This is a genomic window from Arcobacter sp. F2176, from assembly GCF_004116465.1.
Classification (GTDB): domain Bacteria; phylum Campylobacterota; class Campylobacteria; order Campylobacterales; family Arcobacteraceae; genus Arcobacter; species Arcobacter siniprincipis.
Genome location: NZ_PDJV01000001.1, coordinates 230,687 through 346,029, shown reverse-complemented (window position 1 = coordinate 346,029; position 115,343 = coordinate 230,687). Strand labels below are relative to the sequence as shown.

The 115,343-nt window shown below is 27.5% G+C and carries 109 protein-coding genes (2 of these 109 running past the window's edge); 71 read left to right on the top strand and 38 right to left on the bottom strand.

The window, feature by feature from the left end:
• The 3 genes in view from CRU95_RS01585 to CRU95_RS01575 are tightly spaced (at most 1 nt apart) and all read left to right on the top strand, a layout consistent with a single transcriptional unit that may run on beyond the window.
• Nucleotides 1-572: the 3' portion of an ABC transporter ATP-binding protein gene (locus CRU95_RS01585; RefSeq protein WP_129099397.1), read on the top strand. The gene continues 127 nt to the left of window position 1, outside the view; the window shows 572 of its 699 coding nt (coding positions 128-699); the start codon falls outside the window, past its left edge; the stop codon is at nucleotides 570-572.
• Nucleotides 569-1,528, top strand: coding sequence for an iron ABC transporter permease (locus CRU95_RS01580; protein WP_129099396.1), 960 nt, complete (start codon nucleotides 569-571; stop codon nucleotides 1,526-1,528). Before CRU95_RS01585 ends, CRU95_RS01580 begins: the two co-directional genes overlap by 4 nt.
• A gap of 1 nt (nucleotide 1,529) precedes the next feature.
• Nucleotides 1,530-2,789: a cobyrinate a,c-diamide synthase gene (locus tag CRU95_RS01575; RefSeq protein WP_129099395.1), complete on the top strand. Its 1,260-nt coding sequence runs from the start codon at nucleotides 1,530-1,532 to the stop codon at nucleotides 2,787-2,789.
• On the opposite strand, the gene cbiB is transcribed toward CRU95_RS01575, so the two are convergent.
• Together cbiB and CRU95_RS01565 are read right to left on the bottom strand one after the other, a co-directional pair.
• A complete protein-coding gene (gene cbiB / locus CRU95_RS01570) occupies nucleotides 2,758-3,642 on the bottom strand; it encodes an adenosylcobinamide-phosphate synthase CbiB (protein WP_129099394.1) in 885 nt (294 codons plus the stop codon). The two genes, CRU95_RS01575 and cbiB, sit on opposite strands and share 32 nt — an antisense overlap.
• On the bottom strand, nucleotides 3,630-4,664 hold the full coding sequence (locus CRU95_RS01565) for an aminotransferase class I/II-fold pyridoxal phosphate-dependent enzyme (RefSeq protein ID WP_129099393.1): 1,035 nt from the start codon (nucleotides 4,662-4,664) through the stop codon (nucleotides 3,630-3,632). The genes cbiB and CRU95_RS01565 overlap by 13 nt, the downstream gene beginning before the upstream one ends.
• 66 nt (nucleotides 4,665-4,730) lie before the next feature.
• On the opposite strand from CRU95_RS01565, the gene bluB reads away from it, so the two are divergent.
• The 8 genes from bluB to CRU95_RS01525 are packed head-to-tail and all read left to right on the top strand — an operon-like array spanning nucleotide 4,731 to nucleotide 11,416.
• Nucleotides 4,731-5,354, top strand: a complete 624-nt coding sequence (gene bluB, locus CRU95_RS01560; RefSeq protein WP_129099392.1) for a 5,6-dimethylbenzimidazole synthase — start codon at nucleotides 4,731-4,733, stop codon at nucleotides 5,352-5,354.
• Entirely contained in the window at nucleotides 5,354-6,136 is a 783-nt protein-coding gene (locus CRU95_RS01555; RefSeq protein WP_164969701.1) for a phosphotransferase, read from the top strand. Before bluB ends, CRU95_RS01555 begins: the two co-directional genes overlap by 1 nt.
• Before the next feature lie 8 nt (nucleotides 6,137-6,144).
• Complete coding sequence (locus CRU95_RS01550; protein WP_129099390.1) at nucleotides 6,145-7,203, top strand: nicotinate-nucleotide--dimethylbenzimidazole phosphoribosyltransferase; 1,059 nt, start codon at nucleotides 6,145-6,147, stop codon at nucleotides 7,201-7,203.
• Between the two features lie 4 nt (nucleotides 7,204-7,207).
• Nucleotides 7,208-7,807: a MarC family protein gene (locus CRU95_RS01545; protein ID WP_129099389.1), complete on the top strand. Its 600-nt coding sequence runs from the start codon at nucleotides 7,208-7,210 to the stop codon at nucleotides 7,805-7,807.
• Entirely contained in the window at nucleotides 7,807-8,301 is a 495-nt protein-coding gene (locus CRU95_RS01540; RefSeq protein WP_129099388.1) for a bifunctional adenosylcobinamide kinase/adenosylcobinamide-phosphate guanylyltransferase, read from the top strand. The genes CRU95_RS01545 and CRU95_RS01540 overlap by 1 nt, the downstream gene beginning before the upstream one ends.
• Nucleotides 8,302-9,288, top strand: a complete 987-nt coding sequence (locus CRU95_RS01535; protein WP_129099387.1) for a hypothetical protein — start codon at nucleotides 8,302-8,304, stop codon at nucleotides 9,286-9,288.
• Nucleotides 9,289-10,683 carry a cobyric acid synthase gene (locus CRU95_RS01530; RefSeq protein ID WP_129099386.1) on the top strand — a complete coding sequence of 465 codons (1,395 nt, stop codon included), beginning with the start codon at nucleotides 9,289-9,291 and terminating at the stop codon, nucleotides 10,681-10,683. It begins immediately after the preceding gene.
• The gene (locus CRU95_RS01525) at nucleotides 10,676-11,416 is read left to right on the top strand and encodes an adenosylcobinamide-GDP ribazoletransferase (RefSeq protein WP_129099385.1); all 741 of its coding nucleotides are present in this window, start codon (nucleotides 10,676-10,678) and stop codon (nucleotides 11,414-11,416) included. Before CRU95_RS01530 ends, CRU95_RS01525 begins: the two co-directional genes overlap by 8 nt.
• Before the next feature lie 43 nt (nucleotides 11,417-11,459).
• Here CRU95_RS01525 and CRU95_RS01520 read toward each other — a convergent pair whose 3' ends face one another.
• Nucleotides 11,460-11,672 (bottom strand): hypothetical protein, encoded by a 213-nt coding sequence (locus CRU95_RS01520; protein WP_129099384.1) that lies wholly within the window; start codon nucleotides 11,670-11,672, stop codon nucleotides 11,460-11,462.
• Between the two features lie 31 nt (nucleotides 11,673-11,703).
• Here CRU95_RS01520 and CRU95_RS01515 point away from each other — a divergent pair, with 31 nt between their 5' ends.
• From CRU95_RS01515 to CRU95_RS01500, 4 genes are all read left to right on the top strand, one after another.
• Complete coding sequence (locus CRU95_RS01515; protein WP_129099383.1) at nucleotides 11,704-12,675, top strand: SLAC1 anion channel family protein; 972 nt, start codon at nucleotides 11,704-11,706, stop codon at nucleotides 12,673-12,675.
• Nucleotides 12,676-12,722: 47 nt separating this feature from the next.
• On the top strand, nucleotides 12,723-13,742 hold the full coding sequence (locus CRU95_RS01510; protein ID WP_129099382.1) for an aldo/keto reductase: 1,020 nt from the start codon (nucleotides 12,723-12,725) through the stop codon (nucleotides 13,740-13,742).
• Between the two features lie 135 nt (nucleotides 13,743-13,877).
• Nucleotides 13,878-16,421, top strand: a complete 2,544-nt coding sequence (locus CRU95_RS01505; protein WP_129099381.1) for a methyl-accepting chemotaxis protein — start codon at nucleotides 13,878-13,880, stop codon at nucleotides 16,419-16,421.
• A 233-nt stretch (nucleotides 16,422-16,654) separates the two neighbouring features.
• Nucleotides 16,655-16,858: a hypothetical protein gene (locus CRU95_RS01500; protein WP_129099380.1), complete on the top strand. Its 204-nt coding sequence runs from the start codon at nucleotides 16,655-16,657 to the stop codon at nucleotides 16,856-16,858.
• Between the two features lie 90 nt (nucleotides 16,859-16,948).
• On the opposite strand, the gene CRU95_RS01495 is transcribed toward CRU95_RS01500, so the two are convergent.
• Complete coding sequence (locus tag CRU95_RS01495; RefSeq protein ID WP_129099379.1) at nucleotides 16,949-18,097, bottom strand: iron-containing alcohol dehydrogenase; 1,149 nt, start codon at nucleotides 18,095-18,097, stop codon at nucleotides 16,949-16,951.
• A 153-nt stretch (nucleotides 18,098-18,250) separates the two neighbouring features.
• Here CRU95_RS01495 and CRU95_RS01490 point away from each other — a divergent pair, with 153 nt between their 5' ends.
• From CRU95_RS01490 to CRU95_RS01460, 7 genes are all read left to right on the top strand, one after another.
• Nucleotides 18,251-19,966 carry a cation:proton antiporter gene (locus CRU95_RS01490; RefSeq protein ID WP_129099378.1) on the top strand — a complete coding sequence of 572 codons (1,716 nt, stop codon included), beginning with the start codon at nucleotides 18,251-18,253 and terminating at the stop codon, nucleotides 19,964-19,966.
• 27 nt (nucleotides 19,967-19,993) lie between these two features.
• Nucleotides 19,994-20,362 carry a YbgC/FadM family acyl-CoA thioesterase gene (locus CRU95_RS01485; RefSeq protein WP_129099377.1) on the top strand — a complete coding sequence of 123 codons (369 nt, stop codon included), beginning with the start codon at nucleotides 19,994-19,996 and terminating at the stop codon, nucleotides 20,360-20,362.
• On the top strand, nucleotides 20,355-20,834 hold the full coding sequence (locus CRU95_RS01480; RefSeq protein ID WP_164969700.1) for a phospholipase D-like domain-containing protein: 480 nt from the start codon (nucleotides 20,355-20,357) through the stop codon (nucleotides 20,832-20,834). The genes CRU95_RS01485 and CRU95_RS01480 overlap by 8 nt, the downstream gene beginning before the upstream one ends.
• Nucleotides 20,835-20,905: 71 nt before the next feature.
• Nucleotides 20,906-22,153 (top strand): M48 family metallopeptidase, encoded by a 1,248-nt coding sequence (locus CRU95_RS01475; RefSeq protein ID WP_129099375.1) that lies wholly within the window; start codon nucleotides 20,906-20,908, stop codon nucleotides 22,151-22,153.
• Nucleotides 22,146-23,396: a DNA recombination protein RmuC gene (locus CRU95_RS01470; RefSeq protein WP_129099374.1), complete on the top strand. Its 1,251-nt coding sequence runs from the start codon at nucleotides 22,146-22,148 to the stop codon at nucleotides 23,394-23,396. The genes CRU95_RS01475 and CRU95_RS01470 overlap by 8 nt, the downstream gene beginning before the upstream one ends.
• Nucleotides 23,397-24,521, top strand: coding sequence for an SO_0444 family Cu/Zn efflux transporter (locus CRU95_RS01465; protein WP_129099373.1), 1,125 nt, complete (start codon nucleotides 23,397-23,399; stop codon nucleotides 24,519-24,521).
• 9 nt (nucleotides 24,522-24,530) lie between these two features.
• On the top strand, nucleotides 24,531-25,070 hold the full coding sequence (locus CRU95_RS01460; protein WP_129099372.1) for a hypothetical protein: 540 nt from the start codon (nucleotides 24,531-24,533) through the stop codon (nucleotides 25,068-25,070).
• A gap of 2 nt (nucleotides 25,071-25,072) precedes the next feature.
• On the opposite strand, the gene CRU95_RS01455 is transcribed toward CRU95_RS01460, so the two are convergent.
• Both CRU95_RS01455 and CRU95_RS01450 read right to left on the bottom strand, forming a co-directional pair.
• Nucleotides 25,073-25,594: a hypothetical protein gene (locus tag CRU95_RS01455; protein ID WP_129099371.1), complete on the bottom strand. Its 522-nt coding sequence runs from the start codon at nucleotides 25,592-25,594 to the stop codon at nucleotides 25,073-25,075.
• A complete protein-coding gene (locus CRU95_RS01450) occupies nucleotides 25,594-26,814 on the bottom strand; it encodes a molybdopterin molybdotransferase MoeA (protein WP_129099370.1) in 1,221 nt (406 codons plus the stop codon). Before CRU95_RS01450 ends, CRU95_RS01455 begins: the two co-directional genes overlap by 1 nt.
• 303 nt (nucleotides 26,815-27,117) lie before the next feature.
• On the opposite strand from CRU95_RS01450, the gene soxC reads away from it, so the two are divergent.
• From soxC to CRU95_RS01380, 14 genes are all read left to right on the top strand, one after another.
• Nucleotides 27,118-28,440, top strand: a complete 1,323-nt coding sequence (gene soxC / locus CRU95_RS01445) for a sulfite dehydrogenase (protein ID WP_129099369.1) — start codon at nucleotides 27,118-27,120, stop codon at nucleotides 28,438-28,440.
• Complete coding sequence (locus tag CRU95_RS01440) at nucleotides 28,421-29,509, top strand: c-type cytochrome (protein WP_129099368.1); 1,089 nt, start codon at nucleotides 28,421-28,423, stop codon at nucleotides 29,507-29,509. Before soxC ends, CRU95_RS01440 begins: the two co-directional genes overlap by 20 nt.
• Nucleotides 29,510-29,520: 11 nt before the next feature.
• The gene (gene soxX, locus CRU95_RS01435; protein ID WP_129099367.1) at nucleotides 29,521-29,877 is read left to right on the top strand and encodes a sulfur oxidation c-type cytochrome SoxX; all 357 of its coding nucleotides are present in this window, start codon (nucleotides 29,521-29,523) and stop codon (nucleotides 29,875-29,877) included.
• A gap of 18 nt (nucleotides 29,878-29,895) precedes the next feature.
• Nucleotides 29,896-30,348, top strand: a complete 453-nt coding sequence (soxY, locus tag CRU95_RS01430) for a thiosulfate oxidation carrier protein SoxY (RefSeq protein WP_129099366.1) — start codon at nucleotides 29,896-29,898, stop codon at nucleotides 30,346-30,348.
• Between the two features lie 60 nt (nucleotides 30,349-30,408).
• Nucleotides 30,409-30,708 carry a thiosulfate oxidation carrier complex protein SoxZ gene (gene soxZ / locus CRU95_RS01425; RefSeq protein ID WP_129099365.1) on the top strand — a complete coding sequence of 100 codons (300 nt, stop codon included), beginning with the start codon at nucleotides 30,409-30,411 and terminating at the stop codon, nucleotides 30,706-30,708.
• Between the two features lie 45 nt (nucleotides 30,709-30,753).
• Nucleotides 30,754-31,680: a sulfur oxidation c-type cytochrome SoxA gene (soxA, locus tag CRU95_RS01420; RefSeq protein ID WP_129099364.1), complete on the top strand. Its 927-nt coding sequence runs from the start codon at nucleotides 30,754-30,756 to the stop codon at nucleotides 31,678-31,680.
• Between the two features lie 12 nt (nucleotides 31,681-31,692).
• Nucleotides 31,693-32,124: a hypothetical protein gene (locus tag CRU95_RS01415; protein ID WP_129099363.1), complete on the top strand. Its 432-nt coding sequence runs from the start codon at nucleotides 31,693-31,695 to the stop codon at nucleotides 32,122-32,124.
• A gap of 76 nt (nucleotides 32,125-32,200) precedes the next feature.
• Nucleotides 32,201-32,842, top strand: a complete 642-nt coding sequence (locus CRU95_RS01410; RefSeq protein WP_129099362.1) for a rhodanese-like domain-containing protein — start codon at nucleotides 32,201-32,203, stop codon at nucleotides 32,840-32,842.
• 20 nt (nucleotides 32,843-32,862) lie between these two features.
• On the top strand, nucleotides 32,863-34,632 hold the full coding sequence (gene soxB / locus CRU95_RS01405) for a thiosulfohydrolase SoxB (RefSeq protein ID WP_129099361.1): 1,770 nt from the start codon (nucleotides 32,863-32,865) through the stop codon (nucleotides 34,630-34,632).
• A 90-nt stretch (nucleotides 34,633-34,722) separates the two neighbouring features.
• Entirely contained in the window at nucleotides 34,723-35,130 is a 408-nt protein-coding gene (locus tag CRU95_RS01400) for a thioredoxin family protein (protein ID WP_129099360.1), read from the top strand.
• A complete protein-coding gene (locus tag CRU95_RS01395) occupies nucleotides 35,127-35,576 on the top strand; it encodes an MOSC domain-containing protein (protein ID WP_129099359.1) in 450 nt (149 codons plus the stop codon). Before CRU95_RS01400 ends, CRU95_RS01395 begins: the two co-directional genes overlap by 4 nt.
• A 1-nt stretch (nucleotide 35,577) precedes the next feature.
• Nucleotides 35,578-36,015 (top strand): DsrE family protein, encoded by a 438-nt coding sequence (locus CRU95_RS01390; RefSeq protein WP_129099358.1) that lies wholly within the window; start codon nucleotides 35,578-35,580, stop codon nucleotides 36,013-36,015.
• A gap of 23 nt (nucleotides 36,016-36,038) precedes the next feature.
• Nucleotides 36,039-36,827, top strand: a complete 789-nt coding sequence (locus tag CRU95_RS01385; protein WP_129099357.1) for an alpha/beta hydrolase — start codon at nucleotides 36,039-36,041, stop codon at nucleotides 36,825-36,827.
• Complete coding sequence (locus tag CRU95_RS01380) at nucleotides 36,827-37,987, top strand: HD-GYP domain-containing protein (protein WP_129099356.1); 1,161 nt, start codon at nucleotides 36,827-36,829, stop codon at nucleotides 37,985-37,987. Before CRU95_RS01385 ends, CRU95_RS01380 begins: the two co-directional genes overlap by 1 nt.
• 23 nt (nucleotides 37,988-38,010) lie before the next feature.
• Here the strand turns inward: CRU95_RS01380 and CRU95_RS01375 are convergent, their stop codons facing one another.
• Nucleotides 38,011-38,859, bottom strand: coding sequence for a universal stress protein (locus CRU95_RS01375; RefSeq protein ID WP_164969699.1), 849 nt, complete (start codon nucleotides 38,857-38,859; stop codon nucleotides 38,011-38,013).
• Between the two features lie 135 nt (nucleotides 38,860-38,994).
• Here CRU95_RS01375 and CRU95_RS01370 point away from each other — a divergent pair, with 135 nt between their 5' ends.
• The 11 genes from CRU95_RS01370 (at nucleotide 38,995) to CRU95_RS01320 (ending at nucleotide 52,872) form a co-directional block, all read left to right on the top strand.
• Complete coding sequence (locus CRU95_RS01370) at nucleotides 38,995-39,876, top strand: DMT family transporter (protein ID WP_129099354.1); 882 nt, start codon at nucleotides 38,995-38,997, stop codon at nucleotides 39,874-39,876.
• Between the two features lie 176 nt (nucleotides 39,877-40,052).
• Complete coding sequence (locus CRU95_RS01365) at nucleotides 40,053-40,292, top strand: hypothetical protein (protein ID WP_129099353.1); 240 nt, start codon at nucleotides 40,053-40,055, stop codon at nucleotides 40,290-40,292.
• Nucleotides 40,285-40,947 (top strand): hypothetical protein, encoded by a 663-nt coding sequence (locus tag CRU95_RS01360; protein WP_129099352.1) that lies wholly within the window; start codon nucleotides 40,285-40,287, stop codon nucleotides 40,945-40,947. Before CRU95_RS01365 ends, CRU95_RS01360 begins: the two co-directional genes overlap by 8 nt.
• 24 nt (nucleotides 40,948-40,971) lie before the next feature.
• Entirely contained in the window at nucleotides 40,972-42,093 is a 1,122-nt protein-coding gene (locus CRU95_RS01355) for a branched-chain amino acid ABC transporter substrate-binding protein (protein WP_129099351.1), read from the top strand.
• An 18-nt stretch (nucleotides 42,094-42,111) separates the two neighbouring features.
• Nucleotides 42,112-43,014: a branched-chain amino acid ABC transporter permease gene (locus CRU95_RS01350; RefSeq protein ID WP_129099350.1), complete on the top strand. Its 903-nt coding sequence runs from the start codon at nucleotides 42,112-42,114 to the stop codon at nucleotides 43,012-43,014.
• The gene (locus tag CRU95_RS01345) at nucleotides 43,014-43,970 is read left to right on the top strand and encodes a branched-chain amino acid ABC transporter permease (protein ID WP_129099349.1); all 957 of its coding nucleotides are present in this window, start codon (nucleotides 43,014-43,016) and stop codon (nucleotides 43,968-43,970) included. The genes CRU95_RS01350 and CRU95_RS01345 overlap by 1 nt, the downstream gene beginning before the upstream one ends.
• Nucleotides 43,970-44,749 (top strand): ABC transporter ATP-binding protein, encoded by a 780-nt coding sequence (locus CRU95_RS01340; RefSeq protein ID WP_129099348.1) that lies wholly within the window; start codon nucleotides 43,970-43,972, stop codon nucleotides 44,747-44,749. Before CRU95_RS01345 ends, CRU95_RS01340 begins: the two co-directional genes overlap by 1 nt.
• Nucleotides 44,749-45,471 (top strand): ABC transporter ATP-binding protein, encoded by a 723-nt coding sequence (locus tag CRU95_RS01335; protein ID WP_129099347.1) that lies wholly within the window; start codon nucleotides 44,749-44,751, stop codon nucleotides 45,469-45,471. The genes CRU95_RS01340 and CRU95_RS01335 overlap by 1 nt, the downstream gene beginning before the upstream one ends.
• Before the next feature lie 158 nt (nucleotides 45,472-45,629).
• Nucleotides 45,630-49,196, top strand: a complete 3,567-nt coding sequence (locus CRU95_RS01330; RefSeq protein WP_129099346.1) for a bifunctional proline dehydrogenase/L-glutamate gamma-semialdehyde dehydrogenase — start codon at nucleotides 45,630-45,632, stop codon at nucleotides 49,194-49,196.
• Between the two features lie 96 nt (nucleotides 49,197-49,292).
• Nucleotides 49,293-50,990, top strand: coding sequence for an FMN-binding glutamate synthase family protein (locus CRU95_RS01325; protein ID WP_129099345.1), 1,698 nt, complete (start codon nucleotides 49,293-49,295; stop codon nucleotides 50,988-50,990).
• Nucleotides 50,991-51,003: 13 nt separating this feature from the next.
• Complete coding sequence (locus CRU95_RS01320) at nucleotides 51,004-52,872, top strand: methyl-accepting chemotaxis protein (RefSeq protein WP_129099344.1); 1,869 nt, start codon at nucleotides 51,004-51,006, stop codon at nucleotides 52,870-52,872.
• Between the two features lie 44 nt (nucleotides 52,873-52,916).
• Here the strand turns inward: CRU95_RS01320 and CRU95_RS01315 are convergent, their stop codons facing one another.
• Nucleotides 52,917-53,105 carry a hypothetical protein gene (locus CRU95_RS01315; RefSeq protein ID WP_129099343.1) on the bottom strand — a complete coding sequence of 63 codons (189 nt, stop codon included), beginning with the start codon at nucleotides 53,103-53,105 and terminating at the stop codon, nucleotides 52,917-52,919.
• Nucleotides 53,106-53,253: 148 nt separating this feature from the next.
• Here CRU95_RS01315 and CRU95_RS01310 point away from each other — a divergent pair, with 148 nt between their 5' ends.
• A complete protein-coding gene (locus CRU95_RS01310) occupies nucleotides 53,254-54,006 on the top strand; it encodes an ATP-binding protein (protein WP_129099342.1) in 753 nt (250 codons plus the stop codon).
• On the opposite strand, the gene trxC is transcribed toward CRU95_RS01310, so the two are convergent.
• The gene (trxC, locus tag CRU95_RS01305; RefSeq protein ID WP_258238585.1) at nucleotides 54,003-54,434 is read right to left on the bottom strand and encodes a thioredoxin TrxC; all 432 of its coding nucleotides are present in this window, start codon (nucleotides 54,432-54,434) and stop codon (nucleotides 54,003-54,005) included. The two genes, CRU95_RS01310 and trxC, sit on opposite strands and share 4 nt — an antisense overlap.
• A 4-nt stretch (nucleotides 54,435-54,438) precedes the next feature.
• The gene (locus CRU95_RS01300; protein ID WP_129099341.1) at nucleotides 54,439-54,687 is read right to left on the bottom strand and encodes a hypothetical protein; all 249 of its coding nucleotides are present in this window, start codon (nucleotides 54,685-54,687) and stop codon (nucleotides 54,439-54,441) included.
• Between the two features lie 179 nt (nucleotides 54,688-54,866).
• On the opposite strand from CRU95_RS01300, the gene CRU95_RS01295 reads away from it, so the two are divergent.
• From CRU95_RS01295 to CRU95_RS01285, 3 genes are read left to right on the top strand one after another with little or no spacing between them, the layout of a single operon-like run.
• Nucleotides 54,867-55,889 (top strand): GGDEF domain-containing protein, encoded by a 1,023-nt coding sequence (locus CRU95_RS01295; RefSeq protein WP_258238584.1) that lies wholly within the window; start codon nucleotides 54,867-54,869, stop codon nucleotides 55,887-55,889.
• A 9-nt stretch (nucleotides 55,890-55,898) separates the two neighbouring features.
• Entirely contained in the window at nucleotides 55,899-56,456 is a 558-nt protein-coding gene (locus CRU95_RS01290; protein WP_129099339.1) for a phosphatidylcholine/phosphatidylserine synthase, read from the top strand.
• Complete coding sequence (locus CRU95_RS01285) at nucleotides 56,456-57,373, top strand: exopolyphosphatase (RefSeq protein WP_129099338.1); 918 nt, start codon at nucleotides 56,456-56,458, stop codon at nucleotides 57,371-57,373. Before CRU95_RS01290 ends, CRU95_RS01285 begins: the two co-directional genes overlap by 1 nt.
• Here the strand turns inward: CRU95_RS01285 and CRU95_RS01280 are convergent.
• Nucleotides 57,362-58,171 carry a hypothetical protein gene (locus tag CRU95_RS01280; protein WP_129099337.1) on the bottom strand — a complete coding sequence of 270 codons (810 nt, stop codon included), beginning with the start codon at nucleotides 58,169-58,171 and terminating at the stop codon, nucleotides 57,362-57,364. The two genes, CRU95_RS01285 and CRU95_RS01280, sit on opposite strands and share 12 nt — an antisense overlap.
• Before the next feature lie 147 nt (nucleotides 58,172-58,318).
• Here CRU95_RS01280 and CRU95_RS01275 point away from each other — a divergent pair, with 147 nt between their 5' ends.
• The 18 genes from CRU95_RS01275 to cheB all read left to right on the top strand — a co-directional run bounded on the left by CRU95_RS01275 (nucleotide 58,319) and on the right by cheB (nucleotide 80,034).
• Entirely contained in the window at nucleotides 58,319-60,013 is a 1,695-nt protein-coding gene (locus CRU95_RS01275) for an acetolactate synthase large subunit (RefSeq protein WP_129099336.1), read from the top strand.
• Complete coding sequence (gene ilvN, locus CRU95_RS01270; protein WP_013135582.1) at nucleotides 60,006-60,503, top strand: acetolactate synthase small subunit; 498 nt, start codon at nucleotides 60,006-60,008, stop codon at nucleotides 60,501-60,503. Before CRU95_RS01275 ends, ilvN begins: the two co-directional genes overlap by 8 nt.
• A gap of 39 nt (nucleotides 60,504-60,542) precedes the next feature.
• Complete coding sequence (gene lpxD, locus CRU95_RS01265; RefSeq protein WP_129099335.1) at nucleotides 60,543-61,484, top strand: UDP-3-O-(3-hydroxymyristoyl)glucosamine N-acyltransferase; 942 nt, start codon at nucleotides 60,543-60,545, stop codon at nucleotides 61,482-61,484.
• On the top strand, nucleotides 61,438-63,639 hold the full coding sequence (locus tag CRU95_RS01260; protein WP_375153680.1) for a DNA translocase FtsK 4TM domain-containing protein: 2,202 nt from the start codon (nucleotides 61,438-61,440) through the stop codon (nucleotides 63,637-63,639). Before lpxD ends, CRU95_RS01260 begins: the two co-directional genes overlap by 47 nt.
• Before the next feature lie 84 nt (nucleotides 63,640-63,723).
• Entirely contained in the window at nucleotides 63,724-64,266 is a 543-nt protein-coding gene (gene hpf, locus CRU95_RS01255; protein WP_129099334.1) for a ribosome hibernation-promoting factor, HPF/YfiA family, read from the top strand.
• 93 nt (nucleotides 64,267-64,359) lie between these two features.
• Nucleotides 64,360-65,802 (top strand): ribosome biogenesis GTPase Der, encoded by a 1,443-nt coding sequence (gene der, locus CRU95_RS01250; protein ID WP_129099333.1) that lies wholly within the window; start codon nucleotides 64,360-64,362, stop codon nucleotides 65,800-65,802.
• Between the two features lie 16 nt (nucleotides 65,803-65,818).
• Nucleotides 65,819-67,402 (top strand): SulP family inorganic anion transporter, encoded by a 1,584-nt coding sequence (locus tag CRU95_RS01245; RefSeq protein ID WP_129099332.1) that lies wholly within the window; start codon nucleotides 65,819-65,821, stop codon nucleotides 67,400-67,402.
• Nucleotides 67,395-68,027: a uroporphyrinogen-III synthase gene (locus CRU95_RS01240; RefSeq protein WP_129099331.1), complete on the top strand. Its 633-nt coding sequence runs from the start codon at nucleotides 67,395-67,397 to the stop codon at nucleotides 68,025-68,027. The genes CRU95_RS01245 and CRU95_RS01240 overlap by 8 nt, the downstream gene beginning before the upstream one ends.
• Before the next feature lie 240 nt (nucleotides 68,028-68,267).
• Nucleotides 68,268-69,536, top strand: coding sequence for a phosphoribosylamine--glycine ligase (gene purD / locus CRU95_RS01235; protein ID WP_129099330.1), 1,269 nt, complete (start codon nucleotides 68,268-68,270; stop codon nucleotides 69,534-69,536).
• Between the two features lie 4 nt (nucleotides 69,537-69,540).
• Nucleotides 69,541-69,984 carry an RDD family protein gene (locus CRU95_RS01230; RefSeq protein ID WP_129099329.1) on the top strand — a complete coding sequence of 148 codons (444 nt, stop codon included), beginning with the start codon at nucleotides 69,541-69,543 and terminating at the stop codon, nucleotides 69,982-69,984.
• Nucleotides 69,977-72,070, top strand: a complete 2,094-nt coding sequence (locus tag CRU95_RS01225; RefSeq protein ID WP_129099328.1) for an LPS-assembly protein LptD — start codon at nucleotides 69,977-69,979, stop codon at nucleotides 72,068-72,070. The genes CRU95_RS01230 and CRU95_RS01225 overlap by 8 nt, the downstream gene beginning before the upstream one ends.
• On the top strand, nucleotides 72,071-72,742 hold the full coding sequence (locus tag CRU95_RS01220) for a phosphoribosyltransferase (protein WP_129099327.1): 672 nt from the start codon (nucleotides 72,071-72,073) through the stop codon (nucleotides 72,740-72,742).
• A 2-nt stretch (nucleotides 72,743-72,744) separates the two neighbouring features.
• Nucleotides 72,745-74,922 carry a polyribonucleotide nucleotidyltransferase gene (locus tag CRU95_RS01215; protein WP_129099326.1) on the top strand — a complete coding sequence of 726 codons (2,178 nt, stop codon included), beginning with the start codon at nucleotides 72,745-72,747 and terminating at the stop codon, nucleotides 74,920-74,922.
• Between the two features lie 70 nt (nucleotides 74,923-74,992).
• Nucleotides 74,993-75,361: a response regulator gene (locus CRU95_RS01210; RefSeq protein WP_013135570.1), complete on the top strand. Its 369-nt coding sequence runs from the start codon at nucleotides 74,993-74,995 to the stop codon at nucleotides 75,359-75,361.
• A gap of 12 nt (nucleotides 75,362-75,373) precedes the next feature.
• Nucleotides 75,374-77,422 carry a chemotaxis protein CheA gene (locus tag CRU95_RS01205; protein ID WP_129099325.1) on the top strand — a complete coding sequence of 683 codons (2,049 nt, stop codon included), beginning with the start codon at nucleotides 75,374-75,376 and terminating at the stop codon, nucleotides 77,420-77,422.
• Between the two features lie 2 nt (nucleotides 77,423-77,424).
• Nucleotides 77,425-78,267, top strand: a complete 843-nt coding sequence (locus CRU95_RS01200; RefSeq protein ID WP_129099324.1) for a protein-glutamate O-methyltransferase CheR — start codon at nucleotides 77,425-77,427, stop codon at nucleotides 78,265-78,267.
• Nucleotides 78,264-78,941 (top strand): chemotaxis protein CheD, encoded by a 678-nt coding sequence (locus tag CRU95_RS01195; RefSeq protein ID WP_129099323.1) that lies wholly within the window; start codon nucleotides 78,264-78,266, stop codon nucleotides 78,939-78,941. The genes CRU95_RS01200 and CRU95_RS01195 overlap by 4 nt, the downstream gene beginning before the upstream one ends.
• A gap of 10 nt (nucleotides 78,942-78,951) precedes the next feature.
• Nucleotides 78,952-80,034, top strand: a complete 1,083-nt coding sequence (cheB, locus tag CRU95_RS01190) for a chemotaxis-specific protein-glutamate methyltransferase CheB (RefSeq protein WP_129099322.1) — start codon at nucleotides 78,952-78,954, stop codon at nucleotides 80,032-80,034.
• 90 nt (nucleotides 80,035-80,124) lie between these two features.
• Here the strand turns inward: cheB and CRU95_RS01185 are convergent, their stop codons facing one another.
• A complete protein-coding gene (locus tag CRU95_RS01185) occupies nucleotides 80,125-80,523 on the bottom strand; it encodes a hypothetical protein (RefSeq protein WP_129099321.1) in 399 nt (132 codons plus the stop codon).
• Nucleotides 80,524-80,535: 12 nt separating this feature from the next.
• On the bottom strand, nucleotides 80,536-81,594 hold the full coding sequence (locus CRU95_RS01180) for a hypothetical protein (RefSeq protein ID WP_129099320.1): 1,059 nt from the start codon (nucleotides 81,592-81,594) through the stop codon (nucleotides 80,536-80,538).
• Nucleotides 81,595-81,725: 131 nt separating this feature from the next.
• Between CRU95_RS01180 and CRU95_RS01175 the strand changes: the two genes are divergently transcribed.
• Both CRU95_RS01175 and CRU95_RS16550 read left to right on the top strand, forming a co-directional pair.
• On the top strand, nucleotides 81,726-82,415 hold the full coding sequence (locus CRU95_RS01175; protein WP_129099319.1) for a hypothetical protein: 690 nt from the start codon (nucleotides 81,726-81,728) through the stop codon (nucleotides 82,413-82,415).
• A gap of 108 nt (nucleotides 82,416-82,523) precedes the next feature.
• A complete protein-coding gene (locus CRU95_RS16550; protein ID WP_164969698.1) occupies nucleotides 82,524-82,673 on the top strand; it encodes a hypothetical protein in 150 nt (49 codons plus the stop codon).
• Here CRU95_RS16550 and CRU95_RS16970 read toward each other — a convergent pair.
• From CRU95_RS16970 to CRU95_RS01060, 25 genes are all read right to left on the bottom strand, one after another.
• The gene (locus CRU95_RS16970; protein ID WP_375153679.1) at nucleotides 82,670-82,903 is read right to left on the bottom strand and encodes a hypothetical protein; all 234 of its coding nucleotides are present in this window, start codon (nucleotides 82,901-82,903) and stop codon (nucleotides 82,670-82,672) included. The genes CRU95_RS16550 and CRU95_RS16970 overlap by 4 nt on opposite strands.
• Before the next feature lie 29 nt (nucleotides 82,904-82,932).
• Nucleotides 82,933-83,958: a leucine-rich repeat domain-containing protein gene (locus CRU95_RS01170; protein WP_164969697.1), complete on the bottom strand. Its 1,026-nt coding sequence runs from the start codon at nucleotides 83,956-83,958 to the stop codon at nucleotides 82,933-82,935.
• Entirely contained in the window at nucleotides 83,955-85,790 is a 1,836-nt protein-coding gene (locus CRU95_RS01165; RefSeq protein ID WP_129099317.1) for a hypothetical protein, read from the bottom strand. Before CRU95_RS01165 ends, CRU95_RS01170 begins: the two co-directional genes overlap by 4 nt.
• Nucleotides 85,791-85,817: 27 nt before the next feature.
• Nucleotides 85,818-88,346: a type VI secretion system Vgr family protein gene (locus CRU95_RS01160; RefSeq protein WP_129099316.1), complete on the bottom strand. Its 2,529-nt coding sequence runs from the start codon at nucleotides 88,344-88,346 to the stop codon at nucleotides 85,818-85,820.
• A gap of 9 nt (nucleotides 88,347-88,355) precedes the next feature.
• Nucleotides 88,356-91,013, bottom strand: coding sequence for a phospholipase effector Tle1 domain-containing protein (locus CRU95_RS01155; protein WP_129099315.1), 2,658 nt, complete (start codon nucleotides 91,011-91,013; stop codon nucleotides 88,356-88,358).
• The gene (locus CRU95_RS01150) at nucleotides 91,006-92,109 is read right to left on the bottom strand and encodes a tetratricopeptide repeat protein (protein WP_129099314.1); all 1,104 of its coding nucleotides are present in this window, start codon (nucleotides 92,107-92,109) and stop codon (nucleotides 91,006-91,008) included. Before CRU95_RS01150 ends, CRU95_RS01155 begins: the two co-directional genes overlap by 8 nt.
• Nucleotide 92,110: 1 nt before the next feature.
• Nucleotides 92,111-95,035 (bottom strand): type VI secretion system Vgr family protein, encoded by a 2,925-nt coding sequence (locus tag CRU95_RS01145; protein ID WP_129099313.1) that lies wholly within the window; start codon nucleotides 95,033-95,035, stop codon nucleotides 92,111-92,113.
• A 124-nt stretch (nucleotides 95,036-95,159) separates the two neighbouring features.
• Nucleotides 95,160-95,684, bottom strand: a complete 525-nt coding sequence (locus tag CRU95_RS01140; RefSeq protein WP_129099312.1) for an Hcp family type VI secretion system effector — start codon at nucleotides 95,682-95,684, stop codon at nucleotides 95,160-95,162.
• 48 nt (nucleotides 95,685-95,732) lie between these two features.
• Entirely contained in the window at nucleotides 95,733-96,611 is an 879-nt protein-coding gene (locus CRU95_RS01135) for a serine/threonine-protein kinase (RefSeq protein WP_129099311.1), read from the bottom strand.
• Nucleotides 96,608-97,285 (bottom strand): PP2C family serine/threonine-protein phosphatase, encoded by a 678-nt coding sequence (locus tag CRU95_RS01130; RefSeq protein ID WP_129099310.1) that lies wholly within the window; start codon nucleotides 97,283-97,285, stop codon nucleotides 96,608-96,610. Before CRU95_RS01130 ends, CRU95_RS01135 begins: the two co-directional genes overlap by 4 nt.
• Nucleotides 97,285-100,752 (bottom strand): type VI secretion system membrane subunit TssM, encoded by a 3,468-nt coding sequence (tssM, locus tag CRU95_RS01125; protein WP_129099309.1) that lies wholly within the window; start codon nucleotides 100,750-100,752, stop codon nucleotides 97,285-97,287. Before tssM ends, CRU95_RS01130 begins: the two co-directional genes overlap by 1 nt.
• Nucleotides 100,749-101,558: a type IVB secretion system protein IcmH/DotU gene (gene icmH / locus CRU95_RS01120; protein ID WP_129099308.1), complete on the bottom strand. Its 810-nt coding sequence runs from the start codon at nucleotides 101,556-101,558 to the stop codon at nucleotides 100,749-100,751. The genes tssM and icmH overlap by 4 nt, the downstream gene beginning before the upstream one ends.
• A gap of 74 nt (nucleotides 101,559-101,632) precedes the next feature.
• A complete protein-coding gene (gene tssK, locus CRU95_RS01115) occupies nucleotides 101,633-102,964 on the bottom strand; it encodes a type VI secretion system baseplate subunit TssK (protein WP_129099307.1) in 1,332 nt (443 codons plus the stop codon).
• Nucleotides 102,964-103,413 (bottom strand): type VI secretion system lipoprotein TssJ, encoded by a 450-nt coding sequence (gene tssJ, locus CRU95_RS01110; RefSeq protein WP_129099306.1) that lies wholly within the window; start codon nucleotides 103,411-103,413, stop codon nucleotides 102,964-102,966. Before tssJ ends, tssK begins: the two co-directional genes overlap by 1 nt.
• Before the next feature lie 10 nt (nucleotides 103,414-103,423).
• Entirely contained in the window at nucleotides 103,424-104,683 is a 1,260-nt protein-coding gene (gene tagH, locus CRU95_RS01105) for a type VI secretion system-associated FHA domain protein TagH (RefSeq protein ID WP_129099305.1), read from the bottom strand.
• Nucleotides 104,684-104,686: 3 nt separating this feature from the next.
• A complete protein-coding gene (locus tag CRU95_RS16755) occupies nucleotides 104,687-104,818 on the bottom strand; it encodes a hypothetical protein (protein ID WP_258238581.1) in 132 nt (43 codons plus the stop codon).
• Nucleotides 104,819-104,830: 12 nt separating this feature from the next.
• Nucleotides 104,831-107,365 carry a type VI secretion system ATPase TssH gene (gene tssH / locus CRU95_RS01100; RefSeq protein ID WP_129099304.1) on the bottom strand — a complete coding sequence of 845 codons (2,535 nt, stop codon included), beginning with the start codon at nucleotides 107,363-107,365 and terminating at the stop codon, nucleotides 104,831-104,833.
• Nucleotides 107,366-107,367: 2 nt separating this feature from the next.
• On the bottom strand, nucleotides 107,368-108,357 hold the full coding sequence (tssG, locus tag CRU95_RS01095; protein ID WP_129099303.1) for a type VI secretion system baseplate subunit TssG: 990 nt from the start codon (nucleotides 108,355-108,357) through the stop codon (nucleotides 107,368-107,370).
• A 9-nt stretch (nucleotides 108,358-108,366) separates the two neighbouring features.
• Complete coding sequence (gene tssF / locus CRU95_RS01090; RefSeq protein ID WP_129099302.1) at nucleotides 108,367-110,139, bottom strand: type VI secretion system baseplate subunit TssF; 1,773 nt, start codon at nucleotides 110,137-110,139, stop codon at nucleotides 108,367-108,369.
• On the bottom strand, nucleotides 110,129-110,545 hold the full coding sequence (tssE, locus tag CRU95_RS01085) for a type VI secretion system baseplate subunit TssE (protein WP_129099301.1): 417 nt from the start codon (nucleotides 110,543-110,545) through the stop codon (nucleotides 110,129-110,131). Before tssE ends, tssF begins: the two co-directional genes overlap by 11 nt.
• A 1-nt stretch (nucleotide 110,546) precedes the next feature.
• Entirely contained in the window at nucleotides 110,547-112,022 is a 1,476-nt protein-coding gene (gene tssC, locus CRU95_RS01080) for a type VI secretion system contractile sheath large subunit (RefSeq protein WP_129099300.1), read from the bottom strand.
• Between the two features lie 9 nt (nucleotides 112,023-112,031).
• Nucleotides 112,032-112,520, bottom strand: a complete 489-nt coding sequence (gene tssB / locus CRU95_RS01075; RefSeq protein WP_129099299.1) for a type VI secretion system contractile sheath small subunit — start codon at nucleotides 112,518-112,520, stop codon at nucleotides 112,032-112,034.
• Between the two features lie 11 nt (nucleotides 112,521-112,531).
• The gene (gene tssA, locus CRU95_RS01070; protein WP_164969696.1) at nucleotides 112,532-114,010 is read right to left on the bottom strand and encodes a type VI secretion system protein TssA; all 1,479 of its coding nucleotides are present in this window, start codon (nucleotides 114,008-114,010) and stop codon (nucleotides 112,532-112,534) included.
• Nucleotides 114,011-114,253: 243 nt separating this feature from the next.
• Nucleotides 114,254-115,309 carry a tyrosine-type recombinase/integrase gene (locus CRU95_RS01065; RefSeq protein ID WP_129099297.1) on the bottom strand — a complete coding sequence of 352 codons (1,056 nt, stop codon included), beginning with the start codon at nucleotides 115,307-115,309 and terminating at the stop codon, nucleotides 114,254-114,256.
• Nucleotides 115,310-115,313: 4 nt separating this feature from the next.
• Nucleotides 115,314-115,343, bottom strand: partial view of a hypothetical protein gene (locus CRU95_RS01060; RefSeq protein ID WP_129099296.1) — the final stretch only. 246 nt of this gene lie beyond the right edge of the window; only the last 30 of its 276 coding nucleotides appear in the window; the start codon falls outside the window, past its right edge; the stop codon is at nucleotides 115,314-115,316.

Here is a 115,343-nt window from a genome sequence, read left to right as displayed (position 1 = left end):
CTAACCTAATAGAAAATAATAGTGTAAAAATATTTAATCAAAATCTTGAAAATATAAGTGATAAACAAAGAGCAACTCTAATAAATTATATTCCACCAAAATTTGAGATATTTGATGCGTATATAACCTTACGAGAATTTTTAGAACTATCTTGTATAGCTTATGTAGATAATGAAAAGATTGATAAGGTTATTGAACTATTAAATTTAAAAAAATTAGAAAATAAACATTGTACAACTTTTAGTTCAGGAGAAAAACAACTTTTATTATTGGGCTCTAGTATTATGCATGATGCTCAAATTACAATCTTTGATGAACTAACAGCAAACTTAGATATAAGTAGGATAAAAGAGGTATTTGATATCTTTAAATCTGATTTTTTGAAACAAAAAATTATTATAACTCATAATTTAGATTTAGCCCATGCTTTAAAATACAAGATTTTATATATGGATTCAGGAAAGATTGAGTTTTTTGGAGAAAATGACGAATTTTTTTCAAATGAAAATTTAGAAAAATTTTATAATAATTCAATTATAAAAATTAACGAGCACTTGGTAGTTAATCTATGAAAAAACTACTTTTCCTATTAGCCTTAGTCATTTTATTAATAGCTCCATTTTTAGGGGAGATAACTCTAAATATAAATGATATATTTAATAATAATACTATGACTAACCAAGTTTTTTGGGACTTGAGAGTTTCTAGGGTTTTATTGGCATTTTTTGTTGGTGGAATATTAGCTTTAGGTGGTTTGATTTTTCAAATAGTATTTAAAAACTCACTTATCACTCCTTATACTCTAGGAATAGCAAGTGGAACGACACTTTTTACAGCTATTTCGATTGTATTCTTTCCAGCTGTTATTATGTCTATTTCCTCAGCTTTTGGTTCACTTCTGACGATTATAATTTTGTATTTTATATCAAAAAGAATAAATAAAAATTCCATATCGGTTTCTACAAATTCTATTTTACTTATTGGTATTGCTTTATCATATTTCTATTCATCGGCTTTGATGTTAGTTTTTTATATGAGTAATTTACAACAAAATTATTCTATTGTTCGGTTTACTTTAGGGAGTTTAGATACTGTTGGATTTACAAGTGTTACAACATTGTTACTTGTAAGTGTAATTTTATATGGTATTATTTATTGGAAAAAATCAGAAATAAAACTTTTGCTTATATCAAATGATACAGCTTTTTTAAAAGGTTTAAATGTACATAAGTTAAATCTTCTTTTACTAATAGTTATATCTTTAAGTGTGGGAATAAGTATAAGTTTTGTTGGACCAATAGGTTTTGTTGGTTTGGTTATTCCCCATATTATTAAATTGATTTATAAAAAGAGTGCAGATAAGCTTATTTTTCCAGTATTTTTTTATGGTGGAGTTTTTTTAGTAGCTTCTGATTTGATTGCAAGAAACTTAAATACGGCTTCAACTTTACCTATTGGAGTTGTGACTGCTTTTATTGGAGCTCCATTTTTTGTATATTTATTGATAAAAAGAAATAAAAGGCAATAAGATGAAAGCTTTATGTATTAGTGCAAGTGCTTCAAACCAAGGCAAGACAGTCTTAACGACAGCTTTATTATATCACTTCAAAGAATCAGTTCGACCTTTTAAGATGGGACCTGATTTTATAGATCCTCAATTTCATAAAATAGTTTGTCAAACTCCTAGTATAAACCTTGATAGATATATGATGAGCAAAGATGAAATAAAATGGATTTTTGAAAAATATAGTGATAAAAGAATCTCTATTTGTGAAGGTGTTATGGGATTTTATGATGGACATGATAAAAAGAGTAGTGCCTATGATATTTCAAGACTTCTAAAAATTCCTACAATTATTTTACTTGATGGAAGTGGAAGTTATATAACCGTAAGTGCCCTTTTACAAGGATTAAAAACCTATAAAAAACACAATACAATAAAAGCTGTAATTTTAAATAAAATCTCTTCACAATCCCACTATGAACTAATAAAAAAGATAATAGAAAAAGATTTTAAAGATATTGTTGTTTTAGGTTGGATAAAAAAAGGTTTGGAATCCTTAGATGAGACTCATTTAGGACTTGATTTAAAAGATTTAGGAAAGATAGAAAAAATAAGCCAAGATGTTTTAGAACATATTGATATGAAAAGATTAGAAAAGATATCAAAAGTACATAAAAAGTTCAAATCTAATTATCCCTTTGAAAAGATACCAAAACAGAATAAAAAATTAGCCATAGTTCATGATATAAACTTCTCTTTTTTGTATCATGATAATTTAGTTTTTTTTAAAGAGATTTTTGAAGAAGTAGTTATCGTAGATTCTACAAAAGATGAGATTATTCCAAGTGATGTAGATATAGTTTATATCTGTGGTGGTTATATTGAGACTGACACAGCCTTTGAAAGGGTTAAAAACTCGCATAATTTTAAATCCTCACTTATAAAACATGCCCAAGAAAAACCCATATATGCTGAGTGTGCTGGACTTTTATATTTGGGAGTTGCTGTTGATGATAAACCTATGAGTTCTATTCTAGATGTAAGTTTTACAAAAGAGAAAAGGTTTCAAAGGATGGGATACTATTTCAATGAAGATGGTGTAAAAGGTCATGCTTTTCACTATACAAAACCCCTTGATGAAAATAGTGGTTTTGATAGATTGTCTAAATCAAAAGCACTTATTGGGAAATATGGTTCTTGGGAGAAAGAGAAAGTATTTGGTACATATTTGCACTGTATGTTTAGAGGAAATACTAAACTAATAAAAAAAAGATTATTGCCATAAGTAAAAGTAGTGAATCAAATTTTGATTTAAAATTAAGTGCATTTAGAACATCTTCTTTTAATATCTCTTCTCTTCCTTCACCAAAATAAGCTTTCTCTTTTACTTTCCCAAAATAAGAAGTTGGACCTCCTACTTTTACTTTTAAAGCTAAAGCCATAGCAGAAATAGGATGCCCAGCATTTGGACTATCATGGAGTTTACCATATGAATAAAAGTTTTTTAAAGCATTAAATGAGTTGAAAAATAAAGCTATCAAAACAGCTGTTATTCGTGAGGGTATATAATTTACTACATCATCAAGTTTTGCAGAAAACTTGCCAAAATTTTCATATCTTTCATTTTTATAACCAACCATAGAATCAAGGGTATTTATAGCCTTATATATAAAGCCCCCAACAAGTCCAAAAAGCAAGATATAAAACATGGGAGCTATTACTCCATCACTTAAATTTTCGGCATATGTCTCAACCGCAGCTTTATTTATATCACTTTCACTCATATCCTTTGTATCTCTACTAACTAACATAGAAATAGCGTGTTTAGGGTCAGTTGAGTGGACAACTTCTTTTACACTATCATAAAGCATTTTAGATGAGATTGCAAAAGAACATAAAAATCCTTGGACTAAAATATTATCAAAAAGACTTAGAAAATATGTGATAATAAAAACTATACTAAGCAAGGAAAGTGTCAAAGTAACACCTCTTATAATAGAGTCTTTATAAAAGTTTTTTTCAAACCATTTTATATAATTACCCATAAAAATAATTGGATGTTTGAAGAACTTTATTTTTTCTAATTCTCCAAAAATATAATCAAAAAAATAAGCTACTAAAACAGTTATAAAATGCATCTAAACTCTCTTTTCAAAGCTTTTATAAACTTTTGCATGGCTGTTTTATCTTTTATAGCAACTCTTACAAAAGAGTTATTTAGAAAATCAAAGTTAGAACAATCTCTTATCATGATTTTGTAAGAAATTAATTTATCTTGTAGTGTTTGAGCATCACAGTCTTGAAGCTTTAGTAATAAATAATTTGCTTGGCTTTTATATATCTTTTTTATGAAATCAAATCTTTCCAAGTGTTTGATAGTATATTTTTTATTTTCTTCTGTGATTTTGATAGTTTCACTTATGAAGTCTCTGTTTTTAATAGCATTTTGCAAATAAATAGAGTCAAAATGTGATAACTTCCATAAAGGCTCTTTATCTTTTATTTTTTTGATATTTTTAGCATTTGATATAAGTGTACCAACTCTTATACTTGCACTACTATATATCTTTGTCATAGATTTTAAAATATATAGCTTATCATAGTTTTTTAATTTTCTTATGATGGATTTTTTATTTGTAAAGTCTAAAAAACTTTCATCTACAAAAATAGTGCAGTTTTTTTCAAGCCAAGAGTTAAATAGTTTGTCCAAATCATAATATTCTCCATCAGGAGTTGAGGGGTTTACAAAGATAACTAAAGAGTTCTTTTTTACTTTTTTGTTTATCTGTTCAAATCTATTTATCAAATCAATTTTGAATCCAAAAGTTTGTGCTGCTTTTTTGTACTCTAAGTAAGCAGGAGAATATATTGTACAGTGCTTTAAATCGATATATCTAAAGAATGAAAAAATTGCGCTACTTCCACCATTGAAAAGTTCTATTTCATCAGCTTTTACACTATATTTTTTTGCTATTATTTTATATAGTTTTTCATATGTTGGATAGTTTGAAATATCTAAATTATTTAGGTCTGTTTTTATCTTTGGTTTTAGAAAATTGATATTTGAAGATAGGTCTATTATTTCTTTTGATTTTGAGCCTATTTTTTTGCTAAAAGCTAAAATATCACCACCATGACTAAATTGATTATTTGATTTCAAAAGTTCTCTTTTTTATGCAATGGTACTATAAAGTTTATATATAACAAATAAGAGGAAAAAAGAGTTATGAGAGAGTTTACATCTGCTGATATAGCATGTTTAGATGAGATTATAAAAGCTAGAAGAGATGTGAGAGGAAATAGATTTTTAGATAAAAAAATAGATGATGAAACCCTCGATAAACTTCTTCAAGCTGCTTGCGATGCTCCCTCCGTTGGTTTCTCACAACCTTGGAAATTTGTGATAGTAAAAGATGCTAAAAAAAGAGATGAGATATATCAAGACTTCCTAAAAGAAAATGAAAAAGCAAAAGAGATTTTTAAAGATAAAGAACTCTATAGTAAACTAAAACTTGAAGGTATAAAAGAGTCTTACTTAAATATCGCAGTTTTATATGAAAAAAGTGATAAAAGAGTCTTAGGGCAAACAAGCCAAAAAAAGATGGGTGAGTATAGTGTAGTTTGTGCTATCCAAAACTTTTGGTTGATGGCAAGGGCTCATAATATTGGTGTTGGTTGGGTAAGTATTTTAAAACCAAAAAGAGTAAAAAAGATTTTAAATATAGAAAAAAATCATAAGCTAATAGCTTATTTGACAGTTGGTTATGTGGATGGGTTTTTAGATGAACCAGAACTTTTAACCCTAGAGTGGGAAAAAAGAAAATCAATGAAAGATATCAAGGTCATATAGTGGGAGTAAAAACTAAACTTTTTTATGAAGATATAAAACCTTTTTTTGATATAAAATCTTTACAAGAGACAAAAAATGGTGAAAGTCATACTGTCTATATTTTGGATAATGATTATATTTTAAAGATATATGAAGAAGAAAATCTTTTTAATATCGATGCTGAAATCGAACTTTTAAACTACACAAGAAATCTTTGTGTGCCAAAAGTCATAAAAGATAATATTTTCATAAAAGGAAAAAGAGGTCTTGTTTTTTCTAAAGCAAAGGGTGAGAGTGTAGTGGAGTTTGTAAAATCAACTCATTTGGAGCAAATAGGGCAATTTTTAAGCTCTTTTCACAAAATGACAAAAAATAAAAAACATAATAATCTCTCTGCTTTTGGTAAGTCGCAATTAAGAGTATTGATAGAAAAAACTGGAAACAAAGCATTTCAAGAGGAGTTTGATTCTTTAAAAATAGAGCTTAAAAATGATGGTATTATTCATGGAGATCTCTTTTTAGATAATGCAACTTTTTGTGAAGATAAACTAACTTGTGTCTTTGATTTTAGTGATGCTTGTGAGGGCGACTTTATCTTTGATTTGGCAGTTGTAGCTTTATCTTGGTGTAGCAATAAAGAAGAGATAAATATACTTTTAAATGCTTATAATAAAGAGATAAAACTAGATGATTTTATTGTCTATTTAAGATATGCTTCACTTTATTATTGTGTTAAAAGGCATTTGACTAATAGAGATTATGATAACATTATTTTCAAAAATAAATTTATAGATTTGATATAGGAAAGAACTTGGTAAAAAATATTATAGGTAAGATTGATTTTGCAGAATTTTTAAGGGGCAAAAAGGCTACTTTTATGTTAAGCCTTAGCAATACACAAACGGTAAATATAGCTGGTCTAACACAAGCTGGAATCCCAGGAAAGATACATTTGACTCCTACACTTGATAGTGAGTTTTTATGTACAGGGGAACTTCGAAGTTTAAGTGAGATAGCAACAACACCAAGTGGAGTACCAACTCCTGCTCTTATTACAAGAGCTGTACATCTTTTAAAGCCATATTCAAATATAGAACTTCTAGATTTAGGACTTGAAGTATCTCCACAAGTTGATTATTTCAAAACACACTCTTTTGGAATATCTCCCTCAAAATCAATCGCTCTTGATGCAAAAATAGATGCACTTGATATTTTTCAAAAGGGATTAGCTTTTGGTCAAACTTATGAGTGCCAAGATGACTATATAATTTTAGGTGAAAGTGTTCCAAGTGGTACTACAACAGCTAGAGCTACTTGCCAAGCTTTGGATTATGATTGTAAAGAGTTCTTTTCAAGTTCTTTTAAAGACTCTCCTACAACAATAAGAGATGAAACAGTTAAAAATGCGTTATCTTATGTAAGAAGTGACGATGATATCTTTGCAAAACTTGGACGAGTGTCAGACAATATGCAAATATTTAATGCTGGTTTTATTTTAGGATTAAATAATAAAATAAAGGTAGTCCTAGCAGGTGGAACTCAGATGGCTTCAGTACTTCTAATAGTAAACTCAATTTTAAGAACCATGGGTGGAGAATTTGAAACTTCAAACTTAGCAATATGCACTACAAAATGGGTTCAAGAAGATGAAAAAAGTGATATAAAAGCACTATTGGAACTACTTGATTTTAAAATTGATGCTTATTATGTGGATTTTGATTTCTCACTTTCATCTCATCCTGCTTTAAAATTATATGATGAAGGTGAAGCAAAAGAGGGTGTTGGTGCAGGAGCAGCTTTAATGTATGGGCTTTTAAATGGTTTGTCAAAAGCTGATATAACCAAACAAGTTGAAAGCTTTTTAGGATAATAGTATGGATATTTTTATAGCAACATTTTTAAAAATGTTTTTTATTATGACACCATTTTTTGTATTGTCTGTTTTTTTAACCGTAGCAAATGAGGCAACAGCAAAAGAGAGAAAAGCTTTAGCTATCAAAGTTACAATTTCAGTGATTATTATGAGTTTGATTTTACTTTTTTTTGGAAAACATATATTTGCAGTTTTTGGTATAACTTTAGATGCTTTTAGAATAGGTGCTGGTGCCTTATTATTTTTATCAGCAGTTGATTTAATAAAAGGTAATAAAGATAGTGGCAAAGTAGGGACTAAAGATATCTCTCAGCTTGCAGTAGTACCCTTAGCAATTCCTGTTACAATAGGACCAGGAACTATTGGTATCTTACTTGTGATGGGTGCAACTTTTGATAGCACATCATCAATGATAATGGGAAGTTTAGCATTGATAAGTGCTGTTTTAGTTATAGGAATTATGCTTTATACCTCAAGTATCATTGAAAATATCATTGGGAAACAAGGTTTATTAGTAATATCAAAAATCACAGGTCTATTTTTATCAGCACTTGCAGCACAGATTGTATTTACTGGTATCAAAAACTTCTTAGGACTATAATGAAGATACTATATTACGGCGGACAAAAATCAGGAAAAAGTAAACTTGCAGAAGCAAAAGCAATAGAACTCTCAAAAAATAAAAAGCCATATTATATAGCAACCTATGATAATAGTTATGGTGATAAAGAGATGCAAAACAAGGTTTTAAAACATCAAAATCAAAGAAAAGATAAGTTTGAAACCATAGAAGAGAAATTTGATTTATCAAAAGTCATCAAAGATGATAATACTTATTTGATAGATTGTATCTCCATGTGGCTTTTAAATGGACTTGAAAAAGAAGAAGAAAAACTTTTAGAAGAAATAGAAAAACTAGCATCAATAAATGCAAATATAGTTTTTGTACTAAATGACGTAAGTAGTGGTGTTATACCTTTTGAAAAAGTTAGCCGTAAATATGTAGACCTAAGTGGAATCATAGGACAAAAGTTAGCAAGTATCTGTGATGAAGTTTATGAAGTGAAACTTGGACTTGCTCAAAGGTTGAAATAAGTGAAAAATGTTTTTTTGCCAAGAGAATTTGAATCAGGTCATGAATTATGTTTTTTTATTCATGATATATTGGCAAATGTTTTAGTGTATGGAGAAAAAGAAAATATTTTTAATTATGAATTTGCTTTAAAAGAAGAAATTGCTAATAATCTTACAGATGATGAAGATATTTTAAGTTTTTTATCTAAATATAAATTATATGAAGAGCGAAATAAAGTATTAAAAACTTTTATTTTACCAGCACTTTTATCTGATACATTACATTGTATTTATGAAGCTTTGATTTCATCAAAAAAAGCAAAACTAAATGTTACATATATGTTGATAAGGAAGCCAATCCAAGAAACTCTATATTTGTTAGAATCAATAGTTATTGATGAATTTACATTTGGAGAAAGTATGTCTGAAAATCCTTTAAAGTTAAGACCGAGTAATGCAGGTGGAATTGAAGGACATCAAAAAAGAATAAATACTGTACTTAATAAACTTGGACTATCTGATTTATTTTCTTCTTTATATCTTACAAATTTAAGATACAACAAAAAATGTGATGATAATTTTGATGGTATTTGTAATCATGCTATGCATTTGTTTACAGAACATGAGGCAATAAGAACAGAAAAATTAAATGTAAACTTTATTTTTTCGGGTTGGGATTCTAAATTAACTCAATGGGCTTATTTATATAGTAGATTACCTTATCTTATGTTGTATTTATATTATATAGTAGAATATATAATGGAAGAGATTTGTCCAACGGAGAAGTCGTATATTGAAGAAATGGAATTGAGAGTTTTTGCTCATTTTATCCTTTGGTTTGAAAATTTAAATAAAGATTACTATACAGATGAAATATTAAAAGTAGTAGAATTTGCAAAAAATAAAATAAATGATTTTTGTATGAAGAATTTAAAAAGACCTTTTGATAAATTAATTATTAATAATATCTCAAATAATAGCATATCTGACTACAAGGATAATAATTAGATGAATAATATCTCTATTTTTGGAACATCAAGTGATGCAGGCAAATCAACTATTACTTTTGTAATAGCTAAGATTTTACAAGACTTAGGAGTAAAAGTTGCTCCTTTTAAAGCTCAAAATGTATCAAACAATGCTTATGTTTGTGATGATGGAAGTGAGATTGCTGTGGCTCAGTATTTTCAAGCTCAGGTTTTGGGTGTACCTACTTCTTATCATCTTAATCCTGTCCTATTAAAATCAGGTAGAGGAAGTAATGCTTCTGTAATAGTTGAGGGGCAAGTCTTAGCTAGCAAGGATGTGCTTACTTATTATAAAGATTTAGACCTTTTAAAGCCTGCTGTTGATAGATGTTTTTCTTATCTTGATGAAAAGTATGATTGTCTTGTTTGTGAGGGAGCGGGAAGTCCTGTGGAACTTAATCTTATGGATAAAGACTTATCAAATATTTATATTGCCACAAAATACAATACAAAAATCATACTTGTAGCAGATATTGAAAAGGGTGGAGTTTTTGCTTCTATTTATGGGGTTTATAATCTTCTTCCAAAAGAGTTACAAAAAAATGTAATAGGTGTGATTGTAAATAAGTTTCGTGGGGATTTATCCCTTTTTGATGAGGGCATAAAAATCATAGAAAATGATTTTAAAATACCAGTTCTTGGAGTGCTTCCTTATGTGCCATTTAATCTAGGTTTTGAAGATTCACAAAGTTTGAAAAATTATGCTCAAAATAGCAAAGATAGTATTATAAGAGTAGGGGTTATTTCATATCCTTATATGAGCAATTACAATGACTTCGAACCTTTGATTGCTGATAGTAATATAAACTTAGAGTTTATAGAAAACAATATCTCCCTTGATAAGTTTGATATGATAATACTACCAGGTTCAAAATTAGTGATAAAAGACCTAAAATGGCTTAAATCAAATGGTTTATTTAAAAAGATAAAAGAGTATAAAAAAACTATTTTAGGACTTTGTGGTGGTTATGAGATGATGTTTAAAACACTTGATGATAAGTATGCATTGGAAAATAGTGAAGCTTGTATAGAAGAGGGTTTTGGTTTTATTGATGATGAGATAATCTTTGAAAAAGAGAAAGTTCTTAAAAAAGCTAGTTATAAAATCTTTGATTGTGAAATTGAAGGTTTTGAAATACACCACGGAGTTTCAAAAAAATATGAAATATCATATGAAACAGATAATATAAAAGGTACTTTTATCCATGCTATTTTTGACAATGATAATATTAGATCAAAACTATTTAAAACTATAAATAGTGATTATAAAGAGTTTGATTTTAAAGTATATAAAAAAGATACAATTGATAGTTTTATTTCAAATATGAGAAATAGACTTGATGTAAATAAAATATTGGAAAATATAAATGAATAATTTTATCTTAGGTTTTAAATTTGCTCTTAGCTATTTTACAATACTTCCTGTGAAGTTTAAAGAAGATGATGACTTATCAAAAAAAGAGATTTTATCTTTTATGCTTTTTTCTTTTCCTCTAATTGGATTAATACTTGGTTTTATTACTCTTGTTTTATACCATTTTTTATCTGATTTATCTTGGTTTGGAGCTATTATATGTGCTGTGTTTTATATGATTCTTTATGGATTTATTCATACAGAAGCTATCATAGATGTGGTAGATGCTATTTATGCAAAACATAGTGGGAAAGATGCCTATGAAGTTATCAAAGAACCAACTATTGGTGCCATGGGAGTTTTGTATGCTTTTGCTTTTTTTACTTTAAAAATTGCTGGGATTGTATATCTGTTTTTAAATGGCTATCTTCTAGAGTTCGTATCAATTATAGTCATAAGTAGATTGATGCTTTTGTTTGTGATTAAAAACTTTGAATTTAAATCTTCATTTGTAAATCAACTTAAAAACTCACTCTCTACAAATATTTTTTTTGTAGCACTTTTAGTTTTTACTTTGACAAATATTATACTCGTGGGATTTAAAACTTTATCTCTTACTCTTTTTGCTTTTATTTTTTCATATTTAATTGCGCTATTTATAAGAAAAAATGTAGGTTTTTTAAATGGTGATGCATTAGGTACAATTTTAGAGCTATCTGAACTTTTTTTAATAATCATTCTTATTATTAAATGACTATTTGTAATAACCTTGTAATAATCTTATAATTATATTATAATTATTTGTTATTTGGTTTTATTAAGGACTTAATAGATTTTGGAAGATGAGCGAAAGGGATTGTTTTATTTTGTGTAAGTTTTTCTTTTTCAAAACAAGATAATTCAACATTCATATTAGCTTTATTTAGAAGTAAAACTTTGTATTTTATACCTTCTATATTATAAGTTATATCTTTATTTCGAAAATCTATAATCTCTTTTTTCTTTGCCATAATCATTCCTTAAAAAGAAGGGTAGCTAAAAATGGATAATGAAACTATAAAATTTGTTCCAAACAGATTGAAGTCTTTTCCTGTAACAATGTTTGCCATTATTATGGGTTTATCGGGACTAAGTTTAGTTTATAGCAAAGCAAATGAAGTTTTAGGAATAAACAAAATATTTTATGAAATATTTTCATTTTTTACAATTATAATTTTTTTTATAATATTAATTATATATTTTATAAAAATGATGAAATATGATGAAGAAGTTAAAGCAGAATTTTCACATCCCACTAGAATAAACTTTTTTACAGCTATTTCTATATCTTTTATTCTTGTATCTATGTTATTTAAACCTTTTAATATTCAAGTTTCACATAGTTTATTTACTATTGGAACAGTTTTACAACTATTTTTTACATTTTATACTTTCAAGTTTTGGATAAATACACCTTTAAATATAAAACACTCAAGTCCAGCTTGGTTTATCCCTATTATTGGAAATTTAGTAATTCCTATTGCAGGAATTGATTTTCTTAGTGAAAATGTTTTAATGTATTTTTTCTCTATTGGGATTTTTTTCTGGATAATCATGTTTTCTATAATACTAAATAGAATCATTTTTCATGACAAATTTACTCAGAAGTTTATGCCAACACTTTTTATACTTATAGCTCCTCCTAGTGTAGGATTTTTAGCCTATTATAAATTGACTAGTAGTTTAGATGTCTTTTCTATTGTATTATTCAATTTAGGACTATTTTTTACTTTATTACTTTTTTTTATGTATAAAAATTTTTTAAAAATAAAGTTTTTTATCTCATGGTGGGCATTTACTTTTCCTCTTGCTTCTATGACAATTTCTACATTGTTACTTTATTCTATAAACAAAGAGATTATTTATTATTATTTATCATATTTTTTCATTGTTTGTACTACTTGTGTTGTAGGCATTGTAGCGATAAATACTATCAAAGATATTGTTAAAAATGAGATATGTATAATGGAATAGTAATTTTAATGGTAATATAATAGTTTAAAATTTTAAAAGGTATTACTATGAATTATAAATACATTGGAAAAACAGGACTTAGAGTAACTGATATTTGTTTAGGAACTATGACTTTTGGTACAACTACTAATAAAGAAGAAGCTTTTAAAATCATGGATAAAGCTTATGAAAGTGGAATAAACTTTTTTGATACAGCAGAAATATATCCTGTGCCACCAACCGCTGATTTAGGTGGATTAACTGAAGAGATAGTAGGGGAATGGTTAAAAACAAAACCTAGGGATTCTGTTATCTTAGCTTCAAAAGTTGCAGGAGCAGCTTCTGGTTGGTTTGTCCCACCTACAAGACATGGTTTAACAGCAATTGATTCTTTTCATATTAAAAAAGCTATAGAAGGAAGTTTAAAAAGACTTCAAACTGATTATATAGATCTTTATCAAATGCATTGGCCAGATACTATTGTACCTATTGAAGAGTCTTTAAAAGCTTTTGATGAGTTAGTTAAAGAAGGAAAAGTAAGATATATAGGAACTTCTAATGATAGTGCTTACGGCTTAACAAAAGCAAATGAAGCTTCAAAATATAACAATATAGCAAGATTTGAATCTATTCAAAATAACTTTTCACTTCTCAATCCAAGATTTTTAGATGAACTAAGTACGATTTGTAGAAAAGAACAAATTTCATTACTTCCTTATTCTCCAATGGCTGGTGGGGTTTTAAGTGGAAAATATAATGCAGGATTTTATCCTGAAGGAGCTAGATTTTCTTCTTATATTCAAAATAAAAGTAAAAGAGTGCAAGCTATGGCAAATAGATTTGTAAATGACAAAACTATGGCTGCAACTGCCAAATATATGGATTTAGCGAAAAAACTTGGTATAAGTCCAGTAACACTTGCAGTTGCTTGGTCAAAACAACATGATTTTGTCGCTTCAACTATTATAGGTGCAAGAGAACTAGTACAATTAGATGATTCCTTAAAAGCATTAGATATTGTTTTAGATAATAATACTTTAGAAGAAATCAAAACAATTCAAAGTGATATTTTATATCCAATGGGATAATAATATAAGAGATTATTATTGAAAAAAACTTAAAAAGAATTTAAAAAATTAAAATTATTAGTTAGTATTATAAGTAATAATTATTATTAAAAAGTGTACAATCCAAATAAATAATTTTTTAAAGGAAGTATAATAATGAATAAGTTGACAATTTCAAAAAAATTCTTATTTATGACGATTGGATTAGCTATTATTATGATTAGTATTAGTTTCTTCATCTTGAATATAAAGAAAAACTCTATAAAAGATGATGTACTTAATACGACCATAAGTGATTTGAGACAAACCTCTGATTTAAAAATTGAAGGAAAGTTAGAAGTTGGTATTTCAAATGCGATATCAATAGCAAATGATTCTATGATTCAACAGTCACTTATTGATAATAATCGAGAATTAGCAATAAGTGCCTTATCAAGTCTATCAAAAAAGATGAAAGAATCAACACCTTTTAAAAATATAAAGGTACATATTCATACAAAAGATAATAAATCTTTTGTAAGATCTTGGGTTCCAAATAAATTTGGAGACGACTTATCTTCTTTTAGAGATAGTGTTGTCGAAGTAAATAAAAATAAAAAAGTTGTAAATACTTTAGAAGTAGGGAAAGCTGGTCTAAGCATAAGATCTGTTGTTCCTATTTTTACAAAAGATAATGAACATGTTGGTTCATTAGAATTTATGCAGGGTATTAACTCTGTTGCAAAAGCTTTTGATAAAAATGGTGATGCTTTCATTTTACTTATGGACTCAAAATTAGCAGTTGCAGATACTTCGAAATTACAAAAAATAAGTAATTACATAGTTTCTCAAAAATTCTTAAATGAAGAATTTTATAAAGATTCTAAAAATATAGATTTTAACAAACTTCTTAAAAATGGTTATTATGATGACTCAAAGTATTTTTATACTTTTAGTCAAATAAAGGATTTCAAAGGCAAAGATTTAGGAATAGCTTTACTTGGTAGAAAACATGATGTAGTTAATGTATCAATAGATGGAGCTTCTGATATTATTTGGCAAGCTTTACTTTTATTGTTTATTTCTTTATTTTTATCAATGATAGGAAGTTATTTTACTTTAAAATATACTGTTCTTTCTCCTATAAGTAATTTAAAAAATTCTATTGATAGTTTAGTTAATCATACTACAAATGAAACAACAAGAATAGAAGTTAAATCAAATGATGAAATTGGAAGTGTTGTAACTAGTTTCAATAACTACTTAGACGATTTAGATAGGGGTAATAAACTTGATATTAAAGTAATTGATGAAACTAATTTAATCATCGAAAAAGTTAATAAAGGTTTATTAAATGAAAGAGTATTAACAAAAGCTCACTCAACATCAGTTAATAAGCTTGTAGATGAAGTAAACTCAATGATTGGTGTATTTCAAACTAATTTATTGATGGTTTCTGATGTTTTGATTAATCTTTCACATGCTAATTATGATTCACAAATACCAGATGTAAAACTAACAGGAACTCTTAGTTCTATTTTTGATGGAATAAAAGTAACTCAATCAACAATCAATGAAGTAATGTGTTTAATTGATAATGCAAATAATAAATTAACATCAAGTGCTTTTGAATTATCAAGTGCATCAAGTAAACTTAGTACTTCTTCAAATGAACAAGCAGCTTCTTTAGAAGAAACAGCAGCTGCTATTCAAGAGATATCTTCAACTATTCAAAGTAGTAGTGAAACAGCAACTAAAATGTCACAATATACAAAAAATGTAAGTGAATCAAATGAGAATGGGAAACAACTTGCTTTTAAAACAGCTGCAGCAATGGAAGAGTTAAGTTCTAAAGTAAGTGCGATTAATGAATCAATTTCTATAATTGATCAAATAGCTTTTCAAACAAATATTTTAAGTCTAAATGCAGCAGTAGAAGCAGCAACTGCGGGTGAGGCTGGAAAAGGTTTTGCAGTAGTTGCACAAGAGGTTAGAAACTTAGCTTCTAGAAGTGCAGAAGCAGCAAAAGAGATAAAAACTTTAGTGGAAGATGCAACTTTAAAAGCAAGTCAAAGTAAAGATATTTCAAATCAGATGATTACTGGTTATAATCAATTAAATGAGAGCATAACTTATACAATAGAACTTATTGAAGATGTAGCAACTGCAACAAAAGAGCAAGAATCAGCTATGAGTCAAATAAGTGATACTGTTAACTCTTTAGATCAAGCAACACAACAAAATGCAGCTTTAGCAACATCAATAAATGAGATGTCAAAAGTGACATCAGACCTTGCTTCACAATTGCAAAATGCTATAAATAGAACTAGCTTTGACAAAAATGCTAGCAAAAGAATATGTGATGAAAACCTTATATTTGATGTAAATAAATTAAAATCTGACCATTTGGTATTTAAAAATATTAATTTTTCAGAGTGCAGAAAAGGTAATAATTTTAAAGTTAAAACCCATCATGAATGTAATCTTGGAAAATGGATTGATGAACATGAAGATACTACTTTTAATCAGACAAAAGATTGGGCTAATTTAAAAGAAGCTCATAAACATGTTCATGAACTTGTACAAAAAACAGTAGACTTATATGCTAAAGGTGCATCTAATGATGAGATTTTTGAAGTAACTGAATCAGTAGAAAATAATATTAATATAGTATTTGAATCTCTTAATACTATAAGAGAAGAAAATTGTAAAAACAATTAGACTTAAAAAATAATATTTAACCTTTTTGATTATTATAAGTTTTATAAAATCAAAAAAGGTTAAATTATGTAAAAAATATAATACTTTATACATAACTTCTACTTATTTGCTATATTATTAACAGAATATAAATATAAAAATCAAAATATATCTTGAAAATTAATTAAAAAATTTGCTTTCTTTTTGTTATTGTATTAAAATTAAATAGTAAAAAATCAAAAAAGGAGTTATTCATGTTAGACAAAAAAATCTTAGAATTTTTAGACTGTGACATTTATAAATACAGCTACGCAAAAGAATGTTTCCAAATCAGTAATTACTTTAAAACTGATATTAATTCACTTATGGATGAAGTAAAAAAAATCATTAATGTACTACACGAAAATAGCATTAAATATAAAATCTTAAAAGACAACACTATAAAGTTAGACTTATAGTCTATTCTGACTCAAATAAATTATAAACTCAATTTAATTAAAAGTATTTAGGTGAAAATTTTGGAAAGGAATATTATCCCTTCCCCTTTTTTATAATGCAGTAGACATTATTTTATTTAATGCTTCTTTTGTATAAATATCGCCAAGGCCAAAATGTTCTGCACTTTTATTAGTGTTTTCTATGATTTTCTCTAAATCAGATTCTTTAATATTTAGTTGACTTAATTTGGTAGGAGTTCCAATTTTATTAAACCAATTTTCTAAGGCTTCGATGCCTTCAATTGCAGTTGATAAACCAAAAATTTCTTTTGCAAATCTAGTAAATTGGTTTTCATTTCTTTTATAATACCATTTCATCCATGCTGGCATAACAACAGACAATCCTGCTCCATGAGGCACATTATGAAGTGCAGATAAAGTATGCTCAATCATGTGATTAGGAAAGGTATATCCAGCTGTTCCTAAAAATGTAGTACCATTTAGTGCATTAGTTGCTGCCCATGCAAATTCACCTCTTATTTTATCATCCTTTGGATTATCTATTAAAATTTCTGTTGTTTCTATAACTGTTTTAATTATAGATTCTATTTGTCTATTTAAAAAAGTTGGTTGAGCACTTGCAGTAAAATATCCTTCTATACTATGAGCTATGATATCAGCTGCTGAATATACTAAGTATTCTTTTGAAATTGATTGCATAAGTAATGGATTTATAACTGATACTTTTGGGTAAACATGTGAAGAAAAAATTGAATACTTTTCTTTTGTCTCTTCATTTGTAATCACAGCAAAACAGTTCATTTCACTACCCGTTGCTGCTAATGTCATAATATCAAATACAGGTAAAGCCTTTTTAATAACTTCTTTTTTTATAAAAAAATCCCAAACATCTCCATCATAAAAAGTTCCTGCGGCGATTGCTTTAGCACTATCAAGAACAGAGCCTCCACCAATAGCTAAAATACCATCAATAGAACTTTCTTTAGTAATTTTTATACCTTCATTTACTTTTGATAAAGTGGGGTTACTAATAATCCCACCAAAATCAATATACTCAATACCATTTTCTTTCAAACTATTTACAACAGTGTCATACAAAGCATCTTTTTTTATTCTTTGACTTCCATAACATATAAGTACTTTTTTAACATCTTTTGAATTAATATATTCACCAATTTTTTTTTCTTTATCTTTTCCAAATTCTACTTGAGTTGGATTACAATAACTAAAGTCTTCCATAAAATCTCCTATAAAAAATTATATTCTTATTATATCATGACTAAAATATATGTATATAATAAGAATATATTTTAAAGTTGAAGAAACTTTATTTATAATACAATACCTAAATATTAAATAAGAAAAAAAATAAAAATTTTAATAAGGAAATTAATGTCAAATGGTCATTTATTAAGCTCTCTTCTATATCTTTTTACTATAGTTGCAATTTTAGTAACTCTATCCAAAAGACTAGGGCTTGGTAGTATTTTAGGTCTATTAATAGCTGGTATAATTGTTGGACCATTTTCTCCTGGACCAATTTTGACAAAAGAAGTAGGATCTGTTCGTAATATCGCAGAATTTGGTGTAGTACTTTTACTTTTTGTTATTGGATTAGAGATGCAACCTAAAAAACTTTGGAGTATGAGAAAAGAGGTTTTTGGATTAGGAAGCGCACAAATATTATTTTCAGGATTTTTCATATTTTTATATGCCGTATCTTATGCAAAATCTTGGCAAGTAGCTTTACTTATCGCTCCTACTTTTGCTCTTTCATCAACAGCCTTTGTAATGCAAATATTGCAAGATAAAGGGATAACTCATACCCCAGAGGGACAAACTAGCTTTTCTATTTTATTAATGCAAGATTTAGCAGTAGTTCCTCTTTTAGCCTTAGTTCCAATTGTAGCAATAAATCAAGTATCATCAAGTGAGTCAATTTGGATAGAAGTATTGATTGCGATTGGCTCAATTGTTGCTTTAACTTTATTTGGTAAATATGTTGTACCAAAATTATTAGATTATTTGGCAAAACATCAAAATAAAGATGCTTTTTTCTTTTTTGTGATAACAGCTGTAGTATTTGCAGCTTGGGCTATGGAACATTCTGGTCTTTCTATGTCACTTGGGGCATTTATTATGGGTATGATTTTATCAAATTCTAAATATCATTATCAAATCAGAGCATATGTAGAGCCTTATAAAGGGTTACTTATGGCTATGTTTTTTGTTGCTGTTGGTATGTCTATAGATTTAGAAGCTATGGTTGATAAACCTTTAATTTTACTACAACATTTAGTTGTTATTATGTCAATAAAGATTGTAGCACTTTTTGCTTTTATGGTTTTTATGGGATATAAAAAATCAACTGCGATATCAGTATCCTTTCTCTTAGCACAAAGTGGAGAGTTTGGCTTTGTAGTATTTGGTGCAATGAAAGCAGTTGGAGGTATAAGCGATGAACTTTTTGTAGCAAGTATTACAATTATCTCTATTAGTATGCTTTTAACTCCTCTTCTTGTAAATTTAAGTGAAAAACTTGCACTTAAATTTGATACATCTCCTATAAAAATAAAATCAGCATATGTGCCTAAAACAGAGTGGGAAGGTGTGATTATCGCAGGATATGGAGAAGTTGGAAGATTAACTGCTACTATGCTTGATTATGCAAATATACCTTTTGTAGCTTTTGATATAGATGCAAAAAGAGTTGAAATAGGTGAGAAAGAGGGAAGAGCTGTATATTATGGGGAGTTGAGTGATTTAGACTTTATTACAAGGATAGGCTTAGAAAATGCAAAAGCAGTTATTCTTACAATCGAAAATCACCATACAACAGTAAAAATTATTTCGCATATTAGAAATGAATATCCATATTTACGTATACTTTCAAGAACAAAAAGTATGAAAACAAGAGACTTATTAGTCAAACATGGAGTATCTTGGGCAATGCCAGTATCTTCTGAAGGTGCGCTAAGACTAGGAGCAGAGACTTTACTAGGACTTGGAAGAACAAGAGAAGATGTAATTGATATCTTAACTTACTTTAGAAAAAATGATTACGAAACAATCAAAGAACTCCATGAAAAAGATGAAAAAAGTAAGTAGTAATTTGAATATAAAAAGGGAATAAAATTGAAAATACGAGTATATTATGAAGATACGGATTGTGGTGGGGTTGTTTATCACTCAAATTATTTAAGCTTTTGTGAAAGAGCTAGAAGTGAGTTGTTTTTTCAAAAGGGATTAACTCCCCATCAAGAGAGTGAGTTTTTTGTAGTGAAATCACTTGAAGCAAACTATATAAGTCCAGCAGTTTTTGGAGATGAACTTTTTATTAAGACTAAACTTATTGAAAAAAAAGCTGCATCATTAACTTTACATCAAGAGATAATTAGAGATGAAAAAGTTATATTTGAAATGGATGTAAAAGTTGTCTATTTGAAAAATAAAAAGCCATCAAAAATACCAGATGAAATGTTTGAAGTATTTAAAAATGAGTAAGATTTTTTTAGTTTTATTTCTTCTTTTTTCTTCTAGTTTTGCTAGTAGTAAAATTTATTTTTTGCCTAAAGATGCAAAGATATCAAGTGAAAAAATTATCTCATTAATAGATAATTCTAAGAGTTCGATAGATATCTCTATGTATAATTTGTCGTATAAAAAGCTTATAAATGGCTTAAGTAAAGCTTCAAAAAGAGGAGTTATTATAAACTTGTATCTAGATAAATCTAAATTTAAGAAAAGTGATAAAATCAATAAATTAATAAAAAATAGTGGTATTAAATACAAAGTATTAGAGAAAAAGAATCATTTAAAGCTGGCATTGTTTGATAAAAGTACAGCAGTTTTTGGAAGTGCAAACTGGACAAAAGAGTCTTTTCAAGATAATTTTGAGATTATTTATATGACAGATGAACATAAAGATATAAAACAAATAAAAGAGATATTTAATAGCTTGGAAAAAAATTATTAACTACTATATTTTTTTTACTACTATGCAAGTTACAAGTAGATAAAATATCTAAAATTATAAAAGGATATTTTGTGTTAGGAACTTTTGTTATTGCTTATTGTTTTTATTTTTTATTTAATATTTATACTTCATTTATGCAAGTTGGATTTGTACAAAATGCAAAGAATCTGAAACCTGTAATACTTTCAGATGATAAATATAAAACAGCAGCAAACTATACTATTGAAAAAGAAAGAGTTGCAATTCTTTCTACTTTATATGACTTTGTCATCTTCTTTTTATGGATAAAATTTGGATTAGGATTTTTAGATTCAATCATCACTACTCAAGAACTTTGGTTGAAGGCCATTATTTTTGTAGATGCGTTTATTATCATAAATTGGATTTTAGGCTTGCCATTTGACTTATATTCAACATTTAAATTAAATAAAAAATATGGTTTTTCTAATATGACAGCAAAATTATATATTATGGATACGCTTAAAACAGGTGTTTTATTTTTAGTTTTTGGATCTATTGTTATTGCTGCGATTTCTTTTATAATCCAATCTTTTCCTATGTGGTGGATTTGGGGTTTTATTTTTATTTTTGCAGTAATTATTTTAATAAATATGCTTTATCCAGTGATTAGAGATAAGATGTTTGATAAATTTGAACCTTTGAAAGATAAAGAACTAGAAGAAAAAATCAATAACCTTCTAAATGAAGTAGGATTTAAAAGTTCTGGTGTATTTTCAGTTGATGCAAGTAAAAGAGACAATCGACTAAATGCTTATTTTGGAGGTTTGGGAAGTACTAAAAGGGTAGTTTTATTTGATACCTTGATTGAAAAACTTTCTCATAATGAATTATTGGCAGTTTTAGGTCACGAATTAGGACACTTTAAAAATGGTGATATTTTGAAAAATATTGGAATTATGGGCTTTATTATGTTTATATTTTTTACAATATTTGGAAATCTTGGAGATGAAATCTTTTTAGGGCTTAATATTTCAAATGAACCATATGCGATTATTACAGTATTCTTGATGTTTTCACCTATATTTTCGTTTTTCCTTATGCCTTTGATGTCTTTGATTTCTAGACATAATGAATATGCAGCTGATGAGTTTGGTTCAAATCTTCAAACAAAAGAGGATTTAGTAAGTGCTTTATTAAAACTTGCAAATGAGAATAAGTCATTTCCCTTATCTCATCCTATATATATTTTCTTTTATTATTCTCATCCACCATTGGTAGAGAGATTTAAAGAGTTGGGTTATGATGTACATTCAGAAGCTGAAAATGCATTGAAAGATGAATTTAATTTAAATGTCTAATGAAATTCTAATCTTTTTGACTGTAGTTTTTATATCAATACTAATCACATACATTGTTGTGCGATTAGTTTATGAGAAAAAATTATCAACTTTAGTTTATGAAAAAGAGTCTATACAAAAAGAGATACTTCAAAGACTAGAGTATGAAAAGATTAGATATGAAGAGTCTAAAAAGGCTATGAATAGTGAGTTTAAAATAAGAGTAGAGTCTTATGATGAAAAACTTCAGCTTTTAGAGGACTCTAAAAAACAAATGAAGTTAGAGTTTGAATCTTTGGCAAATAAACTTTTTGAAGAGAACTCAAAAAAGTCATCACTAAATCTAAATCAAGTACTAAATCCTTTTAAAGAGCAACTTAATAGTTTTGGGAAGAGGGTAAATGATATTTATAATGATGAAACACAACAAAGAGTTACATTATTAACAGAGATTAAAAATCTAAAAGATTTAAATAATCAGATATCTCAAGATGCAGTTAATCTAACCAAAGCATTAAAAGGTGAGAATAAAACCCAAGGTGACTGGGGTGAGATGATTTTATCTAAGATTTTAGAACAAACAGGGCTTAGAGAAGGAGTAGAGTACTCGACACAAGGAAGTTTTACAAATGTTGAGGGAAAAAGGCTAAGACCAGATGTAATAGTGCATCTTCCTCAGGATAAAGATGTAATAATTGACTCAAAGGTCTCACTTCTTGCATATACAAATTATGTGGAGAGTGAGGAGGAAATAGAAAAAGAGAAATATGCAAAAGATTTGACAAAATCTATTTATGCTCATATAAAAGGACTAAGTTCTAAAAACTATGATGAAATAAGTGATTTGAAAACTTTAGACTTTGTTTTGCTTTTTATTCCTATTGAGGGGGCTTTTATGTTAGCAGCTTCTAAAGATAGCAATCTTTTTAAAGTAGCATTTGAAAGTAATATTATGCTTGTTTCTCCTTCAACTTTGTTTGTGACTTTACGAACAATAGAGAATATTTGGAGATATGAGCATCAAAATGAAAATGCTTTGATAATCTCAAAAAAAGCAGCTGATTTATATGATAAATTTGCCTCTTTTGTAAAAGATATAGAAAATATAGGTATACATATCGATAGAAGTAAAAAATCTTATGATGAAGCTATCAATAAGTTAAGTGTTGGAAGAGGAAATCTTCTAAGAAGGGCTCAAGAGTTTGAGGAGCTGGGTGTAAAAGCTAAGAAAACTATTGATGAAAGTAAACTGTTAGGTGAATAAATGGACTTAATATTAGAATTTACAACAAATTTTTTAAAACTATTAGATGCAATGAGTATCTATGTAATAGTTGGACTTTTTATAGCAGGGATTTTAAAACAATTAATCCCTGATGATTTTATATCTTCTCATTTGGGTAAAAACTCAACCATGTCAGTTATAAAAGCAACAATTTTTGGAATACCATTACCTGTTTGTTCTTGTTCTGTTATTCCTTTGGCACAAGGATTAAAAAAAGAGGGTGCAAGTAAGGGCTCAATTCAGAGTTTCTTAATCTCAACTCCAATAACTGGTGTTGATTCTATATTAGCTACTTTTTCTTTTTTTGGTATTGTATTTACTATTTTTAGAGTTGTCTCTTCTGTAGTTATCGCCATAATTGTAGGACTTATACAAAACTTTTTTGAGAAAAAAGAGGAAGCGGTTGATGAGAAACCAAAATTTCAAGCTTTTACTCCAAACTCAAGTTTTGCAGTTAATCCTACCTTTAAAGCACAAGAAACTACTAAAAAAGAAGATTCTTGTTGTAGTGGTTCTAGTTGTTGTGATAGCTCATCAAAAACTAAAGAAGGTTTTTCTATAAAAAAGGCTTTGGCTTATGGTTATGGAACTCTTTTTTCTGATATGGCAAAATCCTTATTAATAGGACTTATTTTAGGGGCACTTTTTACAACATTTATTCCTCAAGAGTATGCAAAATTTCTGTTTGATAACCAAATATTAACTTATTTTGTTATTTTAGTTTTTGCTATTCCTTTATATACTTGTGCAACAGCATCTTTACCAATTGCAGCTGCACTTATGCTTCAAGGAATGAGTGCAGGGGCTGTGTTTATATTTTTAACAGCAGGACCTGCTACTAGTGCTGTTACTATGAGTATTGTATATAAAATGTTAGGTAGAAGATCATTGATAATTTATGTAAGTGTTATTGCTATATTATCATTAGTCTTTGGATTTGCCTTTGATTTTTATTTTGAACACTTGGAATTACTATCTATTTCTAGTGATATGGATGAGACAAGCCTTTTGAAATCTTTAGCTTCTTTATTTATGTTAATACTAATAGTCTATCATCTATATAGAATCAAGTTTCCTAAAAAAGGAGCAACATGTTGCTCATAGTAAAATAATATGATATATGACAAGGGCTTAGATGTAAATAGAAGATTTACACAAAATATGAAAATATATACAAAAAAAATAGCAAATAAGAACGATAGAGAGGTTATGATTGTATCTGTGGCTATTTTGGAAGATACCTTGGATAAATTGCTCAAAGTTAAATTAGCACAAGTATCAGCAAAAGCTGAACTACCTCAAATGTCTTATTCCTCAAAAGTTGATTTGTGTTATAAAATGGAATTAATAAAAAGTGCCTTAAGAAGAACTTTACAAATTTTTGGAAATCTGGTTGAAAACTTTACAAAAGAAGAAGAGAATAATGCATATGGGAATTTAGAAGTTCAAACAAATATTTTAGAACTTTGTAAAATAAATGATAATGATATTTTTAATTTGATACTTAAATTAATAAATTCTGACCCAAGTGTTGAAGAAAAATATGAAAAAGTGGATGATTTGGTTGAATATATAGGTTGGAGTGGTACAGTTAAATTTATTTGTTCGATTATCAATGCTTCTTTAATAGAAGCATTGATAGAGTTGGAGTAGAGTTATTTTTTAGTCATCCCAAATGATTTGTAATAAACAAAGGCTTTATTAGAGTTTTTCAAAAAACCCCATTGTCTATAATTTTTTTCATCAATTGATTTAAAAGTTACTAGATTATTATTCTTAAACTCTTTATTTATAATGTTAGAGCATTTATTGTTCATATTTGGTAAAGTAGTTACTTTATCTTCTATTAGATTATTTAAAAGTGCTTTATCATTATTTGGTATTTCAAATATTGCACAAGAAGAATATTCACCTTCTATATTTAAAAAAGAAGTGTATTTTTTGATTACTTTTATCTCTTTACTAAATGTTATATTTGAGAATTTATTTAGATTATTAATATAATAACTTTCTCTTGGAAAAAAAACTTCATAAGCTATTACAATATATGATATCCATATTAAAGAAAGTGCATATTTCATATAAGGTTTATAGTTCCAGTATTTGATTGTTGACATAATAGGAAGTATTATTAAAAATACTATTCCCATTAAGATGATTATTAAGTGTTCAAACATTAGTTCAACTCATTTAATAATAATATATCAACAAAATCACCAGCTTTTATGTCATCACTATCTTTAGCTTGTATAAGTAAAGCAGGGCTTCCTAAAAGATTTGTCAATATTGCACTTGTTCCTTGTTTTTTACCTTCAAAGTCAATAGTATATTCACCATTTTCATATTTAACATTACAAGCTGTAAACACAGTCTTTTTTATTTTTACAGGAAAGTCTTGATTTATTCTGGCTTTTACTATAGGAAGTTCTTTTTTAGAACCTTCATATTTATAAATCATAGGAAGTAGATACAAAATAGCACATACTGTTGAGCTATATGCAAATCCTGGAAGGGAGATAATTATCTTATTGTCTTTTTTAGCTATTAATATTGGACCTCCTGGTTTAATAGTTACTCCATGGAATAAAACTTCAGCTCCAAGTTTCTCTTTTACAACATCTTGTACAAAGTCATAATCACCTTTTGATACACCACCAGTGGTAACAACTATATCCGAGTTATTTAAAGCTGTTTTCATCATTTGGGTAATTGAATCCATATCATCTTTAATTGTTCCCATTTGAATAGTTTTTGCACCAGCTCTTTTAGCTAAGGCTTCAACGGTAAGATGATTTGAACTTCTTATTTGTGATATATTTGTTTGAACTTCTCCAATATCTAGTATTTCACTTCCTGTACTTGCAATACTTACTACCACTTGAGAATAAACACTTACTTGTGATATATTAAGTGAAGCTATTACTCCAATCTCTGCAAAACCTATTTGAGTACCTTTTTTTAATAAAACTTCATTTTCTTTATAATTTTCACCAATATCTCTTACTGCAAAACCTTTGGGTACTTTTTGATTGATTCTTATAGAATTATTTATTACTTCAATATTTTCAACTGGTAAAAGAGTATCTGCACCTTCTGGCATCAAAGAGCCAGTAAATGTTTTTATGCAAGTTCCATTTTCAACTTTTGATTCAATAACACTTCCTGCTGGGTTATCATCTGTTATTTTGATAGTGCTTAATTTTTGATCTTCACTTTTGATGGCATAACCGTCCATTCCAGATGTAACAAAAGCTGGTGAGTTTTCACTTGCAATGATGTCTTCTGCTAGTATTCTTCCTAATGAGTTTGTTAAAAATAACTTTTCCTTAATTTTTTCTTCTAAAAAAACATTATTTAAGATATTTAATGAATCTTCATAATTTATTATATTTTTCATTTATCCCTCCAAATTTTGAGAAGAAATAGTAGCATAATGAAGAAAAAAAACAACTTTATAAGTCAACAAATAGTTGTTTTTAAGCCCGAACATAGCATTAGCATAGCATATTACATTTTTTTATGAAATTCCACAAAAATAATTGACATAGCAATAAAAATGAGCAATAATATGAGAAGTATTATATAACTAAAAGTTATATAATTATTATTTATGATATGTATAAGGTTAGGTAATTTTATTTATAAATTTTGTTTATAGATAATTATTATTTATACTTGATAATTATATTAAGGAGTATGAATGACAACTAAGACTGACAGTTTAGAAAAAATTCCATTTGAAAAAGATGATAAAATAAGTAGAAGGAATTTTTTTAAAAAAACTGCTATATATTCTGCTAGTGCAATTACTGCTGCTAATATTTTGGCTCCAGTTAAACTTAAAGCTGATGATTTGAATATAGTTAATCAAGTGGAGTGGGGAACAAAATTAGGGGATAGACTTGATAAAAATCTTTATGGTTTTCCTTCACCATATGAACATAATAATATTAGAAGAATTCATGATTTATTATCTTCAGGTGATAGGTATGCAACAGTTTCAATGTCACCATTGCATCAACAAGAAGGAATAATCACTCCAAACGGTTTATTTTTTTGTAGAAGTCATAGTGGTATTGCACAAGTTGATCCAAGTAAATATAGACTTATGCTCCATGGTCTTCTTGAAAAACCATTGGTTTTAACTTTAGAGCAATTAAAAAGATATCCAAGTGAGTCAAGAATATATTTTATTGAGTGTCCTGCCAATGGTTCTACTGGATGGAGAGGACCACAATTTAATAATTTACAATTTGTAAAAGGTATGATGAGTAGTGCCGAATGGACAGGGGTAAGATTATCTGTTATATTAGAAGATTTAGGTTTAAAACCCGAAGCACAATGGATGTTAGCTGAAGGAAGTGATGATTCTGAGATGGCAAGAAGTATTCCTATTGAAAAAGTTTTAGATGATGCAATGATTGTTTGGGGGCAAAATGGTGAGCCTTTAAGACCAGAGCAGGGTTATCCTGTGAGATTATTAGTTCCAGGTTGGGAAGGAAATCTAAATGTAAAATGGTTAAAAAGACTTAAGTTCGATAGTAAACCATGGCACTCAAAAGAAGAAACTTCAAAATATACAATGTTACAACCAAGTGGTAAGGCAATTGAATTTTTCTGGCCAATGGAAGTAAATTCAATAATAACTTCTCCATGTCCTGAGGTTCCTTGGACTGATTTAAAAATAGGTGATAAAGTAGAAATTACTGGTATCGCTTGGTCTGGAAGAGGGACCATTAAAACTGTTGACATTTCTTTAGATGGAGGTAAAAACTGGGTAGAAGCTTATTTTAAAGGATTGATACTCCCTAAGTCTTGGACAAGATTTTCTTATATTATAACTTGGGATGGAAATCCGAAAGTTTTACTAAGTAGGGCAATTGATGATTCTGGACATATTCAACCTTCTATTGATAAATTAGTATCAAAAGTTGGGGTTGAAGGAATTTATCATAGAAATCCTATCGTAGGTTGGGAAGTTACATCAAAAGGAGTAGTTAATAATGTTCACATTAGAAGTTAAAAAAACATTAATAGGCTTAAGTTTAGCAACTGCAGTAATTTTAACAGGATGTGTAGAATTAGATACTCCAAGTTCTGATTCTACTACTTTAAAAAAGAATGTTGATGGTGCAGTTATTTATCCAGTTGTTAATAATAAATATACTCAATATCATGTAAATCCTCAAGATGAAAGTGGATTTTCTAAATATGGAAGAACTCCAAGTGCAAATGAAATAAAAGCATGGAATGTTGATATTAAACCGGATAATAAAGATTTACCCGAAGGTGAGGGTTCAGTTTCTCAAGGTGAAGAGCTTTATGATTCTCAATGTGCTGTTTGTCATGGTGATTTTGGTGTGGGTGGAAAAGGTTATCCTCCATTACAAGGTGGAATGGGAACTTTAAAATACCAACTAGGATTAACGGGTAATGAAGCTCCACGAAAAACTATTGGTTCTTATTGGCCATATGCTAGTACACTATTTTGGTATATAAAAACGGCTATGCCCTTTCCAGCACCAAAAAGTTTAAGTAATGATGAAGTTTATGCTATCACTGCTTATTTATTATCAGTTAATGATATTAAAGTTAGTGGAAAAGAAATGGATGATGAATTTATTTTAGGTAAACATAACTTTAATGGTATTAAAATGAACAATACGGATGGCTTTTATCCTGTTAGTCCAGACAGACATGACTTAAAAGAGCAAAGACCCCCTTTAGCACAAGGGGAGAGATGTATGTCAAACTGTATACAACCAGAACCTGTTCATATAAAACAAAATATTACAGGCTTTGTTCCACCAATTTCTACAGAAAAGTCTTTACCTGAAGAAAAAGGAAAAGAAAAATCTGTGGCACAAACTGTTTATGAAACTTCTTGTAGTACTTGTCATAGTAATGAAGCTATAGGTGCTCCATTACTTGGAGACAAAGAAGCTTGGACAAATGTTATGAAAAAAGGTATGGAAGCTGTTTATAAAAATGCTATCAATGGAATAAATTCAATGCCTCCAAAAGGTGGTACTGACTTATCTGATGAAAAGTTTAAAGCAGTTGTTGACTATATGGTTAACTCAAGTAAATAAAAGGAGAATAGATGAAATTAATTAGAAATTTTTTAATGGCATCAGCTGTTACTGGTATACTTGCTTCAAGTGTACTTGCTAATGCTGATTTAGTAGCACAAGGTGAAAAAATCTTTAATACTAAGAATTTAGGAAATTGTTTAGCCTGTCATGCTGTTAATGGTAAAAATATTGATGGACCAGGGAGTATGGGGCCGAAATTGACTGGATTATCTTATTGGGATGATAAAACACTTTACGATACAGTATTTGACATTTATAGTGCAAGGGGATTAACAAATACATCAATGCCAGCATTTGGAAAAGCTGGGTGGTTAAGTGATACTCAAATAAAAGCAGTAGTTGCTTATTTAAAAACAATTAATTAGTATTTAAAAGGAAATAACATGAATAGAAGAAATTTTTTAAGTTTAGGATTTGGTGCCGTTGCTGTAGCTTCTTTCGCACCAAGTACATTAAGTGCAGTTGATTTTAGAAAAACGCTACCTAAAGCATGGACTGCTGTTAAATTAGATGAGGGGATTAAAGAAGTTTTTGGAACAAGTTCAACTACTGAAGGAAAAGTTAAACTTAAAGCTCCTGATATTGCAGAAAATGGGGCGGTAATTCCTGTAACAGTTTCTTCAAAACTAGCTGGTTCAAAAGTTGCAATATTTCAAGATGCAAATCCTGAAACAACAGTTGCTGTATTTACTGTACCAGAAGGTGGTATTATTGACTATTCAATTAGAATAAAATTAGCTAAAACAGGAACTGTTAAAGCTGTTGTAGAATCTGGTGGAAAATTATATTCTGCTTCTAAAGAAGTTAAAGTAACTATTGGTGGATGTGGTGGGTGATTTTATTCCAACTACACAAATAATAAATAAAAAAATATAAAAAGATTCAAAGGAATTAAAATGGCTAAAACTAGAATAAAAGCAAAAGAGAAAAACGGTATAGTTACTGTAAAAGCTATGGCTAAACATGAAATGTTAAGTTATATAGAAGCAAAAAATGCTAAAAAAGAGGTGAATTTTATTACTAATATTACAGCAACTTCAAATGGAAAAGTTGTATATGAAGTATCAACAAGTCAATTTTTATCTAAAAATCCATATGTTAAATTTATGTTTAAAGGTAAAGCAGGGGATGATTTGACTTTTACATGGATTGATTTAAAAGGTAAAACACAAACTGATACAGTTGAGATTAAATAATAACTACTCTTCTGAGTAGTTATCAAAAATGACAAGGAGATATAAATGTTATTAAAAATTGCAAAAACTACAGCTTTAGTTGCTTTAACTGTTGGTACATTTCAAAGTACTTTAAGTGCAACAAGTTTTTCTGCACAAGCTGAGAAAGATAGAATAGAATTAGTTAAATATTTTGAAACTAAATTTAAAGATCCATTACAAAATAGAGCAGAATTCTTTCCTTATGCAACTGATGATGAGCTGGAACATGGAATTGCAAAAAATTTGAAGTTTCAAGATTTTGCAAAAGGAAATTACTCTTATAATATCGATGGAAAAGCTCAATATGAAGACTTAAGAGAAATGCCACCTTATGATTATGATATAGATGCAGGTGAAGTATTGTGGAATAAGGCATTTGCAAATGGTAAATCATTTTCAACATGTTTTGGAACTCCTGATGCTTTATCTAAATATCCATATTTTGATGATGCAAGAAATCAAGTTGTTACACTAACACAAGCTGTTAATGAATGTCTAACTTCAAATGGTGAAAAAGCATGGAATACAAAAAAAGGTGATATGGCTAAACTTCAGGCTTATATGGCAAAATCGGCTCAAGATGAAGATAAAATTATTGATGTAAAAATTGATAGCCAAGCTGCAGCTGATGCATATGAAAGAGGTAAAGAATATTATTATACACAAAGAGGTTACTTAAAACTTAATTGTGCTGAATGTCATGTGACTGGATCAGGTAAAAGAGTTAGAAATGAAAAGTTATCTCCATTTTTAGGACAAGTTACTCATTTCCCAGTTTATAGATTAAAATGGAAAGGCGTAGGAACTTTAGAGCGAAGAATGTCTGGATGTATTAAAGATCAAGGACAAGTTCCACCAGGTGATACAAGTAAAGATATGAAAGAGTTGCTATTCTTTATGTCATACATGTCAAATGGTATGAAATTAGATGGTCCAGATATAAGAAAGTAGGAGGTATTTACTATGAAAAAATTAACAACATTAATTGTAATGGCAAGTATTGCTGCAATATTAGGCGGTTGTACATCTGAACCAAGTATTGCAACAGCTACAAAAATAGACTTAAACAGTGTTTGTAGTGTTGAAAAAAGTGGAATTGAGAGTGTTATTAAAACAGCTGCTACTTATAATCCTATTGCACAAGCAAATGGCTTAGAATTTAGAAGATTAGATGTTAATAATAGTGCTTTAATTACTTCAGTAGAAGAAGCAATTAAAACAGGTGCAAAAGAAGTTAATCCTAAAGATTTTAAAGGAAAACCTTCTAAAACTGTATTAGATACAAATTTTGCAGCAGAGAGAGCTTGTAGATTTGCAATCGTTCCTTTAATGGAATCAGTTGAAGCTAAATCAACTTGGAGAAAAGCTGTTCCAGGTGATGGACTTAAATATTAATTCTCAAATAAATTAAGTCAAGTTTTTCTTGACTTTTTTTAGTATTCTCATTTAATTAATAACAAAGGAATGTAGTATGACAATTTTAAAAAAAATAACTATTGCTACACTAGTTTCAACTATGTGTATAAGTTCGGTATTTGCAGAAAGTGTTGTGCCTATTTCAAAGGGTGTAAAATCTATTGAGATGAATTTAAATGGTGAAAAATTTACTCTAATGAGAAATCAAACTGTTGGAAATAAAATTACATCACTTTATAATAGAACAGATAATGGAGTGCCTCAACCGATGATTTTATCAGAAGGGGTAGAGACTTTGGGAGAGTTAGAACTTATTGATTATATGAAAAAAGCACAAACTGATAAAAGTATTGCAATTATTGATACAAGAACTCCAGGATGGTTTGTAAGATTAAGAATACCAGGAGCTGTAAATGTTCCATATACAAATTTTAATGAAAAAGAAAGTGCAATTGAGATGATGGAAGATGAAATGGGAGTTGTTCAAAAAGATAATGGGACACTTGATTTTTCAAATGCAAAAACTTTGGCTTTATATTGTAATGGATATTGGTGTGGACAAACTCCTGCAATGGTAAATAATGCAAAATATTCATTATTGAAAATGGGCTATCCAGCTTCAAAAATCAAATACTATAGAGGTGGAATGCAAGCATGGACTTCTTTAGGATTCACTGTAATTGGTGATGGTAAATAAATATATAAAGGGTGGGGTATATGAGTAAGCTAAGTAGAAGAGAATTTGTTTATATGATGGCAGTATTAGGTGCTGCTCCTGTATTTGCTAATTCTCACACAAGAATGACAAATACAAATAAGTTAGAAGATTATTATAAGTTAAAACCATTTGGGAATACTAGACTTCTTCATTTGACAGATTGTCATGCACAATTAGTACCTGTATATTTTAGAGAACCAAGTGTAAATCTTGGTTTTTTTGATAATTTAGGTAAACCACCACATATAGTAGGTGAAAAATTTTTAGATTACTATGGAATAAAAGATAATCCAAGATTAGAATATGCTTACACATGTGTTAATTTTGAAAAACATGCGAAAGCTATGGGAAGAACAGGTGGTTTTGCTCAAATAAAAACTGTTGTTGACTTTTTGAAAAATAGTTTTGGGGCTGATAAAACTCTTTTATTAGATGGTGGCGATACTTGGCAAGGTTCATGGACAGCTTTACAAACAAGAGGTAAAGATATGGTTGGTGCTATGAATTTACTTGGTGTTGATATTGCTGTTGGGCATTGGGAGTTTACTTATACTGCTAAAGAAGTATTAGAAAATGTAAAACTTCTAAATGCAGAGTTCCTTGCTCAAAATGTAAAAGTAAAAGAAGATGCTTTATTTAATGGTACGGCAGAAGCTTATGATGAAGATAAAGGTTATGCTTTTAAACCATATACAATCAAAGAGATTAATGGTTCAAGAGTTGCTATTATTGGACAAGCTTTTCCTTATACAACGATTGCAAATCCTCAAAGATTTATTCCTGATTGGACTTTTTCTATTAATAAAGATGGAATGCAAGAGTTAGTTAATGAAATAAAAGAGAGCGAAAAACCAGATGCAGTAATTGTATTATCTCATAATGGTTATGATACAGACAGAAAAATGGCACAAGTTTGTACAGGGATTGACTTTATTATGGGTGGACATACTCATGATGGTGTTCCTGAAGCTGTTCCTGTTAAAAATAAAGAAGGTACAACTTATGTTTGTAACGCAGGAAGTAATGGTAAGTTCTTAAATGTTTTAGATTTAGATATTCAAAATGGTAAAATTAAAGATTTCAAATTTACTTTATTACCTATTTTTTCTGATTTGATTCCAGAAGATAAACAGATGAAAAAATATATCGAAGATGTAAGAGCTCCATTTAAAAAAGAGTTAACTAGAGAAATTGCAACTACTGATGAAACTCTATTTAGAAGAGGAAATTTTAATGGTTCTTGGGATCAAATTATTTGTGATGCATTAGTTGATGTAAAAGATGCTGAGATAGCACTATCTCCTGGATTTAGATGGGGAACATCTGTTATGCCTGGTCAAGCAATTACTTTTGATGATTTAGCTACTCAAACTGCTATGACTTATCCTGAAACTTATAGAAGAGGAATCACAGGAAAAGATATTAAAGCTATTTTAGAAGATGTTGCTGATAACTTGTTTAATCCAGATCCATTCTATCAACAAGGTGGTGATATGGTAAGAACAGGTGGAATCTCTTATAAAATCAATCCTACAGCCCAAATGGGTAATAGAATTTCAGATATTACACTTACAAGAAATGGTGAAAAACTTCAAGCAGGTAAAGAGTACCAAGTTGCTGGTTGGTCAACTGTTGGTGCTAAATCACCAGGTGAGCCAGTATGGGAAACAGTTGAAACATATTTAAATAGTGTAAAACATGTGAAAAACTTAAAAATTGATACTCCCGATATCATAGGAATAAAAGGCAATCCTGGAATTGTTTCATAAAAATTGAAAAAGTACAGTTAAACTGTACTTTTCTCAATTTAAAATAGAGTTATTGAACTCTATTTTAAATTAAGAAATTAGGAAGTTCCAATGATACTTAGACTTTTGATATTTTTTATTTTTTTATTCACTTCAAATTTATTAGCAGAAAATATATCCAAAAATAATTATGATGAAAATAAGATTTTAAAAGAAGTAAAAAAATCGGATAAAAAAATACTTGTATTTATTTCAAGGGATGATTGCCCATATTGTGAAATAATGAAAGAAAAAGTTTTTCCAACAGTAGAAGTTAAAAATATAATAGATAATAATTTCATATTTTTAGAAGTTAATATTGACCATGCTTCTTTACCTTTTGGATTAGATAAAAATTTTCAAGGAATGACTCCTACTTTTTATTTTATCTCAAAGAATAAAAAAATACTAAATAGATATTTAGGTGCTTGGACAAAAAAAGATTTTATATTTATTTTAAATGAGAATATTAAAAAATGAAGAAAATAGGGAAAGTAATTGGTACTTTTAGTGCAACAAAAGAATCAAAAAGTAGTACTCCAAGACCGAAAGTGGAAAGTTTAAATCTTATAAAAGATTTTGGTATTGAAAATGATAAGTTTGCACAAAAAGATTTGGATAAAACCGTTATGATTTTGGGATTAAATAGTTATGAAATATCATTTCAAAATGGTGTTAATTTAAAGTTTGGTAGTTTAGGCGAAAATATCATTTTTGATTTTAATCCACATATTTTACCCATAGGAACAGTTTTGCAAATAGGGGAGTGTCAAATCCAAATAATGCAAAAATGTACGATGTGTGATCATTTGAGTATTTTCCACAAACGATTACCCAAAATTGTAAAAGATTGTAGAGGATTGTATTGTAAAATATTAAAAAATGGTACAATTAAAATAGACTTTGATGTATATATAAAGGAGTAATATGAAAAAAATTATTTTAGTAGTTTTATTAACTGTTTTTTCTTATGCAAATTCAACTTTTAGCGATCCTCAACCTACTTTTGATAAGCCTAGAAAAGTAGTATTTCAAATATATAATTCTGATTTGGTTGTTGTTAATAATAATTTAAATGGAATTTATAATATTTTAAAAGAGTATCCAAGTGATACTGTAAAAATAGCAGTAGTTGTATATGGAAATGGAATGAGGGCATTAAAAAAGGATTATGATAAAAAAACATTGATAAGAATATCATCATTGATGGAATATGATGTAGAGTTTATAGGTTGTAAAAATACTATGGAAAGTATGCATTGGAAAGAAGATGATTTTATTGATGATGTAAGTTATGTTCAAGCTGGAATAGTAGAGTTGATTGAAAGAAAAATTGCTGGATATGTTGGAGTTCTAGCATACTAATAAAATAAAAGGGGGATAGAAAAATGAAGAATAAAGTTTTTATATTTATAAGTTTGATTTTTTTAACTTTAAATTTATATGGACAAAAAGTAAGTCATGAAGAGTGCTTAGAAAAAGGTGATAATTATATATTTGCAGGTGGAGAGTGTATTCAATATTTTAAAAGTAATGGTGATAGAGGTGGTTATTTAAATATAATTGTTCATGGTACTTGGCCAGATGGTACAAATACATTAGGTAGATATTCTACTTTTGCTGAAACTCTTACTTTAAATACAGATATTACAACAGTTGCTGTTGCTCTTCCTGGGTATTCAGAATCTTCTACAAATAATTTTACAGCATTAGCCCATGAAGGTGTTAAAAATTTAGCTGCAAAAGAAGAATATATAAAGTTTTTGGGTGAGTTAATAAGTGAATTAAAAGATAGATTTGAAGCCAAAACAATAACCTACATTGGTCACAGTGCTGGAGCAATGATGGGAGCAACTCTTACAGGTATTGAACCAAAATTGATAAATAATGCTGTTTTAGTTGGTGGAAGATATGATATTCATGAAGAAGATAAATCTCCTGGGTTGATTTCGATGGTTGATGTTATCAATAAAGTTAGTAAAAAAACTAAGTTTATATTGATTTATGGAGAAAATGATAAGATCTCACCTCCTGAAATTACAAAAAATTTTTATAAACTAGCTATAAAAAAAGGTCTTGATGCGAAACTTGTAGAAGTAAAAAAAGGAGTGCATTTAGACTTAGATATGACGGATACTTCTCTGGAAGCTATTACAAAACTTCTTGAAGAAGAATAATGGATAAAAAAAGAGAAATTAGTTTTAATCTTAATAATTTTTTATTGGCAGTATCTTTTAGTTTAGATTATTTGAGAAAAGATAAGTACTCAAATAGTTTAAACTATTCAAAAAGAATTGCATATATTGCTTTAAATATAGCAAAAGAATTAGAGTTCACTCCTGAAGAGATGAGTGATTTATGTTCTTTTTCTTTGGTTCATTCAATAGGTTTACTTAATATTTCACATGTATCAAAAGAGTATTGTGAATCTTCTAATAAAATTGCAATAAAATTGCCTTTTTTAGATGAAAAAAAAGAAGATATTTTAAAATATCAAAATGAATATTATGACGGAAGTGGTTTTTTTGGATTAAAAGCTCAAGAAATACCACTATTTTCACAAATTTTATCTATTGCTATTGCTATTGAAAATAGATTTAATCTTTCAACTATTAAAGTTCAAGATAGAAATAATGTTTTAAATTTCATTGAGAATAGTAAAAATGAACTTTTTTCTGAAGAGTTAGCAGAAATATTTTTAAAAATATCTCAAAAAACTAGTTTTTGGCTTGATTTACAAAATGAAAATGAAATATTATTTTTTATCTTTACTAATTTACATGATTTTACAACTATTTTAACGTATGAAGAGTTATTTAAAATCACTTCTTCTTTTTATTTGATAGATAATATAGATTCCAAATTGCTCATTAATTTGGAAAAAATGCTTGATTTTTATAATTTTGAATATAAAGATAAATTTACACTACTTATTGCTGCATCTTTATGTAATATTGGAAAACTATGTGTGCCTTCTTCAATTATTAAGAAAAAAGCCAAGTTGGAAGTTTGGGAATATGAAGAGATAAAATCTTATCCATACTATACAAAAAAAGTATTATCAAATATTATGGGCTTTTCAGAGATAGCTTCTTGGGCATCTAAAGTGCAAGAAAAACCAAATGGAAAAGGTTATCCATTTGGTTTAAAAGGTAAAGATTTAAGTTTAAAAGATAGACTGCTAGAAGTAATTGTTAGTTTTTCTGCTTTAACTTCTAATAAAACTTATAGAAATGCATATAATAAAGAAGAAGCAATAGAAATATTGAAAAATAGTGCAAAAAAAGATGATAGTTATGATTTGTCTATTATTGAAGATTTAAAAAAAGTTTTATAAAGAAGGAATTAAAACCTTCTTTATTAATGTGCCATAAATATTGGAATATCACTATTTTTTAACATATATTTAGTTGTTCCCCCAAACATTAATTCTTTTAAGCCTCTATGTCCAAATGCACCTGCAACTATCAAATCAAATTTACCATCTTTTGCATATTTTAAAAGTGCTTGTCCTGGTGTTTTTGTAGTTTTAACAATTTCATAACTTGTATCAATACCATGATCTTCTAAATAGTTTTGTAATTTTGAAACTTGATTTAAATCTTTTCCATACTTCTTAGATGAAATTATATGTACTTTTTTTGCATTTTTTAATAAAGGTATAGACTCAGATACTGCTCTTGCAGCTTCTGGTGAATTATTCCAACCAATTAATATCTTTTCAGCACTAAATTTTTTCATCTTTCTTGGGAACATTAAAGCAGGTTTCCCACTTTTTGTAACAGCTGTTTCAAATGTAGCTGTTATTCTAGATTCATGTGGAGTTGAAACTATTACTAAATCACAATATTTAGACTCTTCTTCCACTAATTTACTCCTAAATCCTTCTCCTGTTATAATAGTAGCTGTTGCTGCATTCTTTTTAGATTTTGATGAAGATGAACTTCCAACTTTTTTAATTTCTTCTTTAAAAATAGTTTCATGTTCATTTATCTCTTCTTTTAATCTATCTTTTGTCATTGCATTTAACTCTTTTAGTACAGTATCTGGTAAACTATTATCAAACTTCATTATTTGACTTGGTCTTGCTTGAGATTTAAAGATTTCCAAATGAGCATTAAAGTATTTTCCTATTAGTAATGCTCCATGAATTCTAGATCTAAGTTCTCCACCTCCCCCAAGAGGGAAAAATATTCTTTTATATTCCATCATCATTCCTTTTGTATATTTTTACATATAGATTCTAACACAAATACATCAAAATTAAAAGTGCAGAATTTAATTATATTAAATTTTCTGTTTGTATTTAAGATATATTATATTAATAGATGTTAGAATTGGTAAATGTATAAAAATAATTTAACTTCAGCATACAAATATGCACTTATTTCTGTTTTTTTATGGTCAACTGTTGCAACAGCATTTAAAGTATCCTTATCTTATTTAACCCCAGAAGCACTTGTGTTATATGCATCAACTACATCATTAATTGTACTTTTTGTTATATTAGTTATTGAAAAAAAATTACCTTTAGTTATTGTTCATATAAAAAATAATTCTTTATTAATAGTTGTTTTAGGTACAATTAATCCTTTTTTATATTATTTAGTACTATTTAAAGCTTATGATCTCTTACCTGCACAAGAAGCACAATCTATAAATTATACATGGGCTTTAATGTTATCTTTATTATCAGTTCCTTTTTTAAAACATAAATTAAGTAAATATGACATAATTGCTGGAATAATTTGTTATTTTGGTGTTTTAATAATTGCTACAAAAGGTGCACCTTTTAGTTTAAATTTCTCAAATATCGAGGGATTGATACTAGCACTTGCCAGTACTGTTCTTTGGTCTTTGTATTGGATATTTAATACAAAATCTAAATCTGACTCTACAGTAAGTTTATTTTGTAACTTTTTATTTTCTTTTCCACTGATAATTATTTATTTTATTTATACTCAACCTTTAACATTACCTGATATTTCAGGCTTATTAAGTGCAATTTATGTAGGACTATTTGAAATGGGAATTACATTTTTATTTTGGTTAAAAGCTATGCAAAGTACTATAAATACTTCTAAAATTGCGAATTTAATTTTTATTTCACCATTTTTGTCTTTAATCTTTATTTACTTTATATTAGGGGAGCCAATTTTGTTATCTACAATAGTAGGATTAATATTAATAATTTTTGGTCTTATTTTTCAACAAAAACTCAAATAATTCTCTCTAAAATAGCATTAACATAGCAATTCTCATTATTATTTAAAATTGTATAAAAAATATACAGTTTTTAGTGAAATCTTAAGTTTAATTTAATTTTTCGCATGCAATAATTTATAACTATAATTTAGTAGTACCTTTTATACTACTAAAAAAGAAATATAAAAAGAGAAAAGATGGCTAAGCAAAAAAACAATAGAACAATAATAAAGAATGTAATAAATAAACATACTAATAGCTCAAAAAAAGAGATTTCACAACTAACAATTAAGATTGATAAAAAATTGGATCAAGCCTTAGTTGTTTTATCAACTCAACTTAGCATATCAAAAAACAGACTTATTGAAGATATTTTATATGAAAGTGGTATTTTAGAAGAAGTGGATGAAAATTTTGTAGGAATAAAAAATGACTAATTTTCCTTTACAAGTTGATGTTATAAATGCTGTTATAAGTGGTATTTACATTGCTAAAAAGAACTATTCATTTTGGACAGCAGATGAGTTATATTTATCTTATGCACCACCAAAGTTTTTATCAATTCATGTTTCTCAAGAAATTGCTAAATTAGAAAATGCACCAGAAATTTATATAGATGCAACAGTTGCAGATATATTAAGGTGTTCATTACCAAAAAGAGATGATTTTAGAAGCTTTATGAAAGAAAAATATTTAACACAAGATATTTTATCTTTAACACTTGATGAAAGATTTGAACATAAATCAGATAATGATTCTATATCAAGAGTAATTATGAGTATAAAAAATGGTGTACGAAATGTTCAAGAAGAGTATAAAAGTGAAATTGAAAAAATGTGCAAAATGTTAGATAGAGATAAAATAGAGGACTCAACTTTAGATTATGGCCTTTTTGCATTTTATTTAGATATTTCAAATAGTGCAAGAAAAAAGACACAAAAAAGACTTGATGAAATCATTGAAACATTTGATAATATAGTAAGTGATTATAATAATTTAAAATCTTATTTTAAAGGAGGAGAGATACACGTTGTTCAAAACATCGGAGAATGGTGTGTGGGTTGCTATGTAATTGAACCTGCTTTAAAATAGATTTATCAAAAAAAAGGAGAATGAATGAAATTAACAAAAATTGCTAGTGCATTAGCACTTAGTGCTGCTGTTTCAACACTATTGTTTGCAGCTGATACAGTTAAGATTGGTGTACAAGCGCCAATTACAGGACAATATGCTAATGAAGGTCAAAGTATAGAAAACTTTGTAAGACTTATTGCAGATGAAAAAAATGCAGAAGGTGGGCTTTTAGGTAAACAAATCGAAGTTATTACTTGTGATGATGAAGCAAAAGCTCAAAAAGCTGCTGTTTGTGCTAAAAAATTAACTAATGCAGGTGTTATTGCTGTAATTGGTTCTTATACTTCAGGTGCTACAGAAGCTGCTCAAACTACATATTATAGAAAAAATGTTTTACAAACTTCTGATGGTACAAGTGATTCTTTAATTGCTAAAAAATATTGGACTTTCTTTAGAAACTCTTTTCCAAACTCTTCTCAAAGTGATTTTACAGCAGAGTATATGGTGAAAACTAAAAAATACAAAAAAATTGTAGTTTTATCTGATTATTCTTCTTACTCAGAAGGACTTGGTGACGCAACTGAAGCTTCAATCAAAGCTATTGGTGGAAATGTTATTTATAGAGGGAAAATTAAATCTGGAACTCAAAACTTTTCAGCAATCTTAACAAAAATAAAAGAAATGAACCCAGATGTAATTTATTATTCAGGTTATTATACTGATGGTGGATTATTAAGAGCTCAACAAAAACAATTACAAATAGATGCAGATTTTGTTGGTGGTGATTCAAATGATAACCCTGATTTCTATAAATTAGCAGGTAAAGCAGCTGCTGGAACAGTTTTAATTAACTTCCCCACACCTGAAATTTTACCATACCCTGAAGCTAAAAAATATCTTGCAGCTTACAAAGCTAGATTTAAAATGGATCCTCCATCAATTTGGCCAGTAACTAATGCAGATGGTTTAAGAGCAGTTATTGAAGGTGTTGAAAAAACAAAATCTTTTGACACCAAAAAAATTGCTGAATACATTAGATCTATGAAAGATTTTCCAGGAATTACTGGACCATTTAATATTAGAGAAGATGGTGAGAGAGTTGGTGCTAAATTTGTTGTTTACAAAATGAAAAATGATGGTACAAAACAAGTTGTTACTGAATAATAATGAGGTTTTAAAATAATGGATACTCTTCTTCAACAGTTAATTAATGGTTTAACAGTAGGAAGTCTGTATGCATTAGTAGCATTAGGTTATACAATGGTTTACGGTGTGATGAAGTTAATCAACTTCGCACACGGTGACCTTGTTGCCTTTTCTGCTTATGTAGGACTTACTTTGTTTACACAGTTTTATGGTTCAAATGCATTGACGTTAGTGAATATTGTTATAGTATTTACTTTAACAGCAATCGTTGTGGCTTTTGTAGGTGTTCTTCTTGAGCGTCTAGCCTATAGACCTTTAAGAACGGCACCAAGATTAAGTGCAGTTGTTTCTGCTCTTGGTGCATCACTTGTAATACAAAATGCAATAATGTTAATTTGGGGACCAAATATGGAAATATTCCCAGCAAATGTATTCCCTGCTACTTCATGGAATTTTGGTGGAGTTATAATTTCATTTACTCAATTGGTAATCTTAGCATTATCAGGTGTGTTAATGGTTGCACTTTATCTTTTCATCAATAAAACAAAAATGGGAACAGCCATTAGAGCAACTGCTATAGATCAAGATGCTGCAAAGCTTATGGGTATCAATGTTAATAGAGTAATTATGACTATTTTTATAATAGGGTCTATGTTAGGTGCTATTGGTGGTTTATTTATTGGGCTTTACTATAGAGGTTTGACATTTGACATGGGATGGCTTTATGGTTTAAATGCATTTATTGCAGCAATTATTGGTGGTATTGGGAGTATTCCAGGAGCTATGCTTGGTGGATTATTACTTGGATTATTTAATGCACTAATATCAGGATATATTTCAACAGAATGGGCAGAGACATTTACATTTATTTTATTAATTATAATTTTAATTGTAAAACCAACTGGACTTCTTGGTGAAAACACAGCGGAGAAAGTATAATGAATAGAACTACAATTATTGCTACTTTATTTTTAGTAGTTATGGCAGTTTTCCCATTTTTAGTTGATTCTGCTTGGTTAAGTATTGGTATTACATTTTTAGTATTTGCCGTTGTTGCCTTCTCTCAAGATATTATTCTTGGTCGTGCTGGTGTATTTAATATGGGACATGCAATTTTCTTTGGGATGGGTGCATATACAACAGCTATTTTAAATGTACATTTTGGGCTTGAAATTATTGAAACTATTCCTTTTGCAATTTTAGTTCCAGTTGTTTTTTCAGTTTTACTTGCTGGTCCAATTATCCATTTAAGAGGTGATTATTTACTTGTTGCAACTATTGGATTTAATATCATATTTGAACAAGTATTATCTAATGATGTATTTGGGTTAACTGGTGGTCCTAATGGTATTTTTGGAATTGATTTCTTTAGGGTTTTTGGATATGAAATAACTAGTGATACGGGTGTTTATTATATCGCCTTTGCTTTATTAATTGTTACTTTATTAATAATTAGAAATCTAGATACATCAAGATATGGAAGAGCTTTATATTATATAAACAAAAATGAAATTGCAGCAAAATCTATGGGAATAAATATCTCATATTATAAACTTTTTGCTTTTGCTTTAGGTGCTGCTATTGCAGGTGCTGCTGGATGTGTTTTTGCTATTCAGTATTCAGCTGTAAGTCCTGAATCATTTAACTTTATGCAATCAGTTATGTTCTTTGCAATCGTTTTAGTTGGTGGATCTGCTTCACTTCCTGGAATTATTATTGGAACATTTGTTATGTTTGTATTACCTGAACTATTTACAGAGTTTAAAGAATCAAGATACTTAATTTTTGGTGCCGCTATGGTTCTTACTATGATTTTAAGACCAAATGGTGTATGGCCTGCAACTTTTGGAAATATTCCAAATTTTCTTAAAAAGAAAGCTAGGGAGGCAAAATAATGAAATATGTATTAGAAATAGAAAATGTTTCAAAGTTTTTCCATGGATTAGTTGCAATTGATGATTTAACTATTAAAGTAAAGCCTGGTCAAATATATGGAATTATTGGTCCTAATGGTGCTGGTAAAACTACACTTTTTAACTGTGTAACAGGTATCTATACTCCTGAGCAAGGAAGTATAAAATATAAAGGTGAGAATATTACAGGAATGGAGCCACATAAAATTGCCCAAAGGGGAGTTTTAAGAACATTCCAAAATATTAGACTTTTTAAAGAGATGAGTGTTGCAGAGAATATTATTGCGGGATGTCATACAAAATCAAAACAAAAATGGTATCACGCTATTGTTCATACACCTTTTTATCGAACAGATGAAAAGAAACAATGGGAAAAAGTTGGAGAACTTATGGACTTTTTTGGTTTAACAAAATATGCTAAAACTCCTGCGGGAGATTTATCTTATGGAAATCAAAGAAAAATTGAAATGGCAAGAGCACTTGCGGCTGAACCTGAGCTTTTAATCTTAGATGAACCAGCAGCCGGACTTAATGAAAATGAGACCATAGAACTTACTAACATAATTTTGAAAATAAAAGAAATGGGTCTTGGAATTATGATGATTGAACATGATATGGATATGGTTATGAAGTTAACTGATTATATCACTGTTATCAACTTTGGAAAAGAGATTTCACAAGGTCTTCCATCATTCGTACAAGATGATCCAAAAGTTATTGAAGCTTATATTGGAACAGATGATGATGAGGAGGATGAATAATGGTAAATAATGAAATATTACTAGAAGTTAGAGATCTTCATGTGTCATATGGAGCAATATCTGCTATTAAAGGTATAGATTTAAAAGTATTAAAAGGGGAAGTTGTAACAATTCTTGGTGCTAATGGTGCTGGTAAAACTACAACTTTAAGAACAATTTCTGGACTTTTGAAACCAAAATCAGGGAATATTATTTTTGATAAAAATGATATTACAAAATGTGAAGCACATGATATTGTATCACTTGGTATGTCTCACTCACCAGAAGGAAGAAGAGTTTTTGGAACATTAACTGTTGAAGAAAATCTTATGATGGGTGCATATACATTAAAAGGACATGATAAAGAGACTTTGGATTGGATTTATGATATTTTACCAAGACTTAAAGAAAGAAAAAAACAGCTTGCTGGAACTTTAAGTGGTGGCGAGCAACAGATGCTTGCAATTGGTAGAGCAATTATGAGTAAACCCAAACTTTTAATTTTGGATGAACCTTCATTAGGTTTAGCACCAATTTTAATTAAAGCGATTTTTAAAGCTATAAAAGAGATTGCCTTAAATGGTGTTACAGTTTTATTAGTTGAACAAAATGCAAAAGCAGCTCTTAAATTAGCAGATAGAGCATATGTACTAGAAGTTGGGAAAATCACACACGAAGGTACAGCGGAAGAACTATTAAATTCTAAGACTATACAAGAAGCTTACTTGGGTAAAAAGCATTAATATGCGACATAAACGTAGATTGCAATCAAAAGTACAAGATTTACATAAAGGCCAGGGAATCCTTAATTAAAGTAGCAAGTTAGTAGTTGAGCACAATTAATAATGTGCTCAAAACTACTCAAAATTAATTAAAAAACAATAAATTTTAAGGACAATAAATGAAAAATGAAACAGAAATTGTAGAATCAGCAGTTAAACTAGCTGAAAAATGGCAAAATAGAGCAACAGAACTTGTTAGCGATTGGGATAGAGAATTTTATGTAAAAATGAATAAAATGCTTGATCATCCAAAAGATAAAGCTCTTTTAATAGAATTAATGGATCAATGTTTTAGATGTGATTCAAATGCAAGAGTCGCTGATCAAATTATTTTCTTATTAGAAAAGCATGGGATGGCTCACTTTTTTACAACAAAAGATAAGACACTTTTATGGTTATTCCAAAACTTTGGAAAATTTTTACCAAACTTATCTGTTCCTATGTTTGTAAATCAAATAAGAGAAGATACTAAGACAGTAGTTATTAAAGGAGAAGAAGAGCCTTTTAATAAACACTTAATTATGAGAAAAGAAGAGGGTACTAGAGTCAATATTAACCTTATTGGTGAAGTTGTTCTTGGTGAAGAAGAAGCAAGTGAGAGAATGGAAAAATATTTAAAAGCTTTATCTAATCCAAATATTGACTATATTTCTATTAAGATATCAACTATTTATTCTCAAATCAGTCCTTTGAATTTTGAGCACACAGTTGAAGTGCTTGTTGAAAAATTAACTAAAATATATGAACAAGCAATTAAGTATCCTTACATAGCTCCAGATGGAACTAAATCAAATAAATTTATAAATCTTGATATGGAAGAGTATAGGGATTTAGCTATTACAGTTGAAGTATTCAAAAGAACATTGGATAAACCACAGTTTAAAGATTTTTATGCTGGTATTGTATTACAAGCATATATTCCTGATTCATTTTTGGTACAAAAAGACTTATTAGCTTGGGCTAAAAAAAGAGTAGAAAATGGTGGATCTCCTATGAAGTTTAGACTTGTAAAAGGTGCTAATATGGAGATGGAAGAAACTGAAGCTAGCCAAAAACATTGGGAAATGGTTACATATACAGATAAAAGTGATACAGATTCAAATTATAAAAGAATGGCTAGATTTGCATTACAACCAGATAATGCTCCATTTATGCATATAGGAACTGCTTCTCATAACTTATTTGAATTAGCATTTGCTACAACATTAGCTCAAGAAAATAAAACAAGCGAATATCATACTTTAGAGATGTTAGAAGGTATGAGTGAAGCTGCAAGATTAGCAATTAGAGAAATTTCTAAATCTGTTATTTTATATGCACCAACTGCTGCAAAAGAACAATTCACAAATGCAATTGCATATTTAGTGAGAAGACTTGATGAAAATACAGGTCCAAATAACTTTATTAGATACTCTTTTGGTCTTACAGTTGGTTCAAAAGATTGGAATATGCAAAAAGAATTATTTTTAAAATCTTTTGAAAATGAAAAAACTTCATTTGTAGGTGCTCATAGAACACAAAATAGACTTACAGAAAAATGGGATGATTTTTCACTCTCATCATATGATACAAAAGAGTATCATGCTGAAGCTGATACAGATTTCGTATTAGCAGCTAATCAAGAGTGGGCTAGAAATATTATTAAAAAATGGCAATTTTCTAAAGATACAGAACACAAAATTACTCCAATAGTTGTTGGGGGAGTTGATATTTCAGAAGATAGAAAAGTAGTAGATGCAATTGATAAATCTCAAATTAAAGATGGTGTTTTAGCAGGTAAATTTGCAAATGCAAATGCTGATGATCTTAAAAAAGCTGTAGAAGTTGCAAAGGCTGACAAAGATGGTTGGAGAAGTTTAACTCATGAACAAAGACATGCTGCACTTAAACTTGTAGCTATAAAGGTGAGAGAGAGAAGAGATGATTTAATCGGTGTTGCTGCTGCTGAAGTTGGTAAAGTATTTACTGAAACAGATGTTGAAGTTTCTGAAGCGGTTGATTTCTTAGAATTTTATCCATATAGTACACATTATTTTGAAAAATATCAAAACTTAGAGTTTTCAGGAAAAGGTGTAGGGGTTGTAATTCCACCATGGAATTTCCCAGTTGCTATTCCTTTAGGTGGAGTTGCTTCATCTTTAGCTGCCGGAAATACAGTTATTATTAAACCAGCATCAGCTGCAGCATTAACAGCATATGAGATGTGTAAATGTTTTTGGGATGCTGGTATTTCTAAAAATGTTCTTCAATTTGTTCCTTGTCCAGGTGCACTTGCAGGTGAGCATTTAATTGCTAATAAAGATGTTGATTTTGTTATTTTAACAGGTGGTGAAGATACAGCTGCTGCTATGTTAAAAACTAGACCTGATTTATTATTGACTGCTGAAACTGGTGGTAAAGATGCAACAATTGTAACAAATATGGCTGATAGAGAACAAGCTGTTAAAAATGTTTGTCAAAGTGCATTTGCAAACTCAGGTCAAAAATGTTCTGCAACATCACTTTTAGTATTAGAAGAAGAAGTTTATAATGATGAAGGTTTCAAAAAAGCATTAATTGATACAGCTAAATCTATGAGTGTAGGTTCTGTTTGGGATTTAAAAAATAGAATTGGAACTTTAGCAAATCCTGTATCTGGAAATCTTAAAAAAGCAATTAGTGAATTAGAAGGTAAAGAAGAGTGGTTAGTTGCTCCTGAATATGCAGAAGGTAATGAGTATATGTTAAAACCAGCAATTAAATGGGGCGTAGAGGAGGGTAACTTTATTCATATGAATGAGTTATTTGGACCAGTTCTTGCCGTTGTTAAAGCAAAAGATTTAGCACATGCTGTAAAAATTGTAAATGATACAGGTTATGGATTGACTTCTGGTATTGAATCTCTTGATGAAAGAGAAGTTTCTTATTGGAAAGCAAATCTTAAAGCTGGTAACCTTTATGTAAATAGAGGAACAACTGGTGCGATTGTTCTGCGACAACCATTTGGTGGTATGGGTAAATCTGCAATTGGAGCAGGAAGAAAAGTTGGTATTTTCAACTATGTTACTCAATTTGTTAATTTTACTGAAAAATCAAATCCAACTGTTAGTAAAAAATATAACTCTGATTTAGTTAAATTTATTGATTCTTGTAAATCAAAAGGTGAAAATAAAGAAGAGTTCGAAAAATTAGCAGTTGCTGTTCAATCATATTATGAAAATTATGAAAATGAATTTAGCAAAGCAAAAGATTATTGTGAAGTAAGAGGTGAAGATAATCACTTTAGATATTTACCATTGGATAAAGTTGTAATTAGAGTAAGCTCTGATGATACAATTTTTGAAGTAGTATCTAGAATCTTAGCAGCAAGAATTTCAAATGTAAGCTTTACTGTTTCAATTAATGGTAATGATACTATTAAAGACTTCTTAGCTAAATCAGCTATTCTATTAGGAACAAATAAAGTTGTTGAAGAAGATGATAAATCTTTTGCAAATACAATAAAAGATTATCAAAGAGTTATTTACTCAAATATTAGTAAAGTTCCTTCTTCAATTTTTGAAGCTGCATCAAAATCTCTTACATATATAGTAAGACAAGCTCCAATGATGGAAGGAAGACTAGAACTTCTTAACTATTTCATTGAGCAATCAATCTCTCACTCTTTCCATAGATATGGAAATATTGGTGCAAGAGGTTTAAAATAAGAAGGAATTTTCCTTCTTATTGCCACTTTTAATTTTAACCCCACTTTTATACATTTCGTGATGTTAAAGCCCTAAAAAATATAATAGGAATTATATATGGAAACTTGGTTTATAGTATTAGTAGTTTTTGGTTTAGGTATATTTATGTGGTATGTCCATGATAAATATGTTCAAAGAACACATCAAATTTTAGTTAATTATCCAATTGTTGGCCGTTTGAGATTTGTTTTCCAAGAGTTTAGAGAACCTTTTAGACAATATTTTGGTGATGAAAAATTTTATGAATCAATGGATAAACTAGATTGGGTATATAGTGCTTCAAGGGATAAAGTCAATTTTGCATCTTTTTCACCTTCTCAGCCATTACCTAAACCAAAATTTATGTTAAGACACACGAACATTGTATTAAATGAAGATGAAATTGATAATGAGTTTTCAGTTACATTTGGTGAAAATAGAGAAAAACCCTTTGTGGCAAATTCGATTTTAGGTCGTGGGCCGATGAGTGATGGGTCTATTTCTCCTGAGGGGACTAGAGCTTTTGTTTATGGAGCAAAAGATGGTGATTTTCCAATAAATTCAGGTGAGGGTGGATTGACTTCAAACTTTTTCGTAACACATTATAATTATGATACAAAGTATATGAAAGAAGTTACTGGTAATGCTTTACAGCATAAGATTTTTAGATTATCGAAAATCTTATTCAATGAACCAGTAGCTATTGATTTTTATAGAAGAGGTCTATTTAAAAAGGACTTAGAAGCAGATACTTATGTTTTTAATAAAGATAAAGAGTGTTTTTTTAGACCTAATTGGGAGGCACCTATTGAAGCTTTCCCAAATGAAGTACCTGAAGATATGCCAGATATTATTTTACAAATAAGTTCAGGTTTATATGGTGTTAGATCAAGAGATGGAAAGTTTGATAAAGAGCGTTATAAAAAACAAATGAGTTTTTGTAAAATGACTGAGATAAAAATTGCTCAAGGTGCTAAACAAACAGGTGGTAAATTAATCGCTGAAAAAGTAACTCCTTCAATTGCTTATTATAGGAATATTGAAGCACACAAAGATGCTTTTTCTCCTAATAGATTTCCTTATGCTAATACTACTGAAGAGTTATTTGATTTTATAGGTGAACTACAAGAAGCATCAAAAAAACCAGTAGGAATAAAAATAGTTATTTCTGATTATGACAATATAGTTCCAATTGCAAAAGAGATAAAAAGAAGAGAAGAGTTAGGTTTACCTTATCCTGATTATATCTCTATTGATGGTGGAAGTGGAGGTAGTGCTACTGCACCATTAGATATGATGGAAAGAATTGGTATGGATATTAGAGATGCTTTATACTTAGTAGATAAAGTTTTAAAAGATTATGAAGTTAGAGACAAAGTTAAATTATCAGCAAGTGGTAAAATCTTGACTCCGGATGATGTAATAATTACACTTTGTTTAGGTGCTGATTTTGTACAAATTGCCCGAGGCTTTATGATGAGTGCAGGGTGTATTCGTGCAAGATATTGTTCAGGTGCTGGAGAACATCAATGTCCTGTTGGATTAGCAACACAAGACATTAAAAAAAGAAAGCATTATTTTGTAAAAAAACATGCTAGTAATGTTAAAAACTATCATAAAAATATTTTAAAAAGTATGAAAAGTTTACTTGCAGTAATGGGATTGAAAAATGTCAATCAACTAAATAAAGATAAATTAATTTTCTTAGATAAAGATTCAATTATTCATGATGATATGGATGCTTTATTTGAGAGAAGAATATTAATCAAAAAATAAGAAGGAAATTTTTATGTTTGGACTAAAAAATCTAAAAATTGGTTCTAAAGTTCTAATTGCACCAAGTATTGCTTTACTATTTTTATTAACATTAGCAATATTTGCAAATAACTCTTTAACTTCAAATAAAAATACATTAAAAGAAATAGTTGAAGTGAAGTTTGAACTTTATCAAACAAGTAGTAAGTTTTTGGCTGATATTGAGTTATATAATGGAATTTTATACAAAGTTTTTAATTATGTAACTGGTGCATATGATGAACCAGAAATCAATGCAGAAATAAAAAAACTAAATGATATTAGAACAGTAGTTGATGAAGATTATAAAAAACTATTAAAATCAGTTGTACATGATGAAAAAATAAAAAAATTAATTAAAGATATTGATGTTAATTTAAAAGATTATAATGGACAAATTACTGATGCAATGAATGATGTTATGAATATTTACTTAGATAAAATTTTAGAGAGTGATATTCCTTTTACTAAAATTTCTAAAGATTTAAATAGTATCAATGAATTTGCATATAAACAAAATAATTTAAGTTATGAATTGGCTTTAAAGAAGATAGAAAAGACTAGATATACTCTATATACACTTGTTGCTGTGGTTATAAGTTTATTATTTTTTATTATTATTGGAGTTACTAATTCAATTAAAAAGCCTCTTGTTATATTTCAAGATGGATTATTAGATTTTTTCCAATATTTAAATCAAGAAAAAAGTGATGCAAAAGAGATTCAATTAAATTCTTCTGATGAGTTAGGAACTATGGCTAAGATTATAAATAATAGTATTACAAAAACAAAAATTACTATTGAAAAAGATAGAGTATTAGTTGATAGTGCAATTCATTGTGCAAATGAGGCAAAAAAAGGTATTTTAGATGTATCTATTAGTGGAGATACTCCAAATCCTACTTTACATGAATTGAAAGAAGTTATTAACCAAATGCTTTTTGTAGTAAAAGAGAATATTCAAAATGCAATGAATGTATTATCTTCTTATACAAATTATGATTATAGAGCTAAAATAGATACAACTCATATGGAAGGTGATTTAAAAGCACTTTGTGATGATATAAATAATTTAGGGCTTGCAATAACGACTATGTTAATTGAAAATAAAAAGATGGGAGTAGATTTATCAACAAATGCACATAAATTGTCAAAAGGTGTAGATAGCTTAACTATTTCAGCAAATAACCAAGCTGCATCATTAGAAGAATCTGCTGCTGCAATTGAAGAGATAACATCAAATATGAAAAATAGTTCAAATAATATAGTACAAATGAACACTTATGCAAATGAAGTTTCCAATTCAGTAACACAAGGCGAAGAGTTAGCTTCAAGAACAGCTTCTTCTATGGATAAAATAAATGAACAAACTCAATCAATAGCAGAAGCAATTACAATAATTGATCAAATAGCATTTCAAACAAATATTTTAAGTCTTAATGCAGCAGTTGAAGCAGCAACTGCTGGTGAAGCTGGGAAAGGCTTTGCTGTAGTTGCGCAAGAGGTTAGAAATCTAGCTTCAAGAAGTGCTGAAGCAGCACATGAAATAAAAGAGTTGGTTGAAAATGCAACAGAAAAAACAAATGAAGGTAAAAAAATATCAACTGATATGATAAATGGATATGAAAGATTAAATAAAAATATTCATAATACCTTATCTCTTATTTCAGAAGTTTCGAATGCTTCAAAAGAACAATTTAGTGCGATGGAACAAATTAATAGTACGATTAACAAATTAGATCAAGTAACTCAACAAAATGCAGTTGTTGCATCTGAGGCTAATCATGTAGCTAATGAAGTAAATAAAATAGCAGAGAAAGTTGTAGAAAATACAAATAAAAAAGAATTTCACGAAGAAATTTGATATTTGTATTTAGGATATTGAAGGTTAAAATATAAAAAATAAATTTATTTTTTATATTTTAATATAAGAACTTGCTCATAAAGCATATTTCCAAAGCCTTCAGGAAGTTCGGGATTTTCTTTTTCAATATGTTCTATTAACTCTTTTATATCGACATCTTTCATATTTGCAGCAAGAGGCATGATTGTTTCACTTATTTTTTGTCTAAATTGGCTTATTTCTTCTGTTGTCATTTTTTATCTTTATTTTAAATTATATTCAAATTATAGTAACTTTTTCTAAAATTGTAGTTAATTTTTATATATTTTATCGATGAATATTAAATATATAAATAAATATAAATTATGATATAATCGCGAAAAAAGTTTAGGATAAAAAAAATTGATTGAATTAAGTAAAAAAATTTCAAGTGTAGTTGGACGAACAAATGCGGAGTATGGTTTAATAAAAGAAGGTGATAGAGTTTTAGTTGGATTTTCAGGTGGAAAAGACTCTACTACATTAATTCATGCATTAAATCATATAAAAAGAGTTACACCATTTGATTTTGAATTTAAAGCAGTTACTGTAACTTATGGTATGGGAGAACAAGTTGAATTCTTGTCAAAACATTGTGCCAAGCATGGAATAGAACATGAGATTATTGATACAGAAATTTTTGAATTATCAAAAGAAAAAATAAGAAAAAACTCTTCTTTTTGTTCATTTTTCTCAAGAATGAGAAGAGGGTATTTATACTCAACTGCACAAGAACAAGGATATAATAAATTGGCTTTAGGACATCACTTAGATGATGCAATGGAATCATTTTTTATGAATTTCTTATATAATGGAGCTTTGAGATCTATGCCTCCTAGATATAAAGCTGAGAATGGACTAGAAGTAATAAGACCTCTTATTTTTTGTAGAGAGAGACAATTAAGAGCTTTTGCAACAACAAATGAAATAAGTGTAATAGGTGATGAAGCTTGTCCTGCAATGCGATTTGATATTAAAATGCCACATGCAAGAGCTGCAACAAAAGAGTTATTAGAAAAAATGGAAGAAGAAAATCCTCAAATGTTTGTTTCTATGAAAGCAGCATTTAAAAACATCCAAACTTCAACTTTTTTTGATAAAGAGTTATTAGATTAAATATATTTATTAATCAACATATTTAATCTTGCAGAATCCAATGCTCCTGATACTCTTTCCATCTCTTTTCCTGCTTTATAAATAATTAAAGTAGGAATTGAGCGTATTTGATACTTAGAGCCTAATTTTTGTTCAACTTCTGTATTTACTTTTGCAAACTTTGCTTTTAAAGGGTATTTACTACTAACTTCTTCAAATGTTGGTGCAAACATTTTACAAGGTCCACACCAAGGTGCCCAAAAATCTACAACTACAGGAATATCAGAATTTACAATTTGTAAATCAAAGTTTGAGTCATTTAAATCAAGTGGTTTTGTATTTAGAAGTGATTCTTTGCATTTACCACAATTAGCTACTTTATAACTATCTTTTTTGGGAATAGAATTTACACTATTACAAAAAGAACAAACTACTTTTATCTTATCCATTATTTTATGCTTTTATATTTATTATTGATGCAAAAATCTCATTTTGCACTTTTATACTAGTAGCATTTGCTTGATATGCTATAGGAATAGGTATTTGTTCTGTAATAGATTTTATTAAATCAGGAGTAACTTCTTGTGTAACTTCTTCATTGCTTGACTTTGCATTAGTTCTTGGATTTGCAATATTTTTAGCAGAATCATTAAGTTTAAGTTCTTCTACTTTCATTGCCCCAAGATTGCTATTTATTTCCATAATGTGTCCTTTCGAAGGATATTCTTAATTTTATCTAAATTTTCTAATAAATAGCAAATATAATTTTTACTTGGTTTAATAATTATTTTAATATAATAGAAATAATGAAAAAACGTATTTTTGACTCAGTTAGTTTTAAATTGGTATTATTGTTAATAACTATAATAATGATGCTCGTAATGGCTAGTTTTATATTCAACTCACAAATTGAAAACCTAAAAAAACAAATAGATAAAATATATTTTGGCAACTTTATTCCTGTTACAAATCTTCAAAACATATCTTCAAGTTACAAAGATATGATTATCTGTCTTCAAAATAGAGAAAAACTTTGTTCAATCAAAAAAAGTCAAAGAATAATTCAATCAAATTGGAATGCATATTTTAAAGCTTATAAAACTATACAAGAGAGAAAAGTTGTTGATTCTATAGATGAAGATATAAAAGTTTCATTTATGGATAAGAATAACATGAAATATACAATTATGATTCAAAAAATAAATTTTTTAATTGAATATGAAATAAATAATGCTAGAAAACAAAGAAAAGAGTTTTTAAATAGATATGAGAATATGAAAAAACTACTTTTTTATAATATCATTGCTTTAGTTATTTTCTCTTTTGCTATTTTTATTTATTTAACATATAGTATTATAAAAAAAGATAACCATCTAACAATATTGAACAAAAAATATAAAATAGAATCTATAACAGATTCAATGACATTGTTATATAATAGAGGATATTTTGATACAATATTTGATAGTATTCCAGTTGTATCAAATTCAAATAAATGGCAAACTGCTTTTATAATGTTTGATATTGATTTTTTCAAACAGTATAATGATACTTATGGTCATGATATGGGAGATAAAACCCTAAAAGCTGTTGCAAATGAATTGAAAAAATACTTTAACAAAGAGTATGAGTATGTTTTTAGGTTAGGTGGAGAAGAGTTTGGTGCTATATTATTTGATGTTGACAAAGAAATTTTAGAAAATTGTTTAAGTGCAATTTTAAAACTAGTTGAGTTTTTAAAAATTGAACACAAAGAGAGTAAAGCAAATAAATATGTAACAGTATCTATTGGAGCTGTTATTTATGAACCAGGTTCAAATATATCTACAAATAGATTGTATAAACTTGCTGATGAAAAGTTATATAAGTCTAAACAAAATGGTAGAAACCAATATACAATATAAAGGAAAATTTTGGGTTTTTTATTTAATAAATATAATCATTTTAATCTAGCTAATTTAGCTACATTTTTTAATATAGGTGCTGGTATATTAGCAATATATTTTATAACACATGGACAGTTTTTTGGTGCGGCGCTTTTTGCTTGGATTGCAGGAGCATTTGATATCGTTGATGGAAAAATCGCAAGAAAATATAACTTATCAACAGAGTTTGGAATACAGTTAGATTCTTATGCTGATTTTTTATCTTTTGTTATTGTGCCTAGTATGTTTATTTATTTTGCGATAATTGATGGTAAAGAATTAGAGTTAAATACAATACTTGTATTATTTACTTTTATATATTACATTATTTCAGGACTTAGAAGATTGATAAAATTTAATATCGATGCACAAGAAGGTCAAGTAGAAAAATATTTTACAGGTATTCCTACACCCCTTGGTGCTATTTTACTTTTTGTTGTGTATCTTATTTGGTTAACAGGAATTTTACCTGAAACTATAGTTTTAATATCTATGATTATTATAGGTTATTTACTTAATTCAAAAATTAAAATTCCACATCCTTAATGAGAAATATTGTATCCGTAGATTTGGGTTCTAATTCTTTTAGAACCTTACTTTATGATGGTTTAAATCATAAAATCATAGATGAATATCAAGAAGTTGTAGGTATGGCTGATGGATTGATTGATACTAGAAAAATTTCAATTGAAGCTCAAAATAGAGTAATAGCAGCTGTTAAAAGATCGATTGAAAAGCTAAAATTTAATCCAAAAGATGCAATTTGTGTAACAACTGCAGCTATGCGAATAGCAGATAATTCTAAAGAAGTATTAAAAAGATTTAAAGATGAATGTGGTCTTGAATTTAAAATAATAAATGGTGATGAAGAAGCAAGATTGACTCTTCTAGCTGTTAAATATGCTTTAAAAAGAGAAAAAAAAGAGTCTGAACATTTTGCTTTAATTGATATTGGTGGTGGTTCTACAGAGTTAATTGTTAATAATGGGAACGAATACTTTGCAAAAAGTTTTGATATTGGAATTGTAACTTTATCTCAAAAGTATAAAAATAATCAAAATAAATTATTAATAGAATTAGATGGAAGAAAAAAAGAGATTTCTCTTTTTATAAAAAGTTTAAATATCAACTTAGATAAGTTTAATTTTGTGGCAACTGCTGGAACACCTACAACTATTGCTGCAGTAAAATTGGGACTTAATTTTAATAATTATGATAGAAATCTTATAAATGGAACCCAATTATCACTTGAAGAAATAGAAAATTTTTTATATAAATTTAGAACATTATCAAAAGAAGAAATATTTGATTTAGTAGGTGGTGGAAGAATCGATTTTATTGAGTCTGGAGTATTTATTTTTAAACTGTTTTATACTATTTTGAATAAAGACAAGTCAATAGTTTTTGACGATGGTTTAAGAGAAGGTGTAGCAATAGATCATGCTTTAAAATTATCCAATTAATTTTGAAGTTTGTTCTTGAATAATATGTGCTTGTGATGCTGCTAAATTTCCTAATTGGCTCATTATATTTGTTTTTGAAAAATTATTAAAATCAGAGCCAAAACTCAAATCTTTTAATTTACTATTTTCTTTTAGTAAATTTATTTGTTCATTTAATGTCCCTCTTGCCACTTGTTTCATCTCATTATTCATTTTTGAAAAATTTTCTGTAAATGCTTCACTTTTACTTAATGCTGTATCTAGATTTTCCAAGGCACTATTTACATCTTCACTTGAAGATAAAGAATTAGACTGCAAACTATTAACTAGTGTTTGAGATATTTCTTTTGTATTTACGCCAGTTATCTTAAAATCTTTTTCTGCTGTAACTACATTTATTATTTCATCACCATATTGGTCATCTAAAAGTAGTTTTTTATTAAATCTTGCTTTTTCTGCTTCTTGATTATAACTATTTAATTGATTTGAAATCTCTTCTGCTGTTTCAAATCTTTTATTTTCATAATCTCCACTACTATCTAGTTTTACTAAAGCATTTCCGATATTTTTTAAGTTGTCTTGTTGTTTTGAGAGGGAGTTCATAGAAATTTGAGTAATTGCGATACCTTCATTTAAATTTCTAAGTGAATGAGATAATTCATCTCTTTTTTTATTGTAAACTTCATGGATAGAGACTTTTAATGCATCTTCATTATCAACTGCATTAACTGAACCATTAAACCGTGCTTTATCAACATATTGTTTAGGTATATTGTTTACGCCAACATTACTTACATTAGTAAGATTATTTACATCCACTTTTAGACTCCTTAGATTATTGTAAATTATATTAGAAAAATAATAAATTTGCCATTAAATACAAAAGTGCTAGAAAGTGCGCTTTAAAGATGTATTAAACTAAATTTTTGTAGAATAAATACCTATTTTACAACGGAGAAAATTATAATGAAAATGACAGGCGCAAAAATGGTAACAGAATCATTAAAAAATGAAGGGGTAGAAGTTGTATTCGGTTACCCTGGCGGCGCTATTATGAATGTCTACGATGAAATTTACAAACAAACACATTTTGAACATATATTGACTAGACATGAACAGGCAGCTATTCACGCAGCTGAAGGATATGCAAAAGCAACAGGAAAAGTAGGTGTTTCTATAGTTACTTCTGGACCTGGGTTTACAAATGCAGTTACAGGATTAGCTGATGCTTATATGGATTCTATTCCTTTAGTTGTAATTACAGGACAAGTACCAACAACAATCATTGGTACTGATGGTTTTCAAGAAATTGACGCAGTTGGAATCTCTAGACCTTGTACTAAACATAACTATTTAGTTAATAAACTTGAAGATTTACCAAGAATTATTAAAGAAGCATTTCATATAGCTAGTACTGGAAGGCCAGGGCCAGTTCATGTTGATATTCCAAAAGATATTACAGCTGAAGTTGGGGACTTCTTATATCCAGCAGAGGTTAATTTACCAACTTATAAACCAACAGTTAATTACAATAAAAAGCAACTAAAAAGAGCAATGCAAGCTATTGCAAAAGCTAAAAAACCATTGCTTTATATTGGTGGTGGAGCCATTTTATCAAATTGTGCATATGAGATAAGGGAATTAGCAGAAAAACTAAATATCCCTGCTGTTGAAACTCTTATGGCAAGAGGAGTTATGGGACATACAAATCCATTACTACTTGGTATGTTAGGAATGCATGGAGAATATGCAGCTAATATGGCAGCACATGAAACAGATTTGCTTATTTCTTTAGGTGCAAGATTTGACGATAGAGTTACTGGAAGACTTGATGAATTTGCTAAAAAAGCAAAAGTTATTCATGTGGACATTGATCCAGCTTCTATTGCAAAACTTGTACATACAAACTTTCCAATAGTTGGAGATTTAAAAGTTACTGTTCAAGGAATGATTGATTCAATAGGGGAATTCGAATTTAATGATTATACTAATTGGGTAGCCCTATTACAAGATTATAGAGTTCAACATCCCTTAGCATTTAAAGACTCTGATGTAAAAATTAAACCACAATGGCCAATAGTAAGAGTTGGTGAACTTGTTGGAGATAGAGCAATTATCTCAACTGATGTTGGACAACATCAAATGTGGTCAGCTCAATTTTATCCATTCTCTTATCCTAGACAATGGAATACTTCAGGTGGATTAGGAACTATGGGATTTGGATTACCAGGTGCTATGGGTGTTGCAAAAGCAAGACCTGATAAAGTTTCTATAAATTTTACAGGTGATGGTTCTATTTTGATGAATATTCAAGAACTTATGACTTGTGTTGAACAAAAACTTCCAGTTATTAATATTATTTTAAATAATAATTATCTTGGAATGGTAAGACAATGGCAAACAATGTTTTATGAAAATAGATTATCTGAAACTGATTTAAGTGCACAACCTGATTTCGTAAAACTTGTTGAAGCTTTTGGTGGAATAGGGTATAGAGTTACTACTAAAAAAGAGTTTGATGAAGCATTAAAAGATGCAATGAAGAAAAAAGTAGTTGCAATGATAGAAGTTATAGTTGATAGAAATGAAGAGGTTTTACCAATGGTTCCAAATGGACATGCACTAAATGAAATGATGCTTTTAGGAGATAACAATGAATAATTTTAATCACTACTATGATTCAGAAAATGCAAGAAAAGTTATCTCTGTAATTGTTTTAAATGAAAATAATGTTTTATCTAGAATCGCAGGTCTTTTTTCTGCAAGAGGATATAATATTGACTCTTTAACCGTTGCCCCTATTAGTGATTCAGAATACTCAAGAATGACAATTGTGACAACAGGTGATAGAAGAGTGATTGACCAAATTGTTAAGCAATTGAATAAATTAATTCCTGTTTTAAGAGTAAATGAGCATTTTGATGTTGTAGAAAAAGAGACAGTTCTTGTAAAAATACCAGTTGATCAAAATTTAAGTGATGTAGATGTACTCGCTCGTGCTTATAATGGTTCAATTCAAAATGTAACTCAAGATTGTATTATTATCTCTGCAACAGATGAACCAAGCAGAATTGCAAACTTTGTAAAAGTTATCAAAAACTACAACCCAATAGAAATAGTTAAAAGTGGTGTAGTTGCAATGGAACGATAAGAGTTTTCTCTTTTCGTTTTTTGAATAAAGGATAATGATTTGAAATTAAAAGATATAGCAGTAGCATTAGATATAAAATGCGACAGCGACATAGAGATAAGTGGATTAAATACATTACTTGATTCAACTTCAGAAGAACTAACATTTTTAGAAAATAATAAATATGCAAATGATTTAGAAAAAACTACAGCAGCAGCTGTTTTAGTTAAAAAAGATTTTATCTCAAGAGTTCCTACAAATACTGTTGCTCTTGTATGTGATGAACCTTATGTTAAGCTAGCTCTTGCTTCAAAACTATTTGCACCTAAAGTTGTAGAAAGTGATGGGAAAGATTGTATTGTAGGTGAAAATACTACAATAATGCCAAATGTATATTTAGGTAAAGGCTCTAGTATTGGTATAGGTTGTACTATTATGACTGGTGCTTATATTGGAGATAATGTTACTATTGGAAATAATACTATTATTTATCCAAATGTTTCTGTATATAGAGATTGTAATATAGGCAATGATTGTATAGTCCACGCAGGAACTGTAATAGGTAGTGATGGTTTTGGTTTTGCCCAAAGTAAAGGTAAATATATAAAAATTTATCAAAATGGTAATGTTGAAATTGGAAATGATGTTGAAATTGGTGCAAATACTTCTATTGATAGAGCTGCTTTTAAATCAACAATTATAAGTGATGGGGTAAGAATTGATAATTTAGTACATATTGCTCATAACTGTAAACTGGGAGTTGGATGTATATTAACAGGACAAGTTGGGTTATCAGGAACAACAACATTAAATGAATATGTTATTATGGGTGGACAAAGTGCAACGGCAGGACATTTAGAAGTTGCACCTTTTACTACAATTGCTGCTCGTGGTGGAGTTACAAAAAGTATAAAAGAACCAAAAAAACAATGGGCAGGGTTCCCTTTGTTTGAACATAAAACTTGGCTTAAAGTACAAGCTAAAATTTCTAAATTATTATAATAAAGGGTCTCAAATAGTTAAGAAAATATTATCTTTAATATCACTATTTTTAATAGTATATTTTGAGTATGCAACAATTGTATCTGATAAGGTTACTGTTGGAAAAGTAGGCTCTATTTTCGCTTCATATTCTCATCTATATTTTGGTTATTTATCTTATGTTTATTTATTCTTGATTTTATATCCTATATATAAAATTAATTTTAAACATGAACCAACAAAAGAATACTTGAAGTATTTTGGAATATTTATTTTTCTTTTATCTGCACTTATTTTTCAATCTTTAGTTTTCACAAAAGCAGATAGACTCTCAGGTTTAATCGGTGATGGGATTATTGATGTATTATTCCCTTTTATTGGTTTTGCAGGTTTATGGCTATTAGTTCTAATAGGCTTTTTGATTACATTTTTAATATTTATAGATGGAAAAGAGATTAAAACAGTCAATGTACAAAAAATAGCTTCAAATATAAAAAAAGATGTAGTCTTATTTCAACCCAAAACTAATGATTCTAGAAGAGAAAAAAGAAGAAAAAAAATAACAGTTAAAGAAGTAGGTGATACAGCTGAAATTTTAATTATTGAAGAAGATAATAAAGAAGATAAAAAATCTAAAAATGATAATGTTGAAAATATAACAGAACCACAAGTTAATGAGAATATAGAAGAAAAACACTCTATAATGGTTGATGAATTAGAAGAAAATAAAAAATTACAAGATGAAATAGAAGTTGGAGAATCAGAAAAACCAAAGGACTTTAAACTTCCAAGTAGTAACTTCTTTCAAACACCTCCTAAAATTTCAACTTCAAAAATTAATGAAGAGATAATTGATAGAAAAATTGCTGATTTATTAGAAAAACTTTTGATGTTCAAAATTGAGGGTGATGTCGTTAGAACTTATACCGGTCCTGTGGTTACAACTTTTGAGTTTAAACCTGCACCCCATGTAAAAGTATCAAAAGTATTAAATCTTCAAGATGATTTAGCAATGGCTCTTAAAGCTGAAACTATAAGAATCCAAGCTCCAATTCCTGGAAAAGATGTAATTGGAATAGAAGTTCCAAATGAAAACATGCATGTAATTTATTTAAAAGAGTTATTGGATAGCGAAATATTTAATAAAGCAACTTCTCCCTTAACTATGATTTTAGGGAAAGATATAGTTGGTAAACCTTTTATTACAGATTTAAAGAAACTTCCTCATTTACTTATTGCTGGAACTACAGGTTCTGGAAAATCAGTTGGATTAAATGCAATGATTCTTTCACTTTTATATAAAAATTCACCTGATAACTTGAAATTAATTATGATAGATCCAAAAATGTTAGAGTTTTCTATTTATAATGATATTCCTCATTTATTAACTCCTGTTATAACAAAACCAAAAGAGGCAATTACCGCTTTATCTAATATGGTTTTAGAGATGGAAAGACGATATACATTAATGTCTCAAACAAAAACTAAAAATATCGAAAACTATAATGAAAAATCAAAAAAAGAAATATTTGATCCTTTACCATATATTGTAGTTATTATTGATGAGTTAGCTGACCTTATGATGACAAGTGGAAAAGATGTTGAGCTTTCTATTGCAAGACTTGCACAAATGGCAAGAGCTAGTGGAATTCACTTGATTGTTGCAACCCAAAGACCATCTGTAGATGTTGTAACGGGTTTAATTAAAGCAAACCTACCAAGTAGGATTTCATACAAAGTAGGGCAAAAAGTAGATTCTAAAATCATACTTGATGCAATGGGTGCAGAGTCTTTACTAGGACGAGGAGATATGTTATTTACTCCTCCTGGAAGTTCAGGGCTTGTAAGACTTCATGCTCCATGGTCAAAAGAAGATGAAATAGAAAAAGTTGTTGATTTCTTAAAATCACAAAGAGAAGTTGAATATGATATGAACTTTGTAAAAGATAAAGATGGAAATGGAACTGCAATTTCAAGTGGTGATATGTCATCTTTAGATGAACTTTATGAAGATGCAAAACAAGTTGTATTAACAGATAAAAAAACTTCTATTTCATATATACAAAGAAAACTAAGAATTGGTTACAACAGAGCAGCTACAATTGTAGAACAACTTGAAATGACAGGTGTCTTATCAGAAGTTAATGCAAAAGGTAATCGTGAGATATTACTTTAATTATTAAATAATAATTGAAATTTATTATTATTTTAATAATCATTGTGTTATTATATTAATTATATTAAGACTAAGGAGTATGTTATGAATACAAGTATTGTAGGAAGACACATAGAATTAACAGATGCGATAAAAGACTATGTAAATAGTTCAGTAGAAATTTTTAAAAAGTATAACTTAGATATTATTTCAGTTAATTCTATTATTGATAAAGAAGAGAGAAATAGTAAACCTGTATTCGTTTTCGAATTTACAATCAATGTAGCACATTTAGATACAATTGTTGTAAAACAAAAAGATAAAGATTTATATTCTGCGGTTGATATTGCAGTTGATAGAGTTTCAAAAGTATTAAGAAGACATCATGATAAAGTAAGTACTCACAAAGCTACTAAACTTTCTGAAGTTGTTTCTACAGAAATTGAAGATGCAATTGCAAATGAATTAGATAGACTTGAAGCTGAAATAGTTCCAGTTAGATTAACTTCATACAAACCAATTGATATTGAAGAAGCATTAATTGATCTAAAATCATCTGGTTCTGCATTTAAAGTTTTCTATGATAAAGATGATAATATGAGAGTATTATACAAAACAAGTGATGAAGGAAAATTTGGTTTATACTAAAATTTTTTAAAGAATTATTAAAAAAGGGTGTTAGTCTTGAGGCTAACGCCCTTTTTTTTGTTATAATACAAAATTGAAAAAATTAGGAAATAGATGCAAGTAATTAATAATAAAGATGAATTGAAAAAAATAGCATTAGTGGGACAACCAAATGTTGGTAAAAGTTCACTATTTAACAGAATAGCCAAACAAAGAATAGCCATAGTATCAGATCAAGCAGGAACAACAAGAGATATTCGAAAACATGAAGTAGAAATATTTGATAAAAAAGCATTGATGTTAGATACAGGCGGTATTGATGAGACAAATGATGCAATCTTTTCAACAGTAAAAAGAAAAGCTGTTGAGACTGCAAAAGAGGCTGATATAATACTTTTTATGGTAGATGGTAAAAAGCTTCCAGATGAAAAAGATAAAGAATTATTTTATGAGCTTCAAGCTTTAGGAAAGAAATTAGCTTTAGTTGTAAATAAAATTGATAATGACAAAGAGAAAGAAAGACTTTGGGACTTTTTTGAGTTTGGTATTAAGGATGAAAATCTTTTTGGAATATCTGTTTCTCATAATAGAGGAACAAAAGATTTATTTGATTGGATTTATAATGTTTTACCTGAATTACCGGAGAGTGAAGTAATTATAAATAGAGAAATTTTAGATGAAGATGATTCTGAATATGAAGAAGGTGAATATCCTTTAGAAGAAGAGATAGTTGAAGAAGAAGTAGATGATAATAATATTAAAGTAGCAATTATTGGTAGAGTTAATGTTGGTAAATCATCTATACTTAATGCTTTAATTGGTCAAGAAAGATCAGTTGTTTCTCCAATAGCAGGAACAACAATAGATCCTGTAGATGAATCATTTGAATATAAAGATAAGAATATTACTTTTGTTGATACCGCAGGTTTACGAAGAAGAGGAAGTATTGAAGGGATAGAAAAGTTTGCTTTAATGAGAACTAAAGAAATGCTACAAAAAGCAAATTTAGCTTTAGTTGTTTTAGATGCTTCTTCTGAATTAGTTGATTTAGATGAAAAAATTGCTGGGTTGGTTGATGAATATGGATTAGGAACAATAATTGTTTTAAATAAATGGGATGAAAATATGGATACATTCCAAAAAATACAAGAAACAATTAGAAGTAAATTTAAATTTCTATATTATGCACCAATAATTGCAGTATCTGCAAAAACAGGTAGAAGTATTGATAAATTAAAAGATAAATTAATTGAAATTTATGAAAATTATAGTCAAAGAATATCTACATCTGAATTAAATAGAATTATAGAGTATGCACTAATTAGACATGCTCTTCCAAGTCCAAATGGTGCATATTTAAGAATATATTATACAACTCAATTTGAGACTAAACCTCCAAGAATTGCGCTTATTATGAATAAACCAAATTTATTACACTTTTCATATAAAAGATATTTGATCAATATTTTAAGAGAGCAATTAAATTTTGAGGGAACACCTATTCATATTTTAACTCGAAAAAAAGGTCAAAGAGAAGAAGACGAAGAGACAAATTAATAAACAAAGGAACTTTTTGTTTAAAAATATAAAAAATGATATTTTAGGTGGAGTAACAGCTTCAGTTGTTGCTTTACCACTAGCTTTAGCTTTTGGGGTTGCAAGTGGAGCTGGGGCTCAAGCTGGTATTTATGGAGCCATTATACTTGGTTTTTTTGCAGCTTTATTTGGTGGAACACCAACTCAAATATCAGGACCTACTGGTCCTATGACAGTTATTACAGCTGCTGCTATAGTAGCTTTTAAAGATGACTTAGCCTCTGTTATGACAGTGATATTTTTAGCAGGAATAATTCAAATTTCTTTTGGTCTTTTTGGTATTGGGAAGTGGATTAAATTTATTCCTTATCCTGTTATTTCTGGATTTATGACTGGAATTGGAATAATTATAATTATTTTACAAATCAACCCTTTTTTAGGAGTTGATGGTTATGGTTCTGTACTTCATACTTTAATTGAGATCCCCAATACTTTTCATTTAGTTAATAATGACTCTTTAGTTATTGCTTGTATTACTCTAATAATTATGTTTTTTACTCCTAAATTTATTACAAAAATTATACCTTCTGCCTTGGTAGCTTTGATTGTTATGACATCTTTTAGTATCTATTATGGGTATGATATAAAAGTAATAGGTGAGATTCCGACATCTTTGCCTAATTTTGTTTTACCTTTTAATTTTGACATTTTAAAGTTAAAAGATATTTTTGTATATGCATTAACATTAGCTTTATTAGGAACAATTGATACTTTATTAACATCATTAGTAGCAGATTCCATGACAAAAACTAAACATAGACCAAATAAAGAGCTAATAGGGCAAGGAATTGGTAACTCTTTATGTTCTTTTGTTGGAGGAATTCCAGGTGCTGGGGCTACAATGAGAACTGTAATTAACATAAAAAGTGGAGGAGTTAGTAGAATTTCTGGAATGACTCATTCTATAATGCTTTTAATTACTGTTGTATTTTTTGCTAAATATGCTTCGCAAGTTCCATTAGCTGTTTTATCTGGAATTTTGATAAAAGTTGGTGTTGATATTATTGATTATAGATTTTTTAGAATCATGAAAGTCTTGCATAAAAATGACATACTAATTATGATTACCGTTTTATTATTAACTGTATTTGTAGATTTAATAATGGCAGTTGGTGCAGGTATCACTTTTGCTGCAATATCAGCTGTTTATAAAATATCAAAAGAGACCAGAATTCAAACAATAAAAGCCTTTAAAGATAGCCCTTTTGATATAGATATAGATAATAGTGAAATAAGAATATTAAGAATTGATGGAGCTTTTTTCTTTGGAAGTGCAATGATACTTGAACGAAGAATTAAAAAAGTTTTAAAAGCTAAATATATTATTATTGATTGTAGAGATATAGTTTTTTTAGATATTTCTGCAATTATTACAATTGAAGAAATTATAAATTTATTAAAAGATTATAATATTGATGTTTCATTAGTTTTAAAAGAAAGAGATAGAAGAAGAATTACAAAAATAGAAGACAGTGCGATATTTAAAAATACACATATATGTAAAAATATGGATTTAGCAATAAATAAAATTCAAAGAGAGAATCTACAAATAAATGAATAATATAGTTTTACTTTCAAATGCAAAATATAAAGGAATAGAAAATCTTCCTGTATTTGATATAGAATATTTAGATATAAATATAGATTTAAAAAAGTATGATTCTTTGATCTTTACATCAAAAAATGCTATTTATGCCCTTGATAAAAATTCTTTGCCTTGGACTAATTTAGATTCATATGCTATTGCAAAAAAGACTTCTGATATTTTAAAAAAATATAACTCAAATGTAGTTTATTCTGGTATCTCTTCTCATGGAGATGCTTTTGCTTATGAATTAATTCCTTATTTGAAAAATAAAAAAGTATTATATGTAAAAGGTGAGAAAAGTGTATCAAAACTATTTGATATTTTAAAAGAGAATAAAATAGATATTAATGAATTAATAGTGTATAAAACTATTTGTAATAAAAATAAGTTAAAAGTTCCTTCTTTAAATTCAACTATTATTTTTACTTCACCTTCTTGTATAAAATGTTTTTTTGACAAAATAGCTTGGGATGAGAGTTATAAAGCTATAGTAATAGGAAATACAACTGCAAAATATATGCCAAAAAATGTAAAATATAAAGTCTCTCCTACTCAATCAATTGAAGCATGTATTGAACTTGCAAAAACATTTCAATAAAATTAATCTTTAATTCAATCATAATTAGGTAAAATAATACTATCTAAGTAGTTCGGGATTTCCATCGTTGAGGGTCCGATACTGTTTTTTTGTGCGTAATGTAACGATATGGTGTGCAGCGTTTACTTTTAGTATTTCTGCTCCTAAAGTATCAGTTCTTATGTGCTAGAGTTGGCTTTTAGGGCCGGTTTGATGGTTAACGGCTACTTGGATAACTTACAATTATTAAGGAAAATCATAGTGAATATTTTAATACTTGGTAGCGGTGGTAGAGAATACTCTATTGGATTAGCTATATCTAAAGAGAATAAACACAATATATATTTTATGCCAGGAAATGGGGCTACGCAGAATTTAGGTACTAATATAAATATTAAAGATTATAAAAAATTAGCTTTATGGGCAAAAGAAAATAGTATAGATTTAACAATTGTAGGACCAGAAGCTCCTTTAGTAGATGGAGTTGTAGATATTTTTAAAGAGAATGATTTAACTATTTTTGGACCAAGTGCAGCAGCTGCTAGACTTGAAGGTTCAAAAGTTTATATGAAAAATATATTAAAAAAATATAATATTCCAACAGCTGCATTTATAGAAACAAGTAATGAAAATGAAGCTTATAGTTTCATTGATAACATGGAAAATACACCAATAGTAGTAAAAGCTGATGGATTATGTGCTGGAAAAGGCGTAATAATTGCCCAATCAAAAGATGAAGCAAAAAAAGCAGTTTCTGATATGCTAAGTGGTGAATCTTTTGGAGATGCTGGGAATTGTGTTGTTGTAGAAGAATTTTTAGATGGTTATGAATTATCAATTTTTGCTATTTGTGATGGAGAAAACTATAAAGTATTACCAGCTGCCCAAGATCATAAGAGAATAGGGGATGGTGATACAGGACCAAATACTGGTGGAATGGGAGCATATGCTCCAACTCCTTTAGTAAATGATGACATTTATAAGAAAGTTGAAGAAAGAGTTATTAAACCAACTCTAGAAGGAATGAAAAAAGAAGGAGCTCCATATGAAGGTGTTCTTTTTATAGGTGTTATGGTAGTAAAAGGTGAACCCATTATTTTAGAATATAATGTAAGATTTGGTGATCCTGAGTGTGAAATTTTGATGCCATTATTAGAAACTCCTGTTTCTGAACTTTTTTATAAAGGTGCAACAAAAAACTTAAAATCACTTGATATTAAAATAAAAGATGAGTTTAGTGTTGGTGTTGTTATGGCTAGTAAAAATTATCCATATAGTTCAAGTGAGCCTGCTGAAATAATAGTAGATGAAATAGTAGATGAAGATATTTTAAATAATACACATATCTCATATGCTGGAGTTGAAAAAGAAGATGATAAACTTTTTGCAACAGGTGGAAGAGTTTTAGTTTGTGTGGGGTTTGGGACAACAATAAAACAAGCAAGAGATAGAGCTTATGCACTTTGTGGGCAAGTTCACTTTGCTGGCAAAAAATGTAGAACAGATATCGCTTATCAAGCATTAAAGTAGTTAGATGATAGATGAACAAAAGAATAACGATAATTTTGAACTTGCAACAATTAATTCGAGAATAATAGCATTTATAATTGATGATATGCTAATTACCTTTATTGTATTAGCCATATTTTGGGATACAATTACTAATAATGGAAGTGATTTAACTACAGTTTTAATTTTAATGAATAAATTTGTTTTTCAAGTTTTAGTTTTAAAATTTGTTTATCAAACATTTTTTGTGTGGTATTATGGTGCTACACTTGGTAAAATAGTAGCAAAGATAAGAGTTATCGATTATGATGACTTTTCTAAAGTTAGTTTGGTACAATCTGCGTTAAGATCATTTGGTAGAATTTTAAGTGAAATGTTTTTTTATATTGGCTTTATATTCGCATTTTTTAACGAGGGTAAACAAACATTTCATGATAAAATTTCAAAAACATTGGTTGTAAATGCATAAAACACTTCTAATTTTGCCAATACTTCTTGGTAGTTTATATTCAAAAGATTTTCAAAAAGAAAAACTTCAGATATTGTCTAATGATTTAAATAGTAAAGATAATATAGTAATAGCAAATGGTGATGTAGTAATATTTTCTCCTAAGTATTATATATCTGCACAAAAAGTAATTTATGATAAGGAAAAGGGTACTTTAGAACTGTTTGATGATGTTGTAATATTAAAAGATAATATAATTCAAACTCAAAGTGATTATGCTTTTGTTGATTTAAATGATGAAAATGTAACAGAAAATCCAATACTTCTTTTAGATAATAAATCACAATTATGGGTAACTTCTCATGAAGCAAACAAAGAAAAAGATTCTTATCATTTCAAAGATTCAATTATGTCAAGTTGTGATTGTATAGATCCAGCTTGGAATATAAGATTCTCTAGTGCAGATTATGATACAAAAGATCAATGGTTAAATGCATATAATGCTAGACTTTATATAAAAGATATCCCCGTAATGTATACTCCTTATATAGGGTTTTCAACCGATACCACAAGAAGAACTGGACTTTTAAGACCAACGGTTGGATATTCTTCATCTGAGGGCTTTGTTTATTCTCAACCAATTTTTATAGCTCCTGCTGATAATTATGATGTTGAACTTATTCCTCAAATAAGAACAACTAGAGGTTATGGAATGTATGCATATTATAGATATGCTGATTCTCCAGATTCTATTTTAAAAATTGGAAGTGGTTATTTTAAAGAAAAAAATGATTATGCTGATGAAAATTCTTTAGAAAATGATAGCCATTTTGGATGGAATATTGATTATTCAAGAAATAAATTATTTAGTGGAAATAATAGTGATGATGGATTATATGCATCAATCAAATGGTTAAATGATATAGAATATTATAATTTAGAAGATGATAGTCAAAATAACTCTGATGAAAAAAAAGTTGAATCAAAAATTAATTATTACTATAAAAATAATGATTATTATTTTGGTACATATTTAAGACACTATATTGATACTTCTTTAGAATCAAATAAAACTACTCTTCAACAATTACCACAAGTTCAGTTGCACTCTTTTTCTAATAGTTTATTTTTTGATAAACTTTTATATTCAACAGACTTGCAAACAACAAACTATACAAGAGATACAGGACTAAATGCTGTAAAAACAGATTTAAATATTCCTATCTCTTATAGCTTTTCAATGTTTGATGATTATATTAAAGTGATTTTGGAAGAAGAAGTTTCTTTATCAAAAATTGATTATTCAAAAGGAGATGCTAATTATAAAAATGCAACTTTTATTGAAAATAGACATAAGGTAACTTTTAATACCAATTTAGTAAAAAAATATGATACAGGAATACATACAATTAATTTTGACACTGCATTTGTTATACCAAATGTTGTTAAGTCAAAAGGTGATATATATCCATTAAATTCAACATCAACAGAATTATCTTCATTTCCTTTATCAAAAACAACTAAAACTATAACTTTTTCAGTAAATCAATCTTGGACTGATATTGAAGATTTAAAAGAGATAATTAATCATAAGATTAGCCAATCAATAATTTACGATGATTTTAATAATACTGAATTAGGTGATTTGGAAAATGAAATAAGATATAATTATTTTCTAGGATCTATTTCAAATAGAATTGTATATGGTAATTTAGATAATAAGTTGACAGAATCATCTACAAGTTTTTCATTTAACTATGAAAATTATTTTTTTAATGCAACACATTATATGTCAAAAGATACTCCTAATTCAGGTAAAGAAGATTTAGAATCATATACTATAAATACTGGTTTTACTTTTTATAAGGATTATAAGTTTACATATCAAGAAGATTATAATATAAAAGAAAAACTTAGAAATAAACAATCTTTTATTTTAGGTATTTTTGATAAATGTTGGGATTTAAATTTAAGTTATATAAAAGAGATTAAACCAAGTTCTTCAACAAGAGTTAACTCAAAAAAACAAGATATAGTTTTTCTGGAATTAACACTAAAACCAATTGGTGGGTTTAAACAACAATATACAGTTAAAGAGGATAAATAGTTGGATGATTTTGAAGTAAGATGCAGTGGTAGTAAAATATATTTCAAAAATAGAGAAGATGCAGCAAATAAATTAATAGAAATCTTACCAATAGAAAAAATGAGGTTAGAAGATTGGACAGTTGTTGCCTCATCTTTTGGTGGATTTTCAATTGCTAAAATAATTGCTAAAAAACTAGATGCTCAATTTAAAATACTTTTTACAGAAAAAGTATTAGCCCCAAATAATGAAGAGTGTGAAATTGCAATTGTAACAGAAAGTGAAGAGGTTGTAATTCATGAAGAACTAGCTCGTTCTTTTGATTTAAGTTTAGATTTTATTTATTCAAAGTCAAAATATATTTATGAGAGTATGATTTTAAATAAACTAAGTAAATTTAGATCAGGAGAAAGAATAAAAGATATAAAAGATAAAAATATTCTTCTTGTTGATGAGGGGTTAAATACAGGACTTACCATGATGGCTTGTATTAAAACAGCTATTAATTTAGGTGCAAAATCAGTTTCAGTTGCAATTCCTATACTACCAAATGCTAGTATACAAACGATTGAATCTATTGCTGATGATTTGTATTATGTAGAGAGTTTAGATCATTTTATCTCCATTAATTATTATTATAATGAATTAGAAGAGGTAACATTTGAAGATATTAAAAATATAAAGGATAAATAATTATGTCAACAGTATGCGAATTTGAATTAAATGGAAAAGATGAGATTTTTGAGTTTAATAAAGTTGCAAAACAAGCTAATGGGTCAGTTTTAGCAAAATGTGGTAATGCAGTTGTTTTAGCAACAGTTGTAAGTGAGTTTGATAATCCTGTTTCTGAAGATTTTACTCCACTAACAGTACAATATATAGAAAAAGCATACGCAGCAGCAAAAATACCTGGTGGATTTTTCAAAAGAGAAAGTAAACCAAGTGAATTAGAAACTTTAACATCAAGAATTATAGATAGAAGTTTAAGACCACTTTTCCCAAAAGGTTATGTTTATCCTACTACAATTACAGTAATGGTTTTAAGTGCGGATAAAGATGTTGACTTACAAACTTTAGCTTTAAATGCGGCAAGTGCTGCTTTATATACTTCTAATATTCCTGTGAAAAAATCAGTTGCTGGTGTTAGAGTTGCTAGAATTGATGGTAAATATGTAGTTAATCCAAATGTTACAGATATGCTAAATTCAACTTTAGACTTATATGTAGCTGGATCAAAAGATGAGCTTCTTATGATTGAAATGAGAGCTATTTCATCTGAAGATATGGTTGAAGTGGATATTGAAGCTTTTTCAAAAATCCATAAAACAAATGAAATGACAGAAGAAGAATTAGTTGAGGCTATTTCAGTTGCCCAAACTGCTTTAAAAGAAGCTAATTCAACATATGAGACTGGATTTGAAAATGTTTGTAAAGAAAAATTCGATGTTGAATTAGTAGAATTTACAATTCCAGAAGATTTGATAACACATGTAAAAAACACATATTTAGATGATGTAAAAGGTGCTGTTAAAAAATTAGCTAAAAGTGAAAGAGCAACTGAATTAAAAGATTTGGCTAAAAAAATTGCAAAAGATGAATATTGTACTTCAAATGAATTTCCTTTTGAAAATGTTTATGAAGCTGTTTCAATTGTAAAAAAAGAAGTTGTAAGAGCAATGATCGTAAATGAGCATGTAAGAGCTGATGGGAGAGGTTTAAAAACTGTTAGACCTATATCTATTGATACAAATATTCTGCCATCTGCTCACTCTTCTTGTTTATTTACAAGGGGTGAAACACAAGCCTTGGTTGTGGCAACTTTAGCAGGTGCTAAAGATGGACAAATGTTTGAAACATTAAATGAAAAATCAACTTCTATGGAAAATTTTATGGTTCACTATAATTTCCCTGGATTTTCTGTAGGTGAAGCAAAACCTATGTTTGGTGTAGGAAGAAGAGAATTAGGACATGGTAATTTAGGTAAAAGAGCATTGGAAGCTACTATTGATAGAGATTTTGGTGATACTGTTAGATTAGTATCTGAAATTTTAGAATCAAATGGTTCTTCTTCTATGGCAACAGTATGTGGTGGTTCTTTAGCCTTAAAAGCAGCAGGAGTACCAATATCAGCTTTAGTTGCAGGTGTTGCTATGGGTATGGTTGTTGAAGGTGATAAACATTGTGTATTAACTGATATCATGGGACTAGAAGATCATGATGGAGATATGGACTTTAAAGTTGCTGGTCCAAAAACAGGAATTACCGCTTTACAAATGGATATAAAACTTGGTGGAATAGAATTAAGTGTTTTAAAAGAAGCTCTTTTACAAGCAAAAGAGGGGAGAGAGCATATTTTAACTCTTATGGAAGAAGCAGCCGTTGAAATCGTTCCAAGCCCAGCTTTACCATTAATGGAACAATTTGCAATTGATCCTAGCAAAATTATGGTAGTGATTGGAAAAGCAGGGTCTACAATAAAAGAGATTATAGAAAAATTTTCTGTTTCAATTGATTTAGATAGAGATAGTGGTAATGTTAAAGTTGCTGGTGATAATAAACAGAATGTATTAGACGCTTGTGCACATATTAAAACAATTTCAGATAATGCTCCTTCAAGAAAACAAAATGAGAAAATTATTTTTGATTCTTTATATAAAGAAGAAGAAGTTTTAGAGGGGATTGTTGAGCGAATAGTTGATTTTGGTGCATTTATGAAACTACCAAAAGGTGGTGAAGGTTTATTACATATCTCTAAAATATCAAAAGAAAGAGTTAAAAATGTATCTGATGTTTTAAGTGTTGGTGATAAAGTTGAATTAAAAGTATTAAAAGTTAGTAGAGATAGAATTGAATTAGCTTCGGCTAATATTTAATTTTTATACTAATTTAATAGTTCTTTAGTTATTATTTATGAATATTATTTTTTCGTATTAAGGAAATACTATGGCAAAGCTTTTAATAGTGGATGATTCGACTATGTTAAGAGACATGTTAACATACGCTCTCAAAGAGGGTGGATATAGTGATGTAATTGCAGCAGTAGACGGTGTAGACGGTTTAGAAAAAGCAAATGGAAATAACTTTGATTTAATTATTACTGATGTTAATATGCCAAATATGGATGGATTGACATTAATTGGTGAACTAAGAAAAGTAGATAAATATAAAACAAAACCTATTTTAGTTTTAACAACTGAAAGAAGTGATGACATGAAAGCAAAAGGGAAAGCGGCAGGAGCTACTGGTTGGATTGTAAAACCATTTGTTCCAGATCAATTACTAAAAGCTGTTAATATAGTTTTAAATAGATAGGAAGGTGTTATTATGTCTGGTTTTGATATATCAAAATATAGAGAAATGTTTTTAGAAGAAGCTGTAGAACTTTTTGAATCAGCTGATAATGTTTTATTAGAAGCTGAGACAAATGGCTCACTTACTGAAGAAGAAATGGGTCAGCTTTTTAGGGATGTACATACTTTAAAAGGAAGTGGAGCTTCTGTAGAACTTCCAATATTTGCAGAATTTACTCATGATGTTGAAAATATGATGGATAAATTGAGAAACCACCAAATAGAATATCTTCCTGAAATGGCAGGTGTTTTAATTGACTGCATGGATGTTATGAAAGAGATTTTGGAATTAGAAGTTGCAGAAGATATTGATCGAAATACTTTTGAATCAATGACTTCAGAGCTTTTAATCCAAATAAGAGCATATATTAATGGAGAATCTATTTCTCAACAAAATGAAATACCAACTGAGGTTATTCAACAAGAAGAGATACATCCTGAAGTTATTCCAATAGAATCTTCTAGTGAAAAAATTAACTTAAATTCTAATTCTTATGGAATATTTGAAGATGATATTGATGTTGAAGATTCATTGGAAAATGATTCTTTTGGATTTTTCAATGATAATATTAAAATTTCAAATGCATCTACTGAAAGTTTAGATAATGAGAATTTTGGATTTTTTGATGATGCTCAAGAGATTACACCAACTGCAACTATAAAAGCGCCAGAAAAAGAAGAAACACCAATAGTAGAAAAAAAACAAGAGTCTTCAACACCAAATTCAAAAGCAGTTGCTCCTGCAAGTGCACCAACTGCTACTAGACCAGCTGCTGCTGCACGAAATAGAGAAGAAAAAAAACCTGCAGCTGCAACTAATAACATTAGAGTAAATCTTGACAAAATTGATTTATTAATGAATAATGTTGGTGATTTAGTTATTACAAATGCAATGTTAAAACAATTTACTTCTTCTATCGAAGATAATAAAGTACAAAATTCAGTATATGAAAGATTAGAACAACTTGAAAGACATATTAGAGATATGCAAGATTCTATTATGAGTATAAGAATGGTACCTATGGAATCAATTTATTCTAAGTTCCCAAAAGTTGTAAGAGATATTTCTAAGAAATTAAATAAAAAAGTTGATTTCAAACATTTCGGTGATAATGTTGAGATTGATAAAGCTATGATTGAGGGTTTGACAGATCCTTTAATGCATATTATTAGAAATTCACTAGACCATGGTATTGAAACTCCTGAAAATAGGGTAGCTTCTGGAAAAAATGAAATGGGTGAGATAATCATTTCTGCAGAACAAGCTAATGGTCAAATGATTATTACAATTGAAGATGATGGTAAAGGAATTGATGGAGAAAGAGTTGCTCAAAAAGCTCTAGAAAATGGATTGATTGATGAAAATCAATTATCAAAAATGACAGATAATGAAAAAGCAATGTTAGTATTTGGAGCAGGTGTTTCAACAGCAGATCAAGTTACAGATATCTCAGGACGTGGTGTGGGGATGGATGTTGTTAAAACTAATATTCATAAATTAGGTGGAGCAATTAATTTAGATACTACAATTGGTGGTGGTACAACTATTACTATTATGTTGCCATTAACACTTGCAATTCTTGATGGTCTTGATATAGCAGTGGGTGAAGAAAGATATATCTTACCTTTAAACTCTATTGTTGAATCATTACAACCAACTTCTGAAATGATTAAGAAGATTGGTGATGGTGCTCAAGATTTATTAATGTTAAGAGAAGAATTCATTCCAATTGTAAAACTTCATAAACTTTTTGGAGTAGAACCAGGATATCCTAAACTTGAAGATGGAATGTTAATAGTCGTTAAACAAGGTAACACAAAAATTGCAATTGCTATTGATGAATTCTTAAATCAATATCAAGTAGTTGTTAAACCTTTGGATAAAAATTTTAGACCAGTTCAAGGTATAGGTGCTGCAACTGTTAGAGGTGATGGAAGTATTGGCTTGATTTTAGATGTATTAGGAATAATAAATGCACAAATCAAAAAAGAAAAAGAATTAGGTATAGTTAAAGCTTCATAAAAATGGATGATACTTTACATTTACATGAAAAAGTAAAAGAGTTGTTATACTCTTTTACTGGGATAACTCTTACTGAAAATAAAGATATTATGATTTCAAATAGACTTCATAAATTAAAGAGGAATGCTTCATTTCAAGGTTCTTTAGATGATTTACTGGATGCTATTAAAGAGGGTAATTATAAAACAGAATTTATAAATGCTTTTACAACTAATAAAACACATTTCTTTAGGGAAGAATTCCATTTTGCTGATTTGAAAAATAGGGTTTTACCTGAGTTGTTAAAGCATAGTCAGGATATAAAATTATATTGTTCTGCTTCATCAACTGGAGAAGAACCTTATTCAATGGCGATGACAATTTTAGAAACACAAGAAGAATTAGGAAAAAGAATAAATGCATCAATAATCGCAACAGATATTGATACTAATGTACTACAATATGCAGCAAATGGGATATACCGGTTTTCAAAAAGTTCAAAAGAATTTCCCAGTTGGTTAAAACCCCAAAAATACTTTAAAAAAAGAGTTGAAAAAAGTTTAGCATCGGAAGAGATTCTTATAAAAGTAAAACCAGAACTTCAAAAAATGGTTACTTTTCAAGTTATGAATTTAAATGATGCAAATTATCCTTTTGCAAAAAATCAATTTGATGTAGTATTTTGTAGAAATGTACTAATTTATTTTTCTGCAATAGACCAAGAAAAGATTTTATTTAGGTTGTTTAGACATCTAAAAATTGGAGGAACGCTATATATTGGGCATTCTGAAAGTCCTGGTAAACTTGAGGCTTATGTTAGAAGAATAGGGCAAAATATTTTTATTAAAGAGAAGGAAGTATCTTGATAATTTTAGGTCATAAAGATGGAAGCATTGAAAAAATCTCTAATAATCTTTCTACTCAAGTAATAAAAGGATATCGGGCACATACTGTAATTGGTGGAGAATTTGCGGTTAGTTCAGATAATGATAATGTAGCTTTTAAGACTTTACTTGGCTCTTGTGTTGCTATTATGTTTTATGATACAGCTAAAAAAATAAAAGCTATGAACCATTTTTTACTTCCGACGACTAATAATTCAAATGAAGATATGAAATATGGGCTTTATTCAGTTGAGGCTATGTTAAATGAAATGTATAAATTAGGATGCCAAAAGAAAGATTTAAGAGCAAAGATTTCTGGAGGTGCAGATATTATGCAATTAATGGCTAGTAGTATTAATTCTATTGGACATAGAAATGTTGAATTCGCTAAAGATTTTTGTAAATCAGAAGGTTTTAAAATACTTTCTGAACATACAAGAGGTGATCATGCAAGATTAATTTTGATGACTAATGATTTTGAAACATTTATAAAAGTTACAAATAAAAATGAAACAGATTCAAAAGTTATTCAAGAAGAAAAATCTTTACAAGTGGAAATTACAAAAGCACCAGTTCTCAAAGAGTATGTTGGTGGTGTGGATTTATTTGGCAATGATCCAGAACCAGCTCCTGAGATGGATATTGAACTATTTTAAGGCTATTTAAATGTATACAGTAATAGTAATTGATGATTCATTATCAATGAGAAGAATTTTAAAAGATATTATTAATTCTATTGATGAATTTGAAGTTATTGATGAAGCAGTTGATGCCTTTGATGCAAGAGAAAAAATCAAGAAGTTTGAACCAGATATGGTAACTATTGATATAAATATGCCAAAAATGGATGGAGTTACTTTTTTAAGAAACCTAATGAGACTTCATCCTATGCCAGCTGTTGTAGTATCAGGTGAGGGTGCAAGAGGAAATGATATCTTTGATGATGGTGCTGTTGGATATATAGAAAAGCCTGCGAATGGTGAATCAATGATGTCATTTCAATCAAGAGTAAAAGACAATTTACTAAATCTTACTTTTTTATTAAAACAATATACACTTAAAAAGCCTAAAGCACAATTTATCCAAAAGAACAAAACAAAGATAGAAACAAATACAAAAAATCATCCTGATGAGTTACTTCTCTCAAGTCCAGCAAGATTAGGAGGTTCTAAAGTTATTGCAATAGGTTCATCAACAGGTGGTGTTGAATCACTACTTAAAGTTTTTAAATCTTTGCCAAATGATTTACCTCCAATAGTTATTACACAACATATTCCATATGGTTTTTCAAGGTCTTTTGCCCAAAGATTAAATACTGAATCAGCTCTTGAAGTTTTTGAAGCTACTGATGGAATGAAACTTGAGAAAGGAAAAGCTTTTTTAGCTCCTGGTAATATGCATTTAAGTATAGAAAAAAGAGGGAATGAATATTATACAAAACTTATTGATGGAATAAGAATATCACATCATAAACCAAGTGTAAATATTATGTTTAGATCCGTTAATAATGTTATAGGAAGTTCTGCTATGGCTGTGATGATGACAGGAATGGGAGATGATGGAATGATAGGAATAAAAGAGTTATTTGACAATGGTGCTTATACAATCGCTCAAAATGAAGAAAGCTGTGTAGTTTTTGGAATGCCTAAAAAAGCAATCGAAGTTGGTGCTGTAAAAGATATTGTACATTTAGATGAAATAGCTCAATATATAGTTGATTTTTCTAAGAATTTAAAAAGATATATTTAATAATATACTTATGTTATTTAGTATTGAAAACTATAATTTTCAAACTAATTGTATATTTACTTCTAAGCTATATCATACAAAAAGAAAACCTTACTTTTTGTATGTTGTTAAGTCATCCATAGAAATAAAAAGAGACTTATTAGCTATTTTCCCATATCTATCTCCAAGCTTAGTGTCAAATATTTTTGAAATTCTAACTGATTTACCACTCAAATAAAATGAACTCTTTATTTGTCTATCTTCTAGTAAACTATCATTTTTTGAATAATTACCATTATAAACAAATATTTCAGTTTTTGGATTTATCATTGTGTAATATATCCATTTTTCATTAAGTTTTTTTTGTGCTTCTTCTTTTTTATTGTCTTTTTCCTCTACATTTGTAGTTACAACTTCTTCTTTTGGTTTATCTTTTTTAACTTGAAATACATTTGCACAACCTGAAATTATTAAAACTGATAATAATACTAATAAATTAAATTTTTTCATATTCCCCTCTTTCTATTTATATAAGTATCTTTTTCTTACTTTTGTTATTTTATCTTCAAATTTTACATATGCTGAAGATATTTTATAGATAGTAAATCCAAACATATCTTCTCCTTCTTTGAATATTTTATCTTTATAAATAATACTATTATCATTATATGTTATATTTTTCATATATTTTGATATGTCATTTAAATCTTCAAGTTTTACAGTATCATTAGAAGCAACTTGTTCTTGATTTTGCTCTTTTGATATGTTATCTTCTTGGCTAATTGTTTCATCTATTGTTGTTTCATCATTATTTACTACATCTACTGTTGTTTCATCTAGTGCATTAAGAATTTTTTCTGAATTTGCTAGATTTTTTTCTTTTGGCATGATAATTTTATCTTTAGGAGATGATTCAATCTCTTTTTTCTCAAATGTTTCTTCTACAATTGGTAAAGAAATAATATCTTTATTTGCTAATTGAATATCAGAAGGATTCAATGTTTTGTTATTAAAAGAGATGAAAGAAACTAATAAAATAAATATAGGAATTATTAGCAAAATATATTTTTTTGTACCTAAGCTATTTATATAATTTATATCAATCTTAGAAAAATACTTTTTTATTTCTTTGTAATTGATTTTGGAAAAATATTTAAAAAGAATCATTTTAAGGTTTTTTATAAATTGACTAATACTTTTTATAATCTTATCAAGATATTGATTTTTTCTACCCTTCTCTCTATGATTTTCACTTACATTTTTATTTTCATTGATTTTTATTGACTCATCTTTTTCTATATAGTTTTCATTTAACTCTTCTAAATTTATAATTTTATTTTTTAAATCAATTATTTCATTAATATTTAAAATATCTTCATTTTCATCTAATTCATTTATTAACTTACTAATTAATTCATTATCACTATTAATATATTCATTCTTTTTAATTTGATTTAGAATATTGATTAATTCTTCATCATGAATTATGGTGTATTTATTTAATAAATAATTTGCAGACAACTGCCCCTCTTTATCCTCGAGTATTTCTTTATAAATATTATTATAGTTTTCATAATTCACTTTAGTTTACTCCTTTAAAATAATAGGGAAATTATTGCTTAAAATTAGTTAAAGTTAGTTTAAATAAAGTAAAATGTAATCAAATTAATTATATAATTGTGATTTTAATATTATATAATATAAGGATTCCTTTGATTGATTTTTTTAGAACTAATACAAAACTAATAAATTCACTAAAAAATAAGTTTGTAATTTTTAGTGCAGGATATAAAGGTGGTATAGGTAAAACTATAATTTCATTAGGAATAGCAAAAGAACTTGATATTCCCTATATTACAAATGATGAAGGCTCTGCCCTATCTGGTGGTATTCAGTTTTATAAAAATACATATTATACTTATGATTATAAAGTAGATGAAAAACTTGCTAAATCAAATATCGTAATGATTGATTTAGCGGGATGTTTTGTTTTAGATAGAACTATTTTAAGACTTATAGAAAAATCAAACTTAATTATTTTGCCTACTGGAGAAAATCCATATTTAGATCATACGGGTTGTTTAATTACAGCAAATAACCTGTATGATTTGAATCCAAATATATTATTTATTACTACAGGAATAGAAAATGATAGATTAAAAGATACAATGTTTGAGTTTAATAAAATAAAAAGTAAATACCCAAATTTTGAAAAACTAAAAGTACTAGGTTTATCAAAGTGTAATCAAATTATCACAGAGTCTTTCGCAAAAAAAAGGACATATCTAAGAACATATCTATCTTTAAATGATGAATTAAAAAAAGAATATAAAAGATTTGCAAAAGACTGGACAAACATAATAAAAGAAATTAATTTAAGAATTGAAAAAAATAAAGGATAAAGATGTATAAAAAAATATTTATACTTGTATTAATAGTTTTAACTTTTACTTCTTGCTCTTCAAAAGAAGAGAAGACTAAAGAGCTTTTAGAGATAACAAATTCATAAAGTGACTTTAGATAATTTTTCCATTTCAAAATATGAAATTACTTATAAAGAGTTTGATCTTTATAGTGAGATTGTTGGCAAAGATTTAATTAGAAAAAAACATATTGGAAAACCCTTTAGAGACGAGAATAATCCAGTAATGGCTCCCTAATAGTCTTTATTTACTGTTAAAATAGAATTAGACTCTATCGTCTCTTCTTTGTCATTATCTATTATTGTTTTTGAATTATTTTGTATATGTTTAAACTCATCATTAAGTACAAGGGTATTCATATCCTTTTGTGCTCTTAAAGAGAGATTTTCATCTCCCCTTTTATCTTCAAATGCTATTTCGTTGTACCCTATTTTGTCTTCATATTGTGAAATAGAATGGGTCTTTATAGAAATTGTGAGATTTTATTATATAAATTCTATAACCCTAACCATCTTTTCCAAAAAGTTTTTAAAGTGCCATCTTTTTCAAAGCATGATTTACGGTCTCGTATATCTTGAGTGTTTTTTGGAGAACACCATCTTAGTGGTGTATTACTTGCAGTAAATGTTAAATACTTTGGATCTCTATCTGTGTCTGCCATTACTCCGCTTGCATCTGTAACTTGCGTACCTGATATATTGAGTATAGTTAACTTAGATAGTTTTTTTAAAACAGATATATCTTTTATCCTTGTATTGTTAATAAATAACTCTTGCATATTTGGAAAGTTAAGTATAAAGTCAACGTTTGTTATAAACTTGTTATTTCTTAAACTTAATCTTTCTAGTTTTTTAAGATTTGTTAAAGAATTCATATCTTGCATAGTAGTAGTTTTAGGAGGAAGAAATACTATTAGATTTTTAAAATTATTAATCATATGAAAATTTTTAACTTTGATACCTCCTAATACTAAAAACTCTAAATTTGTTAAATCTTTTATTTGAGATATATCTATAGTATCAATATTTTTAATGTAACCATAAGATAATTGTTGTAAAGCATTAATATTATTTATTGGGCTTAAATCTTTAACTTGTGTATTATAAAGATCTAACTCCTCTAAATATTTTAAATCTTTTAAAGCACTCAAGTCACTGACTGGATTATCTGATAAATTTAACTCTTTTAGTTTTGTAAGATGTTTTAAAATTGAAATATCTTTTACTTTACTTCTTGGTAGGGAAAGAGAGGTAAGACTTACAAAAAATTTTAAAGGAGATAAATCTGTAACATTGTAAATATCTGCATCTGCTGAAAAATATTTACTACCAGTTCGAGCATAAAGATACGCACACATATCTTTATCATGTTTTATAGATTTATATTTTGCAATAGCTTCAAATGTAATTTTTTGAGAAGGTGTTGGATTATTACACATCTTCATAAAATCTTCTTCATTTGCCAATTCTCCTGCAAATAAAAAACTACTTGTTATAAAAAATCCTAATAGTATTTTTTTCATCTTTTTGCTCCTAATCTTTGCAAAAAATCTTTTACTTCTTTGTGTAGCCATCTTCTACTTGTGGAGTGGGATTCTATAAGAAGATACATTAAACTTCCCCTTTTGAGAGTATCATTATAAGGATTTTTATCTTCATTAAATTTTTCTTGTTTAGGGGTAAGTTTATGAGTACTATCTTCTAGCTCTCCAAAATTTCTAAACTCAAACACTGAATTAATATTAGTCAATAAATTTCTAAGAAGTTTTAATTTCACATCAACTTCACCTGTCGCAATATATTCTGCCTTATCTATTTTAGATATAATATCTGGTAAGGTACTTCGTAGTTCTTGAGCTTTTTTATCATTAGATATAAGAGTCAAGAGTAAATCTAATAGATTAAATTGAGTTTTGTTTTTTTCATATCTCTCCTCTACATCTTCAATATATTTTATAAACTCATAATAGTTTTTAGTTTCTTTTTTAGAGCTATATATATCATCACTTGTTACAGCAACATTTTTTATCCTATCTTTTAAAAAACTATTTTCAAACTGAATATTTGGCTTAGCATAAGTATTATCATAATAAGCAATATTATGTTGTAGTATTTTATAAAGAATATTCCATAAAGGATTGCCTGTACCTTGTAATGTTTCAGGATTGATATTTAAAAATGCTATTAGATGAGGAATAAGTTCATTTTCATTTAATAATAAAAGTAAATATTCTAGTTTAGAAAAGTTGGATTGATTTGTATTTTTAGCCACAATTTGATTAAGGTCTCTAATGATTTTATCTACATCTTTATCAATACTCTTTATAAAAGATTTTAAGTTTTTATTTTCAGTTGCCTCTATAATCGTATGCTCTTTTTTATCAATCTTCTTTTTTAAATCTTTATGATTTACTTCGTAAGTTTTTTGCTCTGAGAGTTGGTCTATTATGTTTATAATTTCAGCTAAAATTTTTTTCAATTCTAGTAAAAGTTTTTCTGTAGTAAAGGTATAGAGTTCTAGTCCTTCTTTATAATCCATTTGATTATAATCTGAAATTCCCCAAGCTGGACTTATAAATGTTTTAAGTTTACTAAACCCACCAGTAAGATTCTCAATGGGAAAAGACTCAATATAGGTCTTAAATTTATTTATAACTTCAGATAAAGCACTAGTATTTAATTTCTCGAACTCAGCAGAAAGTGTTTCCATCGAAAAATCTGCCAACATTCTTTGTGTCATATCAAAGTCATTATATAAACTTAATACTTCTGCATCTTTATGAAAAAATTTTTCACTCACTTTTACTTGATGAAGTTTTTTAAAAAATGGTGTTGAGAGGTAAGTAATAGATTTTATCTTCCATTCTTTTGGCCATTTAGAACCTAATGCTTCTATTTGTTTTGTCATCTCATTGATAACATTTCCACCATGAGAATGCCCTAAAAGATGAAAATGTATAGGCTTATTTTGCCAAGTTTCTTCATAATATGCTTTTTCTCCATTTGCACCACAAAATCTATTAATTAAATATGCCCCAGCTATTTCTCTATTTTCTTTAGAATTGTCTCCGCTCCATCCATGAAAAGAAAACAACACTAAATTTACATACTTATCATCAAAAGCTTCTATTTGTTCTTTAAACTTTTTATCCCAATAGTTTACTGGTACTTGAGTATAACTCTCATGATTTTGTAAAGCTAAATCTTGTGAAGTGTCTTTTGTATAACTATTTGCATGTTTACTTTTTGCAGTAGATGCATTAACAGGATCAGTAGTTCCAGCTATTAAAACCAATATATTTAAAATATCATTTGGTTGTTTTACTCTATTTAATGTTTTTCCACTAGCAGCCATATAACAAGCCTTTTTCATCAAAAATATTTACCATTGCATTTCACCTTCTATTTCATATATATCCTCAATAGAAATATTGTATTGTTCTATCAATTTATCAATATCATACTCCTGAGATATTTTAGAGTTTTTAACAGTTGTATTTTTTGTTTCTTTTATTAACTCTTTTTCATTATTATCTAAAATAAAAATAGTTGTTTCTACACTAGTCCCCTCTTTTAAACTTGTATCTGCATTTAGAACAATATCTTTTGCAATCTTTTTAGTTATAAATTCATTATTAATATTATTGATTCGTATATTTATAACATCTCCTTCTTTACCAACTATATTTCCATCAACCCCGTTATCAGTAGAATTCTTAACATAATTAGGAGTATGAAAGAATATTCCTGAACTATCTATTGTAGCTACATTTCCTCCACATCTTAGGCTTATACCTGTTTTTGCTTCTAGTGTTATCTCATTTGAAGCTTCATACAAAGCATTTGTGGTATCTAGATGAAAGCTATCTTTTATATCTACTCCCATCTCATTTGCTACTTGGATAAAAAGGTTTTCTAGGTATTTATCACTTGCATCTTTTTCTATATATTTTAAGAGTATATTTCTTATTGATAAAGATAAGTCCTCTTCTATATATGTTTTTTCATCTCTTTTTACTATTGTATTAATATCTTTCAAACCATGAATTTCATAATCTTCTTTAACAGTAGTAATCTTTTCTTTCTCTACAGTATTTATCTGGTTTTCTTTTATATTTTGTGTATAGTCTTTATTTACAGTTAAAATAGAATTAGCTTCTACAGTTTCTTCTTTATCATTATCTATTATTGTTTTTGAATTATTTTGTATATGTTTAAACTCATCATTAAGTACAAGGGTATTCATATCCTTTTGTGCTCTTAAAGATAGATTCTCATTTCCTCTTTTATCTTCAAATGCTATTTCGTTGTACCCTATTTTGTCTTCATATTGTGGAATAGAATGGGTTTTTATAAAAGATTTTGTTTTCTCTTTTGGAAGGTTATATGGATTCTTATTTTCTCCATTATGTAAAGTTCCTATAATAATTGGTAAATCTGGATCTCCATTTATAAAGCTTACTATTACTTCAGAGTTAACTCTTGGAAGAAATTGAGAACCATATCCATCACCACTAAACATATTTGACAATCTTAAGTAACAAGAAGTTATTTGATTACTCTCAAAGTGAAACAATACTTTTATTCTACCTAGTTCATCTACATCTATTGTATTGCTATAATCTTTTGTATTAGAATTACCATTAGATACTATTGCTGTTTGTATTGAGTTTATATTAGGCTTTTTTATTTTATATGGTGGTTTATATATTATATCTTTTGGAATGGCTGTAAATTCAACTTCATATTGAAGTTGATGCTTTTTAGTCTCATCTATGTTTTGTTTATACTCATCTAAAGCATTTGGAAAGAAGCCTTCATATTTTACTTCTAAAATAATAGAATCAATATGCTTATTTGCCTTTTCATCTTCTAAGGTTATACATAAAGAATCATTTATATTTAACTCCTCAGAAGTTCCTTTTATGATATTTGACTTTACATACTCCCTTTGAGAGTCTATTTTACTATATCTATTTAGGTCTTTATAATAAGACTCATCTAATATATTTAGTTTATCTCTAAATTTTTCTCTTTTTATATCCATTCTTAACTGTCTAGTACTTTCATTGTCTTCAACACTAGAAGTTATACTAGAACCTGTTTGGATTTTATATTGTAAACTTGGTTTATCTTTATCATAAAAATCTTGTATATAGTTTGTAGATTTAAACTCTTTACTATGATTAAAACTACAAGTAGAAGAATAAGTATTTACAATAGCATGCTCATTTAACTCACAAAGAGTTATAGTATATGGATCATTAGAAGAGTAATCAAGAATTAAACTATAACCCTCCTTCTCACAAAGCATTTGAATAAACTCTAAATCACTTTGATTATATTGAGTTGTATACTCTTTAGTTGGAGCTTTTATTAGGTCTAGTTTAACATCTATTTTTAGATTTAATAATTGGTTATATCTATTTATTATCTCAACAATAATATCAGATGTTTTTTTATTGTGAAATATCTCGTATTTATTATTTAAACTAAGATAATACATAGGAGATACAACTTCTATAATATAAAGATGTTTCTTAGCAACAATAGAATCTTCACTTGCTTTAAATATTTTACCATATATTGTTTTTTTAATTAAAGGATTAATATTATCTTTAAGATTTAACTCAATATCTGTATCAACAATATCCTCAATATTGATAAAATCATCACTAACAAAAGTAATAGTAAAAGAATAAGGATTATTAACACTACTAGAACCTAAAAGTCTATAGACATTAAAACTTCCATCTATAATACCAACTGTAGCGTTTGGTTTATAATTTAATAGTTTTATCCTTGCACTTATATCTTGTTTTACTTCTTTTCGTAGCTCTTTTAAGTTTAATCCACTTTTTATTGCCTCTTCTATCTCTTCTACATTATTTCTTATTATCTCTTTTGACATGTACTTTTCCTATACTCTTACAAACTGTGTACCAGTGGCACTATAGATAACTCTTTTGCCATAGAAATCAGTTTTATCATTGTCTTTATATGATGCATCATTTACAAAATTGCCTTTTTGTGCAGAATGATGGATATATTTGTCTTTTAACTTTTTATAAGCTTCTTTATTTGATATTTTTAAAACTTCATGTTTTTTTAAACACTTATATGCGTTAGTTAATGTATCAACATCTTCTTTGGTTAAGGTATCATTTTCTTTATTAAACATGTAAGGTTTAAAACTTCCAAGAGGAACCATCTCAAATTCATCTTTTTTCTTTTCTTGAGTTTTTGAATCCACATATATAGCTTTGTCATACATTATTTTCATTGTTACATGTTCATATTTATTTGATACTTTTGGCTTATACATATAAAGGTATAAATAATCAAGCCAATTAGTTTTATTTCCAAAAATATCTTCTTTTACTTCAAGACTGTATTCTTTTTTTATACAATAATAAAAACCTTCTTTTTTTAATTTTTTAATTTCATCACTTGATTTTATTTCATTGATTTTATTGATTTTATTTTCTATCCAATTATATTTTTCATTCCATTTTATTATTTTATTTTTTAATTCTTTAGGTAGTTTTCTATCTTCAACAAAAAACTTACCTAAATATCTAGTTTCCGCTTTTTCATTATACCCTCCTCCCACATCTGCATGAGCACCAGGAAGATAAAACTCTTCAAGTTTTGCACCACCATCTTTTCTTTTTTCTTTACTATCTTTATAATAATGCTTATTTATATCTGTAAAAATAGAGTATGCTTCAAAGTTATATCTAAATTCATCATCTGCCATTAGATGAACTATATGACCTACTTTTGTGTTATTTTCATTTTCAAAAAAGTTGATATTTAAATCTTCAAAATCATTTGATTGCTTAAGTCCATAGTGTGTTACAGTGTCATAAATCCCTACAAATCTAAAAGATAAAGAATCAATAATTATTTTCTTCATATTGTAATATGGATTTTCTACTCTTCTTTTATTTCTATATATATATTTTATATCTGTTCTTAGTGGATTGAAAAATACATTATCAGAAATTACTATATAACCTTTATCTCCATACAAAGCAGAAAAGATATCCTTATTGTCTTTCATTTTTACAGTATAGTCTCTTTTTACACATTTGATTAATTCTGCATTATTTAATATTGAACAAATAAAATACCTTGCACTTGTAGAACCTCGTGAAAAGCTAAAAACATCCAATACAAGTTCATCTATATGAGAAATCGATGAACTTCTTAATTGTTCTTCTATTTTTACACAAGCAAATATACAATGTCCAATAACACCACTTACTCCCATTCCAAAACCTAATCCTATTACAGAATCATCTTCATAATCTTTTTGTATAAAAGGGTTAAATGTACCAGAACCACTTTCATAAAGTTTAAATCTTGTATTTGGAAGAGCATCTACATTTTTCTTTACATCATCACCATCATATATTTCATATAATCTACTAACATTTGTTTTTCCATTTGTAAAACTGCTATCTTCGTCATCATCTGGAAGTATTTCTTTTATTATATAATCAGAAATAGTTTTTTCTTTTGCATCTTTTTTACTATTTTTTACATCAAGTAAATAATCAAATACTTTTTTTGAATCTTTTTCTGCTTTTTTAGTAGTTATAATTTCATCATGATCTAATTTAAGAACTAATTTACTATCAAAATATCTTAATTCTTTTGAAGCGTTGTTCATTTGATTTATAATTATTTTTTTTATTTTATCTGTAAACTTTGGGTTATCAGTTAATAGAATGTGGTATTGAATTGTTTTTTTATCTAATGTTTTTGCTTTTGGTTTACCAAATTCATCATTTTCATTTATTTCATTTTCTATATCTTTTGCAGGCTCTTTCAAAAACTCTACAAAGTTTTTATAAAAATCTATATTATATATATTATTCATTGTACCATCAAAAAATATTCCATATTCAACTATTAGTTCAGGCATAAATGATGCTATTATTTTATCTTCGTAAGATATTAGTTTTAACTCTTTTGTTTTAGAATCATCTTTTATATTATAAACATATGGCATAGATAGGACTATATATGCTTGTTCATCTTCATTTGATTTTTTTGATGTTTCATTTACTTCTTGTTTTATAATCTCATTACAAGTATCTTTAGTAAAAGTCAAAGCAGAAGTACTTTTCTTTTCATCATTTATTTTAAAATCTTTATTTAGTACTTTTTTATATGCATGATGATATTTTTTTGCTTTTAATACACTTCCATAAGATTTTGAGTTATATAATTGTGTAGTACAAAGTTTTACCAACTTTTTATCAATTATCTCTTCATTTACACCACGTAAATCATCAAAAATCAAGGGTTTATTATTTTTAATACTCTCTTTTTCTACAGCTTTTATCAAGTAAGGTTTATATTCTTCTACTGCTTTATCTAAGATTATTTGCTTATCATCATTTGAATTTATTAACTCTTCTATATCTTTATTTGATATAACCATATAAGCTATTCTTATTTTTATATCTTCTTCTATTGCTTCATTCTCTTTGGTACAATATTCATTTAAGTGTATTACTTCACCTACTTTATGAAATGCATTTCCTTTAGTTATATCATTACTCATATGATACTCCTAGTTTTTTTAGTCTTCTTTTTGCCATAGATTTTACTTCTGTGTTTAATGCCTTTTTATACCAATAAATTGCTTTTTCTCTATTATTTAATTTTGTTTCATATAAAAACCCAAGATTTTGGATAGCCCTTGCATCTCCTAGTTTTATGCCTTTTTTATACCAATAAATTGATTTATTATAATCTTTTATATTATTTTTATAGATTATTCCTAAACTTAATGCACAATCTATACAATTAAGTTCATTAAATCCTTTTTTATACCAATAAATTGCTTTTTTATAATCTTTTAATATATCTGAATATAAAAGTCCCAATCTTGAAGTTGACTCTTCATTTTTAAGTTCAAATCCTTTTTTATACCAATAAATTGCTTTTTTGTAATCTTTTTTATATTCTTCATAATATGTACCAAGTCCTGCTGCACATAGCCCATATCCCATTTCATAACATTTTTTTAAATATTTTATTCCTTCTTTATCATTTCTTCTATCTTTATTTTTTATAAAGAAAATCCCTAAACTACGATATCCCTCTGGTTCACCCAATTTACCAACTTTTTTAAAAGTATCTATTTCTTCATCATATTTCTTTTGGTCTTCATACATCAATCCAATAGAAATTAGTGAGTTCATATCTCCTGTTTCATATGATTTCATAAACCACTTATATGCTTTATCATATTTAAGGTTTCTATAATAATATACACCTAAATTATGTGCTGATTTTCCATGTCCAGCATTTGCTGCTACTTTATAATTCTCTACTGCTTTTTTATCATCATGTAAAAAGCTAGAATATAAGCTTCCTAATTGTGCGTATGATTCTATACTTCCTTTTTCTTTTCCTTCATTAAAGTAGTTTATTGCTTCATCAAAGTCACCTTGCCTTGCATAGTATATACCTGCACAACTATATCCTTGTAGTTCACCCTCTTGTATTAGTTTCTTATATTTTTTTATATCTTCTTTTTTATATTCTATTTTTATACATTGAGTTATATCATATTTGCTTTTTTTTAATTCTTGTGCATTTAATACTACTGTTGTTATACATATTATTAGTAGGGTTTTTATTATATTTTGCATACTATTTTTCCTGTTTATTTGTTTTTGTATTATTTTTTACTTTTTGATTTTTTCTTTCATCAAAAGTTAATCTTGCATTTGCACCATCTTCAGGTCTACCATCAATATATGCTAAAAAGTTAATTTCATGTACTTTTTCTTCTTTTAAGTTATGGACAATGGTTTCTTTCCCATCATATTTTGATTCTTCTCTTCCTTCAACTGTCCATCTTATTTGTGCTAACTCTTCAGATCTTGGTTCTTCTATATTTAATACAGCAATACATTCACCCTCTTCTTTTGATATATGAGAACTTACTATATCCTCAACTTCTAAATATCTTTTAAGTTCACTTATTGCATACCCTTCTTCTTCACTATTTACAACATAACAATGGGCATGTCCACATTTTTGGATATTATCTTCTTCTACATTTACCGTCATTGTAAGACCATTTATTGTCATATTATCATTTGTTGGATTATCTGTTATTATATCTGTATCACTTTCATCATTGTTTTTTATGAAGTACCATTGAAGTTGTGCTAATTGGGTTTCATTTAGATCTGTAGTTTGGCTCCAATCATCATTTTCATATTTTTCTACTGTTGCTGTGAAAGTTAATACTTCATCGATAGCTGATTGTTTTGAGACATCAACATCTAATGACACTACTCTTATCTTTTCATATAATGGTTTTGGGATAAGTGGTTTTGCAACATCTTGTGCATTTACTCCACCATTGCTTGAGGTTGTATCTATATTCCCTGATTTTAAGTGTATTCCACCTTGATTTACAGTTAGAACATTTCCTCCACATCTTAAAGTAACTCCTGTCTCTGCTATTAGTTCTATAATATCTGCGTTTAATTTTATATTATTACTTTTAAGATGATAGTTATTTTGAACATCAAGTCTATAGTCTTTGCCTACTTGAGTAAATAGATTTTCTAAGTATTTTTTCTTTACATCTTTTTCTATGTATTCTGTTGATGTTCCTTTTACTCTTGTTATCATATCTCTTTCAATAATAGTTTTCATATCATTTTTAACAATAGTATTAATATCTTTCAAACCATGAATTTCATAATCTTCTTTAACAGTAGTAATCTTTTCTTTCTCTACAGTATTTATCTGGTTTTCTTTTATATTTTGTGTATAGTCTTTATTTACAGTTAAAATAGAATTAGCTTCTACAGTTTCTTCTTTATCATTATCTATTATTGTTTTTGAATTATTTTGTATATGTTTAAACTCATCATTAAGTACAAGGGTATTCATATCCTTTTGTGCTCTTAAAGATAGATTCTCATTTCCTCTTTTATCTTCAAATGCTATTTCGTTGTACCCTATTTTGTCTTCATATTGTGGAATAGAATGGGTTTTTATAAAAGATTTTGTTTTCTCTTTTGGAAGGTTATATGGATTCTTATTTTCTCCATTATGTAAAGTTCCTATAATAATTGGTAAATCTGGATCTCCATTTATAAAGCTTACTATTACTTCAGAGTTAACTCTTGGAAGAAATTGAGAACCATATCCATCACCACTAAACATATTTGACAATCTTAAGTAACAAGAAGTTATTTGATTACTCTCAAAGTGAAACAATACTTTTATTCTACCTAGTTCATCTACATCTATTGTATTGCTATAATCTTTTGTATTAGAATTACCATTAGATACTATTGCTGTTTGTATTGAGTTTATATTAGGCTTTTTTATTTTATATGGTGGTTTATATATTATATCTTTTGGAATGGCTGTAAATTCAACTTCATATTGAAGTTGATGCTTTTTAGTCTCATCTATGTTTTGTTTATACTCATCTAAAGCATTTGGAAAGAAGCCTTCATATTTTACTTCTAAAATAATAGAATCAATATGCTTATTTGCCTTTTCATCTTCTAAGGTTATACATAAAGAATCATTTATATTTAACTCCTCAGAAGTTCCTTTTATGATATTTGACTTTACATACTCCCTTTGAGAGTCTATTTTACTATATCTATTTAGGTCTTTATAATAAGACTCATCTAATATATTTAGTTTATCTCTAAATTTTTCTCTTTTTATATCCATTCTTAACTGTCTAGTACTTTCATTGTCTTCAACACTAGAAGTTATACTAGAACCTGTTTGGATTTTATATTGTAAACTTGGTTTATCTTTATCATAAAAATCTTGTATATAGTTTGTAGATTTAAACTCTTTACTATGATTAAAACTACAAGTAGAAGAATAAGTATTTACAATAGCATGCTCATTTAACTCACAAAGAGTTATAGTATATGGATCATTAGAAGAGTAATCAAGAATTAAACTATAACCCTCCTTCTCACAAAGCATTTGAATAAACTCTAAATCACTTTGATTATATTGAGTTGTATACTCTTTAGTTGGAGCTTTTATTAGGTCTAGTTTAACATCTATTTTTAGATTTAATAATTGGTTATATCTATTTATTATCTCAACAATAATATCAGATGTTTTTTTATTGTGAAATATCTCGTATTTATTATTTAAACTAAGATAATACATAGGAGATACAACTTCTATAATATAAAGATGTTTCTTAGCAACAATAGAATCTTCACTTGCTTTAAATATTTTACCATATATTGTTTTTTTAATTAAAGGATTAATATTATCTTTAAGATTTAACTCAATATCTGTATCAACAATATCCTCAATATTGATAAAATCATCACTAACAAAAGTAATAGTAAAAGAATAAGGATTATTAACACTACTAGAACCTAAAAGTCTATAGACATTAAAACTTCCATCTATAATACCAACTGTAGCGTTTGGTTTATAATTTAATAGTTTTATCCTTGCACTTATATCTTGTTTTACTTCTTTTCGTAGCTCTTTTAAGTTTAATCCACTTTTTATTGCCTCTTCTATCTCTTCTACATTATTTCTTATTATCTCTTTTGACATTGATTCTCTTTTTGTTAGAATTTACTCTAAAATAATTAATAAGTATTAATCTTTTTAGAATAAACTAAATATAAATAGTGACATATAAAAGTAACTTATATGTCACTATTAGTAGAAAATAAGATTAAGCGTTTAATCCTACTCCAATTCTCCAATCATCTTCTCCAGAAGTACTTGCAATCTCATGTCTCCATGTGATTTTTCTATACGCAAATGAAACTGTTTCTAAAGGAGCAACTTGAGTCTTTGCTAGACCTTCTTCAGTATCAAGAGAAGTATGCATATCAACAATTACAGCATCTTCAAGTACAATACTTAAGTAATGTTCAGGTTTACCTGCATAACTTGTTCTGTACCATTTTAATTCAACATTTGTAAGTGTTTCACCCTTCGTTAGTGCATTGTATAAAAGAGGTGAAGATTTATCAATTAATTTAGTGATAACAACTGGTTCATGTACTCTTTGTCCAGATGGTTGACCAGACTGTGGATCTCTTGGGATTCTGATATTATGAGAAAAACCTTTTAACAAAGCTTCATTTTCATGGCCTTTTTGATAAGAGTTTCCAACAGACTCTGGTGTGAATGTACCTTCGGTAATTAATCCTTGAGTACTGCCTTCAATCGAAATAAATATTGGGTTGTTCATTTTTTTTCCTTATTATTTTAAATGCACAAAATAATATCTAAAAGATAATTAAATAATAATTAAAAAATCACTTAAGAATTTGTTTTTTGCTAAATAATAAATAAATTTATTATTATTTCTTTTTTGTGGATTACTATTTAGTGCTTTTTTAAACCAAAATCTTAAAAAAAATGGAATTCCAAGAAGTTCTTTATTTGTAAATTTATGATTTATTAATTCTAATGAGTTTTTTGAATAAGGTAATCTAAGTGTGAAAAGTTCATACATCATAACCGCAAAAGAAAAAATGTCAGATTCAAAAGAAGGTTTATCTCCATTTAAAATTTCAGGTGCACAATATTGAGGACTAAAACCTTTAAATTGTTTATAATCAAGCTGAATTTTATCTGTTGCATCAAGATATTGAGATATTCCAAAATCAAAAATTTTTGATTTTTGATTTTCATTAATTATTATATTTGAAGGATTAATATCCGCATGAATTATTCCTTTTTTATGAATATATAATAAAGAAGTAAATAAATCTAAGAATAGATTTATTTTAAATTTTTTACTTAAATCAGGTATTGTTATTTGACTTAATAGTTTTCCTTCGAGGTACTCTAGGACTAAATATGGGATATTAGACTTTTTATCAATTCCAAAATCTAATACTTTTACAATATTTTCATTGTCAATCTCTTTTAAGAATAAATATTCAGAAAATACAAAGTCTTCTATATGATTTTTTGATAATAACTCTTTTGTAGGCATTTTTATTGCAATATTACTTTTTATATTAAAGTATTCATTGTATAAATCTAATGATTTATACACAATACTTAATCCCCCTCTTCCTATCTCTTCTTCTATTATATATCTATTATTTAATATAAATATTTTTTCTTTCTTTATATATGTTAAGTTTTTCTTGAATGTACTTTTCATATATTCTCAATTATTGTTACTGTAATATTATCTTCTGCAGAAGTTATTAAAACACTTTGTTTTAGCTTGAACAAAGCCTCTTCTTTATTCTCTTGAGACATTGCTTCTTTTATAATTTTATTTGAAATATAATCATATAATCCATCAGTACAAATTAAAAAAACATCTTCTTTATAAACAGTAAATCTGGTAGTTTCAATAATCAAATTTCCAGGAGCAGAAAGTGCAGATGTTAAATATCTTCTTGATCCATAAAAATCATTTATTTGAATAGCATGATCTTTAGTAATAGTTCTTAAAGTGCCATTTTGTAAACAATAACATCTAGTATCTCCCATATGAATACAAACACCTTTATCATCTTCAATATGTAATAACATTAAAGTTGAACCAATAGTTATATTTCCACCCATTTTTTCTACTTTATTTTCTAATAAATTATGAATAATTTTTATCTGTTTGTTTATCATCTCAATTTTATTTTCAAAACTGCCTTCTAAGGGAAAGTACTCAAAAATATCAGTTATTAAGTGACTTGCAAAATTTCCTTCTTCATGTCCTCCCATTCCATCACATACAACCCAAAGTTTTTTTTCATCATTTATATAAAAAGAATCTTCGTTTAATGTTCTCAAGTGTCCAGGGTGAGTAAAGCAATAACTTTTAAAACCCATTATAGTTTTTCACTTAAATTAAAGTTAGACAATAAATTGCTTGTACCAAATATATTACTTAAATCTCCACTTAAATAATATGAACCTGTGAATTTTTTATTTGAATATTTCAATATTATTGAATTATTTAGATTTCTTGAAATTCTAAATGTATCTATTATTTTAAATAAAGCCCATTCATTATCTAAATAGTGTTCAACAACAGAATTATTTGATAAATCAAATAAATCAAACTTCACAATATAATTTGATGATTTTGGTGGCCAAACAATTTTAGTAGTTTTTATTGGTCCATGTTCATAAATAATAGAGTCATCATCGTAAAAGAAGTCCATAGTGGCTAAATTAGAAGCTAAAACATAAGGTTTAATATTCCCTTCTATTTTTAGAATACCTGAGTTTGTAAAAAATAGATTTCTTATTTTAAGCGATTTTAATAATCCAATCATGAAACTTTTATTGAAATTCATGATACTTCCATCTAAGACTTTAGGTGAATAACTATTAAATTGAGAATTAATAGAAACCATATTTGAAATATAATCATTATAAAATGAATCAAGAATTCCTTTTGGTTTAAAGAATTCACTAAAGTCATCTAATCTTACATAAGTAGAGCTTTTCCTATCTATTGGATATTTATTTATTAAGTTATTTTTATAGAAAGAATAGACATCCTCTTTAAATCTTTTTTCGATGTAGTTTTTGCCATATCTTAAAATATTATCCCAATTTGAACGAAGTAATTGTAAATACCAATTTTTAACATATAAAGGTAGTTTATTTAAATCATTTGTAAAAGAGGTAGTATTTCCATTTATCCTATTATTTATTATTTTATAAGCATCAAAATCTGGATTTATACTACTATAAATTGACGACATCAATTGATAAATATTACTTAATTTATTAATTGAATTTTGTAAAATAGCATTAGGTGAATTTTCCTTATTTATTAAGGCTGTATAATCTTTGAAAAAGTTTCTCAAGCTTTCTATACTTTTATTGTCTACTTCATTTTCAATGTCAGTTAGTGCTTCTTTTGCAATAGTTTTTCCAATTTGACCACTAACAGTTGCATTTATAATTTGGTTAGAAACATTACTTTTACTCGATTTCATTTTTATAATTTCACTTGGAGTGTAAATATCAGTATTTTCTTTTAAAGCTTTTAATACAGATAATACTGGTGAATCTGAAGATGAAAATACAGCTAATTGGGCATTTAAACTTGAGGTATTAGTCTTAATAGGAATAGCAAGATTACTAAGTGCATTTAGCCAGTATTCTTTATAATCTAAAAAATACAAACCTAAAACTTTTTGGTAGTGTTTACTAATCTCAATAGGACTAAGATTTGTTTTTTTACCTATAACCCAATTATTTAATAATATGTTTTTTGTCAGAGACATACCCTCTTTCATCAAAATATTAAACCCATTTTTTGTATAAAAACCAGGTATTTCATAGTCATTTTTTTTGAATTCATTTATATTATTTAACATAACAGAAGAAAATTTAAAAGGTTCTAGTTTCATCTCTTTTGATTTTAAAATTAATTCTTTATACGTTAACCTCTCTGAGCCTATTTTTGTAAGTCTATCTCTTGCTACTTTTAATATATCTACATTTAGAGAATAAGGACGAAACCCAAAATCTAATAATTGTGAGAAGTGATAGTTTAATTCACTTTGTACTTTAGTGTTATAAGGGTATCGTTTACTCCACTCTTCTGCCATATATTTAGATAAGAACTTACTATTTCGATGTTGTTTATTTTCAAGCATTACATATGCTTTTGTATTATCCCAAGTTGAATCAAAATCATTTAAGTCTTTTGAAATATTTTGTTCCATAACTGTAGCTATTCTTGGTAGTAAAAAAGTTAATAGATCATTATAATAAATTTTTGTTAGTTCATCATGTCTCTCTTCTGATTTATTAAATAACAAATTCCAAAAATTTTTATCTTGAATATCATTATATTTTCTAATTCTTTCTATATTATTTAATAAAATTAAAATATCATCAACTTTATCTGAAGGTAGAAATTTATTTTTAGCGACTTTATATACTTCAAAGGTTTTTTCCATCTTTCTTAAACTGTTATTTTGATTGAGGAAATCATTAATATAAAAAGTACTAACAAATGCTGTAAATACAAATGAAACTATCAACGCAATAGTTTGATTCTTTTTTACTTTTTTTCGATAGTTATCATCCATTTTTATTGTTTCTGATTCAGGGAAAATAATATCACTTAAGACTTTTCTAATAAATAGACCTTTTTTATCTCTTGCATATTCTAAATTATCAATTGAAACTAATTGTTGATGATTATCACTACACGGAGTACTTGTGTAATAAATACCTCTTAAAAGTAACGGTTTTCTATATCTTGTTTGTGAGAAACAAATATCAACAAAAAGGTTTGTTTTATTAAATAAGTCAGATAAATATTCTGTAAATAAAAATACTTTAGATCTATTTTCTTTTTCCCATTCAAAATGCATCTTTTCTAATACTGAACTATTTAGTTTTTTTAGTAGACTTTCAAGTTCAATTTTTGAAATATTTGAATCAATATTTTTTTTATTTTCATCAAATGTAACTCCTAATATTTCATCTTTTTCATTTTCTGATAAATTAATAAAATATTCACTAAATCCTTCTATTTTATCTAGCTTTGTTATCATCAAATAAATAGGGATACTAGACATAAATGATACGGATAACTCATCAAATCTGTCTCTTAAGTCTTTCGCATATTTTTCTAGTTCTTTTTCATTTTTTAATAATCTATCAACACTAATTGTTAAGATGATTCCATTGATTGGTCTTCTCCATCTTTTTTTTGTAAATAATTTTAAAAATTCTTTCCAAATAATTTTATCTTCTGGATTCTCATTTAATTCAATATAATTTCCTGGAATATCTACAAAAACAGATTTTTCAGAAAAATACCATTGAAAAGATTTTGTAGTTGTCTCTTCTATTGCTATTCTTTTTTCAAAATTTACATTTAAAGGAAAGTTTAATCCTGAAGATTCTAATAATGTTGATTTTCCTTCTGCTTTATCGCCTATTACAAGATACCAAGGTAACTCATAATTAATTTTGCTTCTATTTTTATAAAGAGAAGATTTTTTGATTATTCTTACTGCATCTTTAAATTTTGTTTTTAAATCTTTGACTTTCTCTGAAATAATTTTTTTGTATTCATTCTCTAGTTCTTTTTGTTCCGCTCTTTCTTTTAATATTTCTTGAGTTTCTTCTTTTTTAAACACAATATAGAGTAATATTGCTATTATTGTGCCAAAAAATAGACTAAAAGAGAGTAATAATCTAAAATTTAATTCTTTAAAAGAATCAAATAAATAAGGGAATAGAAATATAATTAATAAAGAAATAATAAATGAAACAAATATTATCCAAAATATAATATTTTTATAAAAAGGTTTTTTCATTTTTTATCTCCTGCATATAAATCATCTATTTCTATAGTTGTTTTATTATTAATTAAATCAATAAATTCATTATTTTGACTAGCTAAACTAAAAGTTAATCCAGAATAAATGATTAATAACAATAATGACACGCTAAAAAATAGCGTTGAATAAGGGATTTTATTAAATAATTTATAGCTCTCTTGTGCCGGTGTTTGTTTACTATAAAAAGTGAAGGGATCTCTACCTTGTACAATTTTGATTTGTTTAAACAGACTATCTTTTATATTGTTTAATTCAACTTCTCCTCTTTTTATTACTCTATATTTACCCTCAAATCCTAAAGCAAGACAAGCATATAATAATTCAAGGATATGAATATATTTTGCAGGAGTTTTTAAAAATCTATTTAATAGATGAAAGAAATTTTCTCCACCATAAGTCTCATTATGAAATATACTTAGCAAACTATTATTTGACCAATTATAATCTTTACTTAAAAAATGTGAATTCATAAATTCATCGACAAAAGAACAAAGAACATAACGAATTACTAATATTTCATTTTCATCTATGTCAAGAGAAGAAGCAGTTTCTGTATAAGTATTTACTTTGTCTATAAACTCTTCTCTTATATCATTTATACTTGCATCTTCTATATCTTCTTTAATTTCAAAGACTAATTTGAAGATTGGCATTGCTGCTGTAATAAATGGATTAAAACTTATTTCATAATTCTTAAATTTTGATTGTTTTGATCTTTTAAACCTACTTTGATAATTGTTTATATTATCCCTATTGATAGTTTTTCTTTGATTTGAAGTCAAATTATTAGAAAAATTTCTATTTTGATTATTTTATATTAATATTCTTTTATTATTCATAAATATTCATTAAACCTTTAATTGTTGTTTTTTATTGCCCATAGTGAATAACTTATATCTGGTATTTCAGAACCTAAATGAAAAGCAAAACCAGCAGATTTCATTAATTCATCTCTATTTTCTTGAGTTAATTCGATTTTAAAATAAAGTAAATTTACTCTATATGGAATCTCTTTTGGTGGTGTAGAAAGAGGCTTGATCTTAAATCCAATTAAATGAAAATTTACAAGGTTTTTTATTGTTTCAATTGTCCCTAATTTAAGACTTGCAACTAGTATTTCTTTGATTTTATTAGAAGGTATACTTGTCGAAACAGAAAAAATAAATGTTGAATCTTGAATAATTTTTTTATCTTTTAAAGCAGATATATAAATACCAAATTTTCTTTTTTCAATAGGTAAAGAAATACTATTTTCATCAAGAACTAAAGTAAGCATATCTTTAAGTTCTGCAATTATTTTATCAAAGGATTCATTTTGTTCTAAATGAAGATAAGTAATGTGATTGATGATTCTTTTTTCTTTTTTCATAAAAACAGCTAGTTCAGCTACTAAATTACTTAATTCATAAAATAAAATATCAGGATGAACTTTATTTTGTGAAATTAAAAAATGAAACTTATTTTCTGATTTATTTAATAGTTGAAGCATCAAATAATTAGAGAGTTCAGTTGCTTGTAAAGAAGAATCACTAATTTTTTCAGATAACTTTTTAATTCTATATGAAATCATAGATATTATTTCTTTTATTTTTGATGATAACACTGATGCAGAATCTAAATGCAAAAATGTAGGAGTAAAATTTGTATCCAAAGAAACAATATTGCTTGTAGAAACAGAACCTACTTTTGTTATTATTAAAAATGTATAATTTTCATTTAATTCATCTTCTAATAAAAGTTTGAAATTTAATTCTGCTGTTAAAATATCACAACTACTATTCTCACCTGCATTGGTATTTGGTATATTTGAACTATTTACAGCTTTTAGTCGAGTAGATAAATTCTTTTGGTCTTCAAAATGCACAGTATCGCTTCTGTCAATAAATATTGGCAAAGCTAAGTAAACATTTTTTCCACTGTCTATCTTTTCAATATTTAAAATCAGACTATTAACTTTTGGGTCTATATTAAAAAGTGTACCATCTGGCATTATTCCTGATGCTCTTTTTATAACAATTTTCCCTGTATTGAGTAAATGTTCATCAATTTCTAAATTATAAAAACCCCAATTATTAGGTCTTGCATTCAACGTTCTTGTTATTATCTCATTATTATAGTATCTATCACTTTGTTGAAAATGTTGGGGTCTAATAAATAATCCCTCTTTCCATACAACATTATTTTGCATTATTCAACTCTCTTTATAGTAAATTTTTTTATTTCAAACTCAGAAAAATTGTAAGAGTCTTTTTCTAAATTGATTACTTGTCTCCAATTATTTCCATCAATATTTCTAAATTTTGCAATAATTCCTAAAAATTTTGCTCTATTATCAAAAACTATATTGTAAGTTTGTTCTTGTAAAGGAATAATGATTTGTTTTGATTGTGAAATCAATTCAGGTTCAAGATTTTTACCAGAATCATCTACTATCCTCCAAAAATCATATTTTAAGAACTTCTCAGCACTCTCTAGTTCGTAAAAAGTTAACATAAGAGGAGAAGAGACAGTATCAATATCTGGATTTAAATCTTTTGCAGATTTTATTACTAACTCTAAATGAGTAGGTTTAGAGGCACACCCTGTAATAAGTATAATAAAACTTATTAACATAAATATACTAAATTTAATATTCATTTTTTTCCTTTTAAATTGATGTTAATTTAATTGTATAAACAATTTTGTTGTACTCTTTAGAAAAATCTTCAGAAATTAAATCTATGCCAAGAGTAGAATTATTAGTTAATTTGTCAAACATTCTTTCATATGAATCCCATAATTGAGGCTTTTTAGGTAGAATTGAATTTATTTCACCTTGCTTGTTAAAATGATGTTCTAAGCTTTTTGGGTTAAATTTATTTAATGTAATATTTACAAGGTTTTTACTTGACATATGTAGTGCAATGTTATGATTATCCAGTTGTTTAAATGATTTTTTAACAGCATCTGATAAACTTATTTTATTATCTGTATTTAATGCAAACTGCCCTAATAAAACGGGATTATTAGAATTTTGATGTGAAAAAGAATCTTCAATATTTAAATCATTTTTTACTTTATCAACTAATTTTAATGAATTTTTTAATCCATCTAGGGAAAAGGTGACGATATTAGCTATTTCATTTAGTATTCTTTTTTGTTCAATATCACTTAAAGAAGAGAGCTTAATACCTAATTTTTCTTCCAAAAATTTTAAACTTTTATCTTCTTTCATAATATTATTATTTTTTTTATGATCTTGAATAGTATCTTCTACAATTTTATTTTCTTTTTGCTCTTCTTTTTTGTTAAAAGAAGGAACAATAATGTGCTCTTGCATCGGATTTCTAGTTACACTATCTTCTTCATCAATAGTAAATAAAACTTCTTCTTTTTCAAAATCATAAATTACTTCTGAATTATGCTTATTTTCTTGATCAAATATATTAAAAAGACTATCATTTATTTCTATTTTAGAATCTTCTTTAACAAAAGAACTATTCATATCTTCAATTATTTCAAAATCGTCAGGAATAATTGTTCCCATGGATTTACTAGAAGAGGAGTTATTATAGTTTGATTGCAAAATATCTTTTTTTGAATAATCATTATCAATAAATCTAGCTTGAATTTCATATTCACCTACGATAAAAATATCATTAGGATTGATTTTTATTTGCTTGTTTCTTGGCAGCTTTCTATAAGGCTCTTTTAGATATGTGCCATTTGTACTTTCATCTTGAATAAAGTAAGAACCATCAATATATTTTATAATTATATGCTTACTTGAAATATAATTCTGTCTATCTGGTAATTGCCAATCAGATTCACTTGAACGACCTATAATCACATCATCTTTATCAAAATGATAGTTATTTCTACTTGGAATATCTCTTCCACTTTTTATTATGTCAAAAGTAAGTTTCATTTATTAAAATCCATCAATTGTTTCTGTTTCTGGTTTTACTTGATATAGAGGTTTATATGTTTCTTTAAAAGAAGCACAACCACTTGCCATTAATACGATTATAATATTTAAAATAATTAAACTTTTTTTTATCACTTTGTATCCTTTTTATTCATGAGATATTAATATTTCATTGTCTAAATTAATTGACACACTTAATTTATCAATAGGTATATTGTTAACTATGCAATTTAAAATATATTTTGATAACTTTGGCATAATATTGATATTAATTATTAAATCAATATTTCTCGCACCAGTATCTACTGCATTACTTAGGGTAACAATGTACTCTAAAAGTTTATTATCTATTTGTAATGAGATGTTTTTTTTCATTAATTGCTTTTTTACTACATCCAATTTTAGATTTGCAATTTTTAATAAAGATTCATCTTTTAAATTAAAATATGGAATTACATTCATTCTTCCTAATAAGGCGGGTTGTAAATAAGAAGAAAGAGTTGGTGCAATTTCTTTTGTTAAAAAATCCATAGTTAAATTAGGTGTATTTACGCATAACTCAGTTATTTTTTCTGTTGCTAAATTTGAAGTCATTATAATAGTTGTATTTTTAAAATCTATTACTCTACCCTCTCCATCATTTGCCACTCCTTTATCAAATATTTGATAAAAAAGATTTAAGATATCAGGATGTGCTTTTTCAATTTCATCTAATAATACAACAGAATATGGTTTAATTCTAACGGGATCTGTTAATTGGCCTCCATCTCCATATCCAACATAACCAGGAGGTGAACCAATTAACCTTGAAACAGTATGCTTTTCTTGGAATTCTGTCATATTTATAGTAGTGATAAAGCGCTCGCCACCATACATTAAATCAGCAATTGCTCTTGCAGTTTCAGTTTTACCTACACCACTTGGTCCAACTAACAAAAACACTCCATTTGGAGCATCCTCTTTTTTTAATCCTGCCATTGATATTTGTAAGAATGTAGTTAAATAAGATATTGCTTCATTTTGACCTATTATTCTCTCTTTCATATTATCTTCAAGTTTCATAATATTCTTTATTTGTTCTTGAACCATATTTCCTAAAGGTATCCCTGTCCATGAAGCAATAACTTCAGCTACTTGTTCTTTTGTAACATTTTTATAAATATATGAATATTCTTTTTGCAATTGATTTAATTTGATATTTAAAAGACTTAACTCTTCTTTATCTTTTGTTTCGTATATTTTGTTTAATAATAATTTTTGTTCATTCCATAAATTTGTTATAACTTCACGCTCTCTTTCTAATTCTTTTAAATCTTCTTGAAGTATTAAAATAACTGATTGGTAATCTTTAATTTCATTTTCATGATCTCTTTTTAGAAAATCAATTTCCCTTTGTTTTTCTATAATCTCTGTATTGATTTTTTGTAATGTATGAGGTATATTTGTTTTACTTATTTTTACATTAGCGCAAGCAGTATCTAAAACATCGATTGCCTTATCTGGTAATTGTCTCCCTGTGATATATCTAGCAGAAAGAATCGCAGCAGATCTTAAAGCATCATCTTCTATATAGACATTATGAACATCTTCATATTTTTTTGAAAGACCTCTTAATATTGTAATTGCTTGTTCTACACTTGGTTCAAGCAGGTTTATCTTTTGAAATCTTCTTGATAATGCTGGATCTTTCTCGAAATATTTTCTATATTCAAGCCAAGTTGTTGCCGCAATTGTTTTTAACTCACCTCTTGCTAAAGCAGGCTTTAGTAAATTTGCTGCATCGCCTCCTCCCTCATTTCCACCTGCACCTATAAGTGTATGTGCTTCATCAATAAATAGTATAATATTTTGAGTACTTGATTGTATTTCTTTTATTACAGCTTGTAATCTTCTTTCAAATTCACCTTTTACACTTGCTCCTGCTTGTAAAGCTCCTAAATCTAAAGATAAAATTTGTGCTTCGTATAAATAATTGGGAACTTCTTTATTTATGATTTTTAAAGCTAACCCTTCAACTACTGCCGTTTTCCCAACACCTGCTTCTCCTACTAAAATAGGATTGTTTTTTCTTCGTCTTAATAAGATATCAACTGCTTGTTTTATCTCATCATCTCTACATAAAACAGGGTCAATTTTCCCTTCTTTTGCTAGTTTAGTTAGATTTGTTGTGTATTTATCTAATTCATTTGTTTCAATTTTTTGTTTAGTGGTATTTTTTCTTTTCTTTTCATTTAATCCTAAAATTAATTCTTTTAATTCATTAGTATTTATATTTTTAATAAGTTTAAAATATGAAGTATTTGAATACTTTACAGAGTTATCAAATAATGATAGAATTAAAGATGATTCTGTTATTTTATTTAAAGCTAATGACATTTTAGAAGTATAAAATGCCTCTTCTAACCATTGTACTAACATAGTAGAAAAGATAGGGTTTTTACTTTCTGTATTTGTTGTTTTTGAACTTTTTTGTAATTGATTATGCATTTCTTGCACATCTATCTCATAATGTTCTAATAGTTTATTGAAAAGACTATCCTCTTTTTCTAACATTGTATATAGAATATCTTCTATTAATATTTCATTTCCACTTCTTTCTATACATCTTTGTGCAGAACTTTCTATATAAAACTTTGTTTGAACATCTAGTGCGTTTATTATTTCATTTAATTCAATTTTCATTATTATCCTTCTTGTGCCATTATAATTTCTTCATCATAATCAGATATTCCTAACCAAGTATTTATACCTAAGTATCTATTTTGTTTTTTATTCAGTAAAAATTTAACCTTATTTTCTTTTTTTATTTTCAAACAAATTTCGTGTTCAAGTGGTTCATTGAGAGAAAAAGATATTAAATCATTTATCTGAGTTAATTTATCCCCTTTGATACTAAATTTTATTAAATCTTCAGAAGTGACATTTTCCAAAAGTATTCTAAATTTAATATTTTTGCTTAGAATTGATTCCCCTATTAGAAAGTCACTTCCAAGAGATATGTTTTTTTCTCCTAGTGAAGAATATTGAAATGAAGGTATATTATAGTTTGCAGGTATACATTGAATAATTTCAATTTCATTATGAGATAAATAGTGTCTTAGTATTGATTTTAATGTTCCTGCAGATTTGTGTTTCATTATTAAAATACCCATATAAGGTATTAATTTTTCTAAGTTTAAAGAAGATGAGTTTTCAAGATGTCCATACAAGCCTAGAAAAGACAAAATATATTTTGAAAATCTATCTTTTAGTCCTTTTTTGTATTGAACATAGTATCTATGTTTTTCCCAAATTGGATAAATGAATTTTTGCAAATTGTGATTGAATAAGTTTAAAAAATCATATAAAACTCTATCTGAATCAAAACTTTCTAATACTAATTCACTATAATGAACAGGAAGAGGAGATGCACTTCCAAATATTCCTAAAAAGTTTAATGTGATTTCTACATATATTTTTTCTTTTGTTTCTATAAATTCAATATTTGATAATTCTGATCTTTGAAAAGATAAACTATGATTTGATTTAAAAACTATATGATTGTCATATAAATCATCAGAATTCTTATTTTTGTAAATTATTTTTAAATATCCATAACAAATTCTTATTGCTTGAGGTAAAGTGTATTTAAAAGTAGAAGGTTTTATATTATAATTTATTTCATCAATTCTCATAAATAACCTTTAAATTAGTGTTAAGCTACCCATTCTAGGTACCCACTCAATCAAATATTCATTTTTCATATTAACTGTTAATCTATGAAATGAATTTATATTTCCATATAATGAAAAAAATTCATTTAATACACAACAGAATAAATATGCTTCCCCTATACATGAAAAATTACTTGGTTCAATAATAAGATTTATATTCATTCCCCTTATTGGTAATCCTTTATTTATAAGTTCTGCAGTATCAAAAGAAATAGACTCAATTCCTTTTAAAATCATATTTGTTTTATCTTTTTGTTTTACATCAAATGCACCAAAAAAGTCATGTGTTTCAAGTATCGTTCTAAGTGCTTTAATATCTTTTAGAGATAAATAATTTAATGACATATTTGAAATAATTTTCCATAAAAAATCTCCCTTTATTGGAGGAGGATAACTTATTGTCGGTATGGTTATATTTTTAAAAGCCAAACTATTTGATGAAGAAGCACTTGGAACACAAATATCTCCTAACAAAAGAGAAGATGGTATATTTAAATTTGTACATAATATTTTTACTGAAATTGTAGAGTTACTAGTTAAAAAACTGTTTTCTCTTCCTTGTGCTGTTGAAAAACGAAGATATGTATTTGTTCTTTTTCCATCAGAAGTTAATTTTACTCTTGATGAATAGTATTCATTTTCTTCATCTATATGTTCAAATGATTCAAAAGGTAAGTAGTCTTGGTAAGTTTTTTTATTACTAATCCATCCTCTTACATTTTGTATAGAAAAGACTTCACATGCATCTTTATTTAAATCTGAAGGTACAACTAAAAACTCTTCTATTTCTTCATTTTTTCGAATAGGTATAGAATCTGTTTCAAATAAATTTATAATTGGAGTACAATACAAAGAGAAGTTACTTTTATCTGGTATCTCTGATCTAGAAAGTGATTCTTTAAATTCAATTTTTATTGTAAAATTTTTGCTATTTTCAAGTATTTCGGTTGGAATATTCTCTATTTGTGAAAGATTTCTAAAATCTAAAAAAAGAAATTTATCTTTATATGAAAAATATTCCTGCAACAGAATATAACCATCAAATAAATTTGAAGAATAAGGTGTCATATTATTCTTTAAATCAAAACTAACAGGTACAATTGAATTATTATCTATATTGATATTATAAATAGATTTATTATCCACATTATTTATTGATATTTCTATTCTTTCGATAAATTTTGTTAAAAATAAATATAAATTTTGTGCAATAAACTTAGAACCACTTAAATAAATTCTTAAATCTTTAAAAATTAAATCTTTTAAAGTTCCTGATGCAGTCATATTCATATTTAATTCTAATGTACTTTTTTTGCCATGAATAAAATAATTAATATTTTTTAACATAAATGGCATCACATCAATATCATATATAGTTCTAAATTTACATTGGGTTTTACTTGAATTAAGTTTACTTAAAACTTCAGTATTTTTTTTAATTTGAACATTTTCAGTTGAGTCTTTTATGGCGTCATATTGGATAATAGAATATGAAGGTATTGGCTTTACATAATTTGGCCAAAGCAATTGAACTAAAGTATGTGCAACTTCCGGTAATTCTTCATTTAAATTTTGTTTTAATCTTCCTGTTAAAAATGAAAACCCTTCTAATAACCTTTCTACATCAGGGTCTTGCCCTTCTTTTGAAAGATAAGTTGATAGTCCAGGATTTTTTTTGGAAAATTCTGCACCATCATTTCTAAGTTTTATTAATTCTTCTTTATAATAATCGTTAAATGCCATCTTTATATATCTTCACTTTTCCATTTTTTAATAAATCTGCTCTGTAATTGATTTTTTTACTTTTTCCGTTAATAAATACATGACCTTCTATATAGATATTCATTTCATTTAAAATTAGTTTTTGCTTTGATACGGCAACTTTTGCTTTATAAAGTCTAGGTTCATACTTTTTTATACACAATTCTGAACTTTTCTCAATAATTTCAATAGAATCATTCATACTAAAATCAATATTGTTTAAATCTGGACGCCCATAATCTTTTGATATTTCTGAGCTTCCAGCATTTGTTGAAAATATTTTTGATAAATTATTAGCTATTGATGCATATATCGCTTCATCTTCATTGTCATAATCATTAGGATTAAAATTAGAAGATAATCTTTCAAATAAACTACCACTATACATATTATTCTTTATCTAGTTTTCCCACTAAAGATAATTCAAAACTTGCACCCATATATTTAAAATGAGGTCTTAAAGAAATTCTTACTTTGTACCAACCTGGATCAGTACTCACATCTTCAACATTAATTGCAATATCTTTAAATGGTCTTTTACTTCTTATTTCTGCAGTAGGATTTTCTTGATTTGCAACATATTGTTTAGCCCATCTATTTAATTCTCTTTCTAAATCAGCTCTTTCTCTCCATGAACCAATATGTTCTCTTTGTAAAACTTTTATATAGTGAGACATTCTTGTAATTGCATATAAATATGGTAACTGAGTTCCTAATTTATAATTTAGTTGAGCCTCATTTCCTTCTGGAGTATTTGGAAAAATTTTTGGTTCTTGAGCAGAACTTGCAGCAAAAAATGCAGCAGTATTACTTCCTTTTCTCATAATTAAAGGAATAAAGCCTTGTTCAGATAATTCATACTCTCTTCTATCAGACACTAAAACTTCTGTAGGAATTTTCATCTCAATATCTCCCATACTTTCAAAAGTATGAACAGGTAAATCTCTTACTTCTCCTCCTGCTTTAGGACCAATAATATTTGTACACCATCTAAAACTTGCAAAACTATCAGTTAATTTACTTGCAAATGCATAAACAGTATTCCCCCATAAATAATTTTCATGATCTTTTGATACATCTTCCTTATAAACAAAGTTAGAGATTGGATTATCTTCTGGATCATAAGGTGCTCTTAGTAAAAACCTAGGTAAAGTAAGACCTACATATCTTGAGTCTTCATTTTTTCTAAATCCTCTCCAAGCTGCAAATTGAGGAGAACTCATTACATCTTCTATATCTTTTAAATCAGGTAAACCCTCAAAGCTATTTAATCCAAAAAATTTAGGGCCAGCTGCTCCTATAAATGGAGCATGAGCCATTGCCGAAATCGATGCAACTTTATTTAAAAATTTAATATCAACATTTGAAGGTGATAATTCATAATCTGCGATTATTGTACCAACTGGTTCTCCACCAAATTGACCATACCCTGATGTATAAACATGTTTATATAAACCAGATTGAGTGATATCTAAACTTTCTTCAAAGTCCTCAATTAAATCTTCTTTTGAAACATTGATAAATTCCATAAGAATATTTTGTCTAAAATCAGTTCTTTCAACTAACATATATAATCCACGCCATTTTGATTCTAATGCTTGAAATTGCTTATTATGTAGAATTTCATCCATTTGTGAAGATATTTTTTTATCAATTTCTGCAATCATTTTATCAATAACTGATTTATTAACTTTTTCATCATCATTGTTTGAACTTATAAGTTCTTCTATTAAAGCACCTACTCCTGATTTGACCACATCATATGTATCATCATCTTGAGTTAATTTTGTTTGTGCAACAATTGCATCTAATAAGCTATTTGTAGTACTATTATTATTTTGTTCTAAAATTTCATTTGTTGACATAAAATTCCTTTATTCTTTTGAATCTAAATTTAATTCAGACATTAATTTGTCTCTTTCTTCTTTGTTAGAAATAGCACTTTCAATAGCTTTTCTAAATGCTGGAACATTGCCTAATGGCCCTTTTAATGCCATCAATGATTTTCTTAATTCCATTAAAACTTTCATTTCGGGAACATTTTCAACAACATTTTCTGGTGAAAAATCTTTAATTGTATTAATTTTTAAATTTACACCTAAAGAACTATCCTCTTCTTTAACCAATTTATTTTCAACATTAAATGAAACAGATAAATTTTGTCCTTTTAATACATCATTAAAATTATTTTTATCAACTTTTATCGCTTTTATTTCTTCAACTGGTTTTTTTTCTTCATTTGGATTATATTCACCTAATAATGTTATTTTAAAAGGAATTTCTACATCCTCTTGCACATCTCCTGTTGCAGGTTTATATGTGACATTGATTCTCTCTTTTGGTGATTCTGACTGTTTATTCATTTTTTCTCCTATTAAATTTTAAGTTCATATGCACTATTTATATCAATTTTGCATAGTTTGGTATAAATAGTGTTTATTTTTTCAGTATCTATATCTGTATTGTTAAAAGAATTTATAATTAAAGAATAGACATTTGCAGCTAATTTTGGGTTCCATTCATATAAATAAAATCTATCAATTTCTTTTTCCAAATCTTCTAATAAAATTAATGCAATATCATTTTTATCATATTGCAAAGATAGTTTTGCATGATTTAAACGCCAATTGAATTTATCTTCAAAAGATGATGCATTATTATAATTTTCTTCTAATAGTCGCATTGCATCTTTTATTTTATTTTCTTCTGCCAACTCATAAGCTTTATCCAAATCATTTTGATTTTTAGAGGTTTGAATTAATATATTTTCAGAGTCTTTTAATTTGCATACTAGATTTTCTTTTAACCAATTTTTTACTTTATTTGAAGCAAAAGGAGTCTCATCATTAAAATATAATTTTTCGATATTCTCATTTATTTCTATAAAGTTTAAGAAATTCTTTTTTATTTCAAAAGATGCTAAATTATTATTTGTTTTTTCTAAAATATTGAAAGCATAATAATGTCCATCTAACCAAAAGGGGCACACTTCTAAAATCTCTTCTACTAGTACAAAAGCCTCTTCATAATTTTTATTTTTATAATTATCTTCTATTTCATTTATCTCTAATATTGAAGGTGGATTTAAAAGTGTAATATTCTTCTCAGATGGCGGTAAACCCTCTATTTCTAAAAAAGATAAAAGTCTTGTGATTCTTATAGCTTTTAAATCAGAGATATCATTATCTCTATAATATTTTGTCAACAAAGAAGCATATTTTTTAAAGCTTCTCATAACTTTTAGTTCTTCATCTTTATTTGTTATTTCTTTAATTTCTTGTTCTTTTGTAGAACTTGTTTTATTATTAGAAGTAATAGGAGAAATTTCTTTTATTTTATTATCTTCTAAATATCTAATAATCTTTTTAAAATAACTTTCTGAATTATCTTCTAGTATTATTTTAATAACAGAATCTAATCTGATAAAATAATTAGAAAAATTAGAAAAATCTTCTTTCTTTATTTTTCCTATATTATTTAATAACTCGGTACTAAGTAATTCTTCAATCCATAAGAAAATATTTTTTTTTGCTTTTTTAGAACTTGGATACATTTGAGTTGAAAAAGTCTCTAAAAGTTCAATATAAATTTTTAAAGAATTTTCAAAATTATTAAATGAATTTTGTTTAATAATTCCATATAAATACCATGAGGAAATTTTTATATCTTTTGTTTTTTCTAATAAAATTTTTTCGCAGTGTTCTACTACATATTCCCAATTAGTACCTTCTTCTTGATTTGCACTATGACTTTTGTCAATTTCTTGTTCAATTAATAAAAAGGTGTCATCATATTTGCAATCTTGACCACAAACCAAAGAAGAATTAATTTGATTTAGAATTAAATAGTTCAATATAGTTTCCCTTTATTATTTTTTAATTTCGGATTCTACTATTTTAATTCTTTAATAGTACTTTAAAATGAATAATTTATTTCATTATTATTATAATATTAAAATTTATTGAAACTTTTGTGACATTTTAAAATGTGTTAATATGATATTTAAAGATTTTGGGCAAAAATTTTATGATGAAAAGAGACTTATTATAAATTAAATTTTTAGTAAAAAAGAGTATATGAATGTATATATCAATATTTAAAATATATCTGTAGTCCTATTTAACCTATTTTTATCAAAATGTGTATATATTCTTGAAGTATTAATATCTGCATGACCAAGTGATTCTTGAACGAGTATTAAATCATGACTATTTTGATATAGTAATGTAGCAAATGAGTGTCTTAACATATGTGGTCCATTTTTTTCTTTTCTTATTCCACAACTTATTAAGATTTGTTCAACCAATCGACCTATGTACGCTTGAGTGATTTTTTTGTTTTTTTGATTACAAAAAAGTAAATTTTCTTCACAACAATTGTTTTCCAACCAAATTAAAAGATCATTTTTTATTATATGTTCTTTTATCATAACAATTCTTGGCTTGTTACCTTTTCCTCTAACTTGCACAATATAAGCATCACCATCTTTATTAATATCTTTTATTTTAATACTAATTGCTTCACCTACTCGAATACCTGTATATAAAATGATTTTTATAATTAACCTATTTCTGCTACCAATAATAGGATTTTTAAAAGGGAATTCTTCAATAGCATTTATAAATTTGTTAACTTCTTCTTTATTCATATAAGATGGCAGTTTTGTTCCACTTTTACCTGATAATCCACCCCAATTTTTTAATTCTATTCCATATCTATATGCATTACCATTTTCTTCTTCATTTTGTTTATCTATATATCCAAAAAAAGAAATTAATGCAATTCTATGATTTTTTTTACTCGCATCTGATAAATTTGCAGTTTGTGATGCTAAAAAATCACTTAATATTTCTTCGTCTATTTCACGCATTGAAGAAGCACCAAATTTCATTAGATAAAAATATAGTTTTTCTAAGGGCAAATAATAAACAGAAATTCCATTCATCCCGATATTCCTGACTTCTTTAATTAAGTTTTTTAAATCATTAATATCATTGAATCCATTAATTAATTCTTGAATTATTTCTGCAAGCCGATCTTTATTTGTAACTTGTCTATTTGAAAGAGATGTAATCTTATTTCTAACAAATCTACTTAGCCAAAATAAAAAGGTTTTATTAAAAGATATTTCACAGTCTAAAGGATATCTCATCTACTTACCATAAACTTGAAGTTTCTAAATCTTC

Coding starts and splice junctions, on each gene's coding strand:
- CRU95_RS01580 (WP_129099396.1), top strand. CDS start 569: ATGAAAAAACTACTTTTCCTATTAGCCTTAGTCATTTTATTAATAGCT.
- CRU95_RS01575 (WP_129099395.1), top strand. CDS start 1,530: ATGAAAGCTTTATGTATTAGTGCAAGTGCTTCAAACCAAGGCAAGACA.
- cbiB (WP_129099394.1), bottom strand. CDS start 3,642: ATGCATTTTATAACTGTTTTAGTAGCTTATTTTTTTGATTATATTTTT.
- bluB (WP_129099392.1), top strand. CDS start 4,731: ATGAGAGAGTTTACATCTGCTGATATAGCATGTTTAGATGAGATTATA.
- CRU95_RS01545 (WP_129099389.1), top strand. CDS start 7,208: ATGGATATTTTTATAGCAACATTTTTAAAAATGTTTTTTATTATGACA.
- CRU95_RS01540 (WP_129099388.1), top strand. CDS start 7,807: ATGAAGATACTATATTACGGCGGACAAAAATCAGGAAAAAGTAAACTT.
- CRU95_RS01530 (WP_129099386.1), top strand. CDS start 9,289: ATGAATAATATCTCTATTTTTGGAACATCAAGTGATGCAGGCAAATCA.
- CRU95_RS01525 (WP_129099385.1), top strand. CDS start 10,676: ATGAATAATTTTATCTTAGGTTTTAAATTTGCTCTTAGCTATTTTACA.
- CRU95_RS01520 (WP_129099384.1), bottom strand. CDS start 11,672: ATGGCAAAGAAAAAAGAGATTATAGATTTTCGAAATAAAGATATAACT.
- CRU95_RS01515 (WP_129099383.1), top strand. CDS start 11,704: ATGGATAATGAAACTATAAAATTTGTTCCAAACAGATTGAAGTCTTTT.
- CRU95_RS01510 (WP_129099382.1), top strand. CDS start 12,723: ATGAATTATAAATACATTGGAAAAACAGGACTTAGAGTAACTGATATT.
- CRU95_RS01505 (WP_129099381.1), top strand. CDS start 13,878: ATGAATAAGTTGACAATTTCAAAAAAATTCTTATTTATGACGATTGGA.
- CRU95_RS01500 (WP_129099380.1), top strand. CDS start 16,655: ATGTTAGACAAAAAAATCTTAGAATTTTTAGACTGTGACATTTATAAA.
- CRU95_RS01495 (WP_129099379.1), bottom strand. CDS start 18,097: ATGGAAGACTTTAGTTATTGTAATCCAACTCAAGTAGAATTTGGAAAA.
- CRU95_RS01490 (WP_129099378.1), top strand. CDS start 18,251: ATGTCAAATGGTCATTTATTAAGCTCTCTTCTATATCTTTTTACTATA.
- CRU95_RS01480 (WP_164969700.1), top strand. CDS start 20,355: ATGAGTAAGATTTTTTTAGTTTTATTTCTTCTTTTTTCTTCTAGTTTT.
- CRU95_RS01470 (WP_129099374.1), top strand. CDS start 22,146: ATGTCTAATGAAATTCTAATCTTTTTGACTGTAGTTTTTATATCAATA.
- CRU95_RS01465 (WP_129099373.1), top strand. CDS start 23,397: ATGGACTTAATATTAGAATTTACAACAAATTTTTTAAAACTATTAGAT.
- CRU95_RS01460 (WP_129099372.1), top strand. CDS start 24,531: ATGATATATGACAAGGGCTTAGATGTAAATAGAAGATTTACACAAAAT.
- CRU95_RS01455 (WP_129099371.1), bottom strand. CDS start 25,594: ATGTTTGAACACTTAATAATCATCTTAATGGGAATAGTATTTTTAATA.
- CRU95_RS01450 (WP_129099370.1), bottom strand. CDS start 26,814: ATGAAAAATATAATAAATTATGAAGATTCATTAAATATCTTAAATAAT.
- soxC (WP_129099369.1), top strand. CDS start 27,118: ATGACAACTAAGACTGACAGTTTAGAAAAAATTCCATTTGAAAAAGAT.
- CRU95_RS01440 (WP_129099368.1), top strand. CDS start 28,421: ATGTTCACATTAGAAGTTAAAAAAACATTAATAGGCTTAAGTTTAGCA.
- soxX (WP_129099367.1), top strand. CDS start 29,521: ATGAAATTAATTAGAAATTTTTTAATGGCATCAGCTGTTACTGGTATA.
- soxY (WP_129099366.1), top strand. CDS start 29,896: ATGAATAGAAGAAATTTTTTAAGTTTAGGATTTGGTGCCGTTGCTGTA.
- soxZ (WP_129099365.1), top strand. CDS start 30,409: ATGGCTAAAACTAGAATAAAAGCAAAAGAGAAAAACGGTATAGTTACT.
- soxA (WP_129099364.1), top strand. CDS start 30,754: ATGTTATTAAAAATTGCAAAAACTACAGCTTTAGTTGCTTTAACTGTT.
- CRU95_RS01415 (WP_129099363.1), top strand. CDS start 31,693: ATGAAAAAATTAACAACATTAATTGTAATGGCAAGTATTGCTGCAATA.
- CRU95_RS01410 (WP_129099362.1), top strand. CDS start 32,201: ATGACAATTTTAAAAAAAATAACTATTGCTACACTAGTTTCAACTATG.
- soxB (WP_129099361.1), top strand. CDS start 32,863: ATGAGTAAGCTAAGTAGAAGAGAATTTGTTTATATGATGGCAGTATTA.
- CRU95_RS01400 (WP_129099360.1), top strand. CDS start 34,723: ATGATACTTAGACTTTTGATATTTTTTATTTTTTTATTCACTTCAAAT.
- CRU95_RS01395 (WP_129099359.1), top strand. CDS start 35,127: ATGAAGAAAATAGGGAAAGTAATTGGTACTTTTAGTGCAACAAAAGAA.
- CRU95_RS01390 (WP_129099358.1), top strand. CDS start 35,578: ATGAAAAAAATTATTTTAGTAGTTTTATTAACTGTTTTTTCTTATGCA.
- CRU95_RS01385 (WP_129099357.1), top strand. CDS start 36,039: ATGAAGAATAAAGTTTTTATATTTATAAGTTTGATTTTTTTAACTTTA.
- CRU95_RS01380 (WP_129099356.1), top strand. CDS start 36,827: ATGGATAAAAAAAGAGAAATTAGTTTTAATCTTAATAATTTTTTATTG.
- CRU95_RS01375 (WP_164969699.1), bottom strand. CDS start 38,859: ATGGAATATAAAAGAATATTTTTCCCTCTTGGGGGAGGTGGAGAACTT.
- CRU95_RS01370 (WP_129099354.1), top strand. CDS start 38,995: ATGTATAAAAATAATTTAACTTCAGCATACAAATATGCACTTATTTCT.
- CRU95_RS01365 (WP_129099353.1), top strand. CDS start 40,053: ATGGCTAAGCAAAAAAACAATAGAACAATAATAAAGAATGTAATAAAT.
- CRU95_RS01360 (WP_129099352.1), top strand. CDS start 40,285: ATGACTAATTTTCCTTTACAAGTTGATGTTATAAATGCTGTTATAAGT.
- CRU95_RS01355 (WP_129099351.1), top strand. CDS start 40,972: ATGAAATTAACAAAAATTGCTAGTGCATTAGCACTTAGTGCTGCTGTT.
- CRU95_RS01350 (WP_129099350.1), top strand. CDS start 42,112: ATGGATACTCTTCTTCAACAGTTAATTAATGGTTTAACAGTAGGAAGT.
- CRU95_RS01345 (WP_129099349.1), top strand. CDS start 43,014: ATGAATAGAACTACAATTATTGCTACTTTATTTTTAGTAGTTATGGCA.
- CRU95_RS01340 (WP_129099348.1), top strand. CDS start 43,970: ATGAAATATGTATTAGAAATAGAAAATGTTTCAAAGTTTTTCCATGGA.
- CRU95_RS01335 (WP_129099347.1), top strand. CDS start 44,749: ATGGTAAATAATGAAATATTACTAGAAGTTAGAGATCTTCATGTGTCA.
- CRU95_RS01330 (WP_129099346.1), top strand. CDS start 45,630: ATGAAAAATGAAACAGAAATTGTAGAATCAGCAGTTAAACTAGCTGAA.
- CRU95_RS01325 (WP_129099345.1), top strand. CDS start 49,293: ATGGAAACTTGGTTTATAGTATTAGTAGTTTTTGGTTTAGGTATATTT.
- CRU95_RS01320 (WP_129099344.1), top strand. CDS start 51,004: ATGTTTGGACTAAAAAATCTAAAAATTGGTTCTAAAGTTCTAATTGCA.
- CRU95_RS01315 (WP_129099343.1), bottom strand. CDS start 53,105: ATGACAACAGAAGAAATAAGCCAATTTAGACAAAAAATAAGTGAAACA.
- trxC (WP_258238585.1), bottom strand. CDS start 54,434: ATGGATAAGATAAAAGTAGTTTGTTCTTTTTGTAATAGTGTAAATTCT.
- CRU95_RS01300 (WP_129099341.1), bottom strand. CDS start 54,687: ATGGAAATAAATAGCAATCTTGGGGCAATGAAAGTAGAAGAACTTAAA.
- CRU95_RS01295 (WP_258238584.1), top strand. CDS start 54,867: ATGGCTAGTTTTATATTCAACTCACAAATTGAAAACCTAAAAAAACAA.
- CRU95_RS01285 (WP_129099338.1), top strand. CDS start 56,456: ATGAGAAATATTGTATCCGTAGATTTGGGTTCTAATTCTTTTAGAACC.
- CRU95_RS01275 (WP_129099336.1), top strand. CDS start 58,319: ATGAAAATGACAGGCGCAAAAATGGTAACAGAATCATTAAAAAATGAA.
- ilvN (WP_013135582.1), top strand. CDS start 60,006: ATGAATAATTTTAATCACTACTATGATTCAGAAAATGCAAGAAAAGTT.
- hpf (WP_129099334.1), top strand. CDS start 63,724: ATGAATACAAGTATTGTAGGAAGACACATAGAATTAACAGATGCGATA.
- der (WP_129099333.1), top strand. CDS start 64,360: ATGCAAGTAATTAATAATAAAGATGAATTGAAAAAAATAGCATTAGTG.
- CRU95_RS01240 (WP_129099331.1), top strand. CDS start 67,395: ATGAATAATATAGTTTTACTTTCAAATGCAAAATATAAAGGAATAGAA.
- CRU95_RS01230 (WP_129099329.1), top strand. CDS start 69,541: ATGATAGATGAACAAAAGAATAACGATAATTTTGAACTTGCAACAATT.
- CRU95_RS01225 (WP_129099328.1), top strand. CDS start 69,977: ATGCATAAAACACTTCTAATTTTGCCAATACTTCTTGGTAGTTTATAT.
- CRU95_RS01215 (WP_129099326.1), top strand. CDS start 72,745: ATGTCAACAGTATGCGAATTTGAATTAAATGGAAAAGATGAGATTTTT.
- CRU95_RS01210 (WP_013135570.1), top strand. CDS start 74,993: ATGGCAAAGCTTTTAATAGTGGATGATTCGACTATGTTAAGAGACATG.
- CRU95_RS01205 (WP_129099325.1), top strand. CDS start 75,374: ATGTCTGGTTTTGATATATCAAAATATAGAGAAATGTTTTTAGAAGAA.
- CRU95_RS01200 (WP_129099324.1), top strand. CDS start 77,425: ATGGATGATACTTTACATTTACATGAAAAAGTAAAAGAGTTGTTATAC.
- cheB (WP_129099322.1), top strand. CDS start 78,952: ATGTATACAGTAATAGTAATTGATGATTCATTATCAATGAGAAGAATT.
- CRU95_RS01185 (WP_129099321.1), bottom strand. CDS start 80,523: ATGAAAAAATTTAATTTATTAGTATTATTATCAGTTTTAATAATTTCA.
- CRU95_RS01170 (WP_164969697.1), bottom strand. CDS start 83,958: ATGAAAAAAATACTATTAGGATTTTTTATAACAAGTAGTTTTTTATTT.
- CRU95_RS01165 (WP_129099317.1), bottom strand. CDS start 85,790: ATGGCTGCTAGTGGAAAAACATTAAATAGAGTAAAACAACCAAATGAT.
- CRU95_RS01160 (WP_129099316.1), bottom strand. CDS start 88,346: ATGTCAAAAGAGATAATAAGAAATAATGTAGAAGAGATAGAAGAGGCA.
- CRU95_RS01155 (WP_129099315.1), bottom strand. CDS start 91,013: ATGAGTAATGATATAACTAAAGGAAATGCATTTCATAAAGTAGGTGAA.
- CRU95_RS01150 (WP_129099314.1), bottom strand. CDS start 92,109: ATGCAAAATATAATAAAAACCCTACTAATAATATGTATAACAACAGTA.
- CRU95_RS01145 (WP_129099313.1), bottom strand. CDS start 95,035: ATGTCAAAAGAGATAATAAGAAATAATGTAGAAGAGATAGAAGAGGCA.
- CRU95_RS01140 (WP_129099312.1), bottom strand. CDS start 95,684: ATGAACAACCCAATATTTATTTCGATTGAAGGCAGTACTCAAGGATTA.
- CRU95_RS01135 (WP_129099311.1), bottom strand. CDS start 96,611: ATGAAAAGTACATTCAAGAAAAACTTAACATATATAAAGAAAGAAAAA.
- CRU95_RS01130 (WP_129099310.1), bottom strand. CDS start 97,285: ATGGGTTTTAAAAGTTATTGCTTTACTCACCCTGGACACTTGAGAACA.
- tssM (WP_129099309.1), bottom strand. CDS start 100,752: ATGAAAAAACCTTTTTATAAAAATATTATATTTTGGATAATATTTGTT.
- tssK (WP_129099307.1), bottom strand. CDS start 102,964: ATGCAAAATAATGTTGTATGGAAAGAGGGATTATTTATTAGACCCCAA.
- tssJ (WP_129099306.1), bottom strand. CDS start 103,413: ATGAATATTAAATTTAGTATATTTATGTTAATAAGTTTTATTATACTT.
- tagH (WP_129099305.1), bottom strand. CDS start 104,683: ATGAAACTTACTTTTGACATAATAAAAAGTGGAAGAGATATTCCAAGT.
- tssH (WP_129099304.1), bottom strand. CDS start 107,365: ATGAAAATTGAATTAAATGAAATAATAAACGCACTAGATGTTCAAACA.
- tssG (WP_129099303.1), bottom strand. CDS start 108,357: ATGAGAATTGATGAAATAAATTATAATATAAAACCTTCTACTTTTAAA.
- tssF (WP_129099302.1), bottom strand. CDS start 110,139: ATGGCATTTAACGATTATTATAAAGAAGAATTAATAAAACTTAGAAAT.
- tssE (WP_129099301.1), bottom strand. CDS start 110,545: ATGTATAGTGGTAGTTTATTTGAAAGATTATCTTCTAATTTTAATCCT.
- tssC (WP_129099300.1), bottom strand. CDS start 112,022: ATGTCAACAAATGAAATTTTAGAACAAAATAATAATAGTACTACAAAT.
- tssB (WP_129099299.1), bottom strand. CDS start 112,520: ATGAATAAACAGTCAGAATCACCAAAAGAGAGAATCAATGTCACATAT.
- CRU95_RS01065 (WP_129099297.1), bottom strand. CDS start 115,309: ATGAGATATCCTTTAGACTGTGAAATATCTTTTAATAAAACCTTTTTA.